At 42.4% G+C, this 115343-nt stretch carries 130 protein-coding genes, 1 other RNA gene and 2 pseudogenes (2 of these 133 only partly in view); 115 read left to right on the top strand and 18 right to left on the bottom strand.

The window, feature by feature from the left end; all coding sequences use genetic code 11:
- Together trkA and C1712_RS04455 are read left to right on the top strand one after the other, a co-directional pair.
- Positions 1–65: the final stretch of a Trk system potassium transporter TrkA gene (trkA, locus tag C1712_RS04460; RefSeq protein WP_102267178.1), read on the top strand. Its footprint begins 1297 nt before the window's first position; 65 of the gene's 1362 nt are visible here — the last part of the coding sequence; the start codon falls outside the window, past its left edge; its stop codon occupies positions 63–65.
- A 3-nt stretch (positions 66–68) separates the two neighbouring features.
- A complete protein-coding gene (locus C1712_RS04455) occupies positions 69–1508 on the top strand; it encodes a TrkH family potassium uptake protein (RefSeq protein ID WP_102267176.1) in 1440 nt (479 codons plus the stop codon).
- A 220-nt stretch (positions 1509–1728) separates the two neighbouring features.
- Here C1712_RS04455 and bcp read toward each other — a convergent pair whose 3' ends face one another.
- Positions 1729–2187 carry a thioredoxin-dependent thiol peroxidase gene (bcp, locus tag C1712_RS04450; RefSeq protein WP_102267174.1) on the bottom strand — a complete coding sequence of 153 codons (459 nt, stop codon included), beginning with the start codon at positions 2185–2187 and terminating at the stop codon, positions 1729–1731.
- Between the two features lie 70 nt (positions 2188–2257).
- Entirely contained in the window at positions 2258–3019 is a 762-nt protein-coding gene (locus C1712_RS04445) for an alpha/beta hydrolase (protein ID WP_102267171.1), read from the bottom strand.
- Positions 3020–3140: 121 nt separating this feature from the next.
- Here C1712_RS04445 and C1712_RS04440 point away from each other — a divergent pair, with 121 nt between their 5' ends.
- Positions 3141–3494 carry a hypothetical protein gene (locus C1712_RS04440; protein ID WP_102267170.1) on the top strand — a complete coding sequence of 118 codons (354 nt, stop codon included), beginning with the start codon at positions 3141–3143 and terminating at the stop codon, positions 3492–3494.
- 20 nt (positions 3495–3514) lie between these two features.
- On the opposite strand, the gene C1712_RS04435 is transcribed toward C1712_RS04440, so the two are convergent.
- Positions 3515–3727 carry a zinc ribbon domain-containing protein gene (locus tag C1712_RS04435; protein ID WP_102266375.1) on the bottom strand — a complete coding sequence of 71 codons (213 nt, stop codon included), beginning with the start codon at positions 3725–3727 and terminating at the stop codon, positions 3515–3517.
- 207 nt (positions 3728–3934) lie between these two features.
- Here C1712_RS04435 and C1712_RS04430 point away from each other — a divergent pair, with 207 nt between their 5' ends.
- Positions 3935–5665: an IS1634 family transposase gene (locus C1712_RS04430; RefSeq protein WP_102266373.1), complete on the top strand. Its 1731-nt coding sequence runs from the start codon at positions 3935–3937 to the stop codon at positions 5663–5665.
- A gap of 277 nt (positions 5666–5942) precedes the next feature.
- Here the strand turns inward: C1712_RS04430 and C1712_RS04425 are convergent, their stop codons facing one another.
- Positions 5943–6143, bottom strand: a complete 201-nt coding sequence (locus C1712_RS04425; protein ID WP_146003311.1) for a hypothetical protein — start codon at positions 6141–6143, stop codon at positions 5943–5945.
- A 159-nt stretch (positions 6144–6302) separates the two neighbouring features.
- Here C1712_RS04425 and C1712_RS04420 point away from each other — a divergent pair, with 159 nt between their 5' ends.
- Positions 6303–8033, top strand: coding sequence for an IS1634 family transposase (locus tag C1712_RS04420; RefSeq protein WP_102266373.1), 1731 nt, complete (start codon positions 6303–6305; stop codon positions 8031–8033).
- Between the two features lie 336 nt (positions 8034–8369).
- Entirely contained in the window at positions 8370–8735 is a 366-nt protein-coding gene (locus C1712_RS04415) for a hypothetical protein (RefSeq protein ID WP_102267166.1), read from the top strand.
- Between the two features lie 143 nt (positions 8736–8878).
- Here the strand turns inward: C1712_RS04415 and C1712_RS04410 are convergent, their stop codons facing one another.
- Complete coding sequence (locus C1712_RS04410) at positions 8879–9478, bottom strand: PH domain-containing protein (protein WP_102267164.1); 600 nt, start codon at positions 9476–9478, stop codon at positions 8879–8881.
- A 192-nt stretch (positions 9479–9670) separates the two neighbouring features.
- On the opposite strand from C1712_RS04410, the gene C1712_RS04405 reads away from it, so the two are divergent.
- The 8 genes from C1712_RS04405 to C1712_RS04370 all read left to right on the top strand — a co-directional run bounded on the left by C1712_RS04405 (position 9671) and on the right by C1712_RS04370 (position 18910).
- Positions 9671–9904, top strand: a complete 234-nt coding sequence (locus C1712_RS04405) for a FeoA family protein (protein WP_102267162.1) — start codon at positions 9671–9673, stop codon at positions 9902–9904.
- Complete coding sequence (gene feoB, locus C1712_RS04400) at positions 9889–11901, top strand: ferrous iron transport protein B (RefSeq protein ID WP_102267160.1); 2013 nt, start codon at positions 9889–9891, stop codon at positions 11899–11901. The genes C1712_RS04405 and feoB overlap by 16 nt, the downstream gene beginning before the upstream one ends.
- 67 nt (positions 11902–11968) lie before the next feature.
- On the top strand, positions 11969–13324 hold the full coding sequence (locus tag C1712_RS04395; protein ID WP_245858059.1) for an MATE family efflux transporter: 1356 nt from the start codon (positions 11969–11971) through the stop codon (positions 13322–13324).
- A 259-nt stretch (positions 13325–13583) separates the two neighbouring features.
- Positions 13584–14459: a YitT family protein gene (locus C1712_RS04390; RefSeq protein WP_245858058.1), complete on the top strand. Its 876-nt coding sequence runs from the start codon at positions 13584–13586 to the stop codon at positions 14457–14459.
- 111 nt (positions 14460–14570) lie between these two features.
- Positions 14571–15194, top strand: a complete 624-nt coding sequence (locus C1712_RS04385; protein ID WP_102267158.1) for a hypothetical protein — start codon at positions 14571–14573, stop codon at positions 15192–15194.
- 120 nt (positions 15195–15314) lie between these two features.
- Positions 15315–15854 carry a PocR ligand-binding domain-containing protein gene (locus tag C1712_RS04380; protein WP_245858057.1) on the top strand — a complete coding sequence of 180 codons (540 nt, stop codon included), beginning with the start codon at positions 15315–15317 and terminating at the stop codon, positions 15852–15854.
- Between the two features lie 156 nt (positions 15855–16010).
- Positions 16011–17594, top strand: a complete 1584-nt coding sequence (locus C1712_RS04375; RefSeq protein ID WP_102267154.1) for an N-acetylmuramoyl-L-alanine amidase — start codon at positions 16011–16013, stop codon at positions 17592–17594.
- Positions 17595–17605: 11 nt separating this feature from the next.
- Complete coding sequence (locus C1712_RS04370) at positions 17606–18910, top strand: cadherin-like beta sandwich domain-containing protein (protein ID WP_180963073.1); 1305 nt, start codon at positions 17606–17608, stop codon at positions 18908–18910.
- 17 nt (positions 18911–18927) lie between these two features.
- Here C1712_RS04370 and C1712_RS04365 read toward each other — a convergent pair whose 3' ends face one another.
- Positions 18928–19839, bottom strand: coding sequence for an RluA family pseudouridine synthase (locus C1712_RS04365; RefSeq protein ID WP_102267150.1), 912 nt, complete (start codon positions 19837–19839; stop codon positions 18928–18930).
- A 165-nt stretch (positions 19840–20004) separates the two neighbouring features.
- Here C1712_RS04365 and C1712_RS04360 point away from each other — a divergent pair, with 165 nt between their 5' ends.
- From C1712_RS04360 to C1712_RS04285, 16 genes are all read left to right on the top strand, one after another.
- Positions 20005–21381, top strand: a complete 1377-nt coding sequence (locus C1712_RS04360) for a UDP-N-acetylmuramoyl-tripeptide--D-alanyl-D-alanine ligase (RefSeq protein WP_102267148.1) — start codon at positions 20005–20007, stop codon at positions 21379–21381.
- 1 nt (position 21382) lies between these two features.
- The gene (locus tag C1712_RS04355) at positions 21383–22453 is read left to right on the top strand and encodes a D-alanine--D-alanine ligase family protein (protein ID WP_102267146.1); all 1071 of its coding nucleotides are present in this window, start codon (positions 21383–21385) and stop codon (positions 22451–22453) included.
- Positions 22454–22470: 17 nt separating this feature from the next.
- Positions 22471–23628 (top strand): alanine racemase, encoded by a 1158-nt coding sequence (gene alr / locus C1712_RS04350; protein WP_245858056.1) that lies wholly within the window; start codon positions 22471–22473, stop codon positions 23626–23628.
- A gap of 10 nt (positions 23629–23638) precedes the next feature.
- Entirely contained in the window at positions 23639–24823 is a 1185-nt protein-coding gene (locus tag C1712_RS04345) for a helix-turn-helix domain-containing protein (RefSeq protein WP_102267144.1), read from the top strand.
- Positions 24824–24925: 102 nt separating this feature from the next.
- Positions 24926–26149 carry an MFS transporter gene (locus C1712_RS04340; RefSeq protein WP_102267142.1) on the top strand — a complete coding sequence of 408 codons (1224 nt, stop codon included), beginning with the start codon at positions 24926–24928 and terminating at the stop codon, positions 26147–26149.
- 363 nt (positions 26150–26512) lie between these two features.
- Positions 26513–28171: an NAD(P)/FAD-dependent oxidoreductase gene (locus C1712_RS04335; RefSeq protein WP_245858055.1), complete on the top strand. Its 1659-nt coding sequence runs from the start codon at positions 26513–26515 to the stop codon at positions 28169–28171.
- Positions 28172–28393: 222 nt separating this feature from the next.
- On the top strand, positions 28394–29692 hold the full coding sequence (locus C1712_RS04330) for an immunoglobulin-like domain-containing protein (RefSeq protein WP_102267140.1): 1299 nt from the start codon (positions 28394–28396) through the stop codon (positions 29690–29692).
- A 160-nt stretch (positions 29693–29852) separates the two neighbouring features.
- Complete coding sequence (locus tag C1712_RS04325; RefSeq protein WP_102267138.1) at positions 29853–30599, top strand: dihydroorotate dehydrogenase electron transfer subunit; 747 nt, start codon at positions 29853–29855, stop codon at positions 30597–30599.
- Entirely contained in the window at positions 30599–31513 is a 915-nt protein-coding gene (locus C1712_RS04320) for a dihydroorotate dehydrogenase (RefSeq protein WP_102269740.1), read from the top strand. The genes C1712_RS04325 and C1712_RS04320 overlap by 1 nt, the downstream gene beginning before the upstream one ends.
- Complete coding sequence (gene pyrF / locus C1712_RS04315) at positions 31506–32216, top strand: orotidine-5'-phosphate decarboxylase (protein WP_102267136.1); 711 nt, start codon at positions 31506–31508, stop codon at positions 32214–32216. The genes C1712_RS04320 and pyrF overlap by 8 nt, the downstream gene beginning before the upstream one ends.
- A 1-nt stretch (position 32217) precedes the next feature.
- Positions 32218–32856: an orotate phosphoribosyltransferase gene (gene pyrE, locus C1712_RS04310; protein WP_102267134.1), complete on the top strand. Its 639-nt coding sequence runs from the start codon at positions 32218–32220 to the stop codon at positions 32854–32856.
- A 384-nt stretch (positions 32857–33240) separates the two neighbouring features.
- On the top strand, positions 33241–34185 hold the full coding sequence (locus C1712_RS04305) for a methyltransferase (protein WP_219718836.1): 945 nt from the start codon (positions 33241–33243) through the stop codon (positions 34183–34185).
- A 170-nt stretch (positions 34186–34355) separates the two neighbouring features.
- Positions 34356–34940 carry a hypothetical protein gene (locus C1712_RS04300; protein WP_102267133.1) on the top strand — a complete coding sequence of 195 codons (585 nt, stop codon included), beginning with the start codon at positions 34356–34358 and terminating at the stop codon, positions 34938–34940.
- 11 nt (positions 34941–34951) lie between these two features.
- Positions 34952–36442, top strand: a complete 1491-nt coding sequence (glpK, locus tag C1712_RS04295) for a glycerol kinase GlpK (protein ID WP_102267131.1) — start codon at positions 34952–34954, stop codon at positions 36440–36442.
- On the top strand, positions 36436–36930 hold the full coding sequence (locus C1712_RS04290; RefSeq protein WP_102267129.1) for a nitroreductase family protein: 495 nt from the start codon (positions 36436–36438) through the stop codon (positions 36928–36930). Before glpK ends, C1712_RS04290 begins: the two co-directional genes overlap by 7 nt.
- A gap of 111 nt (positions 36931–37041) precedes the next feature.
- Positions 37042–37725 carry a phosphoribosylaminoimidazolesuccinocarboxamide synthase gene (locus tag C1712_RS04285; protein WP_102267127.1) on the top strand — a complete coding sequence of 228 codons (684 nt, stop codon included), beginning with the start codon at positions 37042–37044 and terminating at the stop codon, positions 37723–37725.
- Between the two features lie 169 nt (positions 37726–37894).
- Here C1712_RS04285 and C1712_RS04280 read toward each other — a convergent pair whose 3' ends face one another.
- Positions 37895–38878: a hypothetical protein gene (locus tag C1712_RS04280; protein WP_180963071.1), complete on the bottom strand. Its 984-nt coding sequence runs from the start codon at positions 38876–38878 to the stop codon at positions 37895–37897.
- A 4-nt stretch (positions 38879–38882) separates the two neighbouring features.
- Positions 38883–39059, bottom strand: coding sequence for a hypothetical protein (locus C1712_RS12630; protein ID WP_180963070.1), 177 nt, complete (start codon positions 39057–39059; stop codon positions 38883–38885).
- A gap of 347 nt (positions 39060–39406) precedes the next feature.
- Here C1712_RS12630 and C1712_RS04275 point away from each other — a divergent pair, with 347 nt between their 5' ends.
- On the top strand, positions 39407–40351 hold the full coding sequence (locus C1712_RS04275; protein WP_102267124.1) for a hypothetical protein: 945 nt from the start codon (positions 39407–39409) through the stop codon (positions 40349–40351).
- A gap of 43 nt (positions 40352–40394) precedes the next feature.
- On the opposite strand, the gene sigK is transcribed toward C1712_RS04275, so the two are convergent.
- Positions 40395–41108 carry an RNA polymerase sporulation sigma factor SigK gene (sigK, locus tag C1712_RS04270; RefSeq protein ID WP_102267122.1) on the bottom strand — a complete coding sequence of 238 codons (714 nt, stop codon included), beginning with the start codon at positions 41106–41108 and terminating at the stop codon, positions 40395–40397.
- A gap of 92 nt (positions 41109–41200) precedes the next feature.
- Between sigK and C1712_RS13200 the strand changes: the two are divergent.
- The 14 genes and pseudogenes from C1712_RS13200 to nth all read left to right on the top strand — a co-directional run.
- Positions 41201–41332 (top strand): annotated as a pseudogene (locus C1712_RS13200) (hypothetical protein); the annotation flags it as partial.
- A 240-nt stretch (positions 41333–41572) separates the two neighbouring features.
- Positions 41573–41719: pseudogene (locus tag C1712_RS13195) on the top strand (DapH/DapD/GlmU-related protein); the annotation flags it as partial.
- Positions 41720–41827: 108 nt separating this feature from the next.
- Entirely contained in the window at positions 41828–42433 is a 606-nt protein-coding gene (locus C1712_RS04260; RefSeq protein ID WP_102267118.1) for an HdeD family acid-resistance protein, read from the top strand.
- Between the two features lie 66 nt (positions 42434–42499).
- Positions 42500–43051, top strand: a complete 552-nt coding sequence (locus C1712_RS04255) for a YqeG family HAD IIIA-type phosphatase (protein WP_102267116.1) — start codon at positions 42500–42502, stop codon at positions 43049–43051.
- Positions 43032–44114 carry a GTPase gene (locus C1712_RS04250; RefSeq protein WP_102267114.1) on the top strand — a complete coding sequence of 361 codons (1083 nt, stop codon included), beginning with the start codon at positions 43032–43034 and terminating at the stop codon, positions 44112–44114. Before C1712_RS04255 ends, C1712_RS04250 begins: the two co-directional genes overlap by 20 nt.
- Positions 44114–44398: a YhbY family RNA-binding protein gene (locus C1712_RS04245; protein ID WP_102267113.1), complete on the top strand. Its 285-nt coding sequence runs from the start codon at positions 44114–44116 to the stop codon at positions 44396–44398. The genes C1712_RS04250 and C1712_RS04245 overlap by 1 nt, the downstream gene beginning before the upstream one ends.
- A gap of 2 nt (positions 44399–44400) precedes the next feature.
- Positions 44401–45426 carry a nicotinate (nicotinamide) nucleotide adenylyltransferase gene (gene nadD, locus C1712_RS04240; RefSeq protein WP_102267111.1) on the top strand — a complete coding sequence of 342 codons (1026 nt, stop codon included), beginning with the start codon at positions 44401–44403 and terminating at the stop codon, positions 45424–45426.
- Positions 45423–45767: a ribosome silencing factor gene (gene rsfS / locus C1712_RS04235; RefSeq protein ID WP_102267109.1), complete on the top strand. Its 345-nt coding sequence runs from the start codon at positions 45423–45425 to the stop codon at positions 45765–45767. Before nadD ends, rsfS begins: the two co-directional genes overlap by 4 nt.
- The gene (locus C1712_RS04230) at positions 45757–46404 is read left to right on the top strand and encodes a class I SAM-dependent methyltransferase (protein WP_102267107.1); all 648 of its coding nucleotides are present in this window, start codon (positions 45757–45759) and stop codon (positions 46402–46404) included. The genes rsfS and C1712_RS04230 overlap by 11 nt, the downstream gene beginning before the upstream one ends.
- A gap of 57 nt (positions 46405–46461) precedes the next feature.
- The gene (locus C1712_RS04225) at positions 46462–47139 is read left to right on the top strand and encodes a 5'-methylthioadenosine/adenosylhomocysteine nucleosidase (protein WP_102267105.1); all 678 of its coding nucleotides are present in this window, start codon (positions 46462–46464) and stop codon (positions 47137–47139) included.
- A gap of 122 nt (positions 47140–47261) precedes the next feature.
- Positions 47262–47783 carry a TVP38/TMEM64 family protein gene (locus C1712_RS04220; RefSeq protein ID WP_102267103.1) on the top strand — a complete coding sequence of 174 codons (522 nt, stop codon included), beginning with the start codon at positions 47262–47264 and terminating at the stop codon, positions 47781–47783.
- 57 nt (positions 47784–47840) lie between these two features.
- Positions 47841–48299, top strand: coding sequence for a hypothetical protein (locus C1712_RS04215; RefSeq protein WP_102267101.1), 459 nt, complete (start codon positions 47841–47843; stop codon positions 48297–48299).
- Positions 48296–48823: a DnaD domain-containing protein gene (locus C1712_RS04210; protein ID WP_102267099.1), complete on the top strand. Its 528-nt coding sequence runs from the start codon at positions 48296–48298 to the stop codon at positions 48821–48823. Before C1712_RS04215 ends, C1712_RS04210 begins: the two co-directional genes overlap by 4 nt.
- A 6-nt stretch (positions 48824–48829) precedes the next feature.
- Positions 48830–49477 carry an endonuclease III gene (gene nth, locus C1712_RS04205; protein WP_102267097.1) on the top strand — a complete coding sequence of 216 codons (648 nt, stop codon included), beginning with the start codon at positions 48830–48832 and terminating at the stop codon, positions 49475–49477.
- 117 nt (positions 49478–49594) lie between these two features.
- Here the strand turns inward: nth and C1712_RS04200 are convergent, their stop codons facing one another.
- Together C1712_RS04200 and recU are read right to left on the bottom strand one after the other, a co-directional pair.
- On the bottom strand, positions 49595–52219 hold the full coding sequence (locus tag C1712_RS04200; RefSeq protein WP_180963069.1) for a transglycosylase domain-containing protein: 2625 nt from the start codon (positions 52217–52219) through the stop codon (positions 49595–49597).
- A complete protein-coding gene (gene recU, locus C1712_RS04195; RefSeq protein ID WP_102267093.1) occupies positions 52203–52808 on the bottom strand; it encodes a Holliday junction resolvase RecU in 606 nt (201 codons plus the stop codon). The genes C1712_RS04200 and recU overlap by 17 nt, the downstream gene beginning before the upstream one ends.
- Positions 52809–52988: 180 nt before the next feature.
- Between recU and C1712_RS04190 the strand changes: the two genes are divergently transcribed.
- The 16 genes from C1712_RS04190 to C1712_RS04115 all read left to right on the top strand — a co-directional run bounded on the left by C1712_RS04190 (position 52989) and on the right by C1712_RS04115 (position 72326).
- Complete coding sequence (locus C1712_RS04190) at positions 52989–53306, top strand: DivIVA domain-containing protein (RefSeq protein WP_102267091.1); 318 nt, start codon at positions 52989–52991, stop codon at positions 53304–53306.
- 8 nt (positions 53307–53314) lie between these two features.
- Positions 53315–53664: RNase P RNA component class B (rnpB, locus tag C1712_RS04185), an RNA gene on the top strand.
- A gap of 227 nt (positions 53665–53891) precedes the next feature.
- Entirely contained in the window at positions 53892–54803 is a 912-nt protein-coding gene (locus tag C1712_RS04180) for a helix-turn-helix domain-containing protein (RefSeq protein ID WP_102267089.1), read from the top strand.
- Positions 54804–54806: 3 nt separating this feature from the next.
- Complete coding sequence (gene pgsA / locus C1712_RS04175) at positions 54807–55400, top strand: CDP-diacylglycerol--glycerol-3-phosphate 3-phosphatidyltransferase (protein WP_102267087.1); 594 nt, start codon at positions 54807–54809, stop codon at positions 55398–55400.
- Positions 55401–55476: 76 nt separating this feature from the next.
- Positions 55477–55959, top strand: a complete 483-nt coding sequence (locus C1712_RS04170; protein ID WP_180963068.1) for a CinA family protein — start codon at positions 55477–55479, stop codon at positions 55957–55959.
- A gap of 49 nt (positions 55960–56008) precedes the next feature.
- The gene (recA, locus tag C1712_RS04165; protein ID WP_102267082.1) at positions 56009–57067 is read left to right on the top strand and encodes a recombinase RecA; all 1059 of its coding nucleotides are present in this window, start codon (positions 56009–56011) and stop codon (positions 57065–57067) included.
- A 253-nt stretch (positions 57068–57320) separates the two neighbouring features.
- On the top strand, positions 57321–58877 hold the full coding sequence (rny, locus tag C1712_RS04160; RefSeq protein ID WP_102267080.1) for a ribonuclease Y: 1557 nt from the start codon (positions 57321–57323) through the stop codon (positions 58875–58877).
- A 7-nt stretch (positions 58878–58884) separates the two neighbouring features.
- Positions 58885–59655, top strand: coding sequence for a TIGR00282 family metallophosphoesterase (locus C1712_RS04155; RefSeq protein ID WP_102267077.1), 771 nt, complete (start codon positions 58885–58887; stop codon positions 59653–59655).
- A 105-nt stretch (positions 59656–59760) separates the two neighbouring features.
- Positions 59761–59934, top strand: coding sequence for a 4Fe-4S binding protein (locus C1712_RS04150; protein WP_102267075.1), 174 nt, complete (start codon positions 59761–59763; stop codon positions 59932–59934).
- A 146-nt stretch (positions 59935–60080) separates the two neighbouring features.
- Positions 60081–61517, top strand: a complete 1437-nt coding sequence (gene miaB / locus C1712_RS04145) for a tRNA (N6-isopentenyl adenosine(37)-C2)-methylthiotransferase MiaB (protein ID WP_102267073.1) — start codon at positions 60081–60083, stop codon at positions 61515–61517.
- Positions 61518–61666: 149 nt separating this feature from the next.
- A complete protein-coding gene (locus C1712_RS04140; RefSeq protein WP_102267071.1) occupies positions 61667–63328 on the top strand; it encodes a ribonuclease J in 1662 nt (553 codons plus the stop codon).
- 34 nt (positions 63329–63362) lie between these two features.
- Positions 63363–65738: a DNA translocase FtsK gene (locus C1712_RS04135; RefSeq protein ID WP_102267069.1), complete on the top strand. Its 2376-nt coding sequence runs from the start codon at positions 63363–63365 to the stop codon at positions 65736–65738.
- A complete protein-coding gene (locus C1712_RS04130) occupies positions 65731–67239 on the top strand; it encodes a YjjI family glycine radical enzyme (RefSeq protein WP_102267067.1) in 1509 nt (502 codons plus the stop codon). The genes C1712_RS04135 and C1712_RS04130 overlap by 8 nt, the downstream gene beginning before the upstream one ends.
- Positions 67196–68056 (top strand): YjjW family glycine radical enzyme activase, encoded by an 861-nt coding sequence (locus tag C1712_RS04125; RefSeq protein WP_245858054.1) that lies wholly within the window; start codon positions 67196–67198, stop codon positions 68054–68056. The genes C1712_RS04130 and C1712_RS04125 overlap by 44 nt, the downstream gene beginning before the upstream one ends.
- A 154-nt stretch (positions 68057–68210) precedes the next feature.
- Positions 68211–69272 carry a BMP family lipoprotein gene (locus tag C1712_RS04120; RefSeq protein ID WP_102267065.1) on the top strand — a complete coding sequence of 354 codons (1062 nt, stop codon included), beginning with the start codon at positions 68211–68213 and terminating at the stop codon, positions 69270–69272.
- Positions 69273–69764: 492 nt separating this feature from the next.
- Positions 69765–72326 (top strand): BspA family leucine-rich repeat surface protein, encoded by a 2562-nt coding sequence (locus C1712_RS04115; RefSeq protein WP_342744947.1) that lies wholly within the window; start codon positions 69765–69767, stop codon positions 72324–72326.
- 207 nt (positions 72327–72533) lie between these two features.
- On the opposite strand, the gene C1712_RS04110 is transcribed toward C1712_RS04115, so the two are convergent.
- Entirely contained in the window at positions 72534–73856 is a 1323-nt protein-coding gene (locus C1712_RS04110) for an ISL3 family transposase (protein WP_102267061.1), read from the bottom strand.
- A gap of 368 nt (positions 73857–74224) precedes the next feature.
- Between C1712_RS04110 and C1712_RS04105 the strand changes: the two genes are divergently transcribed.
- From C1712_RS04105 to C1712_RS04080, 6 genes are all read left to right on the top strand, one after another.
- Positions 74225–75757: an ABC transporter ATP-binding protein gene (locus C1712_RS04105; RefSeq protein WP_102267059.1), complete on the top strand. Its 1533-nt coding sequence runs from the start codon at positions 74225–74227 to the stop codon at positions 75755–75757.
- Positions 75747–76865 carry an ABC transporter permease gene (locus tag C1712_RS04100; RefSeq protein ID WP_102267057.1) on the top strand — a complete coding sequence of 373 codons (1119 nt, stop codon included), beginning with the start codon at positions 75747–75749 and terminating at the stop codon, positions 76863–76865. The genes C1712_RS04105 and C1712_RS04100 overlap by 11 nt, the downstream gene beginning before the upstream one ends.
- Entirely contained in the window at positions 76862–77812 is a 951-nt protein-coding gene (locus C1712_RS04095) for an ABC transporter permease (RefSeq protein WP_102267055.1), read from the top strand. Before C1712_RS04100 ends, C1712_RS04095 begins: the two co-directional genes overlap by 4 nt.
- A gap of 156 nt (positions 77813–77968) precedes the next feature.
- Entirely contained in the window at positions 77969–79231 is a 1263-nt protein-coding gene (gene yfmF / locus C1712_RS04090; protein ID WP_102267053.1) for an EF-P 5-aminopentanol modification-associated protein YfmF, read from the top strand.
- On the top strand, positions 79224–80513 hold the full coding sequence (gene yfmH, locus C1712_RS04085; RefSeq protein ID WP_180963066.1) for an EF-P 5-aminopentanol modification-associated protein YfmH: 1290 nt from the start codon (positions 79224–79226) through the stop codon (positions 80511–80513). The genes yfmF and yfmH overlap by 8 nt, the downstream gene beginning before the upstream one ends.
- Positions 80514–80657: 144 nt before the next feature.
- Positions 80658–80999 carry a single-stranded DNA-binding protein gene (locus C1712_RS04080; protein WP_102267049.1) on the top strand — a complete coding sequence of 114 codons (342 nt, stop codon included), beginning with the start codon at positions 80658–80660 and terminating at the stop codon, positions 80997–80999.
- A 289-nt stretch (positions 81000–81288) separates the two neighbouring features.
- On the opposite strand, the gene C1712_RS04075 is transcribed toward C1712_RS04080, so the two are convergent.
- From C1712_RS04075 to C1712_RS04060, 4 genes are all read right to left on the bottom strand, one after another.
- A complete protein-coding gene (locus C1712_RS04075; protein WP_102267047.1) occupies positions 81289–82371 on the bottom strand; it encodes a tyrosine-type recombinase/integrase in 1083 nt (360 codons plus the stop codon).
- A gap of 31 nt (positions 82372–82402) precedes the next feature.
- On the bottom strand, positions 82403–82816 hold the full coding sequence (locus tag C1712_RS04070) for a hypothetical protein (protein WP_102267045.1): 414 nt from the start codon (positions 82814–82816) through the stop codon (positions 82403–82405).
- A gap of 107 nt (positions 82817–82923) precedes the next feature.
- Positions 82924–83766: a DUF4236 domain-containing protein gene (locus C1712_RS04065; RefSeq protein ID WP_102267043.1), complete on the bottom strand. Its 843-nt coding sequence runs from the start codon at positions 83764–83766 to the stop codon at positions 82924–82926.
- 13 nt (positions 83767–83779) lie between these two features.
- Positions 83780–84274, bottom strand: a complete 495-nt coding sequence (locus C1712_RS04060) for a helix-turn-helix domain-containing protein (RefSeq protein ID WP_102267041.1) — start codon at positions 84272–84274, stop codon at positions 83780–83782.
- A gap of 170 nt (positions 84275–84444) precedes the next feature.
- On the opposite strand from C1712_RS04060, the gene C1712_RS04055 reads away from it, so the two are divergent.
- Positions 84445–84840, top strand: coding sequence for a hypothetical protein (locus tag C1712_RS04055; RefSeq protein ID WP_102267039.1), 396 nt, complete (start codon positions 84445–84447; stop codon positions 84838–84840).
- Here the strand turns inward: C1712_RS04055 and C1712_RS12870 are convergent.
- Entirely contained in the window at positions 84803–85144 is a 342-nt protein-coding gene (locus C1712_RS12870) for a hypothetical protein (protein WP_102267037.1), read from the bottom strand. The genes C1712_RS04055 and C1712_RS12870 overlap by 38 nt on opposite strands.
- Positions 85145–85269: 125 nt before the next feature.
- On the opposite strand from C1712_RS12870, the gene C1712_RS04045 reads away from it, so the two are divergent.
- The 47 genes from C1712_RS04045 to C1712_RS03825 all read left to right on the top strand — a co-directional run bounded on the left by C1712_RS04045 (position 85270) and on the right by C1712_RS03825 (position 115143).
- Positions 85270–85458 carry a helix-turn-helix transcriptional regulator gene (locus C1712_RS04045; RefSeq protein WP_102267035.1) on the top strand — a complete coding sequence of 63 codons (189 nt, stop codon included), beginning with the start codon at positions 85270–85272 and terminating at the stop codon, positions 85456–85458.
- A gap of 90 nt (positions 85459–85548) precedes the next feature.
- The gene (locus C1712_RS04040; RefSeq protein ID WP_102267033.1) at positions 85549–86025 is read left to right on the top strand and encodes a helix-turn-helix domain-containing protein; all 477 of its coding nucleotides are present in this window, start codon (positions 85549–85551) and stop codon (positions 86023–86025) included.
- Entirely contained in the window at positions 86018–86293 is a 276-nt protein-coding gene (locus C1712_RS04035; RefSeq protein WP_102267031.1) for a MerR family transcriptional regulator, read from the top strand. The genes C1712_RS04040 and C1712_RS04035 overlap by 8 nt, the downstream gene beginning before the upstream one ends.
- 23 nt (positions 86294–86316) lie before the next feature.
- Positions 86317–86937, top strand: coding sequence for a glucosaminidase domain-containing protein (locus C1712_RS04030; RefSeq protein WP_102267029.1), 621 nt, complete (start codon positions 86317–86319; stop codon positions 86935–86937).
- Positions 86938–87024: 87 nt separating this feature from the next.
- A complete protein-coding gene (locus C1712_RS04025; RefSeq protein WP_102267027.1) occupies positions 87025–87348 on the top strand; it encodes an HTH domain-containing protein in 324 nt (107 codons plus the stop codon).
- Positions 87345–87536 carry a hypothetical protein gene (locus C1712_RS04020; protein WP_102267025.1) on the top strand — a complete coding sequence of 64 codons (192 nt, stop codon included), beginning with the start codon at positions 87345–87347 and terminating at the stop codon, positions 87534–87536. Before C1712_RS04025 ends, C1712_RS04020 begins: the two co-directional genes overlap by 4 nt.
- Before the next feature lie 9 nt (positions 87537–87545).
- Positions 87546–87692, top strand: coding sequence for a hypothetical protein (locus C1712_RS12625; RefSeq protein WP_180963065.1), 147 nt, complete (start codon positions 87546–87548; stop codon positions 87690–87692).
- Positions 87673–88410, top strand: coding sequence for a Sak single strand annealing protein (locus C1712_RS12865; protein ID WP_219718835.1), 738 nt, complete (start codon positions 87673–87675; stop codon positions 88408–88410). Before C1712_RS12625 ends, C1712_RS12865 begins: the two co-directional genes overlap by 20 nt.
- Positions 88382–88681, top strand: a complete 300-nt coding sequence (locus C1712_RS04010; protein WP_102267023.1) for an HNH endonuclease — start codon at positions 88382–88384, stop codon at positions 88679–88681. The genes C1712_RS12865 and C1712_RS04010 overlap by 29 nt, the downstream gene beginning before the upstream one ends.
- Entirely contained in the window at positions 88678–89190 is a 513-nt protein-coding gene (locus C1712_RS04005) for a hypothetical protein (RefSeq protein WP_102267021.1), read from the top strand. The genes C1712_RS04010 and C1712_RS04005 overlap by 4 nt, the downstream gene beginning before the upstream one ends.
- Positions 89187–89510, top strand: coding sequence for a DUF1064 domain-containing protein (locus C1712_RS04000; RefSeq protein WP_102267019.1), 324 nt, complete (start codon positions 89187–89189; stop codon positions 89508–89510). Before C1712_RS04005 ends, C1712_RS04000 begins: the two co-directional genes overlap by 4 nt.
- A gap of 3 nt (positions 89511–89513) precedes the next feature.
- Positions 89514–90245, top strand: coding sequence for a hypothetical protein (locus tag C1712_RS03995; protein ID WP_102267017.1), 732 nt, complete (start codon positions 89514–89516; stop codon positions 90243–90245).
- Positions 90242–91132, top strand: coding sequence for a DNA-methyltransferase (locus C1712_RS03990; RefSeq protein ID WP_245858053.1), 891 nt, complete (start codon positions 90242–90244; stop codon positions 91130–91132). The genes C1712_RS03995 and C1712_RS03990 overlap by 4 nt, the downstream gene beginning before the upstream one ends.
- The gene (locus tag C1712_RS03985; RefSeq protein ID WP_102267013.1) at positions 91129–92514 is read left to right on the top strand and encodes an SNF2-related protein; all 1386 of its coding nucleotides are present in this window, start codon (positions 91129–91131) and stop codon (positions 92512–92514) included. The genes C1712_RS03990 and C1712_RS03985 overlap by 4 nt, the downstream gene beginning before the upstream one ends.
- A 24-nt stretch (positions 92515–92538) precedes the next feature.
- Positions 92539–92994, top strand: a complete 456-nt coding sequence (locus C1712_RS03980) for a single-stranded DNA-binding protein (protein WP_102267011.1) — start codon at positions 92539–92541, stop codon at positions 92992–92994.
- Entirely contained in the window at positions 92994–93365 is a 372-nt protein-coding gene (locus tag C1712_RS03975; RefSeq protein WP_102267008.1) for a hypothetical protein, read from the top strand. Before C1712_RS03980 ends, C1712_RS03975 begins: the two co-directional genes overlap by 1 nt.
- Before the next feature lies 1 nt (position 93366).
- Complete coding sequence (locus C1712_RS03970) at positions 93367–93711, top strand: hypothetical protein (RefSeq protein ID WP_102267007.1); 345 nt, start codon at positions 93367–93369, stop codon at positions 93709–93711.
- Positions 93712–93793: 82 nt separating this feature from the next.
- The gene (locus C1712_RS03965) at positions 93794–94051 is read left to right on the top strand and encodes a hypothetical protein (protein WP_102267005.1); all 258 of its coding nucleotides are present in this window, start codon (positions 93794–93796) and stop codon (positions 94049–94051) included.
- The gene (locus C1712_RS03960) at positions 94044–94415 is read left to right on the top strand and encodes a hypothetical protein (RefSeq protein WP_180963064.1); all 372 of its coding nucleotides are present in this window, start codon (positions 94044–94046) and stop codon (positions 94413–94415) included. Before C1712_RS03965 ends, C1712_RS03960 begins: the two co-directional genes overlap by 8 nt.
- On the top strand, positions 94415–94813 hold the full coding sequence (locus C1712_RS03955) for a hypothetical protein (RefSeq protein ID WP_102267001.1): 399 nt from the start codon (positions 94415–94417) through the stop codon (positions 94811–94813). The genes C1712_RS03960 and C1712_RS03955 overlap by 1 nt, the downstream gene beginning before the upstream one ends.
- Positions 94810–95301: a hypothetical protein gene (locus tag C1712_RS03950; protein WP_102266999.1), complete on the top strand. Its 492-nt coding sequence runs from the start codon at positions 94810–94812 to the stop codon at positions 95299–95301. Before C1712_RS03955 ends, C1712_RS03950 begins: the two co-directional genes overlap by 4 nt.
- Before the next feature lie 11 nt (positions 95302–95312).
- On the top strand, positions 95313–95735 hold the full coding sequence (locus C1712_RS03945) for a hypothetical protein (RefSeq protein ID WP_102266997.1): 423 nt from the start codon (positions 95313–95315) through the stop codon (positions 95733–95735).
- Positions 95736–95962: 227 nt separating this feature from the next.
- Positions 95963–96178: a hypothetical protein gene (locus C1712_RS03940; protein WP_102266995.1), complete on the top strand. Its 216-nt coding sequence runs from the start codon at positions 95963–95965 to the stop codon at positions 96176–96178.
- A gap of 67 nt (positions 96179–96245) precedes the next feature.
- Positions 96246–96650, top strand: coding sequence for a helix-turn-helix domain-containing protein (locus C1712_RS03935; protein WP_102266993.1), 405 nt, complete (start codon positions 96246–96248; stop codon positions 96648–96650).
- Entirely contained in the window at positions 96647–97906 is a 1260-nt protein-coding gene (locus tag C1712_RS03930) for a PBSX family phage terminase large subunit (RefSeq protein ID WP_102266991.1), read from the top strand. Before C1712_RS03935 ends, C1712_RS03930 begins: the two co-directional genes overlap by 4 nt.
- 12 nt (positions 97907–97918) lie before the next feature.
- Positions 97919–99538 (top strand): phage portal protein, encoded by a 1620-nt coding sequence (locus C1712_RS03925; RefSeq protein WP_102266989.1) that lies wholly within the window; start codon positions 97919–97921, stop codon positions 99536–99538.
- On the top strand, positions 99538–101172 hold the full coding sequence (locus C1712_RS03920; RefSeq protein ID WP_102266987.1) for a phage minor capsid protein: 1635 nt from the start codon (positions 99538–99540) through the stop codon (positions 101170–101172). Before C1712_RS03925 ends, C1712_RS03920 begins: the two co-directional genes overlap by 1 nt.
- On the top strand, positions 101169–101375 hold the full coding sequence (locus tag C1712_RS03915; RefSeq protein ID WP_102266985.1) for a hypothetical protein: 207 nt from the start codon (positions 101169–101171) through the stop codon (positions 101373–101375). Before C1712_RS03920 ends, C1712_RS03915 begins: the two co-directional genes overlap by 4 nt.
- On the top strand, positions 101363–101563 hold the full coding sequence (locus C1712_RS12620) for a hypothetical protein (protein WP_219718834.1): 201 nt from the start codon (positions 101363–101365) through the stop codon (positions 101561–101563). The genes C1712_RS03915 and C1712_RS12620 overlap by 13 nt, the downstream gene beginning before the upstream one ends.
- Entirely contained in the window at positions 101560–102012 is a 453-nt protein-coding gene (locus C1712_RS03910) for a ferritin family protein (RefSeq protein ID WP_102266983.1), read from the top strand. The genes C1712_RS12620 and C1712_RS03910 overlap by 4 nt, the downstream gene beginning before the upstream one ends.
- Positions 102013–102106: 94 nt before the next feature.
- Positions 102107–102595, top strand: a complete 489-nt coding sequence (locus C1712_RS03905; RefSeq protein WP_102266981.1) for a phage scaffolding protein — start codon at positions 102107–102109, stop codon at positions 102593–102595.
- Positions 102596–102609: 14 nt separating this feature from the next.
- Entirely contained in the window at positions 102610–103797 is a 1188-nt protein-coding gene (locus C1712_RS03900; RefSeq protein WP_102266980.1) for a hypothetical protein, read from the top strand.
- 15 nt (positions 103798–103812) lie between these two features.
- Positions 103813–104241, top strand: coding sequence for a head-tail connector protein (locus tag C1712_RS12540; protein WP_146003308.1), 429 nt, complete (start codon positions 103813–103815; stop codon positions 104239–104241).
- Entirely contained in the window at positions 104193–104558 is a 366-nt protein-coding gene (locus tag C1712_RS03890; RefSeq protein ID WP_102266976.1) for a putative minor capsid protein, read from the top strand. Before C1712_RS12540 ends, C1712_RS03890 begins: the two co-directional genes overlap by 49 nt.
- Positions 104558–104908 carry a minor capsid protein gene (locus C1712_RS03885; protein WP_102266974.1) on the top strand — a complete coding sequence of 117 codons (351 nt, stop codon included), beginning with the start codon at positions 104558–104560 and terminating at the stop codon, positions 104906–104908. Before C1712_RS03890 ends, C1712_RS03885 begins: the two co-directional genes overlap by 1 nt.
- On the top strand, positions 104905–105297 hold the full coding sequence (locus C1712_RS03880; RefSeq protein WP_102266972.1) for a hypothetical protein: 393 nt from the start codon (positions 104905–104907) through the stop codon (positions 105295–105297). Before C1712_RS03885 ends, C1712_RS03880 begins: the two co-directional genes overlap by 4 nt.
- 2 nt (positions 105298–105299) lie before the next feature.
- Complete coding sequence (locus C1712_RS03875; RefSeq protein ID WP_102266970.1) at positions 105300–105770, top strand: phage tail tube protein; 471 nt, start codon at positions 105300–105302, stop codon at positions 105768–105770.
- Positions 105771–105809: 39 nt separating this feature from the next.
- On the top strand, positions 105810–106208 hold the full coding sequence (locus C1712_RS03870) for a hypothetical protein (protein WP_102266968.1): 399 nt from the start codon (positions 105810–105812) through the stop codon (positions 106206–106208).
- On the top strand, positions 106205–106810 hold the full coding sequence (locus C1712_RS03865; RefSeq protein ID WP_102266966.1) for a Gp15 family bacteriophage protein: 606 nt from the start codon (positions 106205–106207) through the stop codon (positions 106808–106810). The genes C1712_RS03870 and C1712_RS03865 overlap by 4 nt, the downstream gene beginning before the upstream one ends.
- Positions 106811–106814: 4 nt before the next feature.
- Positions 106815–109058, top strand: a complete 2244-nt coding sequence (locus C1712_RS03860; protein ID WP_102266964.1) for a phage tail tape measure protein — start codon at positions 106815–106817, stop codon at positions 109056–109058.
- Positions 109055–109486: a hypothetical protein gene (locus C1712_RS03855; RefSeq protein ID WP_102266962.1), complete on the top strand. Its 432-nt coding sequence runs from the start codon at positions 109055–109057 to the stop codon at positions 109484–109486. Before C1712_RS03860 ends, C1712_RS03855 begins: the two co-directional genes overlap by 4 nt.
- Positions 109483–111567 carry a phage tail protein gene (locus C1712_RS03850; RefSeq protein ID WP_102266960.1) on the top strand — a complete coding sequence of 695 codons (2085 nt, stop codon included), beginning with the start codon at positions 109483–109485 and terminating at the stop codon, positions 111565–111567. Before C1712_RS03855 ends, C1712_RS03850 begins: the two co-directional genes overlap by 4 nt.
- Positions 111564–112814: a collagen-like protein gene (locus tag C1712_RS03845; RefSeq protein ID WP_219718833.1), complete on the top strand. Its 1251-nt coding sequence runs from the start codon at positions 111564–111566 to the stop codon at positions 112812–112814. Before C1712_RS03850 ends, C1712_RS03845 begins: the two co-directional genes overlap by 4 nt.
- Before the next feature lie 7 nt (positions 112815–112821).
- Positions 112822–113460 (top strand): hypothetical protein, encoded by a 639-nt coding sequence (locus C1712_RS03840; protein WP_102266958.1) that lies wholly within the window; start codon positions 112822–112824, stop codon positions 113458–113460.
- 26 nt (positions 113461–113486) lie between these two features.
- Entirely contained in the window at positions 113487–113768 is a 282-nt protein-coding gene (locus C1712_RS03835; protein WP_102266956.1) for a phage holin, read from the top strand.
- A 3-nt stretch (positions 113769–113771) separates the two neighbouring features.
- On the top strand, positions 113772–114071 hold the full coding sequence (locus C1712_RS03830) for a hypothetical protein (protein ID WP_102266954.1): 300 nt from the start codon (positions 113772–113774) through the stop codon (positions 114069–114071).
- A gap of 13 nt (positions 114072–114084) precedes the next feature.
- Positions 114085–115143, top strand: a complete 1059-nt coding sequence (locus tag C1712_RS03825) for a GH25 family lysozyme (protein ID WP_102266952.1) — start codon at positions 114085–114087, stop codon at positions 115141–115143.
- Between the two features lie 176 nt (positions 115144–115319).
- Here C1712_RS03825 and rpsD read toward each other — a convergent pair whose 3' ends face one another.
- Positions 115320–115343 carry the 3' end of a 30S ribosomal protein S4 gene (gene rpsD / locus C1712_RS03820; protein ID WP_102266950.1) on the bottom strand. 579 nt of this gene lie beyond the right edge of the window, so 24 of the gene's 603 nt are visible here — the last part of the coding sequence; the start codon falls outside the window, past its right edge — the gene reads right to left on this strand; it ends in the stop codon at positions 115320–115322.

Below are 115343 nucleotides of genomic sequence, written 5' to 3'. Positions count from 1 at the left end.
ATCGCGTCATTGTGGTAACGCAGCGAAAAACGATTCGTGATTTGAATGATATCTTGGAGGACTAAAACATGAATCGCAGAATGATTATTGCCATGCTGGGGAAAATGCTTTGCCTAGAGGGGCTATTGTTGCTGTTTCCGGTCTTGATCGCCCTGCTTTATCAGGAGCGGGAAGGGGTTGTCTATGCCGGCTGTGCGCTTGGCTTATCTCTGTTTGGCTGGGTCTTAAACCGCATTCCGATGAAGCATACGCGTATGTATGCACGGGAGGGCTTTTTGATCGTTGCCCTGTCCTGGATCACTTTTTCTGTTTTTGGCGCTTTGCCGTTTTGGTTCAGTGGAGAAATCCCTTCTTATGTCGATGCCTTTTTTGAGATCGTTTCCGGTTTTACCACCACCGGGTCTTCCATTTTGACGGATGTGGAAGCGCTCAGTCATACCGCTTTGTTCTGGCGCAGTTTTTCACACTGGGTCGGCGGTATGGGCATCTTAGTGCTGATGGTCGCCTTTTTACGCAATGCCAAAGGGAATACGCTGCATATCTTAAAAGCGGAGATGCCCGGTCCGGTCGTCGGCAAACTGGTTTCAAAAGTGAATGTAACGGCACGGATCTTATATTATCTCTATCTGTTTTTGACATGTCTTGAAGTTCTATTGCTGGTGCTTGGCGGCATGCCGTTATTCGACAGTCTGCTGAATGCGTTTGCGACGGCGGGAACCGGCGGCTTTGCGATCAAAAACGCCAGCATCGCTTATTATCAAAGCGCTTATTTGGAAGGCGTCATTACCGTCTTTATGTTTTTATTCGGGATCAACTTTAATCTGATCTACTTCTTCTTGTTAGGCAAGTTTAAGGCAGCTTTACAGTCACAGGAGCTGCGCTGGTATGCGGGCATCGTATTAGGCGCGACAGTTTTGATCACCTTTAATATTTTGGATCTGTACAGCTCGCTGTGGGAAGCGCTTCGCTATGCGCTGTTTCAGGTCGTTTCGATCATTACCACGACCGGCTTTGTAACGGCAGATTATGGCTTGTGGCCGCTGTTCTCTCAAACGATCCTGATCATGCTTATGTTTATCGGCGCCTGTGCGGGTTCTACCGGCGGCGGTATCAAGGTATCACGGATCTTGCTTTATCTGAAATCAGCAAGGCGCAATATCCGCCGGCAATTACATCCTAATACTGTCGTCAGCATGAATATGGATGGGCGTCCGGTCAATAACGGCGTTATGCAGGCGGCTTATGCCTATCTGGTTTTTTATCTTATCATCTTTGCGGGTTCGCTGCTGATCGTCACTTTGGATAATATGGATTTTACTTCCAGTTTCTCCGCGGTCGCAACGACCTTGAACAATGTCGGACCGGCTTTGCATGTAGCTGGACCGGTCGGTAATTTCTCCAGCTTCAGTGATCTTTCTAAGATCGTTATGAGTTTTGATATGCTTGCAGGACGTTTGGAGATCTTTCCTTTGATCTTATTGTTTTCTTATTCTACCTGGAAGAAATAAAGAAACGAATCGTTCGATCGTCTGTTTGTCAAATATAAAAAAGTTAGGAAGCAAGCAGGATCGAGCGTATGAGTAGGACAAGGAGGGATATAAAATGCCGATTGTCTTGTTTTGCTTTTACTCTATCGTTACGATCGTTTGGATCAAGCGACGCGTCGGAAGCATCGGGAAATAAAAAAGCGCTCTTTTTCAAAAAGCCGAGCGCTTTTTTACTGCATGTTTACTTGGAAAGCAGTGCTAAAACATCCTGTGCATTGGTTGTGGGATCGGCTTTTTCAAATACATGTGCGATCATGCCGTCCTCATCAATGATGTAAGTAGCGCGGACAACGCCCATATAGGTTTTCCCATACAACTTCTTTTCCTGCCAGACATCATATGCCTGTATCGCTTCTAATTGCGGATCTGAAAGCAGTAAGAACGGCAGTTCATATTTCTGTATAAAGTTTTGATGGGATCTTTGGGAATCCTTTGAAATGCCGATCACGATGACATCCGCTTGTTGAAAAGCGCTGTAAGCATCCTTAAAGGCACACGCCTGTTTAGTGCATCCGGGCGTATTGTCCTTCGGATAAAAATAAACGACGACTTTTTTGCCTTTGAAATCATGCAGGGAAATTTGCTTGCCGGATGCGTCCGGCAAGGTAAAATCAGGTGCGGGAGTATGTACTTGTAACATAGTGCTGTTCAGGGATCATGATTTGATCGACCTGCTCCTTTCTGTCAGCTGATCACGCGCTGACGAGCGTTTATTGTGGATCATGAAATAAAAACGGATACCAGATCTTGGTTTCTTTACACCAGTCTTGTTCGCTGTGAGCGCCGTCGATGATCAAATTGGTATAGACGCAACATCCTTGTGCACTTGCATAGTTGGCAATTTCATGAATATGATGCAGACCGCGTGCCAAAGAGCGCTTATGCGAAAACTCATTGCTTCCGCAGCTGAGATAGATCCGGGTCTTTGCATCCAGCGTTCGTTTCAGTTCTTTGCGCAGTTCTTTCATGATGTGCGTAAAAAAAGGCGAAAGACAGGCTGCTTTGGAAAATACATCATTATGTGCGATGACGCTGTAAATAGCCATTAAACCGCCCATCGAACTGCCGCCGATGGCAGTATGCGCCCGATCGGGAAGGGTTGGATAAGCATCATCGATCATCGGTTTGAGCTGGGTTACGACCCATTCCATGAGCGCTTTGCCTAATCCTTTTATTTCGCCCCAATGCGGATCGCTGAAATCATAAGGGGAAAATTCCCAAAGCCGATAGTTGCTTTCATGGTTGCACTCGATCCCGACGACGATGATCTCACTTTGATGCCGCTCGAAATAATCTTTTAATCCCCAGGAAACGCCGTAGGTAGCGTCTTCATCGTAAAAAAGATTATGACCGTCATACATATACATGACCGGATAACGGCGTCCGCTTGTTTGATAATCATCGGGAAGATAGATGTGCAGCGTACGTTCTTCTTCAAATGGCGTAATGAATACGACATGTTTTTCTACCATAAATCAAACTCCCTTTCTTGGAACTTATGGTTATCATTATAATACAAAGCCTGAAAAAAGAAAGTATTTTTCCCAATAATACCGTTTGATTATGATAAAATGAATAAAAGGAGGATGGCGTATGTTGAAAACAGGAATTGTCTGTATTTTGCTGGTGCAGTTTGATGCCCTGCTTGGCGCACTGATCATGCTTGCCTTTGCCTGGCTGTGGATGCGTATGGTGCGGCTTGCTTCTTTGTCCGAGTGGATCCAGCATCTGCGCAAGCACACTTTGCTTCTTTATCTGCTCATCAGTGAAGCGCTGCGGTTGCTTTTGTTCATTCCGCTATGCGAATACTGCTTTTTATGGTTCTCACTTCCGGCAGTAATCGCCAAAGGGGTGATCTTATTTACCATCGTTACGGCATTTGCCCGCTATTTCTTTTTCTATCGTCATCGTGATCAGATTTTGAAAGAAAGCGGCATAAACAAATAAAAACTCAGCCGAAGCTGAGCTTAACCGCCGATCAGGAAGTCTAAGATATTCCATCCGGCATCGGTTTCCATGCGGTAGAGTTCCGTATAGCCGCAGTGCTTGCAGCTGATCGTAATAAACTTCTTATTCTGCACGTCAAACAATTTCGCGAAATTTCCACCGGTCGCCTGAAACTGATCGTCGATAAATTCCGTACAGCCGCATTTCGGGCAGATAAATTGTCTTTTTTCCATGTTATCAACTCCTTGCTTGTCTTGATTATACCATTTCTATGCGGCAACGGAATAAAAAGTTCGGGAGTTTGACACCTAAAAAAATAACAATATTCAAATAAAGGCTTAATCAAAAGCTTTTTTTATACTTTTTTTGTCAATTTTTTAGTTTTTGTATAGCGTATTGTGCCGTATTGTGTTATAATGTCGTTAGGTGGTGATCCTTCTATGCGTATCAATATTGTCAAATCTAAGAATGCTGAACAACTATATATTATTCACTCTTACAGAATAAACGGTAAGAATACTTCCAAAATCTATAAAAAACTTGGCTCTATGGATCAACTCCTTCCTCTTCATAACAATGATCGTGATCAGGTCCTTGCCTGGGCCAAAGAGCAGGCTCGTCTTGCTACCGAACAATATGATCAAGAAAATGAAAAAGTTTCTATATCTTTTCATCCTAATCTACATATCAAGAAAAATGAACAACATTCTTTTAATTGCGGTTATTTGTTTCTTCAATCTATTTGCTCTCAGCTTCGCTTCGATAATATCTTCCGCAACATGAAAACCCGTCATAACTTCACTTTCCCTATTCAATCCATCTTCTCCGATCTGATCTATTCTCGTATCCTTCATCCTTCCAGTAAAAAGAGCTCTTATGATTTCGCTCACACCTTGCTGGAACAGCCTAAATATGATATCCATCATATTTACAGAGCGTTATCTATTCTCGCTCAAGAATCTGATTATATTCAATCCGAAGTTTATAAGAACTCTCACTTCATTCATCATCGTAATACAAAGGTCCTTTATTATGACTGTACCAATTACTATTTTGAAATTGAAGAGGACGATGATTTAAGAAAATATGGAAAATCAAAAGAACATCGGCCAAATCCAATCGTTACGATGGGACTGTTTATGGATACCGACGGGATCCCTTTGGCTTTCGATCTGTATCCCGGTAATCAAAATGAACAGAAAACATTGAAGCCTTTAGAACAGAAGATCATTCGTGATTTTGATTGCAGTGAGTTTATCTATTGCAGTGATGCCGGTCTAGGTTCTCAAGATAATAAACTGTTCAATGATATGCAAGGACGTTCTTATGTTATTGCCCAATCCTTGAAGAAACTGAAGAAAGAAGATAGAGAAATTGCTTTGGATCCTACTCAATTTAGAAAAGTAGGAAGTAATCGATTGATCGATTTGCGTGAATTAGACGAAAGCGATCCATCTGTTTACGGAGAGATTTATTATAAAGAAGTACCTATCGAATCAAAGAAACTATCTGAAACGATGATCGTAACCTATTCGCCTAAATATCGTGCTTATCAAGCAAATATACGTCAAAAGCAATTAGAACGAGCACAAAAACTATTAAATACAAGCAAGAACATTAGAAAAGAGCGGAAGAACCCGAATGATCCGGCTAGATTCATAAAGAAAACATCCGTTACAGAATATGGAGAAGTCGCTGATCAAGTTATTTATGAACTAGATCAGGAAAAGATAGGACAAGAAGCAATGTATGATGGTTTCTATGCCGTTACAACGGATATAGATGGAAGCATAGAAGAAATTATTCAGATCAACCAAAGAAGATGGCAGATAGAAGAATGCTTTCGTATCATGAAAACAGAGTTTGAGGCAAGGCCGGTATATTTACAAAGAGAGGATCGGATCAAGGCGCATTTTCTGATCTGTTTCATATCACTATTGGTTTATCGTTTACTGGAAGAAAAGTTAGATAAGGAATATAGCGTAGAACAGATCATACATACATTACGAGAAATGAATGTATGTGAGATAGAAGGATATGGATATATACCGACTTATAAACGAACCGATCTAACAGACAAATTACATGAATTGTTTGGATTTTATACAGATACCCAGATTATCAAACAGAAGAAAATGAGAAATATTATCCACAAATCAAAGAACAGATAAAAAAATACCACATATCGTTACAAAACGAAAACTCAAGATTAGCCTTTATTTATCAGCTTTTCTTGAGTTTTTTCATTGTCTAGGTGTCAAACTTGGGATTATAACAAATTTCCTCTTTTTTTATAATCTTTCTGTTTTTTATATGTGGAAAGTGTAACTTATCTAATAAAAAAGAATCCGAAGAGCTTATCCGCTGTCAGATCGAATGACAACAAAGCTATCCCCGAATTCTTTATCCTATGTATATGGATAGGATGATCGAAAGAAAACACGGCTTCTAATGAACGGCGGCATTTTCTTCTATCGTTTGCATAGACGCATGCTCTTTTTCTTCCATTTGCTTGATCATTTCCCGTGCGATGATCGTCGAACAGTTGCCTAAACGCAATAAATATCCATCTTTTGATTCTAGGATGACATAAGCACCGGCCGCTTTTAATTCATCGAAATCAACTAAGCTGCGATCTTTCAAAGCCACGGTCATTTTATTCCGGGAGTTTGACACCTAAAAAAATAACAATATTCAAATAAAGGCTTAATCAAAAGCTTTTTTTATACTTTTTTTGTCAATTTTTTAGTTTTTGTATAGCGTATTGTGCCGTATTGTGTTATAATGTCGTTAGGTGGTGATCCTTCTATGCGTATCAATATTGTCAAATCTAAGAATGCTGAACAACTCTATATTATTCACTCTTACAGAATAAACGGTAAGAATACTTCCAAAATCTATAAAAAACTTGGCTCTATGGATCAACTCCTTCCTCTTCATAACAATGATCGTGATCAGGTCCTTGCCTGGGCCAAAGAGCAGGCTCGTCTTGCTACCGAACAATATGATCAAGAAAATGAAAAAGTTTCTATATCTTTTCATCCTAATCTACATATCAAGAAAAATGAACAACATTCTTTTAATTGCGGTTATTTGTTTCTTCAATCTATTTGCTCTCAGCTTCGCTTCGATAATATCTTCCGCAACATGAAAACCCGTCATAACTTCACTTTCCCTATTCAATCCATCTTCTCCGATCTGATCTATTCTCGTATCCTTCATCCTTCCAGTAAAAAGAGCTCTTATGATTTCGCTCACACCTTGCTGGAACAGCCTAAATATGATATCCATCATATTTACAGAGCGTTATCTATTCTCGCTCAAGAATCTGATTATATTCAATCCGAAGTTTATAAGAACTCTCACTTCATTCATCATCGTAATACAAAGGTCCTTTATTATGACTGTACCAATTACTATTTTGAAATTGAAGAGGACGATGATTTAAGAAAATATGGAAAATCAAAAGAACATCGGCCAAATCCAATCGTTACGATGGGACTGTTTATGGATACCGATGGGATCCCTTTGGCTTTCGATCTGTATCCCGGCAATCAAAATGAACAGAAAACATTGAAGCCTTTAGAACAGAAGATCATTCGTGATTTTGATTGCAGTGAGTTTATCTATTGCAGTGATGCCGGTCTAGGTTCTCAAGATAATAAACTGTTCAATGATATGCAAGGACGTTCTTATGTTATTGCCCAATCCTTGAAGAAACTGAAGAAAGAAGATAGAGAAATTGCTTTGGATCCTACTCAATTTAGAAAAGTAGGAAGTAATCGATTGATCGATTTGCGTGAATTAGACGAAAGCGATCCATCTGTTTACGGAGAGATTTATTATAAAGAAGTACCTATCGAATCAAAGAAACTATCTGAAACGATGATCGTAACCTATTCGCCTAAATATCGTGCTTATCAAGCAAATATACGTCAAAAGCAATTAGAACGAGCACAAAAACTATTAAATACAAGCAAGAACATTAGAAAAGAGCGGAAGAACCCGAATGATCCGGCTAGATTCATAAAGAAAACATCCGTTACAGAATATGGAGAAGTCGCTGATCAAGTTATTTATGAACTAGATCAGGAAAAGATAGGACAAGAAGCAATGTATGATGGTTTCTATGCCGTTACAACGGATATAGATGGAAGCATAGAAGAAATTATTCAGATCAACCAAAGAAGATGGCAGATAGAAGAATGCTTTCGTATCATGAAAACAGAGTTTGAGGCAAGGCCAGTATATTTACAAAGAGAGGATCGGATCAAGGCGCATTTTCTGATCTGTTTCATATCACTGTTGGTTTATCGTTTACTGGAAGAAAAGTTAGATAAGGAATATAGCGTAGAACAGATCATACATACATTACGAGAAATGAATGTATGTGAGATAGAAGGATATGGATATATACCGACTTATAAACGAACCGATCTAACAGACAAATTACATGAATTGTTTGGATTTTATACAGATACCCAGATTATCAAACAGAAGAAAATGAGAAATATTATCCACAAATCAAAGAACAGATAAAAAAATACCACATATCGTTACAAAACGAAAACTCAAGATTAGCCTTTATTTATCAGCTTTTCTTGAGTTTTTTCATTGTCTAGGTGTCAAACTTGGGATTATACCATTTCTATGCGGCAACGGGATAAAAAGTTCATAATTTTGCAAATTTGTTAGACGGCAAGCAGTGATTATGTGTGCATGATCATGTAAAACAGGCACTTTGAAACAATAAACAGGGAATAGAAATCGCTGTTTCGGTGTTTTGATAGAAATCGCTGTTTCGGTGTTTTATTTGACATTTATTCCCATAAATGATAGAATTACACACGTTTTGAAAGAGAGGATAGAACAATTATGAAAAACAGTAATGCAACTGCTTTGAAACTGATCGGCATGATTATGATCGTCTTTGGTTTGATTTATGCCGTTGTCGGCACGTTGGCGTTAATGGGTACGCTCAACAATGTCCTGCCGGGCCATGAAACACAAGAAGTGCTGGTTGTGGTATTGGCCTATGCCGTGGCTTTATTTGCGATCGTATGCGGAATCGCCTGTGTAAAAAACAGCACTGCTGTTGCGAAGGTATTGGGTGCGATCATTGCGGTCGTTGCGCTGGCATCTTTGCTTTATTTGCAGTTTACCCAAAATACATTCAGTATTGTGGACTGCGTGGCAGCTTGCTTCGGCGTTTCCATTTACGCTCTTGCATCTAAAAAATAAGCGCATGACGATAAAATGATGTGTAACATTTGTATGATTCTAATCAATCGGGGAAGAAAAAGAAACGGTTCATAGCTGCCGTTTCTTTTTCATTGGGAAATAGTTGCTCTGCTGTACCTTTTGCGAGGTGCTGCTGTCTGCGATCATCCCTTATATTTTGTTCGATATCCGTGGTTTTCTTCCGGTCTAAGATCATTTGGATACATGACATCGGAATAGATGTCTTTTTGCAGCTTTTTAACGAGCTGATATACTTCTGCATAATTAGCGATGCTGCCGATGGTCAATACGACCGGCATATTTCTTTTACCGATCTGATCGGTGGTGATCACGATGTCGCCGACATGGAACAGCTGATCAAATATGCCTCGGTGCAAGTCGATGCGGGAGAGCTCGGCAAAGGTTTTCGCGGCAAACTGCATCGCAAAGATCCCGCTTGAGAGATAGACTGCATGATCCGTTACGATATAATAAGTATTTTGATATTTTCTAATGGAAAAAATAACGCCAAAAAGATAAATCCACACCGGCATCATATGAAGCAGCATAAAGGGAATCAGAAATGTTTGCATGCCCACTATTCCCATTTGATTGAAAAAACTGAGATCAAAGATCGCCCATATGATCGCGACCGGCAGCAGCGGATGAAAGATACTTTCAAATAAAAAGCACTTTTTATCCGGTTTGCCTTCGTATAAGATCGTTTCCTCAGAACCGATCATCATTTTCAGTTCGTTTTTCATCGTTTTCACGCTCCTCATCCGCTTTCAAGTTTTCGCTATTGTAGCACAAAATGAAGCAAACCGCAATGTGCGCTGATACGCGAAGTTTGAGCAGCAGCACCGTGGAATCTGAAAAAAATGCGAAGATCGTACTGGGTCATTTCCCGCTTCCGAAAGCGCATGGTTTTCATATCATAGCATAGGAGGCGAAATATGAAGTTACCGGAAGCAAAACAAAATGAAACGGTCGAAATCATCGCGGTCAAAGCGCCGCCGCGTTTGTTAAGACGTTTTTATGATCTGGGATTTGTAAAAGGAAATCAGGTGCGTCCGGCATTTGTAAATCCTTTTGGCAATATGAAGGCGTATTGGATCCAAAACAGTCTGATTGCCTTGCGCAATGAGGATGGTGCAAGGATCGAGGTGAAGATATGTGGGCGGCAATAAAGCAGGCCAATGACGGGATCAATGAAAAACTAAGCCGCCGCAGAGTCGTTTTGTGCGGTAATCCCAATGTAGGGAAAAGCACGGTGTTCAACGCTTTGACCAAGATGCGTCAGCACACGGGAAACTGGCCGGGGAAAACGGTGGAATTGGCAAGCGGCACATGCCTTTATAAAGATACGCTGATTGAATTGGTCGATCTGCCGGGTACCTACTCTTTGTTCCCACATTCACAGGAAGAATCGATCAGTGCACAGTGTTTGATGGAAAAAGCATTTGATCTTTGTGTCATCGTCTGTGATGCGACGCTGTTAAGGCGCAATCTGCATCTCGTGTTTCAAGTGCTGGAACTGGGGATTCCCTGTATGATCGTCCTGAATTTGATCGATGAAGCAAAGCGCAGGCAGATAAAGATCGATACCCAACGGCTTGCTTCGCTGCTTGGCTGTGAGGTGGTTGCCGTAAGTGCGACCCATAAAAAAAGTTTACAGGCGCTCAAGCAGGCGATCGCAGAGCATCCCTTGCATAAAAATACCTTCTCGCTTCCATACCGCAAAGAAGTGGAGGAAGAATTGCAGGTGCTGGAAGTGCACTATCCATCTCGTTTTGAGGCGCTGGCAGCTTTGTGTGATGAAAAAAGCCGGGATCTGAAAGTGCTTGTTTCACAAAAACGCTTAAAAGACAAGCAAGTGGGAAACGGTTATGATCTGGTCGCTGCCGCTTATCAGGAAAAAGCGACGCAGATCTTATTGCAGACAGAACAAAAGACCGATAAGCTGCCGCTTTCTAAGTTTGATCGGCTGGCGACGCATCGTGTCTACGGCATCTTGTTGATGCTGGTCATGCTGTTTGTCGTTTTCTGGATCACGATGGAAGGAGCGAATCTGCCAAGCGCCTGGCTTTCCGCATTATTTCGGGAACTGGAAGCGGTTTTGTTAGCAGGCTGTGAAAAGGTGCATATGCCATGGCTTTGGCAGTCTTTTCTGGTGCAGGGCATTTTTCGTACGGTAGGCTGGGTCGTTTCTGTCATGCTGCCGCCAATGCTGATCTTTTTTCCGCTGTTTACGTTTTTAGAGGATCTTGGTTATTTACCGCGTGTGGCGTTTCAGCTGGATGGGGCATTTGCGAAAAGCGGTGCATGTGGGAAGCAGGCTTTGACGATGTGCATGGGGTTTGGGTGCAATGCGGTAGGGGTAAGCGGCGCCCGTATCATTGATGGCAGAAAGGAGCGGGAGCTGGCGATCCTTACCAACGCATTTGTTCCCTGCAATGGCCGTTTTCCTACGCTCATTGCGCTGATTACGATCTTTTTTACGACGATGCGCCATACTTGGATCGATTCGGTGCTGGCAGCTTTGTTTTTATGCTTATTTATTCTGCTCTCGATTGCAGTGACCCTTGTGATAAATCGGATCCTGTCGCGTACGCTATATCGTGATACGCCCGCTTCTTTTGCATTAGAACTGCCACCGTATCGCCGTCCGCAGCTTTTACAGATCCTGGTGCGCTCTTTTTGCGATCGCACGCTGAAGGTATTAGGCAGAGCAGTGGCTGCGGCATTTTTCGGCGGTATCTTCCTATGGGTATTAAGCAATGTGATGGTGGAACAGCAGTCGCTGTTTCAAGCGGCAGCGAATTGGCTGGATCCTTTTGCTCATCTGCTTGGCATGGATGGAGTGATCCTGCTGGCGTTTTTTCTGGGATTTCCCGCTAATGAAATCGTTTTGCCGATCGTGATGATGGGCTATACGGCAAGCGGTGTCATGATGGAGCTGGGCAGCTTTACATTGCTGCGGGAACTGTTTATCGCCAACGGCTGGACTTGGATCAGTGCCCTTTGCGTCATGCTTTTTTCGCTCTTTCACTTTCCCTGCGCGACGACTTTGATGACGATCTATCGGGAAAGCGGCTCTAAGCGTTTGACCGTGCTGGCATTTTTCATTCCTTTGTGTATCGGTGTTTTACTCTGTATCGGTGTGCACCTGCTTGCTTCTTTATAAAGACGAAAGGAATAGATGGTAGTTGTCAGGGATAGGGAGGTATGATAAAATCTTGAGCCATAGGGTGATGAAGATGAAAGATATGACAAGTGGAAATCCATTGAAACTGATTCTTTTTTTCAGTGTGCCGATCTTGTTTGGAAATGTGTTTCAGCAGCTGTATCTGATGGCGGATACAATGATCGTCGGACAGTTTCTCGGTGTGGATCCGTTGGCGGCAATGGGCGCCAGTACAACGGTTGCCAATTTGGTAATCGGTTTTTGCAATGGGATGGCGACGGGCGTCGGTATTTTGGTTGCGCAGTTCTTCGGTGCAAGAAATGAGCGAGGGATGAAACAGGCGACCGCCGGCAGTTATGTGATCTGTTTCAGCGCGTCGATCTTATTGTGCGTCATTTCCATCGCTTTGGCAAGGCCGATCCTGCTTTTATTAAAGACCCCGGCTTCCATTTTAGATATGGCTGCGCTTTATTTGGTGATCATCATGGCAGGGATCGTCGTTACGATGCTCTACAATCTGTTTGCGAGTCTGCTGCGCTGTGTCGGCGATGCCAAAACACCGCTGTATTTTCTGATCATCGCCAGTATTCTCAATGTCGTGCTCGATTATGTGCTGGTGGCGATCATTCCGCTTGGCATTGCCGGTGCGGCGCTTGCGACCGTGATCGCACAGGCTTTGGCAACGCTGCTGTGCTTTCTTTATATCCGGCGCCGTTATCCGCTTTTTCTAGTGAAGCGAAGTGATTTCCGCTTGGAAAAAGAGCTGTTTGTCAAGCAGCTTACGATGGGGATCTCGATGGGCTTGATGAATTCGATCGTTTCCATCGGTACGCTGGTGTTACAAAGCGCAGTCAATCAGTTGGGCAAGATGACGATTGCGGCACATACGGCGGCACGTAAGATCGTGGAGATGCTGATGCAGCCCTTCATCAGTCTCGGCATTGCGGTTACGACATTTGTTTCGCAAAATCTGGGTGCCAATCAATTGTCACGTATTTTAGAAGGTGTCAAAAAAAGCGTCTGGGTTTCATTTGTCTGGGCAGCAGCGGTCATTGTGCTGTCCTTTAGCGCCGCTTCCTTTCTCATCGGTTTTCTGATCGATGGGAAACATCGTGAAGTCGTGGAACCGGCTGTTTTTTATACACAGATCATGAGTCTTTTTTACTTTGCGCTTGCCTTGCTGTTTCTTTACCGCAGTGCGCTGCAGGGGCTTGGCAACGGTACGGTACCGATCGTATCTTCGATCATTGAGATGCTGGTCAAGATCATCGTTACCTTTACGCTGGTGCCTGCATGCGGCTATCTCGGCGTTGCGCTGGCGGAGCCGATTTCGTGGTGTCTGATGGCAATCGTGCTGGTAGGCTGTTTTTATCGCAACATGCGTGTGCGAAAGACGGATCAAAGTACGCGCATCGATCGATGAGGCTGTTTTTTAGAATAGAAGATTGCGTTTATCCATAAGAAAGTGCACAGCATTTGATCGTATATGCACACCCGGATAAACAGCACCTGCCTATTGCCATCCGCTTAGATGGACAGGATCCACTTCCTTTTGTTTTATATCTGCCGCTTTCATAAGCAAGGACTGATTCCTTGCAGGCAAAAACCGGGCTGCTACTTGCATATGTGAGAATTTTGAGTATAATAAGGATAGCTTAGGCAGGGGAAATGAGGATATAGTTATGGCCCAAAGTGAGTACATGTATAAAAAACAGCCGGTTGCATTAACGCTTCTTTGCGTCGTTGCCGGTGCGCTGATCTCAGCGCTCAACATCAACAGTTTCGTCAATGCCGGCGGGCTTTTTCCAAGCGGCTTCAACGGTCTGACCATTTTGATCCAGCGTATTTTTTCAACTTTCTTTAATCTGGAAGTACCTTTTACCGCAATCAACATTTTATTGAATGTGGTGCCGGCGATCATCGCTTATAAGATCATCGGTAAAAAGTTTACCCTGTTTTCCTGTCTGATGATCGGATTATCCAGCGTATTTGTCGATGTGCTTCCGCTTTCTTCCATTACGTATGATCCGTTGCTGATCGGCGTATTCGGCGGTATTTTCAACGGTTTGGCAATTTCGATCGCCTTAAAGGGCAATGCCAGCAGCGGCGGTACGGATTTTATCGCAATGTCAGTCAGCGTGAAGACCAACCTTTCCACCTGGAACTATGTATTTGCCTTTAATGTATGCGTTTTGATCATCGCCGGCTATTTGTTCGGCTGGGATAAGGCGCTTTATTCCATTATCTTTCAGTTTTGTTCTACACAGGTCATCAATCTGCTGCATCAAAAATATAAACAGATGACCTTGTTTGTCATAACCGACATTCCCGATCAGCTATGTGAGGAATTGTTGATCTATACCCATCACGGCATTACCCGCTTTGATGGGGAAGGCGCATACTCCAGAAGAAAACATACGCTTCTTTATACGGTCGTAGGACGCGGGGAGGCGAAACAGATCATCCGCAAAATCAAAGAGATCGACCCCAATGCATTTGTCAATGTCGCTAAGACCGAATATGTAGAAGGGCGTTTCCATCAAGCACCGATCGAATAAAAAGGCAGCTGCCTTTTTTTATGTGAGGACAGTGCGATTTTAATCTTTTCGGTTGCAATATCAAAGCAGACACGCTATGATTAAGAAAACATAAAGAAAAGAGGATAGGTTATGATTAAAATTGATAAAACAAGCGTCATGAATTTAGAAAATGCGATGCGCGGCGCCCGTAATCCGATGAATAGCTGGAATCGTCAGGATTCTTATTATGATGAGAAAGGCAATTATGTGCTGGGACCAAATGATTTGGATCTGGCAAAGCGTCTTGCCAAAGCCGGCAGCGATCATCGTAAATTTATCCGACAGATCTTTGTATCCGTTGATTTCAATGCACCGCTTTACTGGTGGAAAGAATTTGATACCTATAAGGTGGGGACGGTGGCAAACTCCACCTCAACGATGCATAAAATTGCGTCTAAGCCTTTTACGATGGATGACTGTTCGCATGATAAAATGAACGAAACGGCGCTGCGTTCTTTATCTCAGGTGATCGAAACCTTAGAGGCGTTAAGACAGGCTTATCTGGAAACAAAAGATAAGGAGCTTTGGTACAGCATGATCCAGCTGCTGCCGAGTTCCTACAATCAGCTGCGTACGGTAACGATGAATTATGAAACACTGGTAAATATCTACCATGCCCGCAAGCATCATAAATTAGCGGAGTGGCATGTTGTATGTGAGTGGATCGAAACACTGCCTTATGCAAAGGATCTCATTACGTTTGAAAACGAGTAGGAGCGTATGGGCGTCATGTCGCCATGCGCTTTTCTTTAGGAAGCGCACAGATAATGAAACGATGGGGCGTAGGTGTCGGTTTGATAAAGTATTGCATGCGATAAAAAACAATGGTAAAATATGACAGTTCGGATGGAATGGGGTGATGTTATGGATCTGGAATTCAAATACTGTATTGAAAAAGCATTAAACGACTACCAGCGATTGACCGGTTTGCGCGGTTATATCGTTATGGATAACGAGGACATCAACAGCGCCAGTGAGCGCAATTACTTTTGTAAATGCTTAAAGACCAGCACAAAAGCGCTGCAGGAATGTGAAATCTGTACGCTTGAAACCTTTCATGCTGTCAAAAACGCACAGAAGGAAATGACGTATTGCTGCCATGCGGGACTGATCAAATGGGCAGTGCCGGTAAAAGACGGCGCAAACAGCTGTGTGGTAATGGCGGAGGGCGTGGTTTCCAGTAAACAGTTAGAGGAAAGCCGTGATTGGATCCGTCATTTGAAAGAAACCTATGATGTGGACGACAAAGTGATGGAAAAGGCATTTCAGGTCGTGAAAGTGCTGAATCAAAGTGAAATGGACGCTTCGATCCAACTGTTAAAGGATTTGATTCGCTTTCATCTGCACTATCATCGTTCTACGATTACCGTATAAAAAGCCTTGTTGAAATGGGCCTGTCGCTTGGGCAGCTAAGTGACAGTGTCCTTTCATAAGGGCTTTTTTTAATGAGAAACGCACTTGCCATACTTGTATTATTTTGTAAAAGAAGCTAGAATAATAAATAAGAAACATAAGGGGATAGGTGATCATGTGAAACGGATAAAAGCTGTGTTCTTTTTGGTGCTTGCGCTTTGCTGTATGGGAAATTCGATCATTTTGGCTCATGAAACAGAGATAGATGATGAGGCAGCACCGCAAAACGATGAATTGACAAACGGATATGAGCATTTTGGTGAAGGGAGCGGAAAAGCTAGGGCTTCTTTTTTTCGCACCGGCACATGGATCATATCTTATCAGGGAAAGGTGTATCAGGCTGATCGAAGAAGCGTCGTATATGAGGCGGGAAGGGGCAATATCTCTGTCTACCATGTACCAAATCTAGGCGATATCAAAAGCTATCAGGCCGATGCGAATACCGATATAACGGAGATCAGCGAGATCGCCCCGAGAACGATCGTGTTTAATAAAGCAAGACCGCTTTATCGACAGCCGATCTTTCAAAACCAGCATAAGATGGGATCGATCCCGGCGGGGAAGTACACGGTAACGAAAGTAGGCTGCGAATGGGTCTATTTAGAGTATGAAGCGGGGAAATATGCGTGGGTCAATACGAATTACAGTGCTTACGGCACATGGGAAGGGGACAGTGATGCTTATTTTGAAGGGATCATCGACACTTTGAGCGTCAATGACATTCGCGGCATTCCCCTTACGCGGCAGATCATTCCGATCAGAGTCAACAACCGTGCCAATACGCCGATGGTGCCGCTGTATGTAACGATCCATAATACAGCGAATTACAGTGCCGGGGCAAACGCACAGGCGCATGCGAATTTACAGTCTAATGGAAACGGCGGTTCTTATACGTCATGGCATTTTACCGTAGACGATCATTCGATCTTTCAAAGCCTGCCGATGAGCGAGATCGCTTATCATGCCGGCGATGGCATGGGAATGGGGAATGGCAGAACGGTTGCGATCGAAATCTGTGAAAATGCGGACGGCAATTATGCAAAGGCGGAGCAGAACGCCGCCCTATTGACGGCACGGATCTTATTTGAGCTGGGCTTGCCTGCGGATGCGGTGAAGCAGCATCATGACTGGTCCGGGAAAAACTGTCCGCAGAATATTATCGAAATGAGCGATCATTCGATGGGCTGGGATGGCTTCAAGCGCGCCGTTGCGCAGGAATATGCGAAAATAGAAGCAGAAACAATCAAGTTCGATCCAAATGCGCCGGCCGGCAGCGAAGCGTATCTGAATGCCGCGGGATTGCACTATATGAGCGAAACGGTCTCCGGTATCGCCTTGAATACCGCACCGCTTGCATTGGTGGAAAAAGTAAAGCAGGGCGGTGAGGGGAGCGTTGCTCTGTATGATAAAGCGGGAAATGTAAAAACAGATGGAATCGTGGTAACCGGCGATGTATTGAAGATTGAGGAAGCGGATCAAAGCTTTGCTTTCACATGTGTGATCAAGGGGGATCTGAATGGGGATGGCAAGATCAATGCGGTAGATTATGTCTTGTTGGAAAATCATATCGTCAAGACCCAGCCGCTGCGGGACGCTTACTTTTTTGCGGGAGATGTTAACCAGGATCAAAAAGTATCGGCGATCGACTATGTGATGATGGAAAATCATATCATGAAAATCGCCCTGATCGATCAGAAATAAGGAGCAGAATGATGAAAAACAGAAAAAGAGTAACAGTGATTGCGGTCACGGCAATATTTGGCCTTTTGATGCGTGTATCGGCATGGGCAGTCGGTTTTGGCTTGTCTGCCAGCAGCGGCAGTGTCGCGCCTAATGGGACATTTACGGTAACGATCAGCGGCGCCAGAGGTTTATTTCAGATCACTACGGAGAATGGCAGCGCTCCTGCTTCGACGATGTGCGGCATGAGCGGGGGCTGTTCGTTTCAGGTAACTGCCGGCAGTGCGGGAACGACGAGGGTAACGGTCAGTCCGATCGATGCGGCGACTTCATCGACAACCCCGGAGGAAGTCAATGAAAGCCGTTCTGTCAGTGTTGCGATCACTTCGCCAAATAACAATACCACAGGAAGCAGGCCTTCCGGTAATACGCAGAAGCCGGCAGAAACGGATCATCGCAGCACCAATAACGCTCTGGCTTCTTTGGGCGTTTCCAAAGGTACGCTGCAGCCGGCATTTTCCCCGGAGGTAACGGAATATAAAATATCGCTGCCAAGCGATGCGACCGAAATCGAAGTGGATGCACAGGCTGCCGATGCCAAAGCGAGCGTCAGTGGGATTGGCAAAAAGGCACTAAAAGCAGGCGACAATGTATTGGAAATCATCTGTACCGCGGAAAATCAGACGACAAAAACGTATCGCATCATTGTGCATGTAGATGAAAAGCCGCTGGTCTTTGTCAAATACCAAGGAAAGAAGCTGGGCTTTGTACGCAATGTGGACGATGTGAGCATTCCTTCCGGTTTTACGGCCAAGACCATCAGCGTGAATGGGGAAAGCGTATCGGCATGGGAACGTGAAGAACCGAAGCAGACATTGGTATATTTAGTGGATGACGATAATCATAAGGATTTCTATTTATATGATGAAAAGGAAGGCGTTACTTCCCTCTATCGTCCGATTCAGTTGGGCGGAAGAAATTTCGTCATGATCGATGTGCCGAAGAAACTGCAAAAGCAAAGCGGCTTGACTTATCAGCGTTTTACGCTTGAAGAAATGTCTTTCTATGGATGGAAATACGAAAACCAGGCTTTAGAAAACTATTATGTGCTCTATTTGATGGATGGCAAAGGCAATGCCGCTTTCTATCAGTATGAAGCAAGCGAGCAGACATTGCAGTTATATAATGGAAATGTGGCGACGCAGGAGCAGTTAAGCGAAGAACAGACGCGCGGTGATCAGGCGATGCTTTGGTGCTATGGCACTGCGGGTGTCGCGGGCGTGCTCTTGCTTGCGCTGGGCGGTTTTGTCTATTACGTGAAAAAAGGGAAAAAATAAAATGCGGGTGATCACGGTCAGCGTGGTCTCCGCATTTCTTTTGGCAGAAATTGTGCAAGATCATCGGGAAGCGCCGCATGAATGATGATCTGCTTTTGTAAAAAAGGGTGATAGAAGGATAAGCAATCCGCATGCAGAGCGGTCCTGGCAATACGCTTGGACGCTTTTCCATAAAGCGGATCACCTAACAGCGCATGTCTTTGATCGGCACAGTGCACTCTGATCTGATGTGTTCTGCCACTCGCTAATTGACAGCGCATGACGCTGTATTGTTTATTAGGATCGCAGTAAAGCGTGGTAAAGGTCGTTTTGGCATATTGCCCCTGTTTGGAAACACGTCTTTTCTTGCTGTGGCGATCTTTTGCGATTGCTTTCTCCACGATAAATGATCGGCATTTCCAATATCCTTCCACGACTGCCAGATACTCCCGCTTGATTGCTTTAGCAGACATCATCTGATCAAAAAGCGGCTGCAAGATTTCACTTTTACAAAATAAAACGATGCCGCTGGTATCATAATCCAGGCGATGCAGCGGATGAATGGCACATGCCTGGCCAGTGTCGTAAAAATAGCGCGCGACCAGATCACATAAAGTGATCGCGGCGTTCCCGTCATCATGCACCAACAGCTCGCTTTGTTTATAAACAGCCAATAAAAAGGCGTCCTCATAAAGAACAAAATCATCTTGGATCAAAGGTTCTGTATGTGAAAGCGGCTTGATCACCGCGCTGTCTGCATATAAGCGCAAGGAAAGCCTGCCTTTTAACGGCGTTCTTCGATTCACCGGTTTTCCATCTAATAAGATCCATTTATTTTGGATCAAAAGATGCTGGTATTTTTTGGATGGGATGTAAGCGTCGAAGAAATCCTGTATCGTCGAAAAAGCAGCAAGCAGTTCTTCGCTCGGGTAATAGTATTTGTTTTTCATGACAATACCATAGCAAAGCAAAGGAAAAAAGGCAATGCTTTTTTGCGGTGATCATATAAAATCATACGGTTCTTTCGATTCTTGATTTGTATGCGGGGAAAATATGCTATAATAAAGCAGACAGTTGGGTTTTCTGATGCCCGAAATATCGGAAAGGATGAAACAATGATTACAAGAAGCTTAGAAGCGATCATTCGCATGTTGGATGCGGACTATATAGAACAGGGGAATATGAATGTACAGATCAAGGGGGTCTGCATCGACAGCCGTAAAGCAGTTGCGGGAAATCTGTATGTGCCGCTCATCGGGGCCAGGGCAGATGGTCATGCGTTTGTCAAAGAGGCGATTCAAGGGGGTGTGGCAGCAACGCTTTGGAAACGAGATGTACCCAATCCGCCCGCTGATATTCCGGTACTCATCGTCGATGATACGTTAGACGCATTGCAGCGTTTGGCAAAGGCGTATCGCGAGCAGTTGTCATGCCGCATCATCGGTATTACCGGCAGCAATGGGAAAACGAGCACGAAGGATATTGCGGCATCGATCCTTTCACAAACCTATCGCACCTATAAAACGCTGGGCAATCAAAATAATGAGATCGGCGTACCGCTCACTTTGCTTGCCTTAGCGGACGATGCGCAGGCAGCCGTCGTGGAGATGGGCATCGAAACGATGGATGAAATGGATCTGCTGAGTGAAATGGTACAGCCGGATATTGCGATCATCACCAATATCGGTGAAGCGCATTTGGTCAATATGGGATCAAAGGAAAATATCGCCATTGCCAAGTGCAAGATCGTAAAGGCGATGAAGCCAAAAGGGCTGTTGATCTATAACGGCGATCAAAAGGTGCTGCGGGATGCGGTGGCAAGGCTGGAACGGGATGACATCGAGCTGGCAACCTTTGGGATCCAGCCGGGAAATGATTTACAGATCACGGCGTTGGCGACATCTATGGATCATATTTCCTTCAGCATCAATCAGGAAGCACAGCGCTATGAACTGGACATGATCGGGGCACACAATGCCTGCAATGCGGCGGCGGCGATGTTAGCGGGATTTGCTTTGGGCATGTGTGATGAAGCAATCCAGCGTGGATTAAACCACGTAGAAAAAACCGGTCTGCGCAATGAGGTGATGCAGATCGGGGAAATGCTCGTATTGAATGATTCTTATAAATCCAATCCGCAAAGCGTGGAAGCGGCGCTGGATACTTTTGATACGATACAGGCGCCTTATAAGATCGTCGTGTTAGGCGATATGTTAGATCTTGGCGAAGAGGAGATCATGATCCATTATCACTGTGGCAAAGAACTGGCAAAGCATGCGGTCGATGAGGTGCTGACATATGGCGAATTAAGCGCATTTCTTTGTCAGGGGGCAAGCAATGCCTTGTCCTGCCCATGCTTTCATTTTACGACGCATGCGGAACTGATCGAATATTTGAAGCCTTATTTGAAAAAAACGTGTGCGATGCTGATCAAAGGGTCAAGAGGCATGCATTTAGATGAAGTGGTAGAAGCATTGAAAGGAAGTAAGTAGTGTGAAAAAATTAAAATTGGCAATTATTTTCGGCGGGCAGTCCAGCGAATATCCGGTTTCGCTGCACTCGGTCGGTTCATTGATCCATAATCTGGATATGGAGCGCTATGAACCGCTTTATGTCGGTATTACCCAAACCGGGAAATGGTACTATTACGGCGGTGATGTCGAAGCGATCGAGCATGATCGCTGGCAGGAGCATGAAAGTGTATGTGAGATGATCTTGTCGCCTTCTGCGGGCGATGGCTTTTTGAAAGTGTTAGCGGACGGCACGCTCGAGCGGGTACAGGTAGACTGTATTTTCCCAGTGCTTCATGGTAAAAACGGAGAGGACGGCACGATCCAGGGACTGTTTGAATTAAGCGGGATCCCTTACGTGGGATGCGGCCATATGGCAAGCGCTCTGATCATGGATAAAGAGATGACGCACATCATTGCGGAAGCGAACGGGATTCCCTGCGCTCCTTATCTGTGCGTGCGAAAAAGCAGCGCCCTCGATCTAAAAAAGGTATATGAAGAAGCAAAAGAAAAGCTGGGACTGCCGATCTTTATGAAGCCGGCCAATGCCGGCAGCAGCTTCGGTATTCATAAGGCGAGCACCTTTGCGGAATTTGTGAGCGGCATGGAAGATGCGATGAAGCATGATGGACGCGGGAAAGTCATTTTGGAAAAGACCATTGAAGGTTTTGAGATCGGTACGGCGGTCATGGGCAATGATCCGGACGACTTGATCATCGGAAGCGTCGATGAAATTGAAACAAGCGCGCCGTTTTTCGACTACGAAGGTAAATACAATATGGTGGATTCGGCAATTTATTGTCCGGCCCGCATCAGCAAAGAGCTAAGCGAACAGGCAAAACAGTTGGCTTTGGCGACATATCGGGCATTAAACTGCCGCGGTCTTACCCGTATCGATCTGTTTGTAACAAAGGATGAGCAGATCATTTTGAATGAAGCGAATACGATACCCGGATTTACGGCTACCAGCCGCTATCCGTCGATGATGAAAGACATCGGTATCAGTTTTACGGATTTATTAAATCGTCTGATTGCTTACGCAATGGAAAAATAAGAGTGGAAAGGATCGTGATGAAGATGCTGGAAGATACTTCTCGGGCATGGGTGCTCGTTCACTTGGACGCACTTCGCCACAATGTGGAAGAGGTACGGCGATTGTTGCCGGAAAAGACCAATCTGATCGTGGTCGTAAAAGCGAATATGTATGGCTTGGGAGCAGTGCGCTGTGTAAAAGAGTTTCAGAAGATGGGAATTGATTTTTTTGCGGTTTCCAGCATAGATGAAGCATTACAGCTGAGGGAAAACGGTATTTATGACGATATCTTGATCTTAGGCTATACCCCGCCGGTGCATTTTCATTATCTGATCGAATATGATCTGATCCAAACACTGCTTTCTTATGAATATGCAGTGGAATTAGACGCTTATGCGAAAACCCAAAATGCGTATGTACGATGCAATGCCAAAGCGGATACAGGCATGGGCAGAGTCGGTGTGCGCTGTGTGGAAAATGACTATCACATTGAAGAACTGATCAAGATATATCAGTTGACCAATTTGAAGGTGGAAGGGATGTTTTCGCATTTTTCGGTATCGGATGAGGTGGAAGATGAAAAACAGATCCTTTATACGAATCAGCAGATCAAACAGTTTGAACAGGTGGAGCAGGACTTGCGCAATGCAGGGATCGATCCCGGCTATCTGCATCTGCAAAACAGCTTAGGCATCATCAATTATCCGCAGCTATGCTACGACTTTGCCAGACCGGGCATTATTTTATGTGGCGTGAGCAGCGATGAAAATATGCCGATGCGCCAACAGATCGACTTATGGCCGGTATTGGAGCTAAAGGCCAATGTGAGCCGGGTCAAAGAGGTGCCGGCACATGCCAGCATCAGCTATGGACGTAATTTTGAAACGGATAAGCCAAGCAGGATCGCAACGGTGTCCATCGGCTATGCGGACGGCTATTCCCGCAATCTCAATGGACTTGCCCGGGTGCTGATTCATGGCGAATATGCCCCGGTGGTCGGCAATATCTGCATGGATCAGTGTATGATCGATGTGACGCACATTCCTGATGTAAAAGAAGGCGATGTGGTCACTTTGGTAGGAAAAGACGGTGATCGCGCACTTTCCTTAGATGAGATGAGCCATCATCTGAAAACGATCAACAATGCAACGCTTTGTCTGTTTTCCGCCAGATTGCCGCGGATCTATGTAAAGTAGAGGACTGGCAATGAAAGAATTGATCGGTGCACTCATCCGCCGTGAACGGATCCGCCGCCATTATTCACAAAGCGGATTATGCCGGGGAATCTGTGCGGTATCATATTTATCGAAGATCGAATTAGGACAGACAGAAGCATCAAAGGAAATCATCAAGCTGCTGTTTGAACGGCTGGGATTGTCCTATGAAACAGATGAGGTGTTTCTCAAACAGGCAAAAGCAAAAAAGGACTTGCTTTATGAAGCCTTATATGATCTGAATGAAGATCTGTTTGTAAAAGAACTGGAATGGATGAAGCAGGCTGAAAAGCGTTTGCTTGCATCTTGTTATGCGATTGACTATCGGTTGTTTTTGTTATATGAAAACGTGGTCGTTCTTGATCATGATAAACTTGATGAAGCGGGTTTAGAGGAATTAAAAGATTTTTGCAATGATATGGAAGTGGAACAGTATGCGCTTTATCTTTGCTTAAGCGGTTGGCAGAAGCAGGAGGAGTCCTGTTTTCGCAAAGCGATGAAACTGTATCCGAATGCCCTGCTTTTTTTCTTCTATGGCGCATGGCTGGCTGAAAAAGGCTATTATGTCAAAAGCTTGGCACAGCTGGATCATGCTTATGCGCTGGCATTACAGGAATGTAAACTGCATTTGGCTTTGAAAGCAAAGTATCATCTGGCAATGGCTTATACCAACTTAGAGGAAAGCATGATGCTGGAAAGCTTTCGTCAATGCATCGCTTTGGCGAATCAGCTGTCAATGGCGCACTATGTCGATATGGCATACTATAATATCGCCGCTTATTATCTGGAACAGGGACAAGCCGAGGAAGCGCTGCGCCATTTGGAAAAGTGCGGGCATCGCGATGGCTTTTATTACCATAAATATGCCTGTATTATGGAAAAGCTGGGGCGCTTGGAAGAAGCCAAGGGTGCAGTCGAACAAGGACTGGAATCGATCGGCGATATCTGGATCGATCGGCAGATGCTGGAAGTGGTACACTATCGTTTGACGCATCCCGACTATAAAAGCGATCCGCTTTATATCGAGCAGTTACTGGAGCTGTTCGCCCAGCTGCAAAAGCAGCGTCCAAAAGGCTATGTCATCTTTCATCTGCAATATGTGTTAGAGGTGCTGGAGGCCCAGCGCAAATACAAGGAAGCCTATTCGCTGTTGAAGAAATTTTCCTATATTTCTTAGAAAATTAGTGCTAAGATACTGTTTTGAGTAATAATTATCTCTAAAACAGTATCTTTTTTTCGCTTTATTCGCTGTGCTATACTGAAAGCGGGAGGTGTGAACATGAAAAAAGGGTTATGGACAAAAAACTTTACGATCATTACCATCGGTACGATCATTTCTTCGATCGGCGGGGTTGCGATGAATTTTGCTTTGTCCTTTGTCGTGTTTGACAACAGCGGCTCTACTTTGCTGATGGGAATCTACTCAGCGCTCTCGCTGATTCCAACAGTCGTTTTGCCGATCGTTATCGCTCCGTATTTGGATCGCTATAAACGCAAGCCGTTTATCGTCGGACTGGATTTTTTGAACGGTCTGCTTTATTTAGGTTTTGCTTTCCTCATTTCCAAGATCGGTTTTGTGTTTGGCGTATATCTGGCTTTTTCTTTGACAACGGCGACGATCGGTACCATTTATCAGCAGGCATATACGAGCTATTATCCGAATCTGATTCCGAAAGGGTTTGCGCAGAAAGGCTATACGGTGTCTTCCATGATCTATCCGACTGTCAATGTCGTGATCACACCGCTTGCCAGTTATCTTTATACCCAGATGGGGATTGAATTTATCATGGTGTTTGAAGGGATCATGCTGTTAGTGGCATCGTTATTTGAAGCGATGATCGACTATCGGGAAACGCAGCATGGTAGCGGCCGATTTGATTTGCAGGCGTACCGGGAGCAGTTTCGCGCAGGCTGGCAGTTTTTGAAAAAAGAAAAGGGCTTGCAGAAAATTTATGCGTATATGCCGATCATGCAGGGGCTGAGCGAAGGCAGCAGCAGTTTGATCATCGCCTATTTTCAAACGACGCCGGGACTTGGCATTACGCTGTATTCACTGTTTACCATAGCGGAATTTTTAGGGAGATCGATCGGCGGAATCGTGCATTACCGCTATGAAATTCCCGCAAAGAAACGGTTCCGCTTTGCCTGTATCGTTTACTATGTTTATCCGCTGATGGACGCGCTGCTATTGTGGCTTGCTTATCCGCTGATGCTGCTTAATCGCAGTATCTGCGGCTTTTTGGGCATCAATTCCGCCACCTTAAGAGAAAGCAGCGTACAAAACTATATGCCGGATGAAAACCGAGCAAAACTCAATGCGTTCTTTCATGTCGCTTATTCACTGGTATCCATGTTTTGTCGCTTTACTGCCGGCGCGCTCGGTGAAATACTGGATTATCGTTTTTGTTTAATGCTGTTTGCGGCGATCGAAATTTTTTCCTGTACTTGGATCATATACCGCAATCAAGAGCTGGTAAAGCCGATCTACAATCAGAACTACTAGAAATGACAAAAGATCTTAATAGATGGGAAGCAAGTGTTTTATGAAGAATAGGAGCCGGCAAATACTTCGCCGCTCTTTTTCATTTAGAAGGGAAATCGCATACGCAGGACTTCTGCTAATGAAATTAAAAAAATTTGGTCAATCGAAGATAGAGTATGTTAAAATAAGTGGGCGATGTATGAGAATTGGGTTATGATCATGACATTATGAAAGAGCTGAATATAAAAACGTAATGACTGCGCAGATAAAGAGGAAATGAACAGTGATCAGGTTTCATTTGCACATGACGGCAATTAAAAAATATCGATCCTATTCGATCAAAACAACGCTGAAAGGATCTCATCAAACAAAGGCGGTGATATGATGGTAAAAATAAGTGAATTAAAACTGCGTTTAGAGGAAGTGTCAAACGAGCAGGAGGCGCTGTATCAAGCGGTTGCGAAGCGATTGGGTGTAAAACGTACAGCGCTTAATGATTTGATCATTACTAAAAAAAGCATTGATGCACGGCGCAGACATGAAATTTGGTTTCACTATCAGATTTTGGTTACCTGTGAGGATGCCAAAGCATTGAGAAAAAATCGCAAGGGCGTTTCTTTTGAAGAAGCGCCGCAGCTGCTCTCCATGACAAGCGGTGATGCGAAATTGCGAAACAGACCGATCATCATCGGCTTTGGTCCGGCGGGAATGTTTGCGGGCCTGCTTTTGGCAAAGCATGGCTATTGTCCTTTGATCTTGGAACGAGGAATGGACGTAGATACAAGAAGTGAACAGGTCAAGCGTTTTTGGGAGAGCGGGGAACTAGATGAAAACAGCAATGTGCAGTTTGGGGAAGGCGGTGCCGGTACGTTTTCCGATGGGAAATTGACTGCCCGCAGCAAAGATGCACGCATGGCGCATGTATTGTTGGAACTGATCGCACACGGCGCGCCGCAGTCGATCCTGTATGATGCGCATCCCCACATCGGTACAGACCGGTTAAAGGGAATCGTAAAGGCCATCCGCGAGGACATCATCGCACATGGCGGTGAAGTGCGCTTTGGGGCGAAAGTAAGCGATATGAGAACACAGAATGGTCGTGTGTCGGCGCTTTGTGTGAATGAGGAGTGGATTTGCTGTGATCAAGTCATCATGGCGATCGGTCATAGTGCGCGCGATACTTTTCAAATGTTAAAGAAGCGAGATGTGGCATTAGAAGCCAAGCCGTTCGCAGTCGGCATGCGCATTGAACATCCCCAGTCGCTGATCGATGAAAGCCAGTATCATGAATTTGCACATGATCCGGCGCTGGGCCGGGCGAGTTATCGCCTGACCCATCAGGCGTCTACCGGAAAGGGCGTTTATACCTTTTGTATGTGTCCGGGCGGTTATGTCGTGCCGGCTGCCTCAAATGAAAAACAAGTGGTAGTCAATGGCATGAGTGAATATGCGCGAGATGGCGCCAATGCCAACAGTGCAGTGCTGGTGCAGGTGAATGAGAGCGATTATGGCAGCGGTGTATTTGCCGGCATGCATTATCAGGAAGAATTGGAAAAGAAAGCCTATCAGTTAGGCGGCGGTCATTTTCATGCGCCGGTGCAGCTGGCAAAAGATTATTTGGCAGATTGTCCTTCGACCGCTTTTGGAAAAGTAAGGCCGACCTATGCCCGCGGCACTTGTTTTGCGCCGTTAAAAGAGCTGTTTTCCGATGTCATCAATCAATCGTTAAAAGAGGGACTATTGGCATTTGAACGGAAAATTCCCGGTTTCGTATCAGAAGACGCATTGCTATGCGCGGTGGAAAGCCGCAGCAGTTCTCCGATCCGCATCTTACGCGATCAAAATCATCAAAGCCTTTCTTATCCGAATTTATACCCATGTGGGGAAGGCGCAGGCTATGCGGGCGGGATCATATCCAGTGCGATCGACGGAGTTCGCTGTGCACAGAAGATCATTGAAACATTCGCGCCGCTTCAGGAACGATCTGAAAAGAGAAAAGAGGAAAATACGAAAAGAAAGAGAAAAGAATATTATTGTCGATGATGTAATCCTGCTCTTAAACGCAGTTTTGTTTGGCTTGGAGGCACTTGATACCGAAGCATTGGAAATCGTCGCCGGCATATCCGTGCTGTGCATGCTTGCGCATGTCTGCTGGTACTGTAAAAAAATAGAAAAGGAAGATCAGTAATGCTTTTTTCTTAACACGTTATTTTAACTGACATATCGAAGAAGCGATCGTCATATAGTATAGCGGAGTGTGAAAGCATGAGCAAAAAATGCAAGATCATCGTTTACAGCATTGCCGCTTCGATCATTGCGCTGATCGTGCTCGGCCTTGTCAAACTGATCTTTTTCAGCGGCATCTTTTGGCCGATGATTTCCTTAAAAGGCGATGAAACGATGAAATGGCAGATCCATGAAGCTTGGAAAGAACCCGGCTATGAAGCGCAGTTTCGCTTCCAAGATCATCCCGAAGCAGTTGATGTCAACACGACGCTCAATGTCGATCGCTTCGGCACTTATGAGATTCGCTATTGCTATGAAGGCAAACACTGTAAAGTGCGTACAGTAGAAGTTGTCGATGAAAAAGCGCCGCTCATCACCTTAGAAGGCGACAGTGAGATCCGCATATTTGAAAATGAAACGTGGCAGGAGCCGGGCTATCTTGCCGTGGATGATCATGACAAAGACATCAGCGATCAGGTCAAGGTCAAAGGTGAGGTCGATACTGATAAGATCGGTACTTATAAGCTGTCTTATGTGGTGGAAGATCAAAGCGGCAACAAAGCCAGTGCGATGCGTTATGTGGAAGTGTGCGAAGATCCGACCCGCATGAAGCTGCACTATCAGTTCGATGAATATGATAATACGATGGAAGAGTGGTGGATCCATAAAAGCGAGGATCATAAACGCAATACTGCCGCAAAAGACCGCGACTTTTTGGCCCAATATGACGCTTACTACATCGGTGAAGATGAGAAAGTGATTTATCTGACGTTTGATGAAGGCGGAAACAATGAAACATATATCAAAGAGATCGTGGATGTCTTAAATGCCCATGATGTGCAGGCAACCTTCTTTTTCACGCTGAACTATGTCCGCGATCATCCGGACTTCATGAGGGAATTGCTGAATGAGGGACATCTGATCGCCAATCACACGTATCATCACTATGATATGCCGCTGCTGGCACAGGAAGAAACGATCGATCGCTTTGTAAGCGAGATCACGGAATTTGAAAAGACCTATATGCAGGTAACCGGTAAAAAGGCGGAAAAGATCTTTCGTTTCCCAAAAGGAGCGATGAGCGAGCGTTCCTTGAAGATCATGCAGGCACTCGGCTATCGCACTTATTTCTGGAGCCATGCATTTTATGATTATGGACCGACGATCAGCAAGCAGGAAGCCCTGACTTCGATGATGGAGCACTATCATAATGGAGCGATCTATCTGCTGCATCCTTCTAATAAAGGCAATTATCTGGCAATCGCGGATTTTATCGAGGCAATGCAGGAGGAAGGCTATCGCTTTGGGTTAGTAAATGAGATCGGCAGCGGAAATTGAAAAAGAGGTTGTAATATTTAAGAATTGTGATACAATAAGCAGTGGAAAAAGAGGACCTTTAACGTGATCCAGAGAGATCAAGAAGGCTTGGATATTTTGACCTGATTAGACAAAAGGCCCGCTTAGAAGGCCTTTTTTTCTATGAGGAAGGAGGAATATCATGCAGGAAACGATGGGCTTGATCATAAGCAATGAGCAGATTGCCGATGCGACCTACCGCATGAAGATCAAGGCTTCGATCACCGAGGCGATGACGCCTGGACAGTTTGTGAACATTAAGGTAAAGGAACATCTGTTGAGAAGACCGATCAGCATCGCATCGATTGAGGAAGACACTTTTGTGATCGTATATCGCATAGTAGGCGATGGTACGAGAATACTAAGCGAAATGAAAAAAGGAGAAATGATCGATCTGTTTGGCCCGCTGGGGAACGGTTATCCGATTCATGAGGAACAAAAGGACGTGCTGCTATTAGGAGGGGGCATTGGCGTGCCGCCTTTATATGAGGTTGCGAAGCGTTATCGAGCATTGGGCAAGACGGTCTATGTCGCTTTGGGCTTTGATCGCAAAGGCAGTGTTTTCTTTGAACGGGAATTTAGGAAACTCGGCTGCCAGGTTGTCGTTGCGACGATGGATGGCAGTTATGGTACGAAAGGAACGGTGCTGGATGCGGTCGAGAAAGCAAAGATCGATGTGGATTTTGTTTACAGCTGCGGTCCGATGGCAATGTTAAAAGCCATAGAGGCACGTTATCAGAAAGGTTATACCTCTTTTGAAGCACGCATGGCATGCGGGATCGGCGCCTGTATGGCATGTGTATGCAAGGATCGTGAAGATGGCAAGCTGTATCATCGCATCTGTAAGGAAGGTCCGGTATTTGCGATCGGAAAGGTGGGATTTGCATGATCGATCTGTCAGTGAATTTGCCGGGGCTGCATTTGAAGAACCCGATCATTCCGGCAAGCGGCTGTTTTGGATTCGGCCGTGAATTTGCGCAGTTGTATGATTTGAGTTTATTAGGCGGGATCGCGATCAAAAGCGCAACGCCGGATCAGCGCTTTGGGAATGAACTGCCGCGGGTAGCGGAAACGCCGATGGGCATGTTAAATGCGATCGGTTTACAAAATCCCGGGGTGGACGTCATCATTGAAAAAGAACTGCCGTGGCTGGCGCAATATGATGTTGAGATCATGGCGAATATTGCCGGCGCATGTGAGGAAGACTATGTGGAAGTCGTAAAGAAATTAAACGATCATCCAACGGTCAAAGCGTTTGAATTAAACATCAGCTGTCCCAATGTCAAGCATGGCGGTATCGGACTGGGAACAAGAGCGGAGCTGGCGGCAAAGGTAACGGCAATGGTAAAGGCCGCTGCGAAAAAACCGGTTTATGTGAAGCTATCGCCGAATGTTACGGATATCGTGGAAATAGCCAAGGCGGTGGAGCAGGCGGGGGCCGACGGCTTGGTGCTGATCAATACGCTGTTGGGCATGCGTTTAGACTTACATAGCGGCAAACCGATCCTGGCTAATAAGACCGGCGGATTGAGCGGACCGGCGATCAAACCGGTTGCCATTCGCATGGTGTATCAAGTGGCGCAGGCGGTGAAGATCCCGATCATCGGGGTTGGCGGCATCAGCTGTGCGGAGGATGTGCTGGAGTTTTTATATGCGGGCGCCAGTGCGGTGGAAATCGGCATGATGAATTTTGTGGATCCTTATATCTGTCCAAAGATCATAGAGGAACTGCCGAAAGTATTAGCAAAATATGGATTGGAAAGCGTTGCGCAGGCAACCGGAAGGAGTCATCGAAATGGATAAGAAAACAATTGTGGCATTAGACTTTTCTACGCGTAAAGAAGTATATGAATTTTTATTAAAGTTTCATGAGCCGATCTACTGCAAGATCGGTATGGAGCTGACTTACTCGTTTGGATTTGAGATCGTGCGGGAAGTGAAAGCGATGGGGCATCATATTTTCCTTGATCTGAAGCTGCATGATATTCCTAATACGGTCAAACAGGCGATGAAGAATCTGGCAAAGCTGGATGTCGATATTGTCAATGTGCATGCGGCCGGCGGCAGTGCGATGATGAAAGCGGCGGTGGAAGGCTTAAATGAAGGCGCTAAGGAAAACAACGGCAAACGTCCTCTTTGTATCGCCGTTACCCAGTTGACCTCTACCAGCAAAGAGGCGATGAACAATGAGTTGAAGATTCCCGGAGAAGTACAGGATGTCGTGATCGACTATGCAAAGCTGGTAAAAGAGAGCGGATTAGACGGGGTCGTTTGTTCCGTGCATGAGGCAAAAGCGATCCATGAAGCCTGCGGCTCTGACTTTCTGACCGTTACGCCGGGTATTCGTATGGCCAGTGATTCGGTAGATGATCAAAAGCGTGTGGCGACTCCGGCTTATGCGAAGGAGCAGGGCTGTGATTATATCGTGGTCGGACGTTCGATTACCAAGAGCAGCGATCCGCTTGCGACTTATCATGAGATCGAGAATACGATGGAGGGTAAATAAGATGGATTTTGAAAAAGTAATAGCAGAGAATTTATTGGAGATCAAAGCAGTATCCCTGCGCCCCAATGAACCATATGTATGGGCAAGCGGCATCAAGAGCCCGATTTATTGTGATAATCGTTTCGTATTGTCTTTTCCGCAGAAACGCGATGTCGTGGTAGCGGGCTTCAAGGCATTGATCGAAAAAGCCTATCCGCAGGCAGAAAGCATCATGGGGACGGCGACAGCGGGAATTCCATGGGCAGCGCTGGTAGCATCCGCCATGAATAAACCGATGGGGTATGTACGTGCCAGCAACAAAGATCATGGCAAAGGCAATAAGATCGAAGGACAGGTGCATGAGGGAATGAAGGTCGTCGTGATCGAAGATCTGATTTCAACCGGCGGCAGCGTCAAAGGCGTTGTGGAAGCCTTGCGGGATGCCGGTGTGGAAGTGCTGGGGGTCGTGGCGATCTTTACTTATTTATTGCCGGCGGCAGAGGAATTGTTTTCAAGCATTCACTGTGAATGTCGTACCCTTTCCAACTATGATGTACTGGTGGAAGCCGCTTTGGAACACCATTACATCAAGGACAGTGATCTGGAAAAACTGAAGGCATGGAAACGCGATCCGCACGATGAAAGCTGGATCGAGCGATAGGCTGTTTGCTTATTCTTTACCCGTTTGATAGAAGCGGGTATTTTATTTTACGGCAGGCAAGAAGAAAAAAACAGGCGAATACAGACTTGATGAGAGATGTGCCGTTATAGGAAACAGCGATCATTTTTCACATAAGTATTTTCTTTTTTACACATTTACGCTAAAATGACGATAAAAGCAGGTGATAGAATGGAAGCAAAAGAAGCTTTGCACAGCATGATCCTAGACCAATGTCAAAAGATCGTTTTTTCAAACGGGAATGCGGATACACGATTTCGCCGCATTACCATCACACAGGGGTAAAACGCTTATCAGGCGGAAAAACTGACGCAGAAGCAGGCGTTTCATGAAACGATCGCCGCCAAGGATCTGCTTTCTGTCTGCATGACTTATCTGGACATGGGGTTTCGGCAGGTGAACGGATTTTCGTCAAACAGTGAACATGCGCTAAAGATCAGCAAAAAGAAGCAGGTGTTTTATCGTAAGAAAGCCCATCTTGATAAGCCGTTGCCGCTTATTGCGAAAAACAATCGTAAAAAGCATTATTTGATCGAAGAAGGCACCATCGTGCCGGCGCTAGTCGATATGGGGATCTTTAGTGCAGAGGGGAAAGTGATCCATGCGATGTATGACAAATTTCGTCAGATCAATAAATTCATCGAAATCATTGATGATGTGATCCGCAAGTTGGATCAGCCAAGCTATCAGATCATTGATTTTGGCTGTGGAAAGTCCTATCTGACGTTTTTGGTTTACTATTATCTGGTTGAAGTCAAAAAGTGCAAGGTGGAGATGGTCGGTTTAGATCTGAAAGCGGATGTCATTGAGAAATGCAATGAGAGCGCCAAACGCTATGGCTATGATCATCTGCATTTTGAGGTGGGAGATATTGCCAAATATCAGCGCAAAGGCACGATCGATCTGGTCATTTCTTTACACGCGTGTGATACGGCAACCGATCATGCCCTTTATCATGCGATCTGTTGGAACGCCAAAGCAATCCTTTCTGTACCGTGCTGTCAGCATGAATTAAACGCGCAGTTGCAAAGCGAGCAGTTAGCGATCTTTCAGCGCTATGGCATTATCCGGGAGCGCAGCGCAGCCTTGATGACAGATATGATCAGAGCGAATCTGCTTCAGGCATGCGGCTATAAGACGCAGGTATTGGAGTTTGTGGATCTGACACATACGCCGAAAAATTTACTGATCCGTGCGGTAAAAAGCAATCTAAGCAAAACGCATCGAGATAAAGTGATGCAGGAGGCAGAAGCACTGATGAAATGTTTTCATCTGTCTCCGACATTGTATCGACTGTTAAAGGACGAGTGATCGTCTTTTTTTCGTGTTATAAAAGATAGTAAGGTTTTGCTTCCTGGATGTTCTCAATGAGAGGCATTTGTGATGTCATAGGATGAAGCGATGCGTATGCGCTTACAATTATGCGTGTGTTCTGCTTGAAAGTTTGGTATAATAAAGAAAAACAGAATCGGAGGTGGCGCATGAAAAAAGTGATAGGAATCATGATGCTGGTGCTTCTTTGCGGGTGCAGCATGGCAGGGGATCATCTAACTAGCGAGCAGTATGATGAGGTAACGTTGGCACGTTATGAGGAAAGCGCCTCCTTGACGCTTTATGAAGGAGAAAATTTTGAAGCGAAGCTGGTCTTGTTTGATCGCTATGTCAATGAAGACAATGAATTATATTATGAATGTCGGATCTTGATCAAGCCGTTAATGGAGATGAACGGCAAAGACTTACAGGTGCAGCTAAAACCAAATGAAGCGCAGGAACGTTATTACAGTGCCGATCAAAGCCAGCGCATGTTTCAGACGATGCACTATCCGATCAAGAAAACAGCGGATCAGTATGACTGTATTGAATTTATGTATCGGCTCGGCAGTCATGGTTTTTTAGAAATGCAGCAGGCACAATGGGAAGAAGCGATGAATGAGATCTCATTGGAATTAAGCTATGGTGCGGTTAAGGAAACGATCACATTTGCATGTGAGCCGGTTACGACTTATTCTAAAAACGAGGAGAATATCAGCGCTGTTTTGTATTACGGTGTGATTCGGGAAGAGTAAAGGAGACGTTTATGGACAAATACATTTTGGCAATCGATCAGGGAACGACCAGCACCAGAGCGATCATCTTCGATCAGGAAAGCAATTTGATCGCCATTGCACAGAAAGAACTGACGATGCTTTATCCTCATCCCGGCTGGGTGGAGCAAAGTGCCAATGAGCTGTGGGCAAGCGTGGTCAGTGTGATTTCGGAGGTGCTGGCCAAGGCGAATCTGAAAGCCGGCAATATTGCGGCAATCGGTATTACCAATCAGCGTGAAACGACGATTCTTTGGGAAAAGCAAAGTGGATTGCCGATCGATCATGCGATCGTTTGGCAGTCTAAACAAAGCGATCATTACGTTCAAAAGTTGAAAGAGCAGGGGCTGGAGGGATGGATCCAGAAAAAAAGCGGTCTGCGCCTTGACCCTTACTTTTCCGCAAGCAAGATTCGCTTTCTATTGGATAAACATCATTTGCAAAAGGAAGCGGAAGAAGGAAAGATCTTATTTGGTACGGTCGATTCTTTTCTGGTGTGGAAATTAACCGGCGGGAAGTGCCATATCAGCGATGTATCAAATGCGTCGCGCACGATGCTTATGAATTTGGAAACACTGGATTATGATGATGAACTGTTAAAACTTTGGCAGATCCCTCGGGCGATGCTGCCGAAGATCTGCGATACTTCTGCTGTTTATGGATACAGCGATCCTTCCTTATTCGGTGAGCCGATTGCGATCGGCGCAGTGGCAGGAGATCAGCAGGCCGCATTGTTTGGGCAGACCTGCTTTGAAAAAGGCATGATCAAAAACACGTATGGAACCGGCTGTTTTCTGTTAATGAATACGAAAGAACAGATCATTCATTCACAAAACGGCTTGATCAGCAGCGTCGGCTGGAAGATCAAAGAGGAAGTCGATTACGTATTGGAAGGCAGTGTCTTTGTGGCAGGTGCGGCGGTGCAGTGGCTGCGTGATGGCTTAAAGATCATTGACGATGCGGCACAGTCGGAAGTCAAGGCGACATCGATCAAAAGCAGTGAAGGTGTCTATGTCGTGCCGGCGTTCAGCGGTTTAGGCGCTCCTTATTGGAAACCACAGGTAAAGGGGGCGATCTTTGGTATGAGCAGAGGCACGAAGCAAGCACATCTGATTCGGGCAACGCTGGAAGCGCTGGCTTATCAGACCTATGATGTCGTTGCGGCAATGCAGCGGGATTCCGGTATTTCACTTGAGCGTTTACAGGTGGATGGCGGGGCAAGCCGCAATCGTTTTCTCATGCAGTTTCAAAGCGATATCTTAAACTGTGTCGTCGAGCGTTCCTTCATCAGTGAAACGACGGCGCTTGGCGCTGCTTATCTAGCCGGCTTGGCAGTTGGCTATTGGAAGGACAAGAAAGCGATTCGTGCCAACTTTAAGGTGGGCGCTTCTTATGTACCGCAAATGAGCGAGGAAGAAAGAAAGGAGAGTTTAGCGGGTTGGGAAAAAGCCATTCGCTCCGCTATGTATTTTGAATCATGTTAAAAGAAATCGAAAAACGAAGAAGCATCCGTAAATTTAATAAAGAGGCAGTGAAACAGGAAACATTGGAAGTGCTGTTGCGCAGTGCGATGCAGGCACCGACGGCGATGAACAAGCAGACATGGCGCTTTCTGGTATTACAAAAGCGGGAAGATCTGGATGTGCTTCCTTCTTTGCATCCTTATGCCAATATGATGAAAAGTGCCGGCGCCGCCATCATCGTAATGGGGGATCGCACCTTGAACAGCGATCCGTATCTGTACTGCGACGCGTCTGTGGCCATCATGAATATTTTGTTGGAAGCGACGCATTTGGGACTGGGATCCTGCTGGTGTGCGATCGCTCCTTCAAAGGAACGTATTGACGCTTTCAGCAATTATTTTGCTTTATCAAAGGAACTGTTGCCGATTGCGGTGATCGCACTGGGGGAAGGGATGGAAAGCAAGGGCTTCGAGGATCGCTATGATCCTGCGAAAGTACAGTGGCGTTAAGCTTTTTTCATGGGATCGCTTGCATAAAAAAATATAAAAAAAATATCGTATCGTCCTTATTTTGTGATAGAATATAAGTGCTTTTGAAAAAAGTAAAAATGGAGGGTACTTATGAAAAAAGTGTATGAAGGTAAAACGAAGAATGTGTATGAGCTGGAAAACGGAAACGTCATGCTGGAATTCAAAGATGACTGCACCGGCAAGGACGGCGTTTTCGATCCAGGTGAAAACAGTGTTGGGTTAACGATCGAAGGAATCGGAAAAGCCAATCTGGAAACTTCTATCCACTTCTTTGAACTGTTGAAAGAAGCCGGTATCAAGACCCATTATGTGAGTGCGGACATCGAACATGCGACAATGGAAGTGCTGCCTGCCAAAGTGTTTGGAAAGGGCTTGGAAGTTATTTGTCGTTTGGTCGCGACCGGCAGTTTCATTCGCCGCTACGGTGATTATATGAAAGATGGCACGGTGTTAGAAGGCGGTTATGTGGAAGCAACATTGAAAGATGATGCGAAAGGCGATCCGCTGATTACCAAAGAAGGATTGGTAGCACTGGGCATTATGAGTGCGGACATGTTTGAAAGCATGAAAGAACAGACATTAAAGATCACAAAGATCGTTGCGCAGGATCTGAAAGCAAAAGGACTGGATCTGTATGACATCAAATTTGAATTCGGGTACAACAATGATGAAGTCATTTTGATCGATGAAATTGCTTCCGGCAATATGCGTGTTTATAAAGACGGTAAGATCGTCGATCCGATGGAACTGACAAAACTGATCTTAGCGAAATAATAAGATAAAGAAAAAACGTACAGTCGCTTGTGACTGTGCGTTTTCATTTATGATCATCATTCATAAAGATGACTGAATATATATTTCTATAACGGTGTATTACTTTGATTTTTGATTTACAAACATTGTTTCGCCAAAGAATCATTCTTTTTCAACCACCCCGCTTTGGCTAATGAAACATCTCTTCTAATAGCTCTTTTAATGATTGATTGCCTTGCAGATATTCTGTTTTATAAAAGTATACTTGATTATCTTTTAATATCAACGCAATTTCAGTTTCATGCGAATAGAATAAAACACCGCTGCCGCCGTTTACCAAGATTTCTTCTGTCTGTTTCAGTCTTTTATGATAGATCGCACAGGCATCGTCAAATTCCTTTTTGCTTTCTGTTTCATCGGCATACTGCGTGATTTCGGTATGAATCATTTGTTCTTTTTCTTCATTTTTTAACTTGGTGTTATCCCATACCGTATAAAGATTATCGCTTTCACTGTAATGCAATGAAACCTCATTTTGATCACATGATGTTCGTTTAGCATGTATTCCGAAATCAGATAGGGTAATAACATATGGATGATCTAAACAAACTGCATGTTCTTTGACTGCAGGATGTTCGATCAGTTGCACAATATAAAGTGCAAATAGAATGCCTACTGCCCAGAAAAGTCCTCGATTGAACCACAAACGATAGGTTGTCAATTTTCCTTTTACAAACTGCAATCGAATTGAAAATAATACGATCAAAGAAATGATTGTTCCGATCAATATCCGTTGCCCTATGATTCCATGCATGATCATCAAAATAAACAGGCAGATGCAGAAAGAAAGATATAATAGATTACGCAGCCATACTAGTTTTTCTAAGTAAATTGTTTGTTTCTTATGAATGATTTTGTTATATAACAGAATACCTTGCCATATAAACAGTATAATTCCTAATACCGAGAACACATATGATAGAGCGTTTATATCTCCGTTTGTGAACAGATAAATACAACTTGATATGAATATGATCAAAGAAGCAAGCAGAAACAAAGCAACATCTAAATAGTGGCTCGCAAACGCAGCTTCAAAAGGAATAATTTTATGGTCGATATGAAATCGCCATGTAGATATGCGTTCTTCTGATTTCATATCCGATTCATAACCCAAACCATCAAAATTCTTTCTTGGCGTTACATAATAGTTGTACTGTTTTTTTTTGTGATTTTTCAAATGCGAAAAGCGGCTCACATGCAAATTTCAGACAATAGCCTTTCTCTAACATATGATTTAGATAAGTTTCTAAGTAATGATCATCTAATTTAGAAAGGAATAACAGTCTCCATTTCATAAATGTACCTCTCTTTCATATACGATTTTTCTAATTTCCTATTATTGTATTTGTAATTCTATAAGTGATGATCACAATATCTTTCTTCACTTATAATATAGCATGTTCTTAATTGTGATGCAACGGGATCCATGAGCTCTTCTGAAAGCGATTTATCTAAAACGATCTTCATTGGTAATGGGCTAGTTACTTCGGTTTAATGTTGCCAATGATCATTAAGAAATACTGCCGAATTTATATTTGATCTTCCTACTCAACGATATTGATTTTCTATCTTCGGAGATAATGTTTAATTTTATGATATAATAAAATTAAGAAGAATCCTATCAAAAGAGGGAGGGAGCATAATGAGAAAAATCATGTTTGTTTTCATGATCGGTTGCCTGCTTTGCGCCTGTTCGGGCACAAAAGAAAAAGAGAAGGAAAAAATGGTCCTTCCCGTAATTGAAACGATAACAGAATTAGAAGACCGAAAGCCGCAGGATCCTGTCATCATCAGTGATGATCTATTTCAAAAACATCAAAAAAGCCTTTCCACGCTTTTACAAGATCAACTGTTCTTTGTAGTTGGGAAGTATGATTATGATACGTTAAAAGAAGAGGGAATGCTTGTAGCGGACTGGTATGACATCAATTTGAAACAGTATGATATGATCGCAGTCTACTTTCAGGATCAAAAACCATCGATCCATCATCTCATACGGATTGAAGAATGCGAAGTAAACTATGTGATGCAGATGTTGAAAGAGATCAAAAAGCTGAATTACGATATGCTTTATCTCAGTGATCTCAAGCATGGACAAGCGCTTACGCTGCATTTAGAACAGTATCAGGAAAGTACGATTACCCAAGGAGATTGTATTCGCTACATCGTACTTGGCATACAAAGCGATGGAAAGATGCACGGAGATATGAGCTTGGATGTGCATAGTGCCGAGCACGGGGTCAAAGAGCAGCAGTTTGCGGGCAATCGAAAAGATAAAATGAATGAAACAGAGGATCTTATCGCGGTGGAAGATGAAACAGATCCTACTCGGACAATGATGCTGACTCGTACACGTTCCTTGTCGTTTCCGATTACTTTGATCTACAATATGGGGTCGCCGATCCATATCGAATACCGGATTCACAAGCAGCCAAACTATACAGAATGCGTCAATGTGATCGGAAAGGTCGTTCGATATGATCGCGCTTTGATTCCATATGAAGTTTCGATCGAGGAATTGCGCGGCAGATATGCGGCATGGGAAAATATCCGTTTTACTATGCAATTATTTACAGATACGAAATAATCAAAAAAATAAACGTACAGGCAGATAAGTCCTGTACGTTTTTCTACCGCTCTTCGTTTTGATATGGCGCTTCCTCCTGGGCGAAGCAGCGGTATAATTTCATTAACGCGCGCTTTTCGATCCGCGATACATAGCTTCTGGAAATATGCAGCTCTTTGGCGATCTCACGCTGTGTCTGCTCTTGCATTCCCATTAGTCCAAATCGTTTAGAAATGATTTCCAGTTCCCGCTCATCTAATGTACCTAAATATGTTTGCAGTTTTTTGGTATTTCGAGCCAATAGCATCGTATCGACAACACTTCTGGTCGGCGGTGCAGCGAGTGCGTCAAGCAAAGTGATCTCGCTGCCGTCTTTGTCTGTGGCAATCGGTTCATTTAAGGAAAGCGTTTGAAAATAATGCTTGGAGCTGCGCAGGTACATCAAGATCTCGTTTTCAATGCAGCGGGAAGCATAAGTGGTGAGCTTTTTGCCTTTTTCCGGCTTAAAGGAATCAATGGCTTTGATCAGGCCGATCGTGCCGATGCTGATCAGATCCTCGCTTTGCTCTTTCTTGATGTCATATTTTTTGGCGATATGCGCGACCAAACGCAGATTATGTTCAATGAGCCGATCGCGGCAGATACTGTCATGGGCAAGCAAACCTTCGATACATTTTGCCTCCTCTGCCTTTGAGAGCGGCTGCTTAAAAGAACTACTGCGAATATAGCCAAGCAGACAAAGCGCCTGTGAAAATAATTCTATGATCGTAGAAAACATCCTATCACCCTTTTCTATCCTATGTAAAAATACAAGGAAATATGTTAGAATGGGGAAGCGTAAAAAAACATTGTATTGAATAGGAGAGCGTTATGAAAGCAAATGAGATCAAACCCGGCGTTCTATATCATGCCTATGATGAAGAACTGCTGGAGCAGCGAAAAAAAGTACAGGAGGCCTTGAAGCAGATGAAACAGGGAGAGGAGCAGCAGGTATTGAAAGAGCTGCTTGGGAGCTGGCATGATGATTGTGAGATGTGTGTGCCTTTTCATTTTGACTATGGTGAAAATATTTTTGTCGGTCATCGTTTCCATGCGAATTTTAATGCGGTGTTTCTGGATGAGGCGAGGATCACGTTTGGTGATGATTGTCTGATCGGTCCTAACTGCGGTTTTTATACAGCTTCTCATCCTCTTGACAGTGCGCTGCGCGATCAGATGCTAGAGACCTGTGCGCCGATTACCGTCGGTTCACATGTCTGGTTTGGGGGAAACTGTGTGGTGCTTGGCGGGGTAACGATCGGGGATCATGCGGTGATCGGCGCCGGCAGCGTCGTAACGAAAGACATTCCGCCTTATGCGCTGGCATATGGAAATCCCTGCCGGGTAATCAGGATGTTCGCTTCTGTCAAAGCGGAAGAACGGTAAAAATATATGGAATTTATCATTTCAAAGTAAAGTGAAAACGTGTATAATGAAATTAGAATTGAGGTGGCAGTTATGGAAATCCATACTAGAGAAGTGCATGTAAGCAATGTGGTCTTGGCGCTGCTGTTTGTATTGGCAGGCGGCGTATTGCTGTTTTGGCCGTTAAAGGCGATGACGATCTGTTGCCAGTTTATCGGCAGTATCATCGTTTTTTATGGACTGACCCGCTTTTACATGTATTATAAACAGTATCATGAAGGAAGCTATGCGGTATCACTTAATTTAGTGGTGGGACTTTTGACGACGGCAGGCGGTTTATTTGTGTTTTTCCGTCCGAATGAGGTCATTCGCTTATTTCCTTATTTAGCAGGTTTGACCTTGCTTTTACAGGCAGTGATCAAGGTCCAGCAGGGACTTGAGATCAGACATGTCGGTTTTACGACATGGAAAGGGGTCATGATCATGGCTTTGATCAATGTGATTGCCGGGATCGTATTGCTGTTTAATCCATTTGAAGCGGTGGAAGTAACGCTGCGGGTGATCGCGCTGTTTCTGTTATATGAAGGCATCAGCGAATGTTGGTCGCTGTATCAGTTGAGCAAGGCGGGACGTTTTCAAGAACCAAGCCGAGATCGAATTGAAAACGCATCTTATGATTTGATCGATGTCGATGAATGAAACTGTGGAAAACACAGTTTTCTTTTACGAAAAGATGGCAGATCAAAAAGGGATATGATAAAATAAATGCGTTTCATGGAGGTCAGTATGTGGAATCTATTTGTACCGGATGCGTATATCGGCGATCTGATGATGTTTGATCAGGTCGCATTATCAAAGCAGCGGGTAATTGCCTGTGATATCGACAATACGCTGATCGCACACGATGTCGATGTGGCGGATGAGCGGGCAAAGCGTTTTTTAGCGTATTTGCAGGAACGGGGGTTTCAGGTCATTTTAGTTTCCAATAATCGTAAGGCAAGGGTTGCGCGCTTTGCGCAGAGCGTATCGCTTCCTTATGTGGCGTTTGCGAAAAAACCGCTGCCCTTTGTCTTCCATCAAATCAAAAAAAAGATGCACTGTCAGATGGATGAGATCGTACTCATCGGCGATCAGCTTTTGACGGATGTGCTGGGAGCGAAGCTGGCGCATGTATTTGTGGTGCTGTGTGATCCGGCGGTGAAGCGTGATCTGGTTTATACGAAATGTAACCGGCAGATCGAAAAATGGATCTGTGCGAGATTAGCGAAGAAACAGTTGTTTCATAAAGGAGAATATTATGGAAAAAAGAATTTGTAAGGGATGCGGCGCTTTGCTTCAAAACGAGGATCCGACGGCGCTGGGCTATGCCCCGGATATTACTAAACCATATTGCAAGCGATGCTTTCGCATTCGCCATTATGATGATGTGGTAATCGAAATGAAACAGGGAATCGATCCGCATTTAGTATTAAGCAAGATTGCGGCTTTGGACGCGCTGGTGCTTTGGGTGGTCGATGTATTTGATTTCGAGGCGAATATCGTGAAGGGGATGAACCGCCATCTGCAGGGGAAAGATATTGTTATGGTCGTAACGAAACGAGATCTTTTGCCACATACGCTCAGCAATGAGAAACTGGCGCGCTTTATCATGAGTCGCTTAAAGGCGTATGACATCAGCGTACAGGGCATTGTGGTATGCGGCGATCTGGTCAAGCATGCGTTTGCGGATGATAATGATTCCCTGGCTTCTTTGAAAGAAGCGATCGCTTATCATCGAAAGGGGCGCGACGTGGTCGTGATGGGCATGGCGAATGCGGGAAAAAGCACTCTGCTGAATGCACTGCTACAAAGCAAAGAACTGACGACCTCGCTGCATCCCGGCACGACCTTAGATCTCAATCCGATCAAGGTAGGAGAATATCTTTTATATGATACGCCGGGCTTAACCCGCAATGATTCTTTTTTGACGCATATCCACGAAGGCGATCTGAAAACGATCGTTCCGCTTGCCGCATTGAAGGCGCGGATCTATCAGTTGAAGGATGATCAAAGCTTTGCGGTCGGAGGACTTTGTCGATTGGATATCAGCGGGGTGAAAAAGGCGACCTGCGTCGGTTATTTTGCGCAAGGCTTATCGCTGCATCGGGGGAAATTAAGCAATGCGGATGCGCTATGGGAAAAGCATTACGGAGCGTTATTAAAGCCGATTTTAAGTGAAGATCAAAAGGATATGGCTTGTTATACGATTCATCAAAGCGATCAGAAGATCGACGTGGTCATTCACGGGCTGGGCTGGTTTTGTATCAGCGGTGATTTTGCGGATATTCGCGTTTGGGTGCCGAAGCAGATCGGTGTAACCTTCAGGGAGGCGATTTTATAATGTTGACGAATAAACAGAAAAAAACACTGCGGGCGATGGCACAAAGTCAAAGAGCCATCATGCAGGTTGGCAAGGACGGACTTGGGAGCAACAGTGTCAAAACTTTGGCAGATGCATTGGAAGCGCATGAATTAGTAAAGATCACACTGTTAAAGACTTGTCCGATCGACGTAAACGAGGCAGCTGCTTATTTATGCGCACAGGCAAATTGTGAATTGGTGCAGAAGATCGGCAAGACGTTGGTGTTTTATCGTCGATCTAAGAAAGCAAAACTGGAGATCTGAAGATGAAGATCGCATTATATGGCGGCAGCTTTGATCCGGTGCACGCCGCACATATAGAGGTGGCGAAGACCGCGCTGCGCAAACAGGTAGCAGATGAAGTCTGGATGATCCCGACTTATCAAAATCCATGGAAAACACAGGCGAGCGCTTCTTATGCGGAGCGGGTGGCGATGCTGAAAGCGGCGATAAAGCCATATCGCCATATCAAAGTAAGTACGATCGAAGCATCTTTGGCAGGGATTTCTTATACGATCGATACGCTGAAGGAACTGATGAAGCGCTATCCTCAGGTGCATTTTTGTTATCTGATCGGCAGTGATCAGGCGCAGTCGCTTGTCAAATGGAAGGACAGTGCGGAATTGGTCAAGCTGGTTTCCTTTTATGTGTTTACCCGCAGTGAGGAAGCGATCGATTGTCCTTATCCGCTGCATCTTATTCCGATGAAGATCATGCCGATTTCTTCGACACAGGTGCGCATGGGGGCATTTTCCTTGGCAGCGAAGGGCGTTAAACGAATCATTGCCGCAAAAGGGTTATATCTGGAGCAGTGGGTGCGATCCTGTATGAGTGAAAAACGGTATCGGCACAGTGTCAGTGTGGCAAAGCTGGCACAGGAAATCGCGGCTTGTCATCATTTGGATGTGCATAAAGCGTGGATGTGCGGCATGTTGCATGATGTATGCAAGGAGATGCCGTATGAGGAAAGCAAACGCTGGATGATGCGCTATCATCCACAGTTCATGCATCAGGCACCGGCGATCTGGCATGGCTATATCGGCGCACATTTTGTGGAAACAAAATACGGGGTCTATGATCATGACATCTTATCGGCGATCTATCATCATGTACTGGGAAAGGGAACCGGCGTCTATGCAAAGCTGCTGTATGTATGTGATAAGCTGGATCCGCTTCGTCCATATGATTCCAGTGCGGCGATCGCTCTTTGCAAGCAGGATCTTGATAAAGGATTTCGCACGGTAAAAGCGCAGCAGCAGGCGTATCTGAAAAAGGAACAGGTGATTGAATGAAAGAACAAAGCATATTAGAAGTGATCGTTCATGCGATCAGTGAAAAAAAGGGAGAAAATATCCTCGTTTATGATATGGGACAGGTTTCGCCTTTTGTTTCCAATGCGGTCATTGCCTCAGCCGGCAATTTGAGACAGGTGCATGCGATTGCCCACAATGTCGTCGATGCGATCAAGGAGCATGGATTCACCTTATCGCATGTGGAGGGCGATGCGCAGTCCCGCTGGGTCTTGGTAGATGCGAAAGATGTGGTCGTGCATGTATTTTTAGATGAGGAGCGGGATGTCTATCAGCTGGAAAAGCTGTATTGTGATATTCCGATGATCCATTATGATCTATGATGTATTGGCGCCTTATTATGATGCGCTGGTTGGCGATATAGAAGCGTGTCAACGCTGGGTGGCATTTACAAAAGCTTATGCCCACGGAAGTAAGGTGTTGGATCTGGCATGTGGGAGCGGCGATGTGAGCATCGCTTTGGCAAAAGAAGGCTTTAGGGTGCGCGGAATCGATTTTTCAAAGGAAATGATCGCATGCGCCAAAGCCAAGGACAAGAAAAAACAGGTGCGATTTGAGATCGGTGATATGCGTGATCTGCATGATCATGAAGCCTATGATGTCGTTACCTGTTATTGCGACAGTTTGAATTATCTGCTTCATGAAGATGAAGTGCGAAAGTTGTTTCAGGCGGTGTATGATGCATTAACAACGCAGGGGGTATTTTTATTTGATGTGCATACGCAATCGCGTCTGGATGAATTTGCGCAGGAATATCTGGAAGAAGATTATTTGGAGGATGTCGGCTATGTTTGGAGCATTCAAAGTGAAGCGGATCGTTTATTGTCAAAATTTTATCTTTTATTTGCCGGATGGCAGACAGATAACGGAGCAGCATATGCAACGGGTATATGCGGTGGATTGGCTGAGGGAACAGCTGGAACAGTGCGGCTTTACGGTCATGATCTTGACCGATTTTGATCAGCCGATGGAAAAGGACGGAGAAAAGTATTTCTTCATAGCCGGAAAGGAGATTCTATGATCGCAATTATCGGGGCAATGGAACAAGAAGTAGAGGCGCTGCGGCAGCGCATGCGCAGTGTTGAAAGAAAAACGATCAGCAAGGTATCGATCAGCAGCGGTATTTTAGCCGATCACGAGGTGATCTTGATGAAAAGCGGTGTCGGGAAGGGAGAAGCGGCCATGGCGACAACGATCCTGCTGGAACATTTTCCGATCTCTGCGATCATCAATATCGGTACTGCCGGGGGACTGCATGAAGCACAGCAGGTGCTGGATGTGGTGATTTCCAAACAGGTGGTCCAGCATGATTTCGATACGACTGCGATCGATGGAGAAAGCGGGAAAGGGCTTTATTTCAACGCTGACGCACATTTGGTCGCTTTATGTGAGGAAGCGATTGCTTCAGGCGCTTATCAAACATGGGTCGGGCAGGTAGCCAGCGGTGATCGGTTTGTGGCGGGGAAAGACTGCCTACAAAGCTTATTGCAGGCATATCCGCAAGCGATGTGTGCGGAGATGGAAGCCGGTGCGATCGCACAGGTGGCCGCACATTATCAAATTCCTTTTGTCGTGATCCGTTCTTTATCCGACGTCGCGGCAAATCCGGATTCCCATATGGATTTTCCGGTATATGTGGAACAGGCAAGCAAACGCAGCGCGGCCTTTTGTGAAGCGATCGTCGCTCAGCTTTAAGCTTGTCTGCTGATCTTCACGATCAATGGTGTTAGAAAAAACGTTTTTGCCATCACAGTGTTCATCTGTCGGTGGTTTTTTTCTGTATCTTTTTCATATAGTGATAAAGGGGAAGTGCAGAGATGGAGTGGATGAGCGAATGGATTTCGATGTTTTTGGCACTGGGCTGGATCGGCGCCGTCGGAATCATCTTTTTGGAAGCGTTTGTGCCGATGTTGCCGCTAGTTGCTTTGGTCATGCTGGTGGTGGCGCTTTATGGAGCTGCCGGCTTTTTTTACGTTTGGCTGGGTATGGCAAGCGGTTCTTTCTGCCTGTTCTTATTGCTTCGCTTTTTATCAAAGCATCTTTCCTTTGATCGGCGTTTTGGTTACCATGGCTCGCTTGGATTGCTTGTGGTGCTGTCATTTGTACCGTTTTTACCGACGTTTTTGATCACTGCTTTATTTGCTTTGTCATCAGTTTCATGGCAATGCTTTTTACTGCTGAGCATTTGTGCAAGAGGGTTTGTCGGTTTTTTATTTGCGACATTCGGCGTATCGTTTCTGCAAATGCAAAACCATCCGTTCTTGTTTTTGATCGCTTTGCTTTTGATCGCGGCGTTTGCCGGTTTTGCACATGTGCTGAAACGACGTTTTTTGGACTAAGGGATTTCTTTGCGTTTTTATAGGGATTGTTGTAAAATAGAAGCCGGGAGTGATGACATGAAATTATCGGGCAGAAACGTATTGGTAAGCGGCGTTTTGCTTTTGCTTTTGCTTGCGGTGATCCTGTTTGAGATCGCGATCTTTATCAGCGGTCCGATGCGCAAGCAGGAAAGCAGGGAAGCGGCGATCACCGATGTGATCCGCGAACGCTATAAATACATCAATACCTTTGAACGTCATAGTTTTCGTTATGTCGTTTATGTTGGTGAAGCGGCGAACAGCTATTATTTTTTTGATGCCAACGGCGATCTGCTCATGCACAAAACCAAACGTGAACTGCGGTTTGAGGAAGTTAAAGCGATCGCGCAGCAGGATTATCAGATTGCGGATGCAAAGATCACCCTTGGCTATGGCTATGAGAATGCCGTTTATGTCATTCACGGGAAAGGTAGTCAGGAAATTTATCTTGATTTAGATACGCTTGAAGAAGTAGGCAGATTGGAGGCGGAAGTATGAACTGGTGGCAAGAACGCTGTGTAAATCGCAGAGATTTTATTTTAGATCATTTAGAAGAACGCGATCTGAATACGAAAGAAGCGTTGTGTCTGATCTTGATCGATTTTTTTAATCAGTATCAGATTTCGATCAGTCATGAGCGATTAGCGGAAAAATTGAAACTGCCGCTGGAACAGGTGGATGAACTGCTGAGTGCTTTGCAGGATAAAGGATACCTGCATTTTGGCTATAACGGCAATCGCATCGCCTTTGATATCGACGGGGTGCTGGAAGAGAGCAAACCGGAAACGCTGCTGTTTCATGAAAATCTTTTTGCTTTATTTGAAAAAGAATTTGCGCGTCCGATCTCGCAAAGGGAAATGGAACGGCTAAGCGAGTGGCTGCATCTGTATGATGAAGAACTGATCGTATTGGCGCTAAGAGAAGCGCTGATTCAGGGAAAGACGAGCTTTGATTACATCAACCGCATTTTGATGAACTGGAAAGCGGAAGGAAAGCAGGCGTCGTCATTGATGGAAGGATGATGAGGGATGACGAGTGATGAAATTTTAGATATTTTAGAGGGGATGTTTCCACAGGCACATTGTGAACTGCTGCATCAGGATCCCTTTCAGCTGCTCGTTGCGGTCGTATTGTCGGCACAGACGACGGATGCGGCGGTCAATCAAGTAACGCCGGCGTTGTTTGCGGCTTATCCGGATGCATTTGCTTTAGCGAATGCAAATGTTTCGGATATCGAGCGCTATATCAAGCGGATCGGTCTTTATCGCAGCAAAGCGCGCAATATTCATGCGCTTGCCGAAAGTCTGGTAGAGCAGTTTGATGGACAGGTGCCAATCAGCATGAAGGATCTGACTTCTTTGGCGGGAGTCGGCAGGAAGACAGCCAATGTGGTGCGCAGCGTTGCTTTTGATATTCCCGCATTTGCAGTGGATACGCATGTCGCGCGCATTTCCAAGCGTTTGGGACTTGCAAAGGTGCAGGATGATGTGGAAACGGTGGAGAACAAGTGTAAGCGTAAGATCAAAAGAGAACGCTGGAACCGGGCGCATCACTTGTTTATCTTTTTTGGGCGCTATTATTGCACAGCACGAAATCCACATTGTGAAGGCTGTCCGTTTGTCGCGATCTGTAAAAAGGAAAAACTGGAAGCATATCGAAAGCAGCATGCTCAATGAGACGCTGCTTTTTTGGTGGGCAGTATGAAGCATTAGATCATGTCAGATCGGCAATAAAAAGCGATGGCCTCATGAAACAAGGTCATCGCTTTGTCTGTAATAAGTGATCGCTGTATGTCAATCGTCGTCATCTGTATTATTTGTCGGCGGCAGCGTCTGATCCGGATTGCTCGGTGTTTCTTCTTCACCCGGATCACTTGTTTTCGGCAAGGTTACCTTATAGCAGATTTCATTGCTCTTGCCTTCACTTGTATTTTTATAAGAATAGTAGCCGCAGACATTATAGGTTTCACCAGGTGTGCCGGTAATGGTCTGCTCGGCATTTTCGCTTGTATAAGTATAGCTGTTCAGCACAGTGCCGTTTTGCGAAATATCTATTTTATAAACAACTTCACCATAGAGCAGGCGCGGATCATAGAAGACGTTTCCGGTAATCGTACCGCCGCTGAATTCGATCTGTTGCGTATGACTGCCCGGTTTCAGCTTTTCCGCATCCGGATAAGCGCTGAAGGAAAGTTTATACACATTGTCGGTATCGGTTTCTTCGATCTTGAAAGACTGCAGCGCTTCTAATGGATCGGCGCTTAAAGTTTCCAGCTTTGCATATTTTGTATTGATCCAGCCGGTCGTGATCATATCGCTCGGTGTGCCTTCCGGTACGGATGCGTAAGGATATTTGCCTTTGACATGCGTGATCTGGGTAACACCGCTTGGTCGTGTGATCGCCGCCGGCGTGCCGAATACTTCCGCTACTTTGTCTAACATCAGATGATTGACCTGACCCGGTACATTGACATTCATTTTATAAACCGTGAAATAGTGATTATAATCGATGCTGTCATAGCCGGCCCATGTGGCGATCGTGTATTCGCTGGTATAGGCCGCGATCCATTTATCTTTCATCGCCTGTGCCGGAATATTGTATGCGAGTCCGTCTTCGCCGTAATCGGAAGTACCGGATTTTGCATAAACCGGATAAGAGGACTGTAAGATCTGCAACAGGTTGGAGAAACGGCTGCTCGTCGCTTCATTTAAGAGCTGCGACATGAGCCAAGCGCTTTCTTCACTGACGACCTTTGTTTCTTTCACTTCGGTTTCATACACATCGCCGGATCCATCCATCAGTTCTACTTTTTTCACCGCATGCGGTTCGATATAGACGCCTTTATTGGCAAAGATCTGATAAGCGCCGGCTAGCTGCAACGGGGTACTGATCATTTCTTCACCGCCGATGGCATAGTTCATATTGAAACTGTCGGCAGGGATCTCATAGCCGATATTCGCCATGTGCTGAATGATCCGATCTTGTCCCGACTTGTCAAGCACATCCATCATCGCTTCGATCGCAGGCCCGTTGAGCGAGCGTCCTACCGCATCGGAAGTGGTAATATCGCCGGTCCACTGACCGCTGGCATTATGAATGATATTTGGATCATTGCCGAATTTACGCGGCCCGTCATGGTAAATATGCGATGTCGCATAGCCGAGATCCTCAAATGTGAGCACATAATCAATGAGCGGTTTGACACTGGATCCCAGCTGATGGGTATTTTCAATGGCACGGTTGTTTCGATAGCCGGCATATACCGCATCGCCGCGTCCGCCTAGTAAAGCGACGATCTCACCGGTCTGGTTGTTTAACAGCGCACTGCCGAACTGCATATCGCTGTCGCCGTCCGGGAAATTGATGTGATTGCCGCTTTGCATCTCACTGTAATATTCCTGCAATTCACGATTCATCGAAGTATAGACGCGCATCGGCGTAGTGTACATATCTTTGCCGGTCAGCTCTTTTACTTCCTTTTCCACCTGATCGATATAGGCGAGATAAGGATTGCTGACAAAGCCGCTTGAACCGTTTAACTGAAACGCGAGCTTCGTCGATTTTGCCAATGCGCATTCGGTTTCGCTGATATAGCCGTGGTATTCCATCATATCCAGCGTTTCATCACGACGTTTGACGGCATTCTCATAAAAGTTTGTTGCCGTACCGTTTTCATCGATCGAATAACCGGAATAAGGATTATAGAGGTTCGGCGCATTGATGACTCCCGCCAAAAAGGCTGATTCGCTCAGTGTTAACTGGGAAGCGTCTTTTCCGAAATAGTATTCGCTTCCTTTCTGGATCCCGCGTGCCGGTCCGCCGAAATTGATCTTATTAAGGTATAGCTCAATGATCTCTTTTTTTGACAGCTCGTTTTCGATTTCCATGCTGAGCCAAATTTCCTGGATCTTGCGTTTGATCTTCTCCATTGAACCGACATTGTCGTCCATTTCCGCAAATACGGCGTTATCGACCGCCTGCATCGTCAAGGTAGAACCGCCCTGCGATAAGGAACCGGTGGTCAGGTTGTTGATACCGGAACTGATAAAGCGCGGCAAATCAAAGCCGTTGTGCTTAAAGTACCGGGAATCCTCGATCGCTAAGAAAGCGTCGATGAGCGATTGCGGCAAGTCTTCATAATCCACGCTTTCCCGTTGTTCTTCGCCAAGTGAAGAAAAGGTATTGCCGGCATCGTCGTAAAGCTGCGTCGAATCTTTTCCCTTTAAGGAATTCATGGTAACTTCAGGCGCGCTGGAGATGATGCTTGACAACATGAAGAACACGCTGACGCAGCCGATCAGCGCCAATGAAAGAAAGACGATGGCGATGGTGTTGGCAACGCTGCGCACCGTGATCTTGCGCTTTTGCTTCGGGGGGCGCGGTCCGTTTGTTTCCGCACCTTTATTTGACTTTTTCATCATGGTGGATCTCCTCCTTAAAATAAATAGCGTCTACTGCATCCAGATAATGCAGGCGCGGTGTGAATCCTTCCCGGATCAGCTGTCCGCAGCTGCACACATCGCGATACGAAATAGATTTTTGCTTTGCATCATAGCGCGACAGGATTTCCTCGGCGGGAACCAGATAGGTCTGGGCGTGTGCGCTGAAACGAATGATCAGAAAGGCAATGCCGCCGTGTTTGATCACTTTGCGCAAATGCTCGATCTGATGGGCGTGAATATATTTGAATGGGAACATCGTCTTATTGATCGTTTCCTTGGCCTCGAAATCGATTGCTTTTCCCTGATAGATGCCGTTATAATCCGTTGTGCTCGGCGTCCGGTAATAGGCTTCGATGATTTTCGCGTGCGCGCGGTTTGGATAATCCACTCTCACGACCTGGATCGGCGTAGGCTTTTTATAGATCAGTGCGATGTCACATTCCCGATAATATTCATTGGAACGGTTCAGATCATCTTCCAGCGAAGCACCTCTGCCGCCATAGCGGGTAAGCACAGGGGACGCATCCGATGTCTGTTTTTTCATCCCGTTGGGATATTTGATCATAAACATCACCTAGAGGCATTTTATCATGTTTCCAAGGCAAATTCAATAAAAGGAAATGCTTGATCGCCTCAGCTGAAATAACCTGCGATGCGCTCGCGTGCGCAAAAGACAGATTTACGAATTAGCGCTTGCTTTTTCTTCGTTTTTTTGAGAAACTATAAAAGGAAGGTGACGAGTTTTATGGAGAAGAGATTTCATTTACGGGTAGAAGATGTGCTGAACAAGCAGTTTCATGTAGATTTTAAGGGCTATGCGGCGCATGAGGTAGACGCATTTTTAGATCAGGTGATCGAAGACTATCAGGAATATGACGCGATGATCAAAGAGTTAGGCGATCATCTGCGTGAATATGAAGATCAGCTGGCATCCTTAAAGGCCAAGATCGTGGAACTGGAAGGAAAAAACAGCGTACAGGCACAAACGTCTGCCGCTCCATCCAATGTCGATATCATCAAACGCCTATCCCGGTTGGAACAGGCGGTCTTCCAAAATAAATAAGCTTTGCATCACTAGGGCAATCGCTGTTTGAAAAGCAGAGGAAAGTCCATGCTCGCACGATCTGCGATGATCGTAGTGTTTGTGCCGGATGAAACGATAAATCCGGGCAGCGTAAGCTGACGGCTGTGCCTGCTTCCTAATGGAAACAACGGAAGCAAGCCTGTAAAAGTGCCACAGTGACGATGCCGGTCGGAAACGATCGGAGTGGAACGGGTAAACCCCGCAAGCGAGAAACCCAAATATAAAATGGTAGGGGAGCTTCCCGATCAGCGAATCATGAAGCGAAGGGAGGACGTGCAAACGTAGATAAATGGTTGCCGCTTCGCGTATAGCGAAGAACAGAACATGGCTTACATAGTATGCAAAGAGGAGGGATCATGAAAGTGATCCTTTTTTTTCGGGAATTGTGTGATAAAAGGAAGCAGATGGCGATACAATAAGAGTAGTCTTTCCAACACGTTTGAAAGTAATGATTTTTGAAAGTGTGTGAAAGTGTGTAAAATTGAAAAAACTCAATAAATACCATGACTTTTAAGCGATATATTGTTATAATAGTTATGATTATGAGTTCGAGGTAGATAAAAGATGGAAAAATTAAGCAATCGTTTGAAGGCAAAACGTCTGGAAACGGGACTCACAATTGAAGAAGTATCGGAAAAGACCAGACTCACTACAAAGCATATCAAAGCGCTGGAAGAAGGAGATATGGAGTTTTTCAAGGATGATCTGTCCTATCTTCGCTTTTTCCTGCGCTCTTATTGTGATGCCGTCGGTTTTGATTTTGAAGAAGCAAAGCCATTGCTTCACGAAACGATCGACAGCTATACCACGGCATTTTCCAAAAAAAAGCTGGAGGAGCAGGAACAGATCGAAAAAAACATTGAATCAAAGGCCAAGCAGATCGAAAAGCCAAGAGCGCAGAAACAACGGCCAAAGCGTCAAAAGCCGAGCCTGCTTGAAAAGAAGCGCTGGGATCTTTCCCTGGTTTCGCTGTTCGCCGTGATCGCTGTCATCGCGATCGGTCTGGTGTATGCCTTTTTCGTGTATGTCCTGCCGGGATTGAGCGATGATGATCCAAATCCCGCGCCAAAGCAGGAGCAGGCAGATACGCCGATCGTCGATCAAAAAGAAGAACCGAAGGAAGAAGAGGAAACAAGCAAACTGGCAATTTCCAAAACAGACGCGAATCACTATGTGATCGAAAATGTCCAAGATCAGGAGGAACTGGAAATCAAAATCGTGTTCCTTTCCGAGGCATGGTTCCAGCTCAGTAAAAACGCGACGGTCATGAGCGAACCGCAAAGTAAAGTATATACGACGCAGGAAAGCGCTGCTTTCAAGATCGTCGCTTCGGCTAACGATGCTTATACGATGCGCTTCGGCAACTGGGCAGGCGCACATGAGATCAGTGTAAACGGAGTTAAGGTGGAGTTGGATGAAACGATCTTAGCAAGCAAGGGTCCGCAGAATATCACCTTGACGATCAAGGGGGAATAGACGATGAACTTACCAAATAAGCTCTCGCTGTTTCGTATTTTATTGGTGCCGGTCGCGGCGCTGCTGTATTTGTTTCCCTATGCGCATTTTCATATTGCCATGCCGGAATTTCAGATCGGCTTTGTCGATTTGAGCCTGGTCAATCTGTTGGTGCTGGCAGTGTTTGCCGTTGCCAGTTTTACTGATTTTTTAGACGGTTATTTGGCTCGTAAGCATGATCTGATCACTTCGCTGGGAAAATTTTTGGATCCGATCGCCGACAAGTTGCTCGTCAATACGATGTTCATCCTGTTTGCGGCGAAAGGAGTCGTTCCGATCGTCCCTGTTATCATCATGGTTGCGCGCGATACCGTTGTCGATGGTCTGCGGATGAATGCGGCGGCGCAAAAACGCGTGGTGGCAGCCGGCTATCTGGGCAAGGTCAAGACGGTCCTGCAAATGGTTACGATCGTATTTGTCTTATTAAACAATCTGCCTTTTGAACTGATGCGATTGCCGGTTACTTCCTTTCTATTGTGGCTGGCAACGATCGTCAGCGTCTTATCCGGATATAGTTATTTTACACAGTTGAAGGATCTGATCTTAGCAAGTAAATAAAAAAGTGAACAAGATGGGCATATGTGCCGGTTTCCACGATGCATATGCTTCTTTCCTGTATATAGAGGACAAGAATATGGAAATAAATGAAAAGATGATGGAACTGGTAGCGGCGCTGCGCCGAAGCAATTTGCATATTGCCACCTGTGAGAGCTTGACAGCCGGTCTGTTTGCGGCGCATGTCGCTTCGATCGCACATGCATCACAGGTATTAAAAGGCGGCATCATCGCTTACCAAAATGAAGTGAAGGAACAAATCGTCGGCGTTCCCGCAGCGTTGATCAAGCAGCACGGCGTCGTATCAAGTGCCTGTGTGAAGGCGATGGCCAAAGCGGTCAAGGAGCGCTTTCGATGTGAGATCGGCATCTCGTTCAGCGGCAATGCCGGACCGGATTGCTTAGAGGGCAAACCGGTGGGCTGTGTGTATATGGGCATCGCTTTGCATGAGGAATGCTTTGCTTATGAATTACAGCTGAAAGGCAGCCGCAATGCGATCAGGGAGCAGTGTGTTTGCATCGGCTGTGAGGAACTGCTGAAACTGATCAAGCGAGCTGCTTAGGAGAAATACAGAAAGAAGCGCAAGTAGAAAAAGGAAGGAGAGATAAGTTATGGCAACCGAGGAAAAAGTGAAGAAAACGATTGATAAGGAACAGGAAAAGAAAGATCAGCTGTTGGCAGATGCGATCAAGCAGATCGAGAAACAATATGGAAAAGGTTCGATCATGAAATTGGGAGAGCGCAGCGCAGTGGAAGTAGATGCGATTTCTTCCGGTTCGATCAAAGTCGATGAGGCGTTAGGGATCGGCGGTTATCCAAGAGGGCGTATCATTGAGATTTACGGTCCGGAATCAAGCGGTAAGACGACATTGGCGCTGCATGCGATCGCCGAAGTGCAGAAAAGCGGAGGCAGGGCCGCATTCATTGATGCGGAAAATGCGATCGATCCGATCTATGCCCGCAACCTCGGCGTCAATATCGATGAACTGATCTTATCGCAGCCCGACAGTGGTGAACAGGCGTTGGAAATTACCGAAATGCTGATCAAGAGCGGTGCGATCGATCTGGTGGTCGTCGATTCGGTAGCGGCGCTGGTGCCGCAGGCGGAATTAGACGGTGAGATGGGCGATGCGCATGTGGGTTTACAGGCGCGCTTGATGTCAAAAGCGATGCGCAAGCTCAGCGGCTTGATGAACAAGAGCGAATGTACGGCGATCTTTATCAACCAGCTGCGCGAAAAAGTCGGCATTATGTTCGGTAATCCGGAAACGACGCCGGGCGGCAGAGCGCTGAAGTTCTATGCATCGGTGCGCTTGGATATTCGCCGCAGCGAAGCGATCAAAAACGGCACCGATGTGATCGGCAATAAAGTCAATGTCAAAGTGGTCAAAAACAAGGTTGCACCGCCTTTCAAAGTGGCTTCGATCGAGATCATGTATGGAGAAGGTGTATCTTATATCGGAGAAGTATTGGATCTGGCGGTAGATCACGATATCATCGCGAAAAGCGGCGCATGGTTCTCTTATGAGGGCGAAAAGATCGGGCAGGGCCGTGAGGCGGCGAAAAACTATTTGAAAGAGCATCCGGAAGTTTGCGAGGAGGTAGCTGCCAAAGTACGTGCCGCGATCAATCCGCATAAAGACGCTGTGGAAATGAGCGACAAAGCTTAAACGCTTTTATCTGAGTGGATTTAGAAACGATGGACCTCGCTTCATCGTTTTTTTATCGATCTTGATGAAGCAAATCATATTCCCAGTAAAATGATGTAAATAAAGAAAGGGCGTTTTTGTTCATTTTTGAGCGAAAACGCTTTAATTTTATGCAAAAACCGTACCTTTTAACTTGTGGATTATGTGAAAATCTTATATAATATTGCTCGGAGCATATCTCCGAAACAGAAGATGAAAGAAATGGAGTGATAGTATGGATAACAGTATCATTCTTCTCTTGTCATCTGGTTTAGCAGGACTTCTGGTAGGGATTGGCGCATGTGTGGTCATGTCCCGCGCAGGTTTGAATAAGAATCAGCAGAAAGCGGCGCTAGTCGTAAAAGAAGCGCAGGCCAAGGCTGACAATCTGGTAAAGCAGGCGGTGCTGGATGGACGCACGCAGGCGCATGAAATTAAAATTCAGGCTGAAAAAGAAGTGAAAGATCGGAAAGCGGAAGTGGCAGAAATGGAAAACAAACTGCTGCGCCGTGAAGATAATCTGAATTTTCGTGATGAAACGCTGACTTCTAAAGAGAAGCAGCTGGAAGCAAAATCCGCACAATTATCTGACAAATTGGCAAAACTGGATGTAAAAGAGAAAGAATTACAGGCAAAGATCGACGTACAGGTCGATGAATTGGAACGCATTGCCGCTATGAGCAGTGCGCAGGCAAAGGAAGAATTATTTGCGATCGTGGAAAAACGCATGGAAAAAGAAACGGTCGCTTATATCAAAGAGAAAGAAGAAGAAGCAAAAGCGATCGCAGATGAGAAAGCGCGTAATATCGTCGCTCTTTCCATTCAGCGATTGTCGCAGGATGAAGCGGTAGAACGCACGGTATCGGTCGTATCGCTGCCGAGCGAAGAAATGAAGGGGCGCATCATCGGCAGAGAAGGGCGTAATATCAAAGCGATCGAACAGGCGACCGGCGTTGATTTGATCATCGACGATACACCGGAGACCATTACCGTTTCCTGCTTTGATCCGATTCGCAGAGAGATCGCGCGTCTGGCATTGGAACATTTGATCAAAGACGGCAGGATCCAGCCGGGACGGATCGAAGAAGTTGTAAATAAGATGAAAAAAGAAATCAACAACAACATTATGAAGGTCGGAGAAGATACGATCTTTAAGTTGGGGCTTGGCAAGATGGATCGGGAAACGATCAAATTGATCGGGCGGTTGAAATATCGTTTCTCTTATGGACAAAACGCTTTACAGCACAGCATGGAGGTTGCGCATCTTTGCGGCATGATGGCGGCGGAATTAGGCTTAAATCAGCAACTAGCAAAACGTGCCGGCCTGCTTCATGATATTGGGAAGGCGCTGGATTTCGAGATCGAAGGCAGTCATGTGGAGCTGGGCTATAAATTCTGTAAGAAGCACGGTGAGAAAGATGTGATCTTAAACGCGATCCAGGCGCATCACGGTGAAGTGGAGCCGACCAGTCTGATCGCCAATCTGGTCATTGCGGCCGATACGCTGTCCGCGGCGCGTCCGGGAGCGCGTTATGAGTCGCTTCAAAACTACATCAACCGTTTGGAGGAACTGGAAAACATCACCAAACAGTTTGACGGAGTGGAAAGCGCTTATGCGATCCAGGCCGGCAGAGAAGTGCGGGTCATGGCGGTGCCGGAAAAATTAGATGATCTGGCTTGCCATAAGCTGGCAAGAGATATTCGTGACAAGATCGAAGCGGAATTAACCTATCCGGGACAGATCAAGGTAACGGTCATCCGTGAAGTGAGAGCGAACGAACTGGCGAAGTAGCACGATCATGAAAATATTATTCATAGGTGATATCGTAGGAAGTGTGGGACGTGAAGTGGTGCGGACCCACCTTCCTTTCTTAAAGGAACGATACGAATTAGATCTGGTAATCGCCAATGGTGAAAATGCGGCGCACGGCAAAGGCATTACTGCCAAAATCTACCGTCAGCTTGTCAATATGGGAATCGACATGATCACCATGGGCAATCATACGTTTGCGAAAAACGATCTGCTTACTTTTATCGACAGTGCCGATCATTTGGTAAGACCCGCTAATTTAGAACCGCGCCGCTATGGCAAAGCGACCCGTGTCTTAACGCTGAAAGGGAAAAAGATCGCCGTCAGCAATGTTTGCGGCGAGGTGTTTATGAACGGTGTGATCGCATCGCCTTTCGCCTGCATGCGGGAAATATTAGATACGGTGGACGCCGACATTCATCTGGTGGATTTTCATGGAGAAGCGACCAGTGAAAAGATCGCCTTTGCCTATGCATTTGCCGGTGAGGTGGCGGCTGTGGTGGGAACGCACACGCATGTGCAGACCGCTGATGAACGGGTGATCGAGGGAACGGCGGCAATCAGTGATCTGGGCATGTGCGGCGCTTATCGAAGTGTTTTGGGGCGTGATGTAGAGGAAATATTGGCACGCTTTGTTCACGGTAAAAAAACGCGCTATACGATTGCAGAAGGAGCAGGCATTTTCTGTGGGGCAATCGTTACCATTGATGAAGAAAGCAATCAGGCAACGGCGATCGAACGCATCCAGATTCGGCCATAGAGCGATCTGAAAAGCAAACTTTGATTTTTACATTTTATTGGTTCTAGGTTGCGGAATTTGCGTAATGTGATATAATGTAGAAGATTGAAAAGGAGGATTTGAATCATGGCAGTTACGATCGATAAGGATGCTTGCATCGGTTGCGGTGCTTGCGTAGGCGGATGTCCGGTAGGTGCACTTTCGATGGACGACGAAGGAAAATCAGTTTGTGACGAAGGAACATGCATCGACTGCGGTGCTTGCGTTTCCACTTGTCCGGTAAGTGCAATTTCACAGTAATTGTAAAAGACAGTAAAAAAGCCGGTGCTGCCGGTTTTTTTATTTTTTACAAGAAGGATAGAAAGACGTTTTTTCGTAAATGATTGTATTTGACTTCACTATGCGAATAAGATACAATATCACAAGTGATAAATGAGGTGAAGCATATGAAGAAACAACCGGGTTGGGCGCTTCCGTCCTTAAAGGAAGCCCAAGTACGGACACATAAACAAAGTCAGATCGAAAAAGGTTTGTTTGAGATCCCGACGGAGGCCAAACTACTGGGGCAGGGCAAACGCTACTATCTGCGCACCTATGGCTGTCAGGCAAATCAGCGCGACAGCGAAACGCTTGCCGGCATCATGGAGGCGCTTTGCTTTACGCCGTGTGAGGATGCTGAACAAGCCGATGTCATTTTATTGAATACCTGTGCGATCCGCAAAAACGCCGAAGACAAGGTGCTTGGCGAACTGGGACAGCTCAAGCGCCTGAAAAAAGAGAATCCTGATCTGGTCATCGGTATCTGCGGCTGTATGTCGCAGGAAGAAGCGATCATCGATACCCTGTTGACGCATTATCGTCATGTGGAGCTGATCTTTGGAACCCATAATCTGCATCGTCTGCCGATCTTGCTCTATCAGGTGATGACGACGCATAAAAAAGTGATCGAGGTATATTCCAAAGAAGGCGAAGTGATCGAAAATCTGCCGGTCATCCGTTTTGATTCACATAAGGCATGGGTCAATATCATGTACGGCTGTGATAAATTCTGTACTTATTGTATCGTCCCTTATACAAGAGGAAAAGAACGCTCGCGCATGATGGAGGATATTTTAGAGGAAGTAAGGACCCTAAAGGCGCAGGGCTTTCATGAAATTACGCTGCTGGGGCAAAACGTCAATGCTTATGGCAAAGATTTAGGACTGGCGGGCGGTTTTGCGAAACTGCTTGCGGAAGTGGCGCAGATCGGCATTGCGCGCGTTCGCTTTATGACCAGTCATCCATGGGATTTTACCGATGAAATGATCGATGTCATCGCCCGCTATGACAATATCATGCCTTTTATCCATCTGCCGGTGCAGTCCGGCGACAGCGACATCTTAAAGCTCATGGGACGGCGCTATACGATCGAAGAATACAAAAGACTGTATGACAAGATCACATCAAACATTAAAAACTGCGCCTTTTCCACCGACATCATCGTCGGCTTTCCCAATGAGAGCGAAGCGCAGTTTCAGCATACGCTGGACATCGTGGACTATTGCAAGTTTGACAATGCCTTTACCTTTATTTATTCGCCGCGGGAAGGCACCCCTGCTGCCAAAATGGCGGACAATGTACCGCTTGCCGTCAAGCAAGAGCGTTTACAGCGCTTAAATGAAAAGACGAATTATTATACACATATGCAGAATGAGAAGTATCGCGGCAAGATCGTAACGGTGCTGGTAGATGGTTTCAGCAAGAAAAACGATCAGGTTTACAGCGGTCATACGGACACGAACAAACTGGTGAATTTCATCGGCAAAGATGTCAAAGCCGGTGATTTTGTCGAGGTCGAGATCACCGATGTCAAGACGTGGTCGCTTGATGGAAAACAAGTATAAAAGTGCAGCTGCACTTTTTTACATTTTATGAAAAATTGCGAGGGTAAGTGTATTCACAGCTTATAAATCGTGGTATAATTTAATGTAGTGTGAATGGCTTTATCGAATGAAGATTCATCAATAATAGAAAAGAAAAAAGGAGGAGATTTATGGATCGAGTATCAATATTTGCACTCGGCGGTTTAGATGAAAACGGTAAAAATCTATTCGTAGTAGAAGTGAACGAAGCGATTTTTGTAATAGAGGCGGGAATCAAATATCCTGATTCAGAGCAGCTGGGCGTGGAGTTTGTCATTCCGGATTTTACTTATTTAATTGAAAATAAAGAACGGGTACAAGGTATTTTCATCACGCATGGACATGATGATGTCGTTGCGGCTTTGCCGTTTTTATTGCAGGAGATAAACGTACCGGTATATACCGGTGCCTTGACGGCGAATTTTCTGTATGATTATTTGAAAAAGGAAGGCGTATCGAAGTTTAAGATCAAAAAGATCAAACGCACCAGCAAGCAGAATATCGGCGGTGTGGAAGTGCGCACCTTTGCCATGACGCATGCGATGCCGGACAATTTCGGTATTGCGATCAAAAGCGATCAGGGCTATATCGTTTATACCGGTGAATATATCATCGACTATGATATGATTCAAAAGGAATACCAGTGCGATCTCAATGAGCTTTCGGAAATCGGCAAGAAAGGCGTTTTGGCGCTGCTTTGTGAATCGCTGGGAGCGGATCAAAGCGGACATACGGCGCCAAGACATCGAATTGCGCATCTGATCGAACCGATCTTTGAATCGGCGCAGGAAGGACGTATTTTGATATCCGCATATCGGCAGAGCTTGTTTCGCATCATCGAGATCATCGATGTTTGTAAAAAGTACAATCGCAAGATTTATTTCCATGACAAGGAACTGCGCAATATGCTGGGATTGTTAGAGGAGATGGGCTATTATAAAGTACCTAGGGAAATGCAGCTGAGCGATCGGCAGTTTTCCGATGATTTAGAAGATGTCGTAGTGCTGATCAGCGGCGGCGGTAAAAATCTGTTCAGAACGATGACCAATATCGCATCGCAGGAGGATGAGCGGGTACATTTCCGTTCCAGTGATACGATCATCATGGCATCGCCAATCGTAAGCGGTACGGAGATGGAAGCCAATAAGATGGAGAATGAGATCTATAAAGAAAACGGAAAGCTGTATTCGCTTTCGCCTAAAAGCGTCTTATCGATGCATCCGAGCATCGAAGATCTGAAGATGATGCTGTATCTGTTTAAGCCGCGCTATTATCTGCCGATCAAAGGCGAATACCGGCATTTGATCGCTAACGCCAATTTGGCGGTTTCGATGGGGTATCGCCCGGATCAGATCGTGATCTTGGACAATGGACAGATCGCGCGTTTTGAAAATAAGGCGCTGGCATCGGTTGCCGATCATCTGAAGCTGGAGGATACGCTCATTGACGGCAAGGCGAATTGGGATGTAACCGGAGTCGTATTGAAAGATCGCGAGATTTTATCGACTGATGGGGCGATGATCATCGGGATCGTCGTAGATTTCAAAAGCAAGGAGATCATCGGCGGACCGGATGTGCAGACGCGCGGGTTGATCTATTTGAAGGATGCGGAGTATATCATTAAGACCGCAGGCGATATGATTGAGCACTGCGTTATCAATGCGGTAAAAGAAAAACGCTATGACAATTTAGAAGTAAGAGCGGAAGCACGGGAAAAGATCAGCCGCTATCTGATGAAGGAAACCGGTAAGCGGCCAATGGTGCTGCCGGTCATCATGGAAGTGAATCTATAAAAACTGATCAAACAAAAAGAAAGGGGTGAAAACGGTGGCCAAGACAAAACAGCGAAAAAACAGCCGTAAAAAGCAGGAAGAAAACGAAATTCTGTTCTATATCTATGGATTGGTCGCAATTACCCTTTGTGTGATCGGTATTTTGAATATCGGTTTTATCGGAGAAACATTAACGAGCCTGATCAAGGTAGCGTTTGGCAATTTATATGGCATCGTGTATGCGGTGATCGCGGCCGGTGCTTTGTATTTGATGATGAAGAAGGATTTTTCCGAGATCTCATGGCGCTATGTACTGGGCAGCGTATTGCTTGTCAGCGCGTGGATGCTTTTGGCGGCAGTCCCTAAAGATGAAGCCTTAAAGGGCATGGCGGTGTTTGAACAGTATATGGAGCAGCTGGAGGCCATTTATGTCGGCGAATTATCGGCGCGCGGCGGTATCATCGGTGCGCTTGCTTATGCGATGACCTCGCTGCTGTTTGATCGAAACGGCACCTATATCGTCATTGCGGCGATGGTATTGCTGAGCATGGTATTCCTGCTGAAAAAAGAATGGTTTACGAAGCTTTGGGCGGCTTTTGTCAAGGTCAAAGAACCGCTACGGCAGGCGGCGAGCGATCATCGGGAAAAGAAAGAGCAAAAGAAAGAAGAAAAGCGCATCAAAGAAGCGCAGCAGCAGGAAGAAATGGAGGAAAGCGCGGTACGTTTTGAGCCGATCTCGCTTTTTGAGGAAGAAAAGCCGAAGCAGAGCATGATGTTTGGACGTATTGACGCCGATGATGCATATGAAGAAGAACAGGTGCTCTTTGATGCGACGAAGCAGAAAAACGGTACGATCCAATTCATTGATGTAGATGAAGTCGTAGGAGCATCAAAACCAAAGCAGACCATCGTGCAGAAAGCAAGCGAGCCGACAGTGATAGAGCAGATCACTGGTAAAAAAGACAGTTTTGTGTCACAATATGAAATAGATTACAGCAAGTATCGTTTGCCTAAGCTTTCTTTATTAAAAGAAAGCGGCAGGAAAGGACGTTCCAGTGCCAATATCACCGCTGCGAATGAAAGCGGGAAACGGTTGATGGAGATCCTTGAGGAGTTCGGTGTGAAAGCAACGCTGACCGCAACGCATATCGGACCGAGCGTAACGAAATTTGAGGTAAAGCCGGATCTCGGCGTGCGGGTCAATAAGATCAGCAATTTACAGCATGATATCAAGATGGCACTGGCGGCGAAGGATATTCGTATCGAGGCGCCGATACCGGGCAAATCAGCCGTCGGCATCGAAATTCCCAATGTGGAGAAAACAGCGGTGTCAATGCGGGAATTGATGAAAGAGGTACCGGCTAAGTACCATGACAGCAAGCTGATGTTTGCATTAGGGAAAGATCTGCTTGGCAATGGCATTTACGGTGAATTAAACAAAATGCCGCATCTGCTGATTGCCGGTGCGACCGGCAGCGGAAAAAGTGTGTGCGTCAATTCGATCATCACTTCGATCCTGCTTCGATCACGGCCGGATGAAGTCAAGCTGCTGCTGATCGATCCAAAGAAGGTGGAATTTACCCCTTATCACAATATTCCGCATCTGATCGGTCCGGTGATCACGGATGGGGAAGAAGCAAGCCGTGCCTTGAAGGTCATCGTAACGATGATGGATAACCGCTATGAATTATTTTCCATGGCGGGCGTCCGCAATATCGCCGGCTATAACGCTTATTTGGAAAAACATCCGGAGGAGCAGTTAAGCAAATTGCCATGGATCGTTGTGATCATTGACGAATTGGCTGATCTGATGCTGGTGGCGGCGAAGGATGTCGAAGCGAGCATTCAGCGCATTACCCAGCTTGCCAGAGCGGCGGGCATTCATCTGATCGTAGCGACCCAGCGGCCAAGCGTAGATGTCATTACCGGCATCATCAAAGCGAATATTCCAAGCCGTATTGCCTTTGCGGTTTCTTCTGCCGTTGATTCTCGTACGATCCTAGATCAAAGCGGAGCGGAAAAACTGCTCGGCTATGGCGATATGTTATACATACCGGTCGGAGAACAGGTGCCGCTGCGGGTGCAGGGAGCGTTTGTATCTGATGAAGAAGTAGCGGCGATCACACAGTTTGTATCGGCGCAAGGAAAACCGAAGTTTGAAGATGCCTTTGTCCGTTTGGAAATGCTGGACGGCAGCGTGGGAATGAGCGGAGGCGACAGCGGCGATCCGCTTTATGAGGAAGTAAAGGCATTTGTGATCGAAGCGCGAAAAGCGAGCACTTCGCTGATTCAAAGAAAGTTCAGCATCGGTTATTCCAGAGCCGCGCGTCTGATCGATGTATTAGAGGAAAACGGCGTAATCGGGCCAAGCCGTGGCAGTAAGCCGCGTGAAGTATATGCGAAAGCAGAAAAGGAGTATGAAGATGAGTAAAGTAAGCGAAATTATCAAAAATCCTACATTGACTTATCACCAGCAGGTTTTAGCGTTGGCGCGTCTCGCGGAAAGCGAAGATACGACGCTGCCGTTAGAGCCGGCATTCAAACAGGCATTAGCGGATCACACGCTTTGTGATCTGGGCGAGGGTGTTGCGCCGTATCGTCCGCGCTATATCTTGCCGGATTATCGCATCCTGATGAAAAAAGGCTGTGCGTTTTTAGGTTTGACACCGCCGCAGGATATTTGGGAAGCGTGCAACAGTTTATTGATTTTCTACAAGCACGTGCCTTCTATTACCTCTTTTCCGGTATGGTTGGGAAATCTGCCGGAACTGCTGGAACCTTTCCACAAAGAGGAAGCGGAAACCAGGAAAGCACTGAAGCTGTTTTTGTTGCACATTGACAAGACGCTGACAGATTCCTTTGTGCATGCCAATATCGGTCCAAAAGACAGTCCGGTTGCCCGGATCATCCTTGATCTGACCAAAGAGATGCAGCTGGCGATTCCCAATCTGTCTTTGATCTATGACCCTGAACAGACAAGTGATGACTTTGCGCTTGCCTGTATTGACTGCATGCTGGCAACCAGCAAGCCGAGTTTCTCTAACCATGTGATGTATCGGGCAGATGGCATCGGCGAGTATGGGATCGCGAGCTGCTATAACGCATTAAAGGTAGGCGGAGGCGGTTATACGTTACCGCGCATCCGCTTGTATGAATGTGCGACGAAAGCAAACGGTGTAGAGGACTTTATGGATCGGGTGCTGCCGTATTATGCAGAGCTGCTGCTGCGCAACATGGATACGCGTATCCGCTATATCGTAGAAGAATCTAATTTCTTCACTTCTAATTTCTTAGTAAAGGAAGGCTTTGTAAAACGTGAGAATTTTACCGGCATGTTCGGTGTGGTCGGTTTAGCGGAGTGCTGCAATACCTTGTTGGGTATTAGCGATCCGAAGCAGGGCTATGGCAACAACCCGCAGGCAGAAGCGCTGGGCGTGCGGATCATGGATCGCTTAGAAGCGATCGTGAAAGCACATAAGGGCGTTTATTGCGAAGGCTGCAACAACCAATATGTGCTGCATGCACAGGTGGGAATCGATGCGGATGGCCGTGATAACTCTCCGGGTACCCGTATCCCGATCGGTGCTGAACCACAGCTGCCGCAGCATATTCAGGTCGAATCACATTTCCATAAATACTTCCCAAGCGGCATCGGCGATATTTTCCGCTTTGATGATACTTGGAATTATTCTCAGGAAGCGCTGCTTGACATCATCAAGGGTGCGTTTGCCAGCGGCATGCGCTATTTTACCGGCTACAATGCCGATAATGATGTCGTGCGGGTAACCGGTTATCTCGTCAAGAAGAGCGAGATCGACAAATTAGACCGCAATGAAGCAAGCTTGAACAACGTCAGCAGTTATGGACAGGGTGCAAAATACAATGCCAATGCACTGGATCGTCGCATTTATGATGAAAGCGCCCGTCAATAACATCATTGATTTTTCTAATGTAGATGGCCCGGGGAACCGATGTGCCATCTTTTTCCAAAGCTGTCCTTTTTCCTGCTTGTACTGTCACAATCCCGAAACGATCCGAATGTGCGTACATTGTGGGAAATGCGTTGCGACTTGCCCAACGCATGCGCTGCGTATGGAAGCGGGAAAGGTCGTGTTTGAGACATCGCGCTGCGTGAAATGCGATACCTGCATTCGTGTATGTGAGCACCAGGCTTCTCCACGTATTCAAATGATGAGTGTTGCAGATCTGTGTGAGCATATCAGTAAATTGAAGCCTTTTATCCGCGGCATTACGGTAAGCGGCGGTGAATGTATGAATCAGGCGGCGTTCTTGTTAGACCTATTTCAGGAAGTCAAAAAAATGGGCTTGACTTGTCTGATCGACAGCAACGGTGCGCATGACTTTTCTAAATATCCGCAGCTGCTTGCTTTATGTGATGGCGTCATGCTTGATGTAAAAGCGGTCGATCCGCATTTTCATCAGAAATTATGCGGCGCAGACAATGCGATGGTCTTGAAAAATCTGGATTACCTGTTAGAGAATGGAAAATTGCAGGAAGTGCGCACGGTATTGCTTCCAAATGAAAAGGAACAAAACCGCAAGACCGTTTCCTATGTATCAGCAAGAATAAAAGATCGCTCTCAATATAAACTGATCCGCTATCGTCCATATGGAGTAAGAGAAGCAGGGCTAAAGGCTTTCGGCAATCAGACATTAGCAATGGAAGAAGTGGCGGAGCTTGTTGAAATATGTGAAAAAAATCAAAATCATCTATGCAGGATTGCATAGTAAATAAGCGTATTGGTATCTTTTTGTTGATTTCAGTACGCTTTTTTCTATATTTCTCTGTATAAAACTGAAAACGCTTAAATTCATATTGTAATTATGGGAGAAATATTGTAAAATTTTAGTAGCCCGTAAGGGAAACATGGAGGTAAATACAATGAACAAATTTACAAAAGTAGGTTTAGTGGCAATGCTTGCGGCTACTACACTTGCAGGCTGTGGATCTGATGGTGGCTCAGATTCAGCAACATGTCCGATTCGTGTCGGCTTTGTAACCGATGTCGGCGGAATCGATGATCATTCTTTCAACGAAGGTACATGGAATGGAATCAAAGAATTTGCGAAGGAAAATGGGCTTGATGACAGCTGCATCAAGTACATGCAGTCAAAAAACGATTCTGACTATGAACCGAACTTATCATCATTTGCGGATGAAGGATATGATCTGGTCGTAGCGGCAGGATTCAAATTCGACAAGGCAATCGAAAATGTAACGCCTACCTACCCGGATACCCACTTCCTGGTTATCGATACGGTAAGTAAGGAGGCAAACGTACAGAGCGCTACTTTCAAGGCTGAACAGTCTTCTTACTTAGCAGGTGTTGCGGCAGCAATGCAGACGAAAGCACAGGGCGGCGATACGGTTGGCTTTATCGGCGGTGAAGAACAAGATCTGATCATCGCGTTCCAGGCCGGTTTTGAACAGGGCGTAAAATCAATCGATCCAAACATGAAGATCTATGTGGACTATGCCGGTGGTTTCGACAAGACGGAAATGGGATCTACATTAGCTGAAAAACAATATGCGGCAGGCGCGAAGGTTATTTACCATGCGGCCGGCGGTACCGGAAACGGTGTATTTGCGTCAGCAGTGGCACGTGCTGAAAAAGGCGAAGAAGTATGGGTAATCGGTGTTGACTCTGATCAGTATGATACCGGTATCTATGACAAAGACAATAATAAGTCAGTAACGCTTACTTCTGCATTAAAACGTGTGGATGTTGCGGCAAAGACAGCAGCTAAACAAGTATTAGACGGAGAGTTCAAAGCAGAACCGATCGTTTATACGATTGCGGAAGACGGCGTTGGCTTACCGGAAGAAAACCCAAATATCTCTGATGAAATTCAGGCAAAACTGGATGAAGTCGTACAGGATATGAAAGATGGTAAGATCGAAGTTACAACCAAACGTCAGATCGAAAACGGTCAAGTCGGCTAAGCAGTATTATAAACGCACTTGAATGAATGAAAAAGCGAGAGGAGATCATAGATCACTTCTCGTTTTTTTGCTTGAAACACTGTATCTCATGACGAAACGATCCTTCTGTTGTTGAAAAAAGCAATGTTTAATGAATATGATAAGTGTAGTTTATATAGTAAAGACAACTTCATCTTACATGTGCCATGTTGTCTTTGCAGTAAAAGTAGATAAATATGGGAAAAAATGGTATAGTGTAAACAAAGATAGCGTCTGAGAAAGGAAAACAGACGAGAAGGAGGAAAAGATGAAAAAGAAAGTATCGTTGCTTTTGGTAAGTATTTGCATGATGATCGGTATGGCAATGAGGCCGAACATGATTTTAGCCAGGGGGGGGGGGGTACTGTAAATCAGTACTCAGAAACTAATGTAGGCGGTTTAACGCTGGATGATGATTGGGAATATGAGGATACAGGGGATAAAATCATATTGACGGAATACAGAAGGTATGTAGTGAATGTTGTGATTCCTTCTGAATTTGAAGGACATGAAGGAAAACAAGTAGTGATTAGATCTTTAGATAAGTTATTCAATGATACTATTAAGAAAAAAATAATATCACTAAAAATAGGTACACCAGAGAAAAAAGTAACATTAGAAACAGACTCACTTAGAGATGCATTTAGATCTTTTTATGCTTTAGAGATAATAGATTTAAGTGGATTAGATATAGGCAATGTAACAGATATGAGTAATATGTTTTTTCTTTGCGGAAGCTTAGAAAGTCTGGATTTGAGTAACTTCCATACAGACAAAGTTACGGATATGACTCAGATGTTTGCTAGATGTACTAGTTTAGAAAGCCTAGACATTAGTAACTTTGATACTAAGAATGTTACAAATATGGAATATATGTTTTATGATTGCTCTAATTTAGAAAGCTTAGACCTTAGTAACTTTGCTACTAAAAATGTCACGAATATGGAATTTATGTTTTATGGTTGTACTAATCTAAAAAACTTAGATATCAACAATTTTAATACAGAAAATGTTACAAATATGAAGAATATGTTTTCTAACTGTTCCCAATTGAAAAGTTTAGATGTTAGCAATTTCGATACTAAAAATGTAACGGATATGTCATCTATGTTTCATAGTTGCTCTAATTTAGAAAGCCTAGATGTTAGTAATTTTGATACCAGTAATGTGAGTAGTATGGGAGCTTTGTTCAGAGGATTAGAAAGTATTGAAAACTTAGATGTTAGTAATTTCAATACAAGTAAAACAAAGATCTTGAATGCTATGTTTGCTGATTGCACTAATCTGAAAAATATAAAAGGATTAGAAACTTTTGATACAGGTTCTTGCGAAGATTATATGGGAATGTTTGTAAATTGTAATCAATTAAATATTTTCGATATAGATAATTTTGAAATAGATATTACGAAGAGACCTTCTTTATTGTTTATTTCCACAAAGACCCCTTCGCATGAGATAGAAAGCACATATCCTAATATAATACCGCTAGATGAATCTATACCGACGATCATTATAAGTGAAAGTAAAGTTTTACTTGAATATATTGATGATTTTAATAATCCTCTACATACTGCTCTGATTTTTAGTCGAACCCCATACTATGCAAAAGTCGTATATCATGGAAATGACGGTACTTTTAATAATGGGAATACAGAAAGTGAAGTAATCGTATATCGAGCAGATCATTTCATCTATTCCACAATGGAAGAAGCAAAACAAGAGTTTACCTTAACCGGTACAACCGTATTAACAAATAACCCGTCTACTAGCCTAAGCAGAGAGGGAAGCGTATTCAATGGCTGGTATTTAGATGAAGCATGCACGAAGCCATTTGATGAAGCCGCAACGATCGACTTTACGACATTAGCGAACGGTACGCTGCACTTATATGCAGGATACAGTGAACCGCTTCAAGCAGTCGAACTGATCGCATATGAAGGAGGATTGGGAACCGACGCCAGCAATCATGGCGATGCCTTGCCGGAACCGCAATGGGAAGAAGGCTTGGAAAGCTATGCGATCAGCGTAGATGGAGAAGCATGGGATTTGGAAGAAGAGGGAGTGCCATTTGCATGGGAATATCGAAACAGCGAGGGAGAGAAGGTAGAGAGCGCAGCGAAAGCGGGAAGCTATGCACTGTATGCATTACCAAGAGTAGATGATAAAGAGATCCGTTTAGATGAACACTTATTGAGTATACCGGAAGAAGGGATGGCAGTAGGGGAAGTAAAGGTAAGAGAAGTAAGCGATGAAAGCGCGGAGACATTGAGCAGTGAGATCTATAAGGGGGTATATGAAGAAGAAGGAGCATGCCAGATCAAGGAAGCACATGCACATGTAAAAGCAGGGACGCAGTTTTATAAGAACGGGAATACGATGTATCCGGTAAACGAAGATGCGAAGGTCGTGCTGTTATGGGATGAATTGATCGAAGAGGTATTGGGATCAGCAGAACGGATGGAAGCGCTGCATGCAAAGGGAATGGAAGCAGTGAAAGGGATAGATGAAACGAAGGAAGTGAAAAGAGAGTTTCGGTATTTGGATCTGGTCGATCAAAATGACGGGAACTTATGGGTAGGAACGGAAAAGGAAACGGTAAGCGTATATTATCCATATCCGGAAGGAAGCGAAGAAGGGGATCGGTTTGCGGTCGTGTATTATGAGGGATTGACAAGAGATTACACGATGCAGATGAGCGAAGAGGCTTTGGATGAAGAGATCGCAAAGAGCAAAGGGAGAGAGATAGAAGTAAGAAAGACAGAGGGTGGATTGGAGTTTGAGGTAGGAAGCAAGGAGTTTGGGACATTTGAGGTGATGTGGCAGAAGGAAGAGAAACCGACAGAACCGGAAGAGAAGCCGAATACACCAAATGAAGAGGAAAAGGGAGAAAGCAATATCGAGGAGATCAAGAAAGAGGAGAACGAAGCAGTACATACAGGGGATGAAGTAAGCAAGGGAATGTACTATGTACTGTTAGGTGGAAGTATGATCGTATTCGCTGCAATGTTACGCAAGAACAGAAGAAGCGAGCAGTAGCATTTAGATGCTAAAATAAGATTGAGATGAGAAAGCGGAGCGTAAAAGACTTCGCTTTCTTTTAATGGTAATTTAAACTAGTGTGTGGTTTTTGAAAAATCCGCTTTAAACTAGTGTGTGGTTTATAAAGTGAAAAACAGATGATTTTATGGATGAAATTGATTCCTAATTATCATCTGTTTTTATGTGCCGAGAAAAGTTTTTAATTTAATTGTTTTGTTTTTTATCTGTTATATGTTTATCTGATTTTAATTGATCATTTATGGAATAGAATACTTTTTTATTCAGTGATAATAAACAGCGCTTTCTGAATCTTGTGAAGTTTCTTACTCCGTTGGAAACTGCCAGGTATGTACGGATTTGTCCATTGATATTTTCTGAAAGTGCATTGCTTAGTTTTCTGTCATCAACAGGTCTTTTGAATGAGTTTAGTATTTCTGTTTTCCAAGTCTGAAGAATAGATACAAATTCATTATATTCAGGCAACTGTGCTTCTCTAAATGCCTCATATATGGAATCAAACCATGATTCGCAATCCTTTTCTGTGGCATTTTCATTGAAGTGCAGATACATCTCTTTTAATCTGTATCCAAGAACGAGGTTTTCACTAATGTCCAGTATCATATCTAAGAGATTACGTTTGTTTAATTTCTTTTTGAAACGTTTATTGTATACAGGCTCGTTATCCAAATAAACATCTTTTTCGATAAGATCCTTCCATGTCTTAAGAAGATAATAACTGTTAGAATTGTATTCTGTCTGATACATGATATTAAGACGGATGCGTTTAAAACCGTCCATGAGATGCTTCACGACATGGAAAGGATCTACAGCTATAATAGCGTTCCTTAAATAAGTATTGGCTATATCTTTGTAAGGCTCCCACATATCGATAGTGACGTAATGAACGCAGTTTCTTTCTTCTGCCGGGATCCTTTCGAAGTATCGTCCTAATTCAGATTTGGAACGTGAGGGAAGAATTTCAAATAGAGATCTGTTTATATTATCTACCATGACGCATAAATAAGCAGAATCAGCTCTTTTGGCCATTTTAGAATGTATCTCATCAATACCGATAGATTCAGGAAGACGAATTCTGGGGATGTTGACAAAACTGTCAAAATAGCGCTGTACCTGAGTAACAGATATATGGTTTAATTCGGCTACCATGGAATAAGTATAGTTCAGGTTTGATAAGGATTTCATGATGTTGTTCATGGAAAGAAATGAATTTTTAAAATTGGAAAAAGTAAAAGGATTTTTTCCAGAGAATGTGCGCAGGCATTCATTGCACTGATATCTGTTGTTTTTGAAAACGATGATACATTTACGATCAGTAAGCTTAGGATGATTGATTGTTTTAGGTTTTGAAAATCCGTGTAAATGAGTAAAGCCATGACAATATGGGCATCTAAGTTTTTCAGGCACTAAAGAGATGTGAAATTCGGTTAAATCTTTTGAAGAGACTACTTCAATTTTTTTGATCATCTTTTTGTCAATATTGAATAAATCTGTGATAAAATCGTACATAGGTATATTACCTCCTTCGTGTGTATTTTCTCGGCAAAGAAATAATAACACGAAGGCTTTTTCATATATAAAAGTAGGGTATCCACACAAATGTTAAAGATACCCACATATAATGTTAAATAGGTTTTAAAATAGCAACACCAAAGTTTAAAGGTATGGCACACCCACACACGAATTTAAAGCGCCCTTTTAATATAGAGAAGCAGAAATGGCAGCAAAAGATGTAAACGCATACAAAGATTGCGCGGCATCTTCGGTGAAGCGCAGAAAAAAGTAAGATTTTTTATGATTATTGTCTGAGTTTGGCTATACTTTCTAAAAAGTCATGTGATATAATAATGACAGTGAATAATTAAAGGAGGATCATGATGACCTATGCAGTAGAACTGCTGAATATTACGAAGGATTTTCCCGGAATCAGGGCAAACGACAATGTAACTGTTCGGCTAAAGGAAGGCACCATTCATGCGTTACTGGGTGAAAACGGTGCAGGTAAATCGACCCTTATGTCTATCCTGTTTGGATTATATCAGCCAACCAGCGGTCATATCAAGGTAAATGGTCAGGAAGTAAAGATCAACGATCCAAATGATGCGACAGCACTTGGTATCGGGATGGTGCATCAGCATTTCAAGTTGATTGAATGCTTTACCGTAACCGAAAATATTATTTTGGGAATGGAACCTACCAAATATGGAATGGTAGATGTGAAACGGGCTGCCAAAGAAATTGCGGAATTATCAAAGAAGTTTGGATTGAATGTCGATCCGTATGCGAAGATATCCGATATTACCGTCGGCATGCAGCAGCGTGTGGAAATTTTGAAGATGCTTTACCGCAATGCGAATATTTTGATTTTCGATGAACCGACAGCGGTACTCACGCCGCAGGAAATCGAAGATCTGATGCAGATCATGCGCCGTTTGGTAAGCGAAGGGAAAAGCATTTTGCTGATCACGCATAAATTGAAAGAGATCAAAGAGGTGGCCGATGAATGCAGCGTGCTGCGCCGCGGCAAATATATCGGTACGGTAGATGTTGCAAGTACAACAGAAAAAGAGATGGCGGAAATGATGGTCGGCCGTGAAGTGAATTTCAAAATAGAAAAAGAAGAAAAAGAAGCGGGGCAAGTTGTTTTAGATGTGCAGCATTTGAATGTAAAAAATGCCAAAGGCGTTCTGGGTCTGAAAGATTTTTCTTTACAGGTAAGAGCGGGAGAGATCGTCGGTATTGCCGGTATTGATGGAAACGGGCAGACTGAACTGGCACATGCACTGAGCGGCCTTGCTAAAGCAGAGAGCGGTACGATCTTATTGAACGGTGAAGATATCACGAAGGCGACGGTTCGGCAGCGCTTTGACAAAGGAATGGGACACATTCCGGAGGATCGTCATAAACATGGTTTGATTTTGGATTTCACATTAAAAGAAAATATGATCATTCATGAATATGATCGTGCGCCTTATTGCAAAGGCACGATGATCCAGCAAAAGGAAATGGATCGCTATGCCCAGCATTTGATCGATGAATTTGATGTGCGCAGCGGGGAAGGCATCGACTCTTTGACCCGCAGCATGTCAGGTGGAAATCAGCAGAAAGCGATCATTGCCAGAGAGATCGACCGCAGTCCGGATCTGCTTATGGTCGTACAGCCGACACGTGGACTGGATGTCGGAGCGATCGAATATATCCACAAACGAATTGTAGAAGAACGCGACAAAGGGAAAGCGGTCTTGCTGATTTCCTTTGAGCTTGATGAAATTTTAGGCTTGTCCGATCAGATCGTCGTATTATTTGACGGCCATCGAAACGGATCGATGAAGGCAAGCGAAACCAATGAAAATGAACTGGGTCTTTATATGAGCGGTTCTAAGAAGGGAAGTGAACAGCATGAAGAATAAAAGTACCTTAACGATTTCCCTTCTTGCGATCGTGCTCGGTATCTTGGTAGGGGTTCTCATCATGATTGCGACCGGACAAAATCCGATTGCTTTGTTCAATGCGCTGTTAAGAGGTGCCACCGGTATTGATTTAATGCGTGGAACCGGTGTGAATTTGCGTTATCTCGGTGAGTTTATCGTACAGAGCATGCCGCTTATTTTAACGGGTCTATCGGTTGCCTTTGCGTATCGTACGGGGTTGTTCAACATCGGTGCCGAAGGGCAGTTCATGGTCGGCGGATGTGCGGCGATTTCAGTTGCGATCCTGTTTCCGATGCCGCCGGTGATCCACATGATCGTGGCGGTGTTAGCCGGTGCGCTTGCCGGTGCATTGTGGGGCTTTCTGCCGGGCTTTTTGAAAAGCAAGTTTAATCTGCATGAGGTCGTGATCTGTATCATGATGAATTATATCGGCATGTACGCGAATAACTATATCATCGTTCACCTGCCGGGTTCTACGACGACGATTACTGCCAATGCACCGCAGACGGCCAGCCTTTCATCGGAGTTTTTAAGAAGCATTACCAATCATTCCCGTTTGAACTGGGGCATTATCTTCTTGATCATTGCGGTTCTGGCTTATTGGTTTATCATTGAAAAGACGAGTTTTGGATATAGTCTGCGAGCGACCGGTTTTAATAAAGACGGAGCGCAGTATGCGGGCATGAAGGTGAATCGCAATATCGTTTATTCCATGATGATCGCAGGAGCGCTGGCCGGTTTGGCCGGAGCGATCTCGGTACTGGGTACATTCAATTACGGTCGTGTGCTGTCCGCCTTTGAAAGTTATGGTTTTGATGGAATTGCGGTTGCTTTGACCGGTGCCTGCAATGTGATCGGTATCGTGCTTTCCGGTTTGTTGTTCGGACTTTTGAAAGTGGCGCAGCCGCTGCTTCAGATCGTCGGTACACCGAAGGAGATCGGCGAGATCATCTCGGCTTCCATCGTGTTGTTTGTGGCGATGCAGTATGGTATTCGTATCGTCTTAAATCATTTCAAAACACGTAAAAAAGAGAATCGGACGATCGATACAGATCAAACAGTGTCAAAGGAAGGAGTGAAGTCATGAATTTACTATATCAGATGTTTCCTTTAGCACTTGGAATTGCCACGCCGATCATTATCTGTGCGCTGGGCGGCTTGTTTTCTGAACGCAGCGGGATCGTCAATATCGCATTGGAAGGGATCATGCTGGTTGGCGCGTTCTTCGGTGCGACGGCTTCTCTTTTCCTTGAAGGATCACTAGGTGATTTAGCGCCTTGGGCCGGTGCGCTGGTCGGTATGATTGCCGGATGTCTGTATTCTTTGATCCATGCATTTGCTTCGGTATCGCTGAAAGCGGATCAGACCATTTCCGGTGCTGCGCTGAATATGCTTTCTACCGGATTAACGGTTTATTTATGTCAGATCATTTTCGGGGCGCAGCGCTCAGAACAATTTTTGGAACGTTTTAGAAGGATCTCGATTCCGGTCTTGAAAGATATTCCGGTCATCGGTGACTTGTTGTTTACCAATGTCTTTCCGACTTTCTATCTGGCGGTCGGATTGGCAGTGCTGACTTGGTTTGTCGTATTCAAATCAAAATTCGGTCTGCATTTGCGCTCTTGCGGTGAATATCCGCAGGCTTCGGCATCAATGGGGATCCATGTGGAAAAAATGCGTTATATCGGCGTATTGATCTCAGGCTGCTTAGGCGGCTTAGCAGGAGCGATCATGGTACTTTCTCTCGATGTGCAGTTTACCGTGTTTTCGATTCACGGCATCGGGTTTATTTCCATGGCATGTTTGATCTTTGGAAAATGGAATCCATATGGCTGTTTGGGGGCCGGAATCTTCTTCGGCTTTTCTCAGGTATTGTCTAATTATTCCGGACAGATCCCGTTCTTAAACGGACTGCCTAGCGAATTGTTTTTCGCACTTCCATACCTGCTTACGATCGCCGCATTGCTGTTATTCTCACGCAAATCGGTCGGTCCGAAGGCCTCCGGTGAAATTTACGATTCCGGTAAACGCTAGAGAAAAAGACAAGGATAAGTACAAGAGGGAGAAATCCCTCTTTTTATCGTCAGATGGCTGTAATCGGCGGCCTTTGAACAAAGCGGCGGAATTTGTGATATACTATGTCATGGTATTTCATCAAATATCCATACTAATAAAAAAGGAGGCAATCGGATGAAGCGAATCAATGGAATCAAGATCCATGTCATTGCGGAAAAGAAATTTAAGGATATCGGTGTCAGTATTCGTTTTTCGGCGCCGCTGCGGGAAGAAAGCGCTTCGGCACGCAGCATGCTGGCAATGTTGTTTTGTGATTACTGTGCGGCTTATCCAAGCAAGCAGGCAATGGCCAATCATATGGATCGTTTATATGGCATGAGCTTTCATGCATCGACTATGGGATATGGAAAAGGGCAGGTTTTGGAGATCAGAAGTCGGATCTTAGATGATCGTTATGTCGATTCCAAAGAGCACTTATTGGAAGAACAGTTTGCTTTTCTGCATGAAGTGATCTTTCATCCTTATTTGGAAGATGGGAAGTTTGCGGAATCGATGATCGAGGAGGCGCGTACCGTGCTTCTCAGTAAATGGAAACGGACGCAGGATGATCCTTCCTCTTACAGCGTATCTCGGGCATTAGAGCTTGCGGATCATGCGGCGCCGTTATCGATCAGCGCGCTGGGGACAAAGAAACGCATCCAAAGCATCAGCGGGGAAGAAGTGTTTGCGGCTTATGAGCAGTTGCTGCGGGAAGATGAAATTGATGTGATCGTATGCGGGAATGTGGACGAAAGACAGATCGAAGAATTAGTGAAACGCTATTTGCCTTTTAGCGGGGAACATCGGGAAATCGCGCATGCGTATCAAGTACAGATTGCGGCACCGCTTAGAAGAATCGAAGAAAGCAAAGCCATTTCACAGACGTACCTGATGCTGCTGTATCAAAGCAACTGCCAGATCGGGGATAAAAACTATTGGCCGTTAAAGGTAGCGAATGCGATGCTGGGACAGTATCCTTCTTCTTTCTTATTTCAAGAGGTAAGAGAAAAGCACAGTCTGTGTTACAGCATCTATTCCAACCTGATTTCATTTGACGGAGCTTTAGGCATTACGACAGGGATCCAGCGCAAAGATATTGAAAAGGCAATTGCTTTGATTCATGAACAGGTTGAAAAGATCAAAAGCGGTGCTTTCAGTGAAGAACTGTTTGCGACAAGCAAGGATCTGCTTTATGCTTCGATCAAAGGAACAAAGGATGAAATGGCCTCCTTCATGGCTTATGCTTATCAATGTGCATTGTTGAAAGAACCTTTTGATTTGAAAGCGACATTACAAGAAATCAAAGCAGTGACAAGAGAGGATGTCATTCAGGCGGCGAGCCTGCTGGAAGAAAAACTGATTTATGTGTTATACGGAGAGGAGGAAGCAGATGCGTGAAGTGATCAATGCGCGTTTTGATGAGCGCTATGTAGAAGAAACATTAGAGAATGGGCTGCATGTTGTTTTATGGCATAAGCCGGATTATGAAAAATCATATTTCATGATGGCAACGCCGCTTGGTGCACTGGATATGGAACAAGTGGATGCAAAGGGCAATCGGATTCAATATCCGGCAGGCATCGCTCATTTTTTAGAGCACAAGATGTTTGAAGATGAAGAAATGGATGTAATGGAACAGTTTTCGGCAATGGGCGCCAATGTCAATGCATTTACCTCCTATCAGGAAACCTGTTATTATTTTTCTACGAGCAAGGATATCGAAAAGCCGCTGGAACTGCTGCTTGACTTTGTGCAGAAGCTGTCGATCAGCGATGCTTCGGTGGAAAAGGAAAAGGGCATCATCATTCAGGAGCTGCATATGTATAAGCAGATGAGCGATACTTCACTGCTGATGGAGCTGTTTACTTCATTATTTGTCAAGCATCCGATGCGCTATGACATCGGCGGTGATGATGCAAGTGTGCAGGCCATTACCAAAGAGCAGTTAGAGGACTGTTACCGCCGCAATTATCATCCGCAAAGAATGTTGCTGGTCGGCGTGACGGCGAAAGATCCTCGTTTCGTTATGGAGATCATCAAGCGCAATCAGGCAAAGAAACAATTTCCGCACATCGAAATCGTAGAGCGCGGCTATGAGGAAGAACCGAAAACGGTTGCCCGAAAAGAGTATCGCTTTGAAATGGATGTGAGCACGCCAAAGCATGCGATCGCTTATAAATTAGAAGGGATCGCCGATGCCAAAAAACGCAAACAGTGTGAATGGGCGATTGCCTTGGCGCTGGATGTGATGTTTACGACGTTGAATCCGGATTATCAGAAATGGATGGATGAAGGCATCATCAATGATTACTTCGGTTATGAAGTGGATCTGGGGAATGACTATGGCTTTATCGTATTGTATGGAGAAACGCAAAAAACGCAGGCCTTTATGGAACTGGTAGAGGAGCATATGAAAAAACTGCTCGATCAGAAAATCGATGCGGCTTGTTTAGAGCAGTTAAAGCGCCGCTATTACGGTACGATGGTGCGTTCACTGAATCGTTTTGATGAAATTGCGATCTCCTTTATGCGCAGCTATTTCGCAGGATTGGATTTTTATGATTCGATCGAGCTGGTATCACAGATCACCCAAGCGGATATTGATGCGGCTTTGGCTCATATTGATCTTGAACAAAAAGCCTGTGTGCATCTTTATCCGAAAAAAAGTAAAAATTCTTAAAATATGCCCTATATGCCGATTATGGCAAAAAAAGGGCTTTTTTTATAGGAATTTTTAATCAAATAAGAGGTAATATGCAAATAGCGCAATTTGCTTTTTTTACCAATAATATTCATAATATGAGTGTGAAAGGAGGTTCGTGCAATGCTGAACAGTATCATCTTGGTTGGGAAGATCGAAACGCTGCCGGAAATCAAAGAAACAAGCGGAGGTCATAAGCTGGCAACGCTTGGTTTGCTTTTGGATCGTCCATTCAAAAACATGAACGGGGAGTATGATGTGGATCATGTGAATGTGACACTTTGGCGCGGGATCGCGGAAATGGTATGTGATCTAAGCGCTATCGGCGACATTGTGGGGGTAAAAGGCAGAATTCAGGCAAACAGCTATACGGCAAAGGATGGGAATACGTACCACCATTTAGAGATCATTGCCGAAAAGGTTTCTTTTTTAGATAAGGCACGTCGGATGAATGAAAATGAGTAGCGTACTTTGATCATGTCAGAAAAGACTTTTGCATAGGATGTTTCATCTTTTGCAAAGGTCTTTTTGATTATGCTTGTGATAATGATGAATATGAGTATGATTCCCTGATGACAAAGGAGCATTCAAAAACGCATCTGGCAATAAAAAAACCGCATGACGCGGTTTTCTTCGGTTTACTAGCGGTTGTAGAATTCGACTACCAATAATTTCAGATATGAATAATAACGAATTTATCAACTTTTTTTATACTTTTTCGAAAGAATAAATGAGGTTATATCTCACAATTATCTCACACAGGGATCTTTTCGATTGTCTCTCTTAATTGTTCAATATTTTTATGTATATAGACTCTTTCAGTTGTATCAAATGATTTATGACCAATTAACTTTGTAACAGTAATATTGTTTGCATTAACATTGTTTAGTAATGTAGCAAAAGTATGTCGACAGTCATGTGGGAGATGATCCATTTTAAGCTTTCTCATAATTTTATCAAAATAATTGTTTCGATAGTTTTGATATTTCATTTTAGAATTAGAACGTGATGTTCGTATTAAAGGCAGTCCGCTTTCATAACGAGTTTGAATATACGGTAGTATTTTGTGATGAATGGGGACAATTCTATTTTTTCCTGCTTTTGTTTTGAAACCGCCTATAAAGATGTTTTTATCTAGATCAACGTTGACACCACAGATCAGATTTAGAAGTTCATTGATACGATAACCTGAATAAATCATGATAAGGATCGTATCAACATAAGGAAGATCAATATTATCCCATAAGGTTTTGATTTCGTCATTAGTAAATGGTTTGTGCATTTTAGATTTCACATCAGTTATTGGAATTGTAAATGCAGCGTAGTTTTTTTCTAGGATATCTTCTTGCACAGCATATTTGTTTACAGCGATCAAAAGTGAGCGCAGTTTTATTTTGGAAGAAGGAGAAAGTTTACACTCGTCTAATACCATCTGATAATGTGCTGTTTTAAGATTTTGAATAGGGATGTCATGGATCTTACTTGCATTTTTGAATCCAGCTTTGTATCCGCCTAATGTTTTGTTAGTTTTTTTTCTTGCAGCGATAGGTAGCCACATTTCATAAACATCCTTGAATTTTATTGATTGTGTTTTCTTTACATGATTAAAATGAGTAGGATTTATCTGAAATTCAAGAAGTGCAATTTTTGCTTCTTTTTCGGTTTCATAGTATCCGATCGTTTTGTATTTTTGACGATATCCCTTTTTTAAGTGTGGATCAAATTCAATACCTTCAGGAATTTTAGCGACCCACGGTCTTGATCTAGACTTTCCACCTAAATGATAGATAGTTCCTTCTCCGTTCGCATTTCGTGTTCTCTTTTTTGTTCTAGCCATTTTATCACCTCTCTATCATATTAGCAAAGTTTTACTCCCCTAATCTTTCGGGAATATAAACATTTTGTGTTAAATAATCAAAAACAGAAACTGCAATATTTTTAGGACACCCGCTTTGTATCCATTCCTGCATGCTAATTCCAACCTTTAGGCATGCAAAGATGTTTACTGGTAGTTCTGATTTGCATGGATACTTATGAAAAGTAAACACACCATGTTTGTAATCTATTAGATAATGCCCCAATTCATGCCATAATACAAATTCTTTGATTTGATAGGGAAGTCTTGAATCTATCCATATGATTGTTTTATTCCCAATGGCAATTACAGCATAGATGCTTTCAAAACGATCATAACGAATTTCTATATTATGCGTATTGAGCAATTGATAGATATCCTTTCCTGAGCTATAATCGAGTGCTGCTTTAATCTTATTCCAAATCATTTTACTCACCTCAACGTGAGTATATCATTTATTATTACATTAACTTTGTAACAATAATAAAAAGTTGCATATTTTTTTGCAAAATACGCAACTTTTTTAGGAACTGCTTAATAACACTTTTTACAAGGCGTATAACCTCTTGCAATCGCTTCATCTCTAGTTAACTGAATAGGGCTTGTCATATTACTACAACTTGCTCGTGAATGATACTTACCAACATAATCTGTTCCTGCAACCCATACCATGCTAGTTACAGGTTCTTGAGGTTGAGCAGGCGATTGAGTAGGTTGTTCTTCCACTACTGGCGGTGTATTAACAACTGGAGTCTGTGTTGGCTGCTCTTGCTCACTAGGCGTATTGCTTTCAGGAGTTTGGGTTGGAGCATCATTTGTATCAGGTGTAGATTGTTCTTCCGTTGGCGCTTGTTCTTCTTCTGGATTTTGATTTTCATTATCTGATTTATTGTCAGATACATTATCATTTTTATCAGATTCTTTCTTTTCAGCAATTTTTTCTTCATTGAATGCCTCTGGATTAGCCAATCTATAACATAGAGTAGCATGGAAAGATACATAGAAAAGTAATAGAGCACTTAATAATATTTTCATTCCTTTTTTTCGTTCATCGTTTTTCCAAACAAAATATAATAATCCGAGCGGGAAGAAAATCGTCAAAAGCACTTTAATTAGTCGCTTACTATTCTTCTTATTTGGATCATCAGGCATCTTGTTATTGGCGCCATTGTTTATGCTTTCATCAGATTTCTTTTTGATAGATTCTTCTTTAACATAATTGATTCCGCCGCCTAAGTTTGCAGTTTTTCTTATTCTACCATTAGCAGTTTTGGTAACACGATAATGTTTTGTGCCAACACTGTAACCGATGCCGGATTTGCTTAAATTGATTCTTAAAGGTCCGACATTAACGCTTTTTCTAAATCTAATCCCCATGAATTTAATCCTCCTAATCTTCTAATCCTTTAGCGATTTTAATGATATCCTCTTTGCTTATTTTAGAGTTATCATCTTTTAAGAAGTTGAACAGCTGCATATCATGGCGTTCTAGCACGCCTAGCGCCCATTCATAAGAATACTTATCAATATCCTCCTTAATAGGTTTCGACTTGCTGGTAGGCTTAGCGAAAGCCTCAGGGAACGCAGATTTAAGAGTAACATTCATACGATTTCTAATATCGCTATCTGAATTTTCCATTGCTGTCACTATCTCTTGAATATCTTTTGAAAGTGGTGTATTTTTCACTCCTGTTTCGTTATCTAACAGATAATCAATAGAAACATTGAAAAAGGCAGAAAGTGTAATTAAAATTTCGAAATTAGGTTCCCGTTGACCCGATTCCCATTTACTATATGCAGCCTGAGTTACATTCAACATAGTAGCCATTTCAATTTGTGTTAAGTTACGACTTTTTCTTAATTCTTTTAGTTTAAGACTGAACATAAAACACCTACCTTTATCTGTATTTTATCAGACAATTTGTCAGCAATGTTGCACTAATTCAAAAATAATACAAAATGTCATATTTTATATTGACAAAATATCCTAAATGGAATATTATTTAATCAAGATATGACGTTCTGTCATAAAAAACAGAAGGAGAGGTATAAAAAATGAATATCATAGAGGACCTGAAAAGAATAGATACGAATGATATAAGGTTCAACTTCGATTATTTAACATCTGTTGATAGGATAGTAGAGTTAGTGCCATCGCTTCAATCAGAACTTGATAAAACAGAGCAGCTGTCTAGAAGAAAAGGATTGACCGCACGTAGGGATTTAATCGCAAGAGTACATATGTCATTGTTTGAATATATGAACCAACATAGACAGGAAGCAAGTATAAACACAATATTATATCGCTTTGACATTTCAAACATGACACGTGAAGAGGCTAAATTTATTTATAAAGAATTTGGTTTACCTGATGAGAAAGAAGTAAGAAAAATTAAACTCATGCGTTTATTCATTAAAAAATTAGAGCGATTATATAGCCAACAAAAATAAGAGCAATTGCCCAAATACATTCAAATATGATTTTCCATAATTTTGAATGTAGCTCATTGAAATACAGCCATCCCTTTTTCGTACCTATGAAAATATGTTTATTATCTTTTCCTAAATCGTGGTTTAGATAACCGCATTTTGCTAGACACATCGCATGATAGTAAATTTTAAGATTACTTATAGATAAAGCCTTTTGTATATCTTCAAGAGGGATGGCTAATTGACTGTCAAAAGGTAGGTTTTCTCTAATGTGGTAAAAAAGGACATATTTTAGAATCCGATACTGTGCTAATAAATAGAACATAAAATCACCTCAAGCAAATCATATCAAATAAACGGTTTTATGTCATACCAAAAAATCCGTACAGGGAGATACAGCCCTGCTGATGATGGCTATAAGGTAGCCGAAACGGAAAGGAAGTGAGAAATATGAGAGCGTGGCTAATTGATGCTAGAAAGCAGAAGTCATTAACTCAAGAAGAAGTCGCACAGTATCTAGGAGTTACTTCAACTGCAATCGTCAAATACGAACGCGGAGAACGAACGCCTAAACCTAAGACTGCACAGAAATTAGGCGAGCTTCTAGGTTTTGATTGGACGCAGTTTTATACCAGTTAATGACGATTACATTATAGCAAGTATAGTCAATTTCAGATTTTCCAGTAAAGAAAGGAAACATAGCAGTTTTTGAAAGAAAGGAAAGATGATATGAATCTGATTAAAAATGCAATTGATAGAACGATTGCGAAAACTCATGATAAAAAATCTTATTCAAATTGCAACATTGCAAAGTATGTAGGGTATTCAGAAGCGACCATTTCAAAATTGGTAAATGGAATGCAGACACCATCGCCAGATGTGATTGTATCAATTTCTGCTTATCTTCACGATCCAATTTTGAAAGAAGAGTATTGTGCACAGATGTGCCCAATCGGGAAATGCAAGCACCCGAATGGATATATACCACAGGATTTGCTTACCACTGGCTATATGATGCCAAGTGTTATTCAGTCGCAAAGTGATTATATGAATACATTGCATAAAGCATTGGCTGATGGTAAGTTGAGCAGAAGCGAGGTGCTTAGGTTAAAAGAATTTACCGCACAATTTTGGGAAAATATTGCAATTCAGACAGATATTGCAAATATGATTGAGAATTTGAATGTAGGTGATTTCAGTGAATAGAAAATTATTCATGACACCGCAAGAAGCAGCAAATGCATTCAACAATGAAATATCTGCAGAATGTATAAGAGCGTGGATCAAAGCAGGGATTTGTCCGTTTGGAGTGTGTGTGGTAAAGCCAGGCAATGCAAAAGGCAAGTACCTGATTAGTCGAAGGGAAGTAGAAGAAATAGTTAAAACAGGCAAAATAAAAATGCTGATGTTTAACAATCAACAAGCAAACATCAGCAATGACGAAAAATCACCAAAATCGTCATATCTATTTTAACACAAAAATATGAGGAAAACAAAATGAATAAAAAGATATTACCGATTATAGCGCTATCCGGATATGCCGTTGCATATTTTGGATGTGCTAATTTACAAGGAAAGTTAAATACCGCAGAAAATAAGATCATCACGTTAAGAGAGATACAGGGAAAAACGATCGAGAAAAATGCTGTAATGATCACAGAAATCGAAAAACTTAGATCGGAAAATGCAGTTATGAAAGCGGAGTTAAACAACGAGATCAATCAGAATACTCACATTGATATGCCTATAACAGACATTGCTGCTATTCCTGATGAGACATTTAGAAATGTAGCGATAAACTATCCTGATATTGATCCTGGATTTGCATATGCTATGTTCCTGCTCGAAACCGCAAGAGGGACAAGCGAGGTATGGATAAATCATAACAATCCTGCCGGGATTATTACATTAGATGGTAGCGGAGAGTACCGGCATTATGATTCTAAGGAAGAAGGAATCGATGCGATGTTTCATCTGATTCAATATTATGCTGTAAATGGACGTAATACACCATTGTTGTTGCGCCAAGTGTGGGCAGAAGAGCCAAGAACAGATGAAATCATAGATATTTGGAGAGAAGTACATGGAGGAAACGGAAATGATAAAAAAGCAAATTAAACTATTACCATCAATCATATATGGCTTGACTTGGCGCATTGCAATACTGGTATTCGCTTTGATTGGATTTGCGGAGTGGATCTACTCATGAAAAGCATCGAAGAAGTCAAAGCCATCATCAAGTTAAATCTGAAAGCAGGAAAGGAAAATGCAATCAGTAGAAGTACGCTAAAACAAATAACCGGAGTTTCCGATCGTACGAACAGAAAAGCAATCGAGCTGCTGATAAGAGAAGATCTATTGCCGATATGCAGTTATTCATCGGGGAAAGGGTATTTCATTGCAAATACAGTTGAAGAAGCACAGCACACTTTGAATGAACGCCATAAGCGAGCAATGAAGCATTTAATGAGCGAATATACATTCAAAAAATTCATACAGGAACAAAAACAAGAGGTGATGAAATTATGATGGACAGAAGAGATCCGGACTATGTACCGGTGTATCAATGTGATATCTGCGGGGAAGTGCTGCATGTGGGAGATCGTTATAAAGAACTGCAAGATGGAACGATCGAATGCTTGGAGTGCTTGCTTGAGGAATTAGAAACAGTCGAAGCAGAACCTTCTGCAAAAAACATAAGAGCGCATCTCTATTAGGAGGAACATATGAAAGAAAACTACATCATGACCGTATTAAAGACAATGGCAGAGAAGATCCGTTCTCTGGAAGATGAAATCTATTTCAAAAATCTTAAAATCGAATCATTAAAAGAACAGTTGAAGGAGAAGACAGATGAAAAGCACAACGACTAAAGAAATCTTGAGTGAAATAAATACAATGGATGTCCCAAATGAAAATGAGAATGAATCGGTTTTCAACATTCTAAATGCGATCAATGTCAATGATAAGGTAGAGAAGAAAAACGGACTTTCTTACCTGTCATGGGCATTTGCATGGGGCGAAGTAAAAAAGCATTATCCGGATGCGAATTATACGATATATGAGCGTATGACCGATTATGGAGAAGTAAATTACTTTACCGACGGCATGACGTGTTGGGTCAAGACAGGCGTAACGATCAATGGCTTGGAACATATCGAGGAATTGCCGGTCATGGACTTCAAAAACAAGTCGATCGCTCTTGATAAAGTAACTTCATTTGACGTAAATAAAGCAATCCAAAGAAGTCTGACAAAAGCATTAGCAAGACATGGATTAGGGTTATATATCTATGCCGGAGAAGATCTGCCGGAAGAAGAACGTAAGAGCACGAAAAAGGAATATCCGATGGACGAAACAAGAACGGCACAGATGGAACGCTATCAACTGCTACTAAAGGCAATGGCGCCGCTTGGCATTGACATGAAAGACAAATCAATTACAGATTTCGTATTAAAACATGCTTACATAGAAACGACAGATGTAACGCAATTAGATCATAGTGAACTGGGACGATTATTGAACGTTATGGATCTTTTGATCCAGAAGAAGAAAGAAAAAAATGAAAAGCAAGCGCAGCAGAGCGTGTGATATAACGGCAAAAGTAAAACGGGCAGTATGGGAAAGAGATGGGCAAAGATGTATCATCTGCGGCTCATCTTCTGCCATGCCGAATGCTCATTATATCCCACGTTCCAAAGGCGGATTGGGCATTGAACAGAATATCGTTACACTATGTCAAAATTGCCATTATATGACGGATCAGAGCATCAATCGTCCGTATTATCTGGCCTTTATCAAGGCGTATTTAGAAAAGCATTATCCCGACTTTTCAGATAGAGAAAGGGTGTATAGAAAATGAAAGTGATCGGAAATTTCATCAGACGATCGATAGATGAAGACGGCGACATGGAAATCACGTTCAAGATATCGAATTGGCAGTATCGGAAATGGATAGAAGCATTGAAGAAAAAAGAGTATGCCATTGAAATCAAAGAGGTCAAAAGTCAGAGATCGATCAATCAGAACAATTATTTATGGTCTCTGATCCATGACATCTGTTGCCATGAAAATGCATCATCAAATGATGAATGGGAAATGTATTGTGTGTTGTTAGAGAGAGCGAATGCAAAATTTGAATGGATCTTGTGCTTGCAGGAAGCTGTAGAGGAGTTAAAGAAGCAAGTAAGAGCTATTAGGGTGTATGGATATGAAGAACGACCTAACGGTTCTATCTGGGCGCAATGCAAGGTATATGTAGGCAGTTCAAAAATGAATACTGAAGAAATGGGAAAGTTGATCGATGCAACATTGGAATATGCGCATCAATTAGGGCTTGATACTGCCTTTTATGATGAGGTATTGAGATGAACAGAAGTAAATACAGAGCGATCAAAACGTGTATTGACGGGATCATGTTTGACAGTAAAAAAGAAGCTAACAGGTATTGTGAATTATGTTTGATGGAGCGTGCCGGTGTCATTACCGATCTACAATTGCAAGTGCCATTCGTATTGGTAGAGAAATCAAAATACGGGCGAGAAATCAAGTATGTGGCTGATTTTACCTACATAGAGAACGAAAAATACATTGTTGAAGATGTGAAATCATCGGCAACGAAAACACCGCTGTATCAGCTTAAAAAGCGCCTTGTTGCAGAGATTTACGGAGTGGAAATCAAAGAGGTGTAAGGTATGGAAAAGGTGGGTTTTGTTAAACTGCACAGAAAGATAATGGATTGGGAATGGTACGACAGTTACCCGGAGTTCAAATTATTCATTCACTTGTTGTTAAAGGTCAATCATGATGATGTTGATTGGCGTGGAGAGAAGATAAAAAGAGGCAGTTGTATTACATCTTTGGGCAGTTTAAGCGCTGAAACAGGGCTTTCAATCCAACAGATTAGGACTGCGTTAAAACATCTAAAATCAACACATGAAATAACAAGCATCGGACGTAATAAAAACACTTTAGTTATCGTGTTAAATTACGATTTATACCAAGAAGGTAACACGATAATTAACAATCAAGTAACAATCAATCAACAATCAACTAACAATCAACTAACAACAAACAAGAATGATAAGAATGAAAAGAATGATAAGAATGAAAAGAATATATATGGCGCGTATCGTCATGTTCGCTTATCATTCAATGAAATTGAGAAGCTGAAAGCAGAGTTTCCGGATTATAAAAAGAAGATCCAGAATTTGGATGACTATATCGAAATGACGGGTAAAACATACAAGAATCACTACTTGACGATCAAGATATGGGAAGCAAGGGATCAGGTCAAAAGAAGAAAGCAAGACAAGCCACTTCCGGATTGGTATTACGATCAAGGGGAAGAAACAAGCGAAGTAGTGAGTGATGAGGAAATAAAGAAATTATTATCCGAGATAGCATGCAAGGAGGAATCAAATTGAAAGTAATTGATCAAGCAATTTCAAAAAAATATGCACTCTACAATGGCGATAGTGCAGAAGTAATGCAGTTTTTGCAAGATAATAGCATGGATTATTCAATTTTTAGTCCACCATTTGAGGATTTATATACGTATAGCGATAGCCCTAGAGATTTAGGAAATTGCAGGAGCACAGAGGAATTTTATCAGCAGTTCACATTCATCGTTAAAGAATTGTATCGTATTATGAAGCCAGGTCGGTTAGTCAGCATTCACTGTATGGATCTTCCAACTACAAAAAATAATGACGGTTTTATCGGATTGAAAGACTTTCCGGGAATCTTGATCAAACTATTTCAGGAGTGCGGATTTTATTATCATTCGCGTGTAACGATTTGGAAAGATCCGGTTGTTGCAATGCAACGTACCAAAGCACTTGGGCTTCTACATAAGCAAATTAAAAAAGATAGTTCCATGTGTAGACAAGGGATTGCCGATTATATCATTACCATGAGAAAACCGGGAGATAATCAAAACTTGATTGCACATACTAATGAGACGTTTCCGGTAGAAAAATGGCAGCAGTATGCAAGTCCGGTATGGATGGATATTAAACAATCAAATACACTGAATCGTACTTCTGTAAGAGAAGAACGTGATGAAAAGCATATCTGTCCTTTACAACTGGATGTAATTGAAAGATGTATTGAATTATGGAGTGCAGAAGAAGAAATAGTATTTACACCGTTTCTTGGTATTGGATCAGAGGTATATCAAGCAATCAAAATGCACCGTAAAGGTATCGGAATTGAATTAAAGCCATCATATTTCAAGCAGGCAGTGAAAAATTGTCAAAAGGCAGAAACATCAGAAGAACAGATCGATCTATTTGAGGGATTAGAGCTATGACTTATGACGAATTTCTAAAATCCAAAGAATATCAGTCAATCGAAAGTGGATTTGATGCAAAATATCTTAATGAGAATTTATTTGATTACCAAGAAGCAATTGTTAAGTGGGCATTGCGAAAAGGAAGAGCAGCATTATTTGAAGATACCGGATTAGGAAAAACAATTCAGCAATTATCATGGGCAGAATCAGTTCATAAGCATACAAATGAACCTGTGTTGATACTAGCACCACTTGCAGTAGCAGAACAAACGAAACAAGAGGCGCATAAATTTGGTATCCATTGTGAATTATGCAGTTCACAAGAAGATGTGGTAAATGGTGTTAATATCACAAACTATGATAAATTACATAAATTTGATACGGATGTGTTTAGTGGAATTGTATTAGATGAATCATCCATCATAAAGTCTTATTCCGGAAAGACCACTAATGAATTATTAGAGCGTTTTGCACATACACCATACAAACTATGTTGTACAGCAACGCCTTCGCCAAATGACTATACGGAAATCGGTACAACAGCAGAATTTCTAGGGATCATGCCGAGAAGTGAAATGTTATCAACATTTTTCATCAATGACTGTATTAAAAGAAAAGGAAAACAAGAGCGGATTGGCTGGAGATTGAAAGGGCATGCGGAAAAGGAGTTTTTCAAATGGATTTCAACCTGGGCAATGATGATTAAGAATCCGAAGGACTTAGGCTTTGACGGAAGCAGATTTGATCTACCTGAATTAAACATTCATGAAATTGTAGTGGAAAGTACGCCTGAAGAAACAAGTTTATTTGTTGAGTACGCTGAAACATTGACAGAAAGACGTGAAGCAAGAAAGCAGAGTGTAGAAGAACGTGTACGGATTGCTAATAAAATTGCCAAGAAATCAAATCAATGTTTGGTGTGGTGTGATTACAATTATGAGAGTGAAATGTTGTATAAAGCCATTCATGGATCGGTCGAAGTAAAAGGATCAGATGATCCCGAACATAAAAAGAATGCCATGATTGGATTTGCGGCAGGAAAGATAAAAACACTGATTTCAAAGCCTTCTATTTGTGGATTTGGAATGAACTGGCAGAATTGTAATCAAATGATCTTTTGTGGATTATCAGATTCTTATGAGCAATTTTATCAGGCAATCAGAAGATGTTATCGATTTGGACAGCAAAATGCAGTAGATGTATATGTCATTATTTCTGAAAAAGAAATGAAAGTATTGGAAAATATTAAACGAAAACAAGCTGAGCATATGCGTATGAGTGATGAAATGATTAAAATCATGAGTCAATCAGCAATCGATGAAATTAAGGGAATTACAAAAAAGAAAACTGAGTATTTACCACAAAATGAAATGGAAATACCAAAATGGTTACCTTTTTAGATGGCCCTGGATAGGAGGAAGAACATGATTAACAGAGTTGTATTGATAGGAAGACTTACTAAAGATCCAGTATTACGCAAGACGCTGAACGATAAGTCAGTAGTGCAATTCACGCTTGCCTGCAACCGGAATGTAAGCAAAGACGGAGAACAAAATGTAGACTTTATCAACTGCATTGCATGGAATAAGGTTGCGGAGTTGATGGTGCAATATCTGCATAAAGGATCTTTGATTGGTATTGATGGAAGAATCCAAACAAGAAATTATCAGGATAAAAGCGGAAGAACAGTGTATTTGACAGAAGTAGTTGTAGAACAACAACAATTTCTAGAGCCTAAATCAGCGCAGCATAGTAATGAAAACGCTCAAAGGTATAATCATACCATGCAATCTAATTTCAACGAACCAAATGGCTATCAGGATATGGGGAATTATCAAAAGGATACAGTTGATATTTCCAGTGATGACCTTCCATTTTGATGAATCGTGAAGAAATAAAACAGATGATGATAGGTACAGAGAGCGGACTTGAAGATTACTTAATTCAGTTAAACCTCTCTGCACCTGCCATCAATCGGATTTTTGATAAGATCGGAATCGTTGAAAAATGCGCGATCGTCTTAGGCAGAGCAGTTGAACAAGAAAGAAAACCTGTTTTACCCGTTGAAGCAACTGAAAAGGACTATGATAAAGCCCATGCTAGAGCAGAGAAGTGGCAGAGAGAATACACGAATTTGAAGAAACGCTATGATCGAATGTCATTAGCCTATGACAAAGTGAGAGAAGAAATAAGCAAGAAAAACAAGGAAATAGAACACTTGAAAAGAGTGTTGGAAAGGTTGGGAAATTGAGATGAATAAATATCAAGAGGCATTAGACAGATTAGTTAAACATTCGTGTCCACAAAGAACAAGTTGTAATGAATGCGACATGAAAGGCTATTGCAATAGAATTGCAAAGGATTGGATTGATGTTCTGCAAGAATTAGTCGATAAGGCAACACCTAAGAAACCCGCTTTTAATGAAGATTGGAGAGATGAAGAAACAACATCCATCTATGATGAAGATGGATTTATAAATCCCGTTGTATGTGTTTGTCCAAACTGTGGGAAGAACGCAATATGTGTTTCTGAATATGGTAATTATTACAAATGCTGTCATGAATGTGGACAGGCTATTGATTGGAGTGAGGAATAGTGGTTTTAACAGTTACAAAATGTTCTTCTAATATTAAAAAATTATATTTGAATTTCTATGGAAGTAAAAAAGATCTAATTCAATGTATTTGTTTATTGCTAAAAGTAGCAAGAGAGGAAGGGATATTGTAGTGACAGCGCAAGAAATGTTTGAGCAGTTAGGATGGCAATTAAAACAAAATGGTTTGAAAATTATTTATTATAATCCAAACTACAATGAAATATTAGAATTTGATAAAGAATATGAAGAATACTATGTCGAAAATTTAGGGATTGATATGTCAACATTGAAAGCAATCAATAAGCAGTGCAAGGAATTGGGGTGGTTAGATGTTGACTAAAGAAGAATGCTTAGAAGCGTTAAACGCTTTAGACGATTTGGCAAATTTTACATTCAATATCAATAGAGAAGGTAAATATTACAAAACGATTTATCAATTAATCAAAGAACACTTTGACCCGCAACCATACACATTTAGAGAACTAAATAAAGAAATGTGGGTTTGGGATGATAAAGAAAAAGTATGTTTTCAGTGCAATCCTATGATAAGTACAGACATGGCACAATGCGTAACTTATATGTCATATTGGTATAACGATGGAGAAGATTATGATAAATTTCATGAAGAATATGATGAATTTGAAGAAAACCGGTTCTATCCTCTTACAAAAGCATTGCAATATCAAGGAAAGGAAGATGAATGATGAATAAAAAAGAATGTGAAAAAGCAGTAGAAGAAATATGCGAATTGTGCAAAGAAAAGCATGAGGTGTTATATGGATATAAGGGATTAGCGTGTGCGTTTCGCGCCTTTGATAATACAGATTGCGATAAAGTAAGAGTATTCAAACAGTTAATCAAAGAACACTTTGAACTTGTTGATTTAATAGAAAAATGGGGTTTGAATAATTTATCTATTGAAGAACTTGACGAATGGCATGATAGAGTTATTTGGTATGTTCAAAAATGCGATGAATTAAATGATGAATTAACAAAAGTCAATGATTACTATTTTAGAGTAGAAAAAGCAATACAAACTCTTTTTGGAGTTAGTGCTGATGATATATTAGAAATCGAAAAAGGAAAGGATAAGGGATTATGAAAACATTAAATGAAATTGTAAACGAATATGGAGATTATGTTGTAAAAGATGGTTTTATGGATTTTTTGGAAAAACCTGTTTCTATTTCTGTTTGGGATTTAGAAATCGGGGATAAGTATTTCTATATTGATACTGAAGGTTATATCAATTCAGAAACATGGCAAAATGATGCCACTGATAACTTAAGAAGATGTATCGGCAATACATTCCCAACACTAAAAGAAGTCCAATTTGAAAAGAAACGCAGAGAAGTATATGCACAGGTTAAGCGATATGCGCATGAGTTTAGCGATGAAGAATGGTATGATAGTAATATTGAAAAATACTATCCATATTATAAATACAACGATTATTCTATTAACAAATGGTTTAATAGGCATACTCGTCATAGCGGACTTTATTTCCAATCAGAAGCAGACATTGAAAAAGCCATCGAAGCAGTGGGCGAGGAAGATTTCAAGAAATATTATTTTGGTGTGAAGGAGTGAAAAAATACATAATGGTAACGATAAAGGACAAAGTAGAACAGTTTAAGCGTGATTGTAAAAGTAACGACTACTATACCAAAATGGTGCTTGACTGTAATGAACGCTTAGAAGAAATTGCTGTCAAACTGCAGGGGATTAGTTCTCCTGCAGTTAAGGACGTTATATGTGAGAATGCAAATGATTCATATAAAGACAATAAACTATACTGGCTCTATCAAGAAGAGAAGGTATTAAAAGAGCGTGAAGATTACATAAGCAGAATCAATAATGTCAATCGTATGCTGATGAAAATACTTGATCCGGTTGATCGTCAGATGGTGATGGATTTATATATTATGAAACGAAATCATGAATCTATTGCAGATAAATATCATTATGCAAATCGAATGGCTTTATATAAGCATATCAACAAAGTTATTGAAAAAATTGTATAAGAGGATACATTGTAACCAAAAATCTGTGGTATTATGGTAGTGTAGAAATATCCGGCAACTCATATGGTGCTGACGTAATATCCACGTAACAAAAACTATGAGTAAAGCTATCGCACATTATCCGTGTGAAAGGGAAAGAGCGTCTGTATTTGAATGCTCTTTTTTTACACTTTTCCACTTCCTTTTTGAAAAAGAATTTGATAGTCTTTTATTGAAAGGAGGCTATTATGAAGCAATACAGTGAAAAAGACGTTCATAAATTATGTGCATTTGTATTAGGTAAATTGGCATTTCAATATGATATGAAGGATCAATTAGAAAATTTTGGCTTAGATGAAACTTATTCAAGATTGATGATTAAATTGGATAATTTAGGAGATCCTGATTATGAATTTGAGCAAAAACTAAAACGAGAATTAGACAGTATTTTTAAGAAACACTAATATTAAGAAAGGAAGTAGCATCTATAGCGGTGTTTTTCTTTTACCCAAAAAGGAGGTGTTATAAATAATGGCAAAACATTTGACAGATAAACAGAAGAAAAAAATAATTGCAGATTACATTGAATGTGAAAATTACTCAGCAGTTGCCAGAAAATATAAAGTAGCACCTAATACGATTAGACGGATATGTAAAAGTAATCATGAAACTGCAAAAAAAGTACGGCAGAAAAAAGAGGATAACACTAGAAATATCTTGGAACATTTAGAAGAAAAGCGATCTGATGTATGTGAATTGATTGATTTAGTTTTAGAGGAAATGAAAAATCCAGAAAAAATTAAAAGAACAGGGTTACAAGCATTAGCTACATCTTTGGGAATCGTCATTGATAAATTTACTGCCCAAATTCAGCCAAAGACAGAAATACATCCGATGATAGAAGCAATCGCAAAAGCGATGGAGGAAAATAAATGAAGTTATCGGATAAGCAGCAGAGGTTTATTACAATGAAATTCAATCACACTTTAGATGTAGCGGAAGGAACGCCACGAAGTGGAAAGACCACAGCATGTATTGCAAGATATTTTCTATTTTTGAATATATCAAATGATGTAAATCATTTAGTAGTAGGAGCATCACAACAGCAGGCGTTTAGATTAGTCATTGACTGTGATGGGAATGGACTGCTTCATTTATTCGGTAATAAAGCGGTTATTAAACATGATGATCATGGCGACCATTTGGAATGCCAAACCGCAAAAGGCATGAAGAAAGTATATTACAAGGGTGGAGCCAAGGCTGATTCTGATAAGAGCATCAGAGGTCTGTCATTAGGAAGTGCGTACTTTTGTGAAATAGATATTCTACACATGAATATGATACAAGAATGTTTTCGCCGAACGTACGCAGCAGACATTAGATGGCATATTGCTGATCTCAACCCACCAGCTCCGCTTCATCCAGTCATTAGCGATGTCTTTAATGTTCAAAACACAAACTGGACACACTGGACCGTTGATGATAACCCGATTTTAAGCACCGAAAGAAAACAGGAACTTCATGATACACTTATCAAGAATCCGTACCTATATAAACGTGATTGGCTAGGAGAAAGAACAATTCCACAAGGAGTTATTTATTCGATGTTTGATGAACAAATCCATATATTAGATAAATTACCTTTTGACTTTGTACCATTTGAAATGTTTTTTTCAGGAGATGGAGGGTTGACGGATGCGACATCAATCAGCTGTAATCTTATTGGAATGGTAGAGAGTAAATATATAGTGATTCGTGCTGCTAACTGGTATTATGATGGATCAAACAAAGCAATGAGCACCCAAGCCAAAGAAATAGTACGTGATTTCGTTCCTTATTGTAGACATAAATTTAAGATGTTGGAGTCATGCTGGAAGATCGATCCAGCGTGTAAAGCCTTACGAATGGAATTGCGATTGCTGGGAATTGAGACAGATAAAGCCGATAACAACGGTAAGGACGTTAAAGGAAATCGCAAGGGAATTGAGGTTGGAATTGAATATTTACAGAGCGCTATATCTGATGGGCGCTTTTTTGTTGTGAATGACGATCGTTTTGGGTGTGATGACTTTTTAAGAGAAATCGGTATGTATTGTGTCGACGATAACGGTAGACCGATAGATGCGTATAATCATGCAATGGATGAAGCGCGTTATGCAAATAACTATTTTTACAAAAGATACGTGCTTTAAGGAGGTGCAATCGTGTTTGAAAAAATTAAAAGGACGGTGAGAAATTTCATGCAGAGAACTGGTGCAGATTTAGGGATTGCAAAACAATTCAAAGATATATTCGAAATAAACGGAGTACCTTCGTTTAATCAATTCTATTATTTTGGGATATTTATTTGGAAGTATCTATATAGGGGATTCTATAAACCGTGGCATTATGTAAAGGCACCGACAGTTGACAATCCGAACAATATGAGGAAAGTAGAGCCGCTTAACATTGAAAAAGCGGTTTGTGCTGAATTAGCGGGGCTTATTTGGAACGAACAGTGCGAAGTGCACGTTTCGTCAGAGAAAGAGTTAAACGATGGAAAGACAGATCCGCTGGATGACTTCGTTCAAGATGTTCTTTCTAAAAATGCGTTTTGGACAAAAATGCAAGAACATATCGAGCAAAGCATGGCTTTAGGTGGTGGCGCTCTAAAAGTCTGGTATGAAGAAAGGCGCGACGGTAATGGAAACGTGATTCCCGGTGCTGGGCAAATTATGATTGGATATTGTATGGCAGATCAGTTTGTCCCTACTGCTTGGGATAACGCAAAGGTAACAGAAGGAGTGTTCATCAGCAGACAAGCGAAGGATGGCTATTATTATACTCGATTAGAATGGCATCGATGGAATGGACTGACCTATTATATTGAAAATGAAGCATTTAGAGCCGAAAAGCGAGATGTCATCGGCAATGACGGTTTAATGGAGCCGCAGGATATTTTGGGATTTCGATATCCGCTTGCAGAAATTTATCCGTTTTTGAATCCAAGTACTGAAATCAATGGAATCACAGAAAGCCTTTTTGCTTATTATAGAACCGCTATCGCAAATAACATTGACGATAACTCGCCGCTAGGTGTATCTGTTTATGCAAATGCGTTTGCTACATTACATGCACTAGATATTTGCTATGATTCATTTATTCGTGAATTTGTGTTGGGCAAAAAGAGGATTATTGTGCCAACAAGTGCATTACGAACAGTGCATGATCCAATTACGAAAAGAACAGTTAGATATTTTGACGCGAATGACGAAGCTTATGTTGCGTTATCGACAGACGATACAGAGCAACTCAAAATTCAAGATAACTCTATTGAACTGCGTATTGATGAACATATCAGCGCGATCAATGCTTTTCTGAATATGCTGTGTCTGCAATTAGGATTCAGTGCAGGAACATTCACATTCGATCAGTCGCATGGATTGAAAACTGCTACTGAAATCATTAGTGAAAATTCAAAAACATATAAGACTGTACGTGCTAATCAGATGCAAGTGAAAAACGCGATTGAACAGATCGTTCACGGGATCATCAATGTGGCAGCCCTCTATGATGTTAAATGGAACGGTGTTCCGATTTCCAGCATTGCTAAAAATTACAGTGTGAAAGTGGTGTTTGATGATTCTATTCTGCAAGACCGTCAAACAGACATTAACGAAGGTATTATGTTAATGTCAAATGGCGTTATGTCAAAGCGAACATTCATGACGAAAAAGTTAGGAATGACAGATGAAGAAGCAAATCAAGAACTTAACCGAATTAAAGAAGAAAGCGGAGTGAATGCTGATGCAGTAGATGAGTTTTTGCTTGGCGGTGAGGAATAGTGGCAGTTATCACTAGAAATGATATATTAGAAATAGCAGAGCCATTTGAAGCGATGTATGGAAGCATGGCAAATCAGATTATGATACAAATGGCGGAATACATCGGAAAAGATATCGATAAACCTATTGATGTGTGGCAGAAAGAAATGGTGCAACTAATTTCAAGATTATTGAAAGATGTGAAAAGCATTCAGTCTGAATATCCATATTCAGCAACGATCCGAAAAGCGCTAAATGATACTGTAGATGAATCATTAGAAGAGGTAGAGCCAAAATTAAAAAAAGCTGCTGAAAATGGTGTATTGATTGCTACTGAGGCTTATGCTGGAAGCAAGGCTATATCTCTATTAAAAAAGATGAAATCGCAGGAATTTAAGCAAACATTTTCGACGATGAATGCAGTTATGAAAGAAGATGTCGTTCAATCGTTTAGCCGTGCAATTTCAAATGTCATTAGGAACTTCCGAAATAAGATGAATGATCCACGTTACTCAATACTTGATGAAGCCGTTAGAAAAACATATGAAGGAAAAGCAAGACAAAGTGCTGTTGCAGAGGCAATACGACAGATGATTGATGAAAATGTGTCTGGATATATTGATCGAGCGGGCAGGAAATGGAGTGCAGAAGCATATGCAAATATGTACTGTCGTACTAATGTTCATAATATGTCAATCGATGTTGTTCAAAAGCGGAATGAGGACTATGGAAACGATTTGATTCAAGTCGATAAACATGCTGGTGCTCGCCCTTTGTGTGCGCCATATCAAGGAAAGATATTTTCAACATCAGGCAGAAGTGGAACGGTTAAAGACGCACTTGGGAAAAAGCATCGTTTCAAACCGTTATCATCGACTAGTTACGGCGAGCCTGCGGGGTTATTCGGAATCAACTGCGGGCATAATCCGATACCGTTTATTCCCGGGATATCAACATTAGTAAATAAGCCATTAACAAAAGCAGAAATAGAAGAAAATGATGAAGTTTACCAAGAATCGCAGCGGCAACGAGCAATTGAAAGAGAAATCCGAAAAGCAAAAACAGAAGTTGTTGCATTAAAAAAAGCCGGACTGGAAGACAGCGATGATTTTGCAAAGGCATCTGCTAAAATAAAACGCAAGCAGGAAAAAATGAAATTATTTATCGCAGAAACAGGAAGAACTAGAAGGACAGATAGAGAACGTGTAATTTCTTTTAACAAGGATATATTTAGTGAATCTAATCAGGCTGCAAAAAATTATACGTTAAAAAAAGGATATGATTATGCGGTTAAAAAAGGCGATATATCAAGTTTTGTTACGCTTGACATATATAAACAAGTAGCAACAAAAGTTGAAAAAGATCTTGTTGGAAAGACCACAAAAGATGGTATAATGATAACAGGATATAAGACACATTTTATTGATCGAGTAATCGGGCAGTATGAAAGCAGTAATGAGCCAATCAAGGGTATGAGAAAAGGAGTGCCGATTGGTGATGTGCTCGCAACATTAGAGAATCCGGATAAAATTACTGAAAAAGAATCAAATGGTTATAGAAGCCACAATTATGTTTCTAATCTTTGTAATGTGACTGTCAATCCAGATACAGGTAATTTGATTCAAGCAAATCCGCGTGGAGGTAGAAATAAATGATAAAGTTAACAGACGAACAAAAAGCATTTTTGAGAGAGAAATTTGAAAACGCTGAGGAGATGATTTATTCTGATGATGTTAATGATATTTTAGATCCTCTTAATGATCTGATTCTTGAGGAAGGATATGATCCGGGATGGGAATTTAACGATACCGGTAGAAAGTATCAGAAAATATATGATGAGATTTATTGGAACAATTAGCGCTGTTTGGCGCTTTTTATTTTGAAAGGAGAACAATAATGAAATGTAAACATCAGTTTCAAGGACATGCAGATGGAGTAACATGTCTATTATGTGGTTTTCATTTGACACAAGATGAATATGTGAAAATCATGAAAAGTAAAAATAAAGAAAAGCAAGATAAATCTAGAAAGGAGGGATCAAAATGAATCATTATGAAGAGTTAACTGCATTTTTGAAAGTTGTTTATCAAAACCTAGGAGTGTTGCATCATAACGTTGTAGGGCATGGTTTTTTTACGATTCATCCGCAATTAGAAGAGTGGTATAAATATATCGGAGATATGCTCGACGACTTAATTGAACGTGGCATACCTTTGGGACATTCTGAGCCTTCTATCAAAGATGCTATTTTATTATATTCAAACAATCTTCTTCCGGTAGAAGTTAGAGAATGTAATGAAAGTATAAAACTTGCTTATGACGATTTTATTATGGTAGTTGAAAAAGCGACAGTGGTAAAAGAAGATACGCCAGTCGATATTCAAAATAAACTTGATGAATATATTTTTTATCTGCGCAAAGAAGCAGATTACAAAATGCAGCATTATCTAGGAGAGTCTGCTGCTAGACCAAACATCATTGAAGAAGATGATTGAAATAGGTAATTAGCATGAGAAATCATGCTTTTTATATGCGCTGACGTCTTGAAGCGTAAAAACAAGGCAGACCAATGAAAAGGAGATTTCGATTATGGCATTAACAAGAAAAACAGTAAGAAACATCTTACAAAAAGACGGCGAGTTAGACGATAAACTCGAACAGATCATGGCTTTATACGGTGCATCATTTAATGATTACGTTTCAAAAAGCGATATTGAGCAGATAAAAAAAGATGCAATTGATGAGGCGATGAAAGGAAAACCGAATGATTACAAAGAATCGCAAGAATGGAAAGACATGGAGTCTAAAATCGCAGAATATGAGCGCAAGGAACAGATTCGTAATCTGACGGACAGAGGCGTTAAAAATGAGAAGTATGCAGAAATGCTCATCGGAAAATTAGATTCAGAAAAAGATATTGATGAGCAACTTTCATCTTTCAAAGAAGAATATGCAGATATGTTTAACGTCGAAGAAGAAACAAAGCCGCAGTTTGGAAGTGGAACAAAAGGATCGATGCCACAAGGCAATGAAAAACAGTCTTTTGGTGAAATTTGGGGCTTTGTACCGAAAAAGTAGAGGAGTGAAATAAAATGCAAAACTTTAATCAAACACCACTTAATTATGCAGTTGACTATGCAAGAGAACTTGCAAACGCTTATCCGTATTTGAGTTATTTTAGTGAGATTTGGGCTGGTCCTAATAGTCAGAAATATAAACCGGTAAACGGCAAGACAGTTATGATTCCGTCAATGACGACCAGCGGAGCACGTGTTGTTAACCGTGATAGCATTGATGGTACTTTCAATCGCAATTTTAATAACGAATATCAGCCTGTTACGATGGAAATGGATCGTGAGTGGGATACACTTGTTGATCCAATGGATATTCAAGAATCCAATCAAGTTGTTACTATCGCAAATATCACGAAGACTTTCAATGAATTTGAAAAAGTACCGGAGATGGATGTCTATGTTGCATCTCATTTGGCGAATTTTGCGCAAACTTTTGGTACTGCTGATGCTACTGTACTTGATAAAGATAATATCTTATCAACTTGGGACGGTTATTTGGCATATATGGTAAATCAGCGAATCAATCGAGATCGTCTGGTTGCGTACATGACACCTGATATCTATAAATTATTGAAGGAAGCAGCTGGCATCACTCGTTTCATTGACGCTGGAACAGGTATTCGCAATGTTGATCGCAATGTCGGAAAATTAGACGGTGTTGTCATTAAAGAAGTGCCGTCCGACATGATGAAAACGATTTATGATTTCACAAATGGATGGAATGTTGATACGTCTGCTAAGCAGATCAATCTGCTGTTAGTTGATCCGATGGCGATTATTGCTCCAATCGTGTATGAAACGTCAATGATCAGCGCTCCTACTGCACAAACCAAAGGTAAATGGCTGTACTATGAACGTTATTATTACGATGTATTTGCATTGAATAAACGTCGTTGCGGTGTTTTAGCAAATATCAGTGAGCCTGTTTTGGGTACATTAAATGTTACATCAGTCGCAGGGACTGCAAATGAAACTGTATTATCAGTAGATGTTAAACCGTTCTTAGGTCAAAAACTGGTATATCAATTGAACAGTGCAGATCCATCTGTAACATACGGTCAGGATTTATCCAGTTGGAAAGATCTGCCAGCAAACGGCACGGTAACTGTTGATAGTCAAACAAACGCAACAGTAGCGCTTATCAATACGACAAAAGGTGCATTTGCAGTAGCAGCAGGTAATGCAACGATCGTTAAAGGATCGTAATTTGGAGGTGATGGCATGGGCTATATAGACTATGCTTTTTTTACCGATTATTTAGGAAATGAAATTGATAAAAAAACATTTGACAATGTCGTAGCCCCCTCATGCGATATTGTTGATTCCGTAACAGGGTATGAAGTGGCTCGTAATGGGTTGGATTCATACCCTGTATGGATCCAAATGTTATTCAAAAAAGCATGTGCAATGCAGTGCGCATATATCGGACTGTATGGTTTGGATATATCGTACACTGGAGCAGCAGGTCAAGGGTTTACTGTTGGTAAGGTATCTGTCGGGGATGCGCAAAGAGCAGAAGGCAGGCGTTATGCAAATGCCGTTTGTCCTGCTGTTTATGGCTTGTTAGAGCAAACAGGACTTTTGTATAGAGGTATAGCGGTATGCTCAGACCCATTCCACGGCGGATTCTTTCCGACAATGCCATTTTGAAAATACCGACATCTATCGATATATATCAAAAGCCAATGTACGAAACCTATGCTTTGAATGACATTCATGTACAAAATACTAATCAAGTTATCAAAAATACTGAAAATACAGAGGTCGTATTGCGTGCTGTCCTGTTTTTCGACTGTCGCCTGTCTAGTCCAATCGGATTAGATATCTGGTCGCTTGAAAGAGATGCAAACAAGGTAAGCGCTTCGATGAAAGTTGAATATGCAGGAGATACTTACACCGTTGAATCAGTTGATCTCGTTCCTGATGATTGCGGTAATCCTCATCATTATGAATTGGGAATGGTTTAATGAGTGTAAAAATAACTACTAATTATTCAGCTATTACGAAACGTATCAAAAGGGGTGGGCAAGCCTTAAAAGAGCAGGTTACAGAAGCAGTTATCGCATACGGTAATGTGTATTGCCCGGAAGATACAGGCGATCTAAAAAGAAGTGCAATCAGCGCATCGAAACCTCAAGAGGGGAAAGCAATTTGGGATAAAGAATATGCAGCAAAAGCTTATTATGGTATTGATCTGCATTTCTCAAAGGATAGAAACCCAAACGCACAAGCTGGATGGGCAGAAGTGGGTGTTCAAAATCATAAAAAAGAAATTGACGCAACAGCGCAGAAAGCATTTAAGGAGGGAATGAAATGACGGTTTATAATGACGTTTTGAAAGCAGTAATCGGTTTAATGAACGAATCTAAACCGTATTCGACTATCTATGTCGGATCAGATGTTCCTAGAAATGGGATAAGCGTTTTGCCCAATCCTGCGTCTCCAAATGCATTCCTTGACAAAAATGCAGTTGTTGAATGGATTATCGCTTTGAATGGAAAAAATGAAAATCAGATGATCGTGTTTGAAACATTAAATATGATTCATCTATCATTAACTAGGCGAAAGAAATATCCATCATCAATAAATTTTCAAATCTATGACATAGACACGATCGGAAGTCCGCGGTTAATTGGACGTGAGGGAAACGATCAATGGATATATGGCAGTTCGCTGCGAATTAAATTTTATATGAGAGGAGATTAAAAATGAATCAACCGAATTTACTAGTTACATATGGTATTTCTTTAGAAATCAATACAACTCCTGTGGAAGAAGCACCGACATGGACACCGCTTTGTGCCGGATTTAACAACATCACAGAAGCATTAAACGAAGTGCTTCAGCAGTATTTCTTTCTTTGCCAAAAAGGGTTTGCCAATAACTATGTTACAGGCATGGCGCCGGTTGTCACATTAACAGGTGTTCGTATTCTCGGAGATGCTGCACAAGAGTTCATTTTTGGCAATAAATACAAATTGCTGAAAAATAGAGAAACACAGTTGCAGATTACTCGAGCGAATAACGATGATAAAACAACGTCAATTGTTACCGTTCCTGTTACGATGCAGAACATTCAAGAGTATAGCGGAGGTACTACTGACGGTGCAGCTATCAGTGTTGAATTTGCCTTTAATGGCGAGCCAAAGTTAACGAGCGGAACAGTATCGGAAGAATAAGGGAAGCACACGCTTCCCTTTCAAAATGGAGGTAGAACAATGTATCAAATAAAGCGAAGTGAAGTATTGAGTGAAACATTACAGATTGAGTATCACGGTAAGTTTCTAGAAGTAAAATGTGAGATGAACGTTGCGAAAAAAATGCAGGAATACAAGAAAGCATCTAGGAGTGTTAACCTATTGATAGAAGAATCAAGAAAAGGGACATTAGATGATCCTAAAAAATTAGGAGAAGCAATTACCGCACTATTCATCTTAACTTTTGGCGAAGCTGGTACGAAGGATATTGTAGATTTCTATGATGATGATTATGTATCAATGTTATTAGATGTTATGCCTTTTTTCAATGATGTTGTAACGCCTATGTTCAATGATTACAAATCATCTAAAATAAAGCAATTTAAGAAAAATGCAAAACGAAGAAAAATATTCAGATGAAATTTTATGAAGAATTTCCAACTGCAATAGAAATAGCAGGAAAAAAATATACCTTTCGTACATCTTTTGAAACGATTTTGATGTGCCAAGATATTTTGCAAAATAAAGATTTAGAGGATATTGAAAAGTTTGAAATTATGTACAATATTCTCTTCACATTTTTGTCAAAAATCAGAACATGGAAAAAAGATGTAGGCTTCAAAGTTAAAATGATCCGACTTGTCTTTGAAACTTTACAAGATGAACAGAAAAAATCTAAAAAACAAAAGGCATTCGACTTCAAGCAGGATGCAAAAGAAATTTATGCAGGGTTTATGCAGTGTTATGGCATAGACCTTTTTTCGTGCAAACGTTTGCACTGGTGGAAATTCATAGCGCTTTTTAACGGTTTGAGTGCTGATACAAGAATCATGCAGATTATTGATATTAGACAGAGACCGATTCCTGCACCGACGAAATACAATGCAGAAGAACGTGCTGCATTGATTCGCCTGAAAACAGAATACCAACTTGAAATGACGCAGGAAGAGCGAGAGGAACAATTTGCAGATAATCTGTTCGATCTGTTTGAAACATTAAAAAACATGGCAGAAAAGAGGTGATTTGATGCCAGATGGTAAAGTTGTATATGAGGTTGAAACAGATGATTCCAAGGCGATAACAGGGATTAAGAAAACCGAAGAAAAAATAAAAAAATCATCACAAGATGCGGCAAATGCACAGATACAGGACAATAAAGAAGTAACTGCAGATGCAAAAAGTAGTAGTGGGAAAATATCAACTGCATTTTCAAGCGCATTTGATAAGATCAAGTCCAATTCTGGAAGTTTGAAAGATATTGTTACCGGATCATTTGATGAGATAGCAAGCAATATCGGATTGTCGGCTGATACGCTCGCGAAAGCAGGCATTATTGGTGGAATTGCTGCGGTCGGTACAGCCAGTGTAGGAATGGCTGCAAATTATGAAACAGCAATCAATAAATTTGCAACGCAAACAGGGATAGCAAAAGAAGAAATCAGTGATTTTGAAAACGTATTAAAAGACATCTATGCCAACAATTACGGGGAATCAATCGATGATGTAGCAGATGCGGCAGCACGTGTGAAGCAGCAGTTCGATGATATTGATGCAAAAGGCTTGCAAAGTCTTACTGAAAACGCATTAACATTGCGTGATGCGTTTGATATGGATCTGAATGAAACATTGCGAGGTACAGATCAGTTGATGACACAATTTGGTCTAACTGCTGAACAAGCAATGGATTTAATGGCATCAGGCGCCCAACAAGGGTTAAATTACACTGATGAATTAGGAGATAATGTCGCTGAGTATGCCGGCAAATTCGCTCAAGCCGGATACAGCGCTGATGAATATTTTCAGTTGCTGAAAAACGGCACGCAGGGTGGCGCATATAATCTTGATAAGATTAACGATGCTATCAATGAAGTAACGACACGACTTGCTGATGGAACAATAGAGGATTCATTGACTAAGTTCAGTTCAGACACTCAAAATGTTTTTAAGGCATGGCAGAATGGGGAAGCAACTCAAAAAGAAGTCATTGATTCCATTGTGAACGATATTCGAAGTTGTACAAACGAACAAGAAAAACTGACAATGGCAGCTACTGCATTCGGAACAATGGGAGAAGATGCAAATGCAAAGTTTGTTGAATCATTAACATCAGTAGGAGAAGGATTTGAAGATGTCGGCGGTACAATGAATGATGTGAAGAATACTATGAGTGGAGGATTGTCTGCTCAATTTGAAAAATTAAAACGCAATGTGGAAAAACTATTGGTGCCATTAGGAAACTTGCTTATCCCAGTATTGAATACGATAATTAGCGTATTATCTGGTATTATCAATGTATTTGCGGAAGTAAGCGCTGCTTTATTTGGTTGGCTCGGTGATACCGATTCAGTTATAGCATCTATCAAAGGAATTTGGGATGCATTATCATCATGGTGGGGAGATATGTGGAGTGCTGCTTTTTCTCTGTTTGAGAGTGTATGGAATAGTATTTCTTCTTTCATTACAACAATCGTCGAGTATATTGTAAATTTTCTGTCTGATAAATTTAGTGGGGCTGTTAATAATATTTTTTCAATCTTTCAAACTTTTTTTGAAAACATAAAAAATATCTTTGATGCGATTTTGCAATTATTCAGCGGTATCATTGATTTTTTAATAGGAGTCTTTTCAGGCGATTGGGAAAAAGCATGGGAAGGAATAAAAGAAATATTTAGTGGCGTGTGGAATACTTTATCAAGTATTGTTGCTGGTGTATGGGATACGATACTGAGTTTATTTTCTAATGGAGGAAAGATATTCAGTGGGGTTGTTGACGGCATCGCCAATGTCTTCAAAAACATCGTGAATTGCATTTTAGATGGTGTCAATAAAGTGATTCGACTTCCGTTCGATGCTATCAATGGTCTTTTGAACAAAATTAGATCAATTGATATTCCAATCATCGGGCAACCATTCTTGGGATTATGGTCGAAAAATCCTCTTCCGGTTCCGCAGATTCCACGATTAAAAGTAGGTATGGATTTTGTACCAAATGACTATTTTCCAGCGTATTTGGATTATGGAGAGGCGGTATTAACACGGGAAGAGAATGCAAAATTGCGATCATTAGGTGGTATTCAGGGAATAGAAAATCTATTTCACGGTAATGCGTTCATGAATCAAACTCTTGCTATTGATTATGATCGTTTAGCAGCGGCAATGGCGAACGTTGGTATTTTTATGGACGGTAAACAAGTTGGATATATGACGACAAATGGCGTCGATCAGAATATGGGGTTAATCACTAATCGAAAGGGGCGGTTTGGAGTATGAAAGAAGATGTAATGCTAATAGTGAATGACACATCAAAACTAATGATGCGTGACTATGGATTAGGTCTGACAGGATTCAATATTTCACCACCGACAGCCAAAACTTCATTTATTGATATCCCGTATTCAAATGTATCATATGATTTGACGGAATATTTTGGGGAAGTTGCATATAATAGGCGCCCAATTACTCTTTCGTTTGGCTTTGTAAAACCTTTGCCATGTTGGCAAAAAGTGATTGATGAACTAGCCAATACATATCATGGTAGGTTGGTGCGGCTTCGTTTTGTAAGTGCTTCGGATTGGTATTATGAAGGCAGATGTTCAGTTAACAGTACTGATAAAAACGACTATAACAACGCCCAAGTTATATTATCTTTCAATGCACTACCGATGAAAATGAATAAGAAAGGCGAGAAACGATTATGAAATTACTTTTGAAATATGGTGATACCACATTATTTGATTCAGAAACAGATGAATATAAGGCGACGGAGATAAATTTGACTGAACAGGTAAATACGACAAACACACTAGTATTTGTTTTACCAACGCTTAATCCTAATAAAGATATACCGCAAGAATTGATTCCCGGTATTGCCTTATATGAAGATGATGTATTAGTGTTTGAGGGTCGAGTCCTTTATACTGATGATGATATCATTGGGAATCGTACTTTCACATGCGAGGGTTCATTAGCATATTTGCTGGACAGCATCGTTCGCCCGAATACAACGCAGGACACAACGATCAGTGAGTATTTATCAAATCTCATAGACCAACACAATTTACAAGTAGAAGAATCTAAACGCTTCCAGCTTGGTACAGTCACAGTTTCAAATTCTACTGATAACGTCTATCAAATAGACAATGACTATTCGAATACATTAAGTGTGATTCAAGATAAACTTGTTAATCGTTTGGGCGGGTATCTAAGAGTGCGCATGCTGAACGGAGTGCGTTATCTTGATTATCTAGAAAGTTATGATTCTCTATCTAATCAGACTATTGAGTTTCAAAAAAATATACTAGATCTATCAAATCACATCTCATCAGAAAATGTCATTACAGCGCTTATCCCTTTAGGGGCTAAAGATGACACCACTGAATTGCCGTTGACGATTGAATCGGTAAATGGCGGTAAGGACTATATATTCGATCAAACAGCAGTAAATTTATTTGGATGGATCTATGGCACACAGACATGGGACGATGTAACACTTCCGCAAAATCTTCTCACAAAAGGGCAAGCGGCATTGCAGGCAAACATCGAAAATTCAGTTAGTATTTCTATTACAGCATTCGATATGTCGCTGGTAGATGCTGATATTGATAAGATATATCTAGGTGATTCTGTGAAAGTAATATCTACGCCTCATGATCTAGATAAATACTTTATTGTGAAAAAGCGTGAGAAAAAGTATATGAATCCGGAAAATTCAAGTATTACACTAGATACGGTCATTGAACGAAATACTGATAAGGTATCATCAACTGATAAGACACTGCAGGAAGCCGTAAATGTAACTATCCCAGGTCAGATTCAGCAGATGATTGATTATCAGACTCAGTTAATATTAGGTGGTAAGGGCGGGTATGTCGTATTTGGAATGAACGAGCAAAACCAGCCAGAGGAAATCTATATTTTAGATAAACCTACTGTAAATGATGCCGTTAATATTATTAGAATGAATAAAAACGGTATAGGTTTTTCAAATAGTGGAATCAATGGACCATATACAAGCGCATGGACCATTGATGGAAAATTTAATGCGGACTTTATATCTGCTGGTACTTTAACAGGTATTCTCATCAAAGGTACTACTATTGAGGGTGGTTTCATAAGAGGTTCTGCCATTACAACTGATCAAGATTTGACTGTTGGCAATAATATCTATATGAATGCTCAAAATGAAACTGCTACTAAGCAGATATATATGTCGAATACTGGGAGGATAAGGTTTACTAAGCAAACTGATGGAAATTCTGTTGAAATGATTTCTTCAAGTGGAGCAAACTATGCAAATTTATCAACAATAGCAGGAGAATATTCTATTATTGTTTTTAATTTGAAAGATAGTAAAGGCACGCTGAATATACAATTTTCAACATCAGGTATAATATTTGATACTGATTTAACATGTCTGAAAAATCTAAATGTATTGGGAACAAAAAACCGTCTAGTTAAAACGCAGAATTACGGTAATCGCTTAATGAATGCGATTGAGTCTACATATGCCGTGTTTGAAGATTTCGGAACTGCAATTACTGATGAAAAAGGTTATTGCAGCATTGAATTAGATCCTATCTTTTTAGAAACTGTGAACACTGATTATCCATATCAGTGTTTTTTAACGCCACTCAGTGATGATTTGTCAGCAAGAATAAATATATCGTACAAAGGTAAAACTGCGTTTTCGGTAATTGGTACACCCAATACTGTCTTTGATTGGCGAATTGTGGCGCGTCAAAGAGGATATGAAAACACAAGAATGGAGGTGCAAGAATGATTTTTGCGACAATAACTCAGAAAGGATTGCTTTTGTCAGCTGACACCTACGATATACCGGCGCAATACTCTAATAATATTCAACTTAAATTTGTTCAAGATGAAAATTATGAAGGATGGACGCCAACGGTACAAGCTGGAGTATTTGACTCATCTATAATCGAGTGCGCTGACATTTATTATTGCACTCCGCTTGTAATATCTGATGGTATTATTGCTCTTGCTAATAATGTTATGGCTCAAGATGGATATTTAGTATTGAGTATCACGCTTACCAAAGATAGTGAAAATATCGTATTACTGCCGATCGCATTCAAAGTTCATGCTAGTGTAGGAAAATTAGATATTCTACCGCCTAGCGATGATGTTTGGCAGCAAGTAGTAATGGCGTTTATGGATCAATGGATAAAAGATAGCAATATTGAGCAGGATATAAAATCACTCATTGATACAGCAGAAACTCAGCAGAAAAATGTAAACGAATTAGTTTCTGATATCAATAATAAGTTAGAAAATGGTGATTTTACGCCAACTATAAGTGTTGGAGAGACAATAACTGGAGATCCCGGAACTAATGCAAATGTGGAAATGACCGGCACTAAAGAAAGTCCGGTATTATCTTTTACCATTCCAGAGGGAAAAGTGGGAGCACAAGGTCCACAAGGCATTCAAGGAGAAACAGGGGCTACTGGTCCTCAAGGCCCTGCCGGCCCTGCAAATACTATACAGATAGGTACAGTTGAAAAGGGCGAAACAGCATCAGCGACAATAACCGGAGATGCGCCAAATCAAGTTCTAAATCTCGTCTTACCCAAAGGGGACAAAGGCGACAAAGGTGATAAAGGCGATACTGGTGCAACTGGTCCACAAGGCGCAACAGGTGCAACAGGTGCTACTGGACCTCAAGGACCACAAGGACCGACGGGCGCAACAGGTCCACAAGGACCGCAAGGACCAGCTGGTATTGTTCCGGGTAATGTTAAAAAAATGTATGCGATGAGCGCTGTTTTTACTGTCAATAATGCTACGTGGTTTCAATTACTTACCAATGCACAAGTCAATAGTTACCTAGGTGTAAGTAATAGTAATAATACGAATACTGCAATATTTGTTTCTAATGGCGATGGAGTCTCACAAAATGTAAAAACTGCTAATGCTTATTATGCCAATGGGGCGTGGAATGTATCGCTTATATCCAGTACAAGCGGTTCTTTTAGGGTTAATATGTTAATTGTGTATTGGGGGTGATGAAATTATGAGACAAGTATATTTAAGAGTTGAAGAAAAAGGAAAAATCACTGCTTTATTTTATGAAAAAGCAGACACATTGACGGAAATATCAGTTGAGGATGATTTTGATGATATAAGTATTTTCGACTACAAAGTTTCAGAAGGTGCTTTAGTTAGATTGACTAACGAAGAGAAAGAGGAATTTTACCCTATTTCAATGGCAGAAAAACAAGAAAGCATATTGAAAGAAATGATGGCAGAATCGGCTAGAACGACTTTTCTTTTGGCACTTCCTGATGCGAAAGCGGCAACTATTCCATATTGTTATCCAAGTTGGCAATCATATATCGGCTACAAATTGGAAAAAGATGTGCAGGTTGAGTATGATGGCGCACTATGGAAAACACGTCAAGAAATCCCGACAGTGTTAGAAAATCAATTCCCATCTATTGATACTGCTGCACTGTATGATCGTATTGACGTTGAGCATGCAGGAACGCTTGAAGATCCTATCCCATATGCAAACACAATGGAAGTGTTTAAGGATAAATACTACCTAGAAGATGGAATCATCTATCTATGTCTGGAAGATAGCGGACAGCCGCTATATGCAAGTTGTAAGGATCTACCTAGATATTTCGTAGTAAGCCCTAGAATGGCATAAAACTTAACTAGAAAAGAGGAAAAATTATGAAAAACATTAACTGGGAAACACGTATTAAAAACAAAGCATTTTGGGTAGCCTTAATTCCTGCTACTTTATTGTTAGTTCAGGTTGTAGCAGCGGTATTTGGCTATACACTTGATCTTGGCGATTTAGGAAATAAGTTATTAGCAGTTGTAAATGCTTTATTCGCTGTATTGGCAATCTTAGGTATTGTGGTTGATCCAAATACAGAGGGTGTGGCAGATAGTGAACGAGCACTTAATTATACTGAACCAGCAAAAAACTGTAATCATGTAGGAGAATAAATCGTGGAATGGTTTGTGCAAACTACATATACTGTGTCATTGCCGGTATTATTAGGATATATAGTATGGCTTTTGAAAGAGCAAAAGAAAACTAGAGATGCAAATAGCGAAGGAACAAAATGTCTTTTAAGAGTTAAACTTATTGAATATCATGATAAGTATATTAGATTAGGCTACATTCCATCTTACGTTTTAACAAATTGGGATGAGATGTACAAAGCGTACAAGGGATTGAACGGAAATGGCATGATTGAAGGAATGGATAAGGTGATTAGATCATTGCCAATAAATGAAAAACACTAGGAGGTAATTCATAATGAGTATTATTATTGATATTTCAGAGCATCAGGGTAAAGTAGATTTATCGGCAGCAAAAAAGAGCATTGCAGGTGTAATTGCTCGTTGCTCTTACGGATGGGATAACACAAAGCAGATTGATAAGCAATGGACGAACAATGCGAAACAGGCAAATGAATTAGGCATTCCATTAGGTGCATACCATTTCGCATATGCACGAAACGCAGCTGAAGCAAAAGCAGAGGCGCGAATGGCTTTATCTGCAATCAAAGGATACAAAGTGCGAGTATTATATTATGATATGGAATACAGTGCTTTTCAGGGCAATTTAACCGCTGAAAAGGCATATGAGATTGCTAAAGCGTTCTGTGATGAGATTGAAGCAGCAGGCATTCCAGTCGGAATCTATGCGAATGAAAACTGGTTCCGTACTAAATTAACAGCAGACGGTTTCAAGGCATGGACCTTGTGGCTTGCAAATTATGGAAGCAATAACGGTCAAGATAACTGGGGCGGTAAGTTGCAGTATAATCCATTTGGAAATGTGCTGTTGCACCAGTTTACATCTCTTGCTAAAAATGGCGCATTGAAAGGTATTCAAGGCATTCCGTCAGAAGGACTTGATGCGAGTACAGATCAAGGCTGGTTACAAACATGGAGTAAAGATTATGTGTACGGAACAGCGCAAGATTCAGTAGAAAATAAACCTACTGAAAACAAAATTGCAGTCGGTTCGAGCGTCCGTCCGACTAAAGCAGTGTCTTATGACGGTGTGAGCCTATTGGCGAGCGTTACTAAAAACAACTATCCTGTTATTGAATTAAAAGGCGATAGAGCAGTTTTAGGTAATGGCTTGAATACAGCTTTCCATGTTTCAGACTTAATGCTTGTTACTGAAACAAAAACACTTAAAGTAGGAATGAAAGCAAAACCGATTAAGGCAGTATCATATGATGGAGTAAGTCTGCTTTCCAGCGTTACATCAAAATCATATACGGTAATTGAAGTAAAAGGCAATCGTATCGTATTAGGCGATGGTCTAAACACTGCATTCAATATCAATAACTTAACATATTAAGAAATACCCCCATTCCAATAAAGGAGTGGGGGATTTTTTATTGTGTGTGAGAAAATGTTTATATCAATCATGACTAAAAATAGCATTTTTTTTGCTTATATCTCACACATATCTCACATATAAGGAGAATGAAACTATAAAAAAACCGCATAATTATGCGATTTTTCTTCGGTTTACTAGCGGTTGTAAAATTCTACTAC

It is taken from the genome of Massilicoli timonensis (genome assembly GCF_900199515.1).
Lineage (GTDB): Bacteria > Bacillota_I > Bacilli_A > Erysipelotrichales > Erysipelotrichaceae > Massilicoli > Massilicoli timonensis.
Note: the sequence above shows the minus strand (reverse complement) of the source record. Positions and strands in the feature narration are given on the sequence as shown.

Bases quoted from the DNA above. Each gene is read 5' to 3' on its own strand.
- C1712_RS04340 (WP_102267142.1), top strand. From the start codon at position 24,926: ATGAAAAAAGGGTTATGGACAAAAAACTTTACGATCATTACCATCGGT.
- C1712_RS04010 (WP_102267023.1), top strand. From the start codon at position 88,382: ATGAAAAGCAAGCGCAGCAGAGCGTGTGATATAACGGCAAAAGTAAAA.
- C1712_RS03970 (WP_102267007.1), top strand. From the start codon at position 93,367: ATGAATAAATATCAAGAGGCATTAGACAGATTAGTTAAACATTCGTGT.
- C1712_RS03840 (WP_102266958.1), top strand. From the start codon at position 112,822: ATGAGACAAGTATATTTAAGAGTTGAAGAAAAAGGAAAAATCACTGCT.
- C1712_RS04395 (WP_245858059.1), top strand. From the start codon at position 11,969: ATGAAGATGAAAGATATGACAAGTGGAAATCCATTGAAACTGATTCTT.
- C1712_RS04335 (WP_245858055.1), top strand. From the start codon at position 26,513: ATGGTAAAAATAAGTGAATTAAAACTGCGTTTAGAGGAAGTGTCAAAC.
- rsfS (WP_102267109.1), top strand. From the start codon at position 45,423: ATGAAAGAACAAAGCATATTAGAAGTGATCGTTCATGCGATCAGTGAA.
- alr (WP_245858056.1), top strand. From the start codon at position 22,471: ATGAAGATGCTGGAAGATACTTCTCGGGCATGGGTGCTCGTTCACTTG.
- C1712_RS04420 (WP_102266373.1), top strand. From the start codon at position 6,303: ATGCGTATCAATATTGTCAAATCTAAGAATGCTGAACAACTCTATATT.
- C1712_RS03910 (WP_102266983.1), top strand. From the start codon at position 101,560: ATGAATCATTATGAAGAGTTAACTGCATTTTTGAAAGTTGTTTATCAA.
- bcp (WP_102267174.1), bottom strand. From the start codon at position 2,187: ATGTTACAAGTACATACTCCCGCACCTGATTTTACCTTGCCGGACGCA.
- C1712_RS04260 (WP_102267118.1), top strand. From the start codon at position 41,828: ATGGAAATCCATACTAGAGAAGTGCATGTAAGCAATGTGGTCTTGGCG.
- C1712_RS03900 (WP_102266980.1), top strand. From the start codon at position 102,610: ATGCAAAACTTTAATCAAACACCACTTAATTATGCAGTTGACTATGCA.
- glpK (WP_102267131.1), top strand. From the start codon at position 34,952: ATGGACAAATACATTTTGGCAATCGATCAGGGAACGACCAGCACCAGA.
- C1712_RS03930 (WP_102266991.1), top strand. From the start codon at position 96,647: ATGAAGTTATCGGATAAGCAGCAGAGGTTTATTACAATGAAATTCAAT.
- C1712_RS04415 (WP_102267166.1), top strand. From the start codon at position 8,370: ATGAAAAACAGTAATGCAACTGCTTTGAAACTGATCGGCATGATTATG.
- C1712_RS03835 (WP_102266956.1), top strand. From the start codon at position 113,487: ATGAAAAACATTAACTGGGAAACACGTATTAAAAACAAAGCATTTTGG.
- pyrF (WP_102267136.1), top strand. From the start codon at position 31,506: ATGGATAAGAAAACAATTGTGGCATTAGACTTTTCTACGCGTAAAGAA.
- C1712_RS04045 (WP_102267035.1), top strand. From the start codon at position 85,270: ATGAGAGCGTGGCTAATTGATGCTAGAAAGCAGAAGTCATTAACTCAA.
- C1712_RS04040 (WP_102267033.1), top strand. From the start codon at position 85,549: ATGAATCTGATTAAAAATGCAATTGATAGAACGATTGCGAAAACTCAT.
- C1712_RS03915 (WP_102266985.1), top strand. From the start codon at position 101,169: ATGATAAAGTTAACAGACGAACAAAAAGCATTTTTGAGAGAGAAATTT.
- C1712_RS04365 (WP_102267150.1), bottom strand. From the start codon at position 19,839: ATGAAAAACAAATACTATTACCCGAGCGAAGAACTGCTTGCTGCTTTT.
- pyrE (WP_102267134.1), top strand. From the start codon at position 32,218: ATGGATTTTGAAAAAGTAATAGCAGAGAATTTATTGGAGATCAAAGCA.
- C1712_RS04180 (WP_102267089.1), top strand. From the start codon at position 53,892: ATGGAAAAATTAAGCAATCGTTTGAAGGCAAAACGTCTGGAAACGGGA.
- C1712_RS04080 (WP_102267049.1), top strand. From the start codon at position 80,658: ATGCTGAACAGTATCATCTTGGTTGGGAAGATCGAAACGCTGCCGGAA.
- C1712_RS04445 (WP_102267171.1), bottom strand. From the start codon at position 3,019: ATGGTAGAAAAACATGTCGTATTCATTACGCCATTTGAAGAAGAACGT.
- C1712_RS04325 (WP_102267138.1), top strand. From the start codon at position 29,853: ATGCAGGAAACGATGGGCTTGATCATAAGCAATGAGCAGATTGCCGAT.
- recU (WP_102267093.1), bottom strand. From the start codon at position 52,808: ATGATCAAATATCCCAACGGGATGAAAAAACAGACATCGGATGCGTCC.
- C1712_RS03845 (WP_219718833.1), top strand. From the start codon at position 111,564: ATGATTTTTGCGACAATAACTCAGAAAGGATTGCTTTTGTCAGCTGAC.
- C1712_RS04380 (WP_245858057.1), top strand. From the start codon at position 15,315: ATGACAGTTCGGATGGAATGGGGTGATGTTATGGATCTGGAATTCAAA.
- C1712_RS03905 (WP_102266981.1), top strand. From the start codon at position 102,107: ATGGCATTAACAAGAAAAACAGTAAGAAACATCTTACAAAAAGACGGC.
- C1712_RS04440 (WP_102267170.1), top strand. From the start codon at position 3,141: ATGTTGAAAACAGGAATTGTCTGTATTTTGCTGGTGCAGTTTGATGCC.
- C1712_RS04225 (WP_102267105.1), top strand. From the start codon at position 46,462: ATGATCGCAATTATCGGGGCAATGGAACAAGAAGTAGAGGCGCTGCGG.
- C1712_RS04125 (WP_245858054.1), top strand. From the start codon at position 67,196: ATGCACTGGATCGTCGCATTTATGATGAAAGCGCCCGTCAATAACATC.
- C1712_RS04020 (WP_102267025.1), top strand. From the start codon at position 87,345: ATGATGGACAGAAGAGATCCGGACTATGTACCGGTGTATCAATGTGAT.
- C1712_RS04200 (WP_180963069.1), bottom strand. From the start codon at position 52,219: ATGAAAAAGTCAAATAAAGGTGCGGAAACAAACGGACCGCGCCCCCCG.
- C1712_RS03995 (WP_102267017.1), top strand. From the start codon at position 89,514: ATGGAAAAGGTGGGTTTTGTTAAACTGCACAGAAAGATAATGGATTGG.
- C1712_RS04345 (WP_102267144.1), top strand. From the start codon at position 23,639: ATGAAAGAATTGATCGGTGCACTCATCCGCCGTGAACGGATCCGCCGC.
- C1712_RS04360 (WP_102267148.1), top strand. From the start codon at position 20,005: ATGATTACAAGAAGCTTAGAAGCGATCATTCGCATGTTGGATGCGGAC.
- sigK (WP_102267122.1), bottom strand. From the start codon at position 41,108: ATGTTTTCTACGATCATAGAATTATTTTCACAGGCGCTTTGTCTGCTT.
- C1712_RS04285 (WP_102267127.1), top strand. From the start codon at position 37,042: ATGAAAAAAGTGTATGAAGGTAAAACGAAGAATGTGTATGAGCTGGAA.
- C1712_RS04455 (WP_102267176.1), top strand. From the start codon at position 69: ATGAATCGCAGAATGATTATTGCCATGCTGGGGAAAATGCTTTGCCTA.
- C1712_RS04275 (WP_102267124.1), top strand. From the start codon at position 39,407: ATGAGAAAAATCATGTTTGTTTTCATGATCGGTTGCCTGCTTTGCGCC.
- C1712_RS03870 (WP_102266968.1), top strand. From the start codon at position 105,810: ATGTATCAAATAAAGCGAAGTGAAGTATTGAGTGAAACATTACAGATT.
- C1712_RS03825 (WP_102266952.1), top strand. From the start codon at position 114,085: ATGAGTATTATTATTGATATTTCAGAGCATCAGGGTAAAGTAGATTTA.
- C1712_RS03865 (WP_102266966.1), top strand. From the start codon at position 106,205: ATGAAATTTTATGAAGAATTTCCAACTGCAATAGAAATAGCAGGAAAA.
- C1712_RS12625 (WP_180963065.1), top strand. From the start codon at position 87,546: ATGAAAGAAAACTACATCATGACCGTATTAAAGACAATGGCAGAGAAG.
- C1712_RS04435 (WP_102266375.1), bottom strand. From the start codon at position 3,727: ATGGAAAAAAGACAATTTATCTGCCCGAAATGCGGCTGTACGGAATTT.
- C1712_RS04210 (WP_102267099.1), top strand. From the start codon at position 48,296: ATGAACTGGTGGCAAGAACGCTGTGTAAATCGCAGAGATTTTATTTTA.
- C1712_RS04215 (WP_102267101.1), top strand. From the start codon at position 47,841: ATGAAATTATCGGGCAGAAACGTATTGGTAAGCGGCGTTTTGCTTTTG.
- C1712_RS12540 (WP_146003308.1), top strand. From the start codon at position 103,813: ATGGGCTATATAGACTATGCTTTTTTTACCGATTATTTAGGAAATGAA.
- C1712_RS04250 (WP_102267114.1), top strand. From the start codon at position 43,032: ATGGAAAAAAGAATTTGTAAGGGATGCGGCGCTTTGCTTCAAAACGAG.
- C1712_RS03890 (WP_102266976.1), top strand. From the start codon at position 104,193: ATGCTCAGACCCATTCCACGGCGGATTCTTTCCGACAATGCCATTTTG.
- C1712_RS04060 (WP_102267041.1), bottom strand. From the start codon at position 84,274: ATGTTCAGTCTTAAACTAAAAGAATTAAGAAAAAGTCGTAACTTAACA.
- nadD (WP_102267111.1), top strand. From the start codon at position 44,401: ATGAAGATCGCATTATATGGCGGCAGCTTTGATCCGGTGCACGCCGCA.
- C1712_RS04070 (WP_102267045.1), bottom strand. From the start codon at position 82,816: ATGATTTGGAATAAGATTAAAGCAGCACTCGATTATAGCTCAGGAAAG.
- C1712_RS04300 (WP_102267133.1), top strand. From the start codon at position 34,356: ATGAAAAAAGTGATAGGAATCATGATGCTGGTGCTTCTTTGCGGGTGC.
- C1712_RS03935 (WP_102266993.1), top strand. From the start codon at position 96,246: ATGGCAAAACATTTGACAGATAAACAGAAGAAAAAAATAATTGCAGAT.
- C1712_RS04155 (WP_102267077.1), top strand. From the start codon at position 58,885: ATGAAAATATTATTCATAGGTGATATCGTAGGAAGTGTGGGACGTGAA.
- C1712_RS04095 (WP_102267055.1), top strand. From the start codon at position 76,862: ATGAATTTACTATATCAGATGTTTCCTTTAGCACTTGGAATTGCCACG.
- C1712_RS03985 (WP_102267013.1), top strand. From the start codon at position 91,129: ATGACTTATGACGAATTTCTAAAATCCAAAGAATATCAGTCAATCGAA.
- C1712_RS03945 (WP_102266997.1), top strand. From the start codon at position 95,313: ATGGTAACGATAAAGGACAAAGTAGAACAGTTTAAGCGTGATTGTAAA.
- C1712_RS04000 (WP_102267019.1), top strand. From the start codon at position 89,187: ATGAACAGAAGTAAATACAGAGCGATCAAAACGTGTATTGACGGGATC.
- C1712_RS04100 (WP_102267057.1), top strand. From the start codon at position 75,747: ATGAAGAATAAAAGTACCTTAACGATTTCCCTTCTTGCGATCGTGCTC.
- C1712_RS03860 (WP_102266964.1), top strand. From the start codon at position 106,815: ATGCCAGATGGTAAAGTTGTATATGAGGTTGAAACAGATGATTCCAAG.
- C1712_RS04105 (WP_102267059.1), top strand. From the start codon at position 74,225: ATGACCTATGCAGTAGAACTGCTGAATATTACGAAGGATTTTCCCGGA.
- C1712_RS04390 (WP_245858058.1), top strand. From the start codon at position 13,584: ATGGCCCAAAGTGAGTACATGTATAAAAAACAGCCGGTTGCATTAACG.
- C1712_RS03965 (WP_102267005.1), top strand. From the start codon at position 93,794: ATGTATTTGTTTATTGCTAAAAGTAGCAAGAGAGGAAGGGATATTGTA.
- C1712_RS03975 (WP_102267008.1), top strand. From the start codon at position 92,994: ATGAATCGTGAAGAAATAAAACAGATGATGATAGGTACAGAGAGCGGA.
- C1712_RS04255 (WP_102267116.1), top strand. From the start codon at position 42,500: ATGCGTTTCATGGAGGTCAGTATGTGGAATCTATTTGTACCGGATGCG.
- C1712_RS03855 (WP_102266962.1), top strand. From the start codon at position 109,055: ATGAAAGAAGATGTAATGCTAATAGTGAATGACACATCAAAACTAATG.
- C1712_RS04075 (WP_102267047.1), bottom strand. From the start codon at position 82,371: ATGGCTAGAACAAAAAAGAGAACACGAAATGCGAACGGAGAAGGAACT.
- C1712_RS03980 (WP_102267011.1), top strand. From the start codon at position 92,539: ATGATTAACAGAGTTGTATTGATAGGAAGACTTACTAAAGATCCAGTA.
- feoB (WP_102267160.1), top strand. From the start codon at position 9,889: ATGTGGGCGGCAATAAAGCAGGCCAATGACGGGATCAATGAAAAACTA.
- C1712_RS12870 (WP_102267037.1), bottom strand. From the start codon at position 85,144: ATGTTCTATTTATTAGCACAGTATCGGATTCTAAAATATGTCCTTTTT.
- C1712_RS04065 (WP_102267043.1), bottom strand. From the start codon at position 83,766: ATGGGGATTAGATTTAGAAAAAGCGTTAATGTCGGACCTTTAAGAATC.
- C1712_RS04430 (WP_102266373.1), top strand. From the start codon at position 3,935: ATGCGTATCAATATTGTCAAATCTAAGAATGCTGAACAACTATATATT.
- C1712_RS03955 (WP_102267001.1), top strand. From the start codon at position 94,415: ATGAATAAAAAAGAATGTGAAAAAGCAGTAGAAGAAATATGCGAATTG.
- rny (WP_102267080.1), top strand. From the start codon at position 57,321: ATGGATAACAGTATCATTCTTCTCTTGTCATCTGGTTTAGCAGGACTT.
- C1712_RS04055 (WP_102267039.1), top strand. From the start codon at position 84,445: ATGAATATCATAGAGGACCTGAAAAGAATAGATACGAATGATATAAGG.
- C1712_RS04150 (WP_102267075.1), top strand. From the start codon at position 59,761: ATGGCAGTTACGATCGATAAGGATGCTTGCATCGGTTGCGGTGCTTGC.
- C1712_RS04405 (WP_102267162.1), top strand. From the start codon at position 9,671: ATGAAGTTACCGGAAGCAAAACAAAATGAAACGGTCGAAATCATCGCG.
- C1712_RS04230 (WP_102267107.1), top strand. From the start codon at position 45,757: ATGATCTATGATGTATTGGCGCCTTATTATGATGCGCTGGTTGGCGAT.
- yfmF (WP_102267053.1), top strand. From the start codon at position 77,969: ATGAAGCGAATCAATGGAATCAAGATCCATGTCATTGCGGAAAAGAAA.
- C1712_RS04025 (WP_102267027.1), top strand. From the start codon at position 87,025: ATGAAAAGCATCGAAGAAGTCAAAGCCATCATCAAGTTAAATCTGAAA.
- C1712_RS04220 (WP_102267103.1), top strand. From the start codon at position 47,262: ATGGAGTGGATGAGCGAATGGATTTCGATGTTTTTGGCACTGGGCTGG.
- C1712_RS03950 (WP_102266999.1), top strand. From the start codon at position 94,810: ATGAAAACATTAAATGAAATTGTAAACGAATATGGAGATTATGTTGTA.
- C1712_RS03875 (WP_102266970.1), top strand. From the start codon at position 105,300: ATGAATCAACCGAATTTACTAGTTACATATGGTATTTCTTTAGAAATC.
- C1712_RS04030 (WP_102267029.1), top strand. From the start codon at position 86,317: ATGAATAAAAAGATATTACCGATTATAGCGCTATCCGGATATGCCGTT.
- miaB (WP_102267073.1), top strand. From the start codon at position 60,081: ATGAAGAAACAACCGGGTTGGGCGCTTCCGTCCTTAAAGGAAGCCCAA.
- C1712_RS04140 (WP_102267071.1), top strand. From the start codon at position 61,667: ATGGATCGAGTATCAATATTTGCACTCGGCGGTTTAGATGAAAACGGT.
- C1712_RS12630 (WP_180963070.1), bottom strand. From the start codon at position 39,059: ATGAAATGGAGACTGTTATTCCTTTCTAAATTAGATGATCATTACTTA.
- C1712_RS04110 (WP_102267061.1), bottom strand. From the start codon at position 73,856: ATGTACGATTTTATCACAGATTTATTCAATATTGACAAAAAGATGATC.
- nth (WP_102267097.1), top strand. From the start codon at position 48,830: ATGACGAGTGATGAAATTTTAGATATTTTAGAGGGGATGTTTCCACAG.
- C1712_RS03880 (WP_102266972.1), top strand. From the start codon at position 104,905: ATGACGGTTTATAATGACGTTTTGAAAGCAGTAATCGGTTTAATGAAC.
- C1712_RS04370 (WP_180963073.1), top strand. From the start codon at position 17,606: ATGAAAAACAGAAAAAGAGTAACAGTGATTGCGGTCACGGCAATATTT.
- C1712_RS04245 (WP_102267113.1), top strand. From the start codon at position 44,114: ATGTTGACGAATAAACAGAAAAAAACACTGCGGGCGATGGCACAAAGT.
- yfmH (WP_180963066.1), top strand. From the start codon at position 79,224: ATGCGTGAAGTGATCAATGCGCGTTTTGATGAGCGCTATGTAGAAGAA.
- C1712_RS04305 (WP_219718836.1), top strand. From the start codon at position 33,241: ATGACTTATCTGGACATGGGGTTTCGGCAGGTGAACGGATTTTCGTCA.
- C1712_RS03885 (WP_102266974.1), top strand. From the start codon at position 104,558: ATGAGTGTAAAAATAACTACTAATTATTCAGCTATTACGAAACGTATC.
- C1712_RS03850 (WP_102266960.1), top strand. From the start codon at position 109,483: ATGAAATTACTTTTGAAATATGGTGATACCACATTATTTGATTCAGAA.
- C1712_RS04130 (WP_102267067.1), top strand. From the start codon at position 65,731: ATGAGTAAAGTAAGCGAAATTATCAAAAATCCTACATTGACTTATCAC.
- C1712_RS04385 (WP_102267158.1), top strand. From the start codon at position 14,571: ATGATTAAAATTGATAAAACAAGCGTCATGAATTTAGAAAATGCGATG.
- C1712_RS03940 (WP_102266995.1), top strand. From the start codon at position 95,963: ATGAAGCAATACAGTGAAAAAGACGTTCATAAATTATGTGCATTTGTA.
- recA (WP_102267082.1), top strand. From the start codon at position 56,009: ATGGCAACCGAGGAAAAAGTGAAGAAAACGATTGATAAGGAACAGGAA.
- C1712_RS04410 (WP_102267164.1), bottom strand. From the start codon at position 9,478: ATGAAAAACGAACTGAAAATGATGATCGGTTCTGAGGAAACGATCTTA.
- C1712_RS04290 (WP_102267129.1), top strand. From the start codon at position 36,436: ATGTTAAAAGAAATCGAAAAACGAAGAAGCATCCGTAAATTTAATAAA.
- pgsA (WP_102267087.1), top strand. From the start codon at position 54,807: ATGAACTTACCAAATAAGCTCTCGCTGTTTCGTATTTTATTGGTGCCG.
- C1712_RS12865 (WP_219718835.1), top strand. From the start codon at position 87,673: ATGAAAAGCACAACGACTAAAGAAATCTTGAGTGAAATAAATACAATG.
- C1712_RS04120 (WP_102267065.1), top strand. From the start codon at position 68,211: ATGAACAAATTTACAAAAGTAGGTTTAGTGGCAATGCTTGCGGCTACT.
- C1712_RS04170 (WP_180963068.1), top strand. From the start codon at position 55,477: ATGGAAATAAATGAAAAGATGATGGAACTGGTAGCGGCGCTGCGCCGA.
- C1712_RS04190 (WP_102267091.1), top strand. From the start codon at position 52,989: ATGGAGAAGAGATTTCATTTACGGGTAGAAGATGTGCTGAACAAGCAG.
- C1712_RS04005 (WP_102267021.1), top strand. From the start codon at position 88,678: ATGAAAGTGATCGGAAATTTCATCAGACGATCGATAGATGAAGACGGC.
- C1712_RS04330 (WP_102267140.1), top strand. From the start codon at position 28,394: ATGAGCAAAAAATGCAAGATCATCGTTTACAGCATTGCCGCTTCGATC.